The following is a 111,594-nucleotide window of genomic DNA, read 5'->3' as shown; positions in this document are numbered from 1 at the left end:
CTCGCGGCTGATGGGCTGGCTTTGGGGTGAAGCCCAGGCACCGATGCGTGAGCCCAGGGGCCGGGACTCGAAGTACAGATCCGATTCGTTGGGGCTTACTTTCTCGACCTTTCCTTCGAGCCGCACCTGGCGCTCGAGCTCGGGCCAGAAGAACAACAGGCTGGCATGGGGTTGGGCTGCCAGCTCTTGACCTTTGCGCGATTGGTAATTGGTAAAGAACACCAGCCCCTGGTCATCAATTCCCTTGAGCAGGACAATGCGCGCCGACGGTCGGCCGCCGGCGTCTGCGGTGGCCAGGGTCATGGCGTTGGGTTCAATTACATTGGCCTTGAGCGCCTCGTCAAACCAGACGGCGAACTGTTCCAGGGGCGTGGAAGCGAGCGAGTTCTCGAGCAAGACGCTTTTTTGATAGACCTGGCGGATATCGGCGATGGACATGAGATGTTGACAGGACGTGACGCTTTTAACGTCGAAAGGACTATTCTACCTGCTTGGCCGCCTGGCGGCTGACCTGCAATGCGTCAGCCTGCTGTCCTCGAAAGCGCTTTCAGCTCGCGAACCAGTGATTCCAGCTTTCGATCGTAGATACCCGCTTCTTCAAGCGCCTGTGCGGTTTCCAGCACGTATTCCGTGCAGGAACCGTAGGAGCCGTGGGCCTGACGCACGATTTCGACAAGTTGATCGTGGGTCAGGCCCCGGACATAGGCATCCTGATTGCGATCCATGACGAACGCCAGCGCCTGCACCGAACCGGAATCCGTGGCGCAGTTCAGCCACTTGGGCAAATAGGCCCCGCTGGGCATCTCACGTTTCCATAGAGCCGTGAGCGTGTGAGGGACGTCTTCGGCCGCAATGCGGAACACCATCCCGCGGCAGGAACCGCCCACATCGAGTCCGAAGACGAGCCCTGGGCGCTCGGGCGTGCCGCGATTGACACGTGACCACAGGCACAATGCGCGATGGTAGCCGCGCAGCAAGGAGGGCCTTCTTTCGCGGTAGTCAAACTCGGGCCGCCAGATAAGTGACCCATAGCCATACACCCATAAGTCATCCCGACCGTTCCAGTGTGCCAGGGCGGTGTCCAGCGAAGCCTGGCGTTGCTCTTCGGTTAAAAGGCGAAAAGTGGCACCGGATGAGGCGAACAGGGATTCAAGTGAGTCGGAAGCGGTCACGGCGGAAGATTGAACGACAAAGACCGGGCACGAGGGACAGGGCTGGGCCCGTGGTCTAATAACGGGGTTGGACAAACTCCAATTTTATACCTTGCCACCCGAAGCATTCCGGTCAAGACAGTATTTTTGCGACATATGAATATTTCTGAAACGCCCGGCCACGCCGATTTCGCTGCGGACGACGAGGCAGACATACAGCGTCGCTTCGGCGGCCTCGAACGGCTATACGGACCTCAGGTGCTGCGAAAGCTCGTGGGCGCGCATGTCGCGGTGGCAGGAATAGGTGGTGTCGGCTCGTGGTGCGTCGAGGCATTGGCCCGTTCCGGAGTTGGGTCGCTGACGCTCATCGACCTGGATCATGTTGCCGAATCCAACATCAATCGGCAGTTGCACGCGGTAACCGAGACGCTGGGGCAGGCCAAGATAAACGCAATGGCCGCCAGGGTGCGGGGTATCAACCCGCATTGCGTGCTGCACCTCATAGACGACTTCGTCACGCCGGACAATGTCAGCACTGTCCTGGCACCGGATCTGGACCTGATTATCGATTGCACGGACCAGGCCAGTGCCAAGATTGCCATGATTCTTGAGGCAAGACGTCGCAAGCTTCCTGTTGTTGTCTGTGGTGGTGCCGGTGGAAAGACAGATGTGCTGGCCCTGAAGGCGGGCGACCTTTCCGTTGCCGTCAATGACGCCTTGCTGTCAAAGCTGCGCAATACTCTCCGGCGTCACCACGGATATCCGAAAGGAGCCGATGCAAACGGCAAGGCCCTCAAGCGCGTCCCACGCATGGGCGTGCGAGTTCTGTGGTTCGATCAGCCGGCCATCTTGCCGCAGGAATGGACTGACCGTCAGCCGCGGGAACTCGGAGGCGCCGGCTTGCAAGGATTGTCATGCGCCGGATATGGATCCGCCGTGGCGGTGACAGCCTCCATGGGAATGGCTGCCGCTGCCGAAGCCATTCACTGGATCGGTCAGGGCCGCTTCGCCCGATAAGCGGCGTTCAGGTTTAAGCCTGCGACACTGCCGCATTGGCGGCTTGCATGAAATCCGCCAATACCGCTCCGGTATGAGAACGGTCTTTGAGTTCCATGATCTGTTCCGGTGTGCCCGCGGCCACCAGCCGGCCTCCGCCCGTGCCGCCTTCCGGACCCATGTCGATAATCCAGTCGGCCTCGGCTATTACATCCAGATTATGCTCAATGACCACCACGGTGTTGCCCGCCTCTACGAGTCGATGCAGCACGTGAGTCAGCTTTTCGACGTCCGCCATCGACAAGCCCACCGTTGGCTCATCCAGTACATAAAGCGTATGCGGGATTCGAGAGGCGCGCCCCGTCTTGATGACGCCGTCCGTCAGTCTGGCCTTGGTCAATTCGGTAACGAGTTTTATGCGTTGGGCTTCGCCACCCGAGAGTGTGGGTGAAGGCTGACCCAGCGTCAGATAGCCCAACCCCACATCCTGCATGAGACGAAGCGGACGCAGAATACGCGAATGCGCGGCAAAGTAGTCGATGGCGTCATCGACTTCAAGCTTCAGGACTTCACCCGCGTTCTTGTCTGCCCAGGTCACATTCAGCGTATCCTGATTGAATCGCTGACCGTTGCAGGCATCACAGAGAACCTTCACGTCTGGCAGGAAGCTCATTTCGATGGTACGCAGACCTTGCCCTTCGCACACGGGGCATCGGCCCTCGCCAGTATTGAACGAGAACCTTGCAGCGGTCCAGCCGCGTACACGTGCGTCGCGTGTCTCAGCAAACAGTTTGCGTACGTCGTCCCAGAATCCGACATAGGTGGCCGGGCAGGACCGTGGGGTCTTGCCAATGGGGGTCTGGTCCACCTCCAGGACCCGATCGATCGGCTCCCAGCCTTCGATGGATACACACCCTTGCCATGCCGGCGCAGTGCGGGTTGAGACCGCAGGGGCGAGATTATCCAGCATGACATCGCGGGCCAGGGTTGATTTCCCGGAACCTGATACGCCAGTCACCACACTGAGGCGGCCAATCGGGATCTGCACATCGACGTTGTGCAGATTGTGCAAATAGGCGCTTCGAATGGTCAGCATCGGCGTGTCCTGTTCGATGGGACGCCGGGCCTGCAAAGGGTGCACCAGAGGGTGCCGGAGATATTTGCCGGTCAGGGAATCGGGGGCATCCATGATTTCGTCCACGGTCCCTTGCGTGACGATGCGGCCACCGCGCACGCCGGCTCCCGGTCCGATATCGATGACATGGGACGCACGCCGGATCGTGTCTTCGTCGTGCTCGACCACCACCAGCGTATTGCCGTTCTTTTCGAGCTGGCTCAAGGCGTTGAGCAGTATTCGATTGTCGCGGGGGTGCAGGCCGATGGTGGGCTCATCCAGTACATAGCACACACCTTGCAGGTTGGAGCCCAACTGGGCTGCCAGGCGAATGCGCTGAGCCTCGCCGCCCGACAGTGTGGGTGCCGCACGATCCAGAGCCAGGTAGCCCAGCCCTACCTCCTGCATGAAATCCAGGCGGCTGCGGATTTCGGTGAGTATGTCGCGGGCGATTTCGTCCTCACGGCCGCGTGTCACCAGCGAACGGAAGAACGTATGGGCATCCGAGACGGATAGTGCCGCCAGTTTCGCTATTGAGCGGTCGCGCCACAGGAATGCGCGTGCCACGCGGTTCAGGCGTTCTCCGTCGCATGTGGGGCAAGTATTGGCAGGCCCTTCGTACCAGTCGTTCCAGTTTGTTTCTTCTCCGGTCTGCTCGGCATCGAAACCTTTCAGTTGCAGGCCTGTGCCGAAACAGCCGGGGCACCACCCATGTTTGGAGTTGTACGAGAAGAGCCGCGGGTCAGGTTCAGGGAAACTGGTGCCGCAACAGGGGCAGGCCCGCTTCACTGAAAAGCTGAGCGTCTGCTGCATTGATCCGGTCAGACCCGCTGCACGTCTTGCTTCGATGGACGCATCGCTTTCCGTTGTCAGGTCTGGCAGTACAGTGATGGTGCCATGCCCATGTTCCAGTGCCTGGCGTATGGCCTGACGCAACTGCATCTCATCGCGTGCATCGACGACCAGATCGGCAATCGGCAGCTCAATCGTATGTTCCTTGTAGCGGTCCAGGCGCTGCCAGGGTGTTACGGGAATGAACTCGCCGTCTACGCGCAGGTGGGTGTGACCCTTGCCGGCAGCCCATTTTGCCAGGTCGGTGTAGTACCCTTTGCGCGCTGTCACCAGCGGCGCCAACAGGCCGATGTGCCTGCCTTTGTAGTCTCGCAGAAGTTGCGCAGCGATCTGTTCGGCAGTTTGGGGCTGGACCGGGACATTGCAGTCGGGACACATCTGTGTGCCCAGTTTGACATACAGCAGGCGCAGAAAGTGGTGAATCTCGGTCATGGTGGCCACCGTAGACTTTCGGCCGCCGCGACTGGTGCGCTGCTCGATGGCCACGGTGGGAGGAATGCCGTAAATTGCGTCGACGTCGGGCTTGCCGGCGGGCTGGACTATCGCTCGTGCGTAGGCGTTGAGAGATTCCAGATATCGCCGTTGACCCTCATTGAACAGTATGTCAAACGCGAGTGTTGACTTGCCAGACCCTGATACTCCGGTTATTACCGTGAACGTTTCGCGCGGTATCGAGACGTCGATTCCCTTGAGGTTGTGTTCGCGAGCGTTGACGATATCGATGCTTGCGTGGGTCGCCTGACCGCGACGCAATACCGATTGCAGCGGTGTGCCGCGCTCGTCCAGATACGCCGCTGGGGCCTCGGTAACGGTATTTGCAGCAGATACTACGCCGGCATCCGAAGAAAGCACGTCTTCTGCGTAGCGACGCAGAGCTTTTCCGGTGTGCGAGTTTTCGTTTTGCATCAGTTGCTGGGGCGTTCCGATACCTACCACGCGCCCGCCCGCGTCCCCGCCGTCGGGACCGAGGTCGATCAGCCAGTCGGCCGCCCGAATGACATCCAGATTGTGCTCAATGATCAACAGCGAATGTCCGGCAGCAAGTAGCTTGCGAAAGGCCCGCATGAGCCGGGCAATATCGTCAAAGTGCAACCCGGTTGTGGGTTCGTCGAACAGGAACAGGCTGCCTTTCTTGGCGACCTTGGCCGTAGAAATCCCTCCGCGAGCGGCTGTGGCAAGATGGCCGGCCAGCTTCAGCCTTTGAGCTTCGCCTCCCGAAAGCGTAGGCACAGGTTGTCCCAGGCGCACATACTCCAGACCGACATCGGCAAGCGGAGCCAGGCCATACTGCACGTCTCGCAGCCCGGCAAAAAAGTCCAGCGCTTCGCTGACAGTCATGTCCAGTACGTCATCGATGGATGCGCTTCGGCCCAGATGCTCGACGCGGACCTCAAGCACTTCGGGCCGGAATCGCTTGCCGTCGCAATCCGGGCAGCGCAGGTAGACGTCGGACAGGAACTGCATCTCGACGTGTTCAAATCCGGTGCCACCGCAGGTCGGGCAGCGTCCGTCGCCGGTATTGAAGCTGAACGTGCCGGCAGTGTAGCCCCGTTCCTTTGCAAGGGGTGCCTGCGCGAAAAGCTTGCGGATGGCATCGAACGCTCCTACGAAACTGGCGGGGTTCGAGCGGGCAGTTTTGCCGATAGGGGTCTGGTCAACCATGACAACGTCGGCAATCTGGTCGGCACCCAGCAGGTGACGATGCGGACCCGGCGCCTCTACCGGCTTGCCTTGCTGTTTGAGCAGTGCAGGGTACAGGACGTCTTGCACAAGAGTGGATTTTCCCGACCCCGACACACCTGTCAGGCAAACAAGACGACCCAGCGGGATAGAGACCGAGATGTCCTTGAGATTGTTTGCGGTGACCCCTTCCAGCAATAAGCGGGGCGTGTTGTCAGCAACCGGCATAGGTCGAGGCGCTTCAACCACCAGCTTGCCTGCCAGGTAATCGCCGGTCAGGGTGTGACTCTCGCGCAAGGTTGCGGGGGTGCCGTCAAATATGATTTGTCCCCCACGTTCTCCGGGACCGGGGCCGATATCCATGATGCGATCAGCCGCCGCCATGACTTGTGGATCATGTTCGACGACGACCAGCGTATTGCCATTGTCACGAAGCCGGTGCATGACCTGCACGATGCGGTGGATGTCCCTGGGATGCAGTCCGATGGACGGCTCGTCCAGAACGAATAGCGTGTTGACCAGCGACGTGCCCAGTGCCGTGGTGAGATTGATGCGCTGAACCTCTCCACCGGACAACGTGCGGCTTTGGCGGTCAAGCGAAAGATATCCCAATCCCACATCGCACAGGAACTTCAGGCGAGACCGGACCTCATCCAGCAGCAGCCCGATCGCGGCATCCATTCTTTCGCCAAAGGTCAGCGTATCGAAGAAGTCCCGCACCCGCTCGACGGGCAGGCGCATGAGGTCATGTATGCCCAAACCGGGCAGGGCGTCCAGCTGCTCCTGAGACCACCGGGCATGTACCGGCTTGAATCGGGGATAGCCCTCGTCGGTCGCGATGGGGTTATCGCCCAGGCGCCACAAGGTGGCGTCCGGCTTGAGCCTCGAGCCGTCACAAGCCGGGCAGGGCGTATAGTTGCGATACTTGGAAAGCAAGACGCGCACGTGCATCTTGTAGGCACGTGATTCCAGCCAGTCGAAGAAACGTTGCGCGCCATACCACTGTGTCTTCCATGCGCGTGGTCCGCCTTTCCAGTCGGGATCGCCGCCGATCACCCACTCTTTTTCGGCGTCCGACAGGTCGCGCCACGGAACATCCAGACGCACGCCCGCAGAAGGTGCGTATTGCTCCATCTCGGTCTGGCATTCCCCATAGCTTTTGGTTTGCCAGGGCTTTATCGCACCTTGGCGCAGCGACTTCTTTTCATCTGGAACCACCAGTCCGTAGTCGATGCCCATGACTCGTCCGAAGCCACGGCATGCTTCGCAGGCACCCAGCGGAGAATTGAAGGAGAAGGTGCTGGGCAGCGCCTGGGAATATTCAATATTGCAGTGCGCGCAATGCAGGCGATTGCTGAAGCGCCAGGCAGTTTCCGGCGCGTCGGACGATTGAGAAGCATAGACTGTCAGATGGCCATTGCCCTGTCGCAATGCTGCATCCAGTGCTTCCATGACACGCCCGGTTTCGGCGTTCCTCATGCGAAAACGGTCCTGGATGACGTGCAGGACGCGCAGTTTCCCGGCCGGGCCGGCCGACTTCGCACCGGCCTTTCCGCGCTTGCGTGCAGCGGCCTGCGGCGCTGCGGCTACAGTCTCTTCATGATGGATACGGGTGTAGCCCTGCTGGTTCAGGTATCCGACGACTTCATCTTCGGTGAAATTGTCCGGAATGGTCACGGGGAAGGTGATGATCAGGCGGGGGTCGTCGGCGGCAGACAGTTCCTTCAGACTGGCATGGATGGATTCCGGGGTGTCTCTTTCCACTCGCCTTGCGCAGCACCGGCAATATAGTTGGCCAAGCCGCGCGTAGAGCAGTTTGAGGTGATCGTTCAGTTCAGACATGGTGCCAACCGTGCTGCGCGAGTTGCGCACCGGGTTGACCTGATCAATCGCTATCGCCGGCAAAATGCCTTCTATGCGGTCGACCTGGGGTTTGTCCATGCGATCCAGAAACTGACGCGCATAGGGCGAGAAGGTTTCCACATATCGCCGCTGGCCTTCTGCATAAAGCGTGTCAAAGGCCAAGGAGCTTTTGCCTGAGCCGGAGACTCCGGTCAATACGGTCAGTTCGCCGGTATTGATGGTGACGTCGAGATTCTTGAGATTGTTCTGGCGTGCGCCGAAGATGCGGATGTTTGAACTCATGGGAATATGGTAGACCTTTGGCACCCAGGCTGTCTTGACACCGGACGTTTTGAGCGGGTTTCTCGTTTACGGTAGAATAAGGGGTTTTTCAAGAAGTCTATTTTACGGGAGCCGTCAATGGCAGAAATCAAACGTACGCGCCGCAACACGCTTGAGCGCCGTTGCCTGGGCAAGGCCTTTAAGCGCCTTTTTGTCAATTCGCCCAAGGGCGTTTTCAAGATGCTCGAGAAGGTGAAGCGCGCTTAATCTGTGTCTTCATGTTGCAAAGGCAAAAAAACCATGAGTTTTGTACTCATGGTTTTTTTTTGGGCCTATGATGGGGCCATACATGCGGACGGGCATGCGACACCTATTGATGATGCATAACGAAAATAACTATGTCCTATCGGCGCCATCTTTTTACGGTACTGACTCCCACTTATAACCGAGCGCATACACTGGCTAGGGTTTACGATTCTCTGGCGGAGCAGACGTTCCAGGATTTCGAATGGTTGGTGGTAGACGATGGCTCTACCGACAACACACGCGATCTGGTCATGGCCTGGCAACAACAGGCGAGCTTTCCAATCCGATACGAGTGGCAGCCCAATGGCCACAAGAAGGCCGCGTTCAACCGCGGCGTACGAGAGGCACGCGGCGAGCTCATTGTTGCACTCGACAGCGACGACAGTCTGGATATGAATGCCTTGTATGTCATGGCCCAGGCTTGGAACGCGATGGATCCGGCAGAGCGCTCGACTTTCGTGGCCATTACAGGCTTATGTGCCCGACCTGACGGGCATATTGTGGGAGACATGTTCCCGGCAGACGTGTTCGACACGACCGCCATCGACATGTTTTTCAAGCATCACGTCAAAGGCGAAAAATTTGGCTGCATGCGAACCGACGTGTTGCGACGATTCCCGTTTCCGGAGGATATTCCGGGTTTTGTTCCTGAAAGCCTCGTGTGGAGGGCGATGTCCAGGGCGGGTTATCGCACCCGATTCCTGAACCAGGTGTTTCGCGTGTACTACGAAAGTACCAGTGGAACCGGAGACACCCTTACCAGCAGCAGCCGTACGACCGGGGGCGCGCCGCATGCCCAGGGGCTGTGGTTGCTTGCCCACGACACGGTGGCCAAGTGTCTGCCGTGGTTCCGGTACAGGCCGCAAGAGTTTTTTGCTGCTGCGGCACGCTACACGCGATTCGCGCTGCATGTCAGACGAAACGGCCAGGAACTTCCAAAAGGTCGACACCTCTCGGGTCTATGGAGCCGTGTGCTCGTTGCGCTGATGTGGCCTGCAGGTGTTGCCCTGTATTTGCGCGACATACGCGCTGCGCGCCCGCAGGCCGTGGGCATCAAGGCCAGGGCGGGAAGACATTAGTGTCTGCATGCCCCGGGCGGAAGTGATGTGCTTCAGCGCCCAGGTCGTTACTGCCGGCCGGTCGAAAAAACAAGGGCTTAGTGCAAGGTGGGCGGCTGGGTCGGCTCATCGCTGGCCGGGTCGTCTTCGGCTTCGTCCTGGTCGTCGTCGGGAGGGGGAGGTTCGCTGCCCAGGGCAAAAGGCAACATGGTGCTGAGGTCGTCGCTCCATGCCACCTCATCGCCTTCTTCATCGACCTTGATGAACCGCACACCTTCGATGTCGGACAACTGGATTGCCCACAGGTACTTGCACTGGTAGATATCACCGTCTTCTATCTTGAGCCCACCCTTGTGGCCGATGATGCGAGAACCCCGCCCACCCACCTGGACGGTGACCAGATCGCGTGCGTCTTCGTTGGTTTCGAGCGGAACCGCAAATACCACCCATTCGAAGCCGGTTTCTTCGGCGTCGACCACCTCGGCAAGCACCGGCTTGCCCATATATGCGCTGAGGGCGTCGGCAGTTCGGCCAAGCATGTCGAGTTCGTCGGAGGTAAAGACGAGAGGGGCGTCGTGATCGGGCGTGGGCATGATGAATAACCAGAAGGACAGGCCTCATTTTAGTTCAAGTCGGCTTTATTTCGACTCTCGGCCTACAATCATTCTTTTCCAAGTTTCTCCACTATATAGAAGTCATGGCCCAATACGTCTACACAATGAACCGGGTCGGCAAGATCGTGCCTCCCAAGCGTCAGATCTTGCGCGACATTTCCTTGTCCTTTTTCCCCGGCGCCAAAATTGGCGTACTGGGACTGAACGGTGCAGGGAAGTCGACTTTGTTGCGCATCATGGCCGGCGTCGATCGCGAGATCGAAGGTGAAGCGATTCCGATGCCCGGTATCAAGATCGGCTACCTCGAGCAGGAACCGGTGCTCGATGCCGAGCATACAGTCCGTGAGTCGGTTGAAGAAGGCTTGGGCGAGCTCTTTTCTGCTCGCAAACGGCTTGACGAAGTGTACGCGGCCTACGCTGAACCCGATGCAGATTTTGACGCTCTGGCTGCAGAACAGGCAGAACTCGAGGCAATCATCGCCGCCGCTGCCTCAAGCGGTTCAGATGACATCGAGCTGCAAATGGATATTGCCGCTGACGCCTTGCGACTGCCTCCCTGGGATGCCAGGATCGGCAATCTGTCCGGCGGTGAAAAGCGTCGCGTAGCGCTGTGTCGATTGCTGTTGTCCAAGCCCGACATGCTCTTGCTGGACGAGCCCACCAACCACCTTGATGCCGAAAGCGTCGAGTGGCTCGAACAGTTTTTGCGCAAGTTTCCGGGCACGGTTGTGGCGGTTACTCACGATCGTTATTTTCTTGATAACGCCGCCGACTGGATACTTGAGCTTGATCGTGGTCATGGCATTCCATGGAAGGGTAATTACACGTCCTGGCTCGAGCAAAAGGATCAGCGCCTAAAGCAGGAAGAGGCCGCCGAGTCGGCGCGTCAGCGGACCATCAAGAAAGAGCTTGAATGGGTCCGGCAGAATCCCAAGGGTCGTCAGGCCAAGGCCAAGGCCCGGCTCTCACGCTTCGAGGAACTGTCTTCACACGATTACCAGAAGCGCAACGAGACCCAGGAAATCTTCATTCCCGTGGCCGAGCGTCTGGGAAATGAAGTCATCGAATTCAATAATGTCTCGAAAGGCTTTGGCGACCGCCTCCTGATCGATAACCTCAGCTTCCGGGTGCCGCCGGGTGCCATCGTGGGCATCATCGGTCCTAACGGCGCCGGCAAGTCCACACTGTTCCGCATGATCGCCGGCAAGGACACTCCGGATTCCGGCGAGGTCAAGATCGGACAGACGGTTCAACTGGCGTACGTGGATCAGTCCCGCGAAGCGCTGCCCGACGAAAAGACTGTGTTCGAGGCCCTGTCCGACGGGGCGGACCTGATTACGGTCGGCAAGTTCGAGATGTCTTCTCGCGCGTATCTTGGCCGCTTCAACTTCAAGGGTAGCGACCAGAACAAGCGGGTGGGCAACTTGTCGGGCGGAGAGCGCGGGCGTTTCCATCTGGCGAAAACGCTTATTTCTGGCGGCAACGTGTTGCTTCTGGACGAACCGTCAAACGACCTTGACGTCGAGACGCTGCGTGCGCTGGAAGACGCCCTGCTCGAGTTCGCCGGCAGTGTTATGGTCATCAGCCACGACCGCTGGTTCCTGGATCGTATCGCCACGCATATTCTGGCGTTCGAGGGCGATTCCCAGGTCGTGTTCTTTGACGGCAACTATCAAGAGTACGAGGCCGACAAGCGCCAGCGACTCGGCGAAGAGGCCGCCAAGCCGCGTCGCATACGCTACAAGCCCCTGAAGTAGTGTTGTTTGGACGTCAGCTATTTGTAAGCTGGACCGTACGCTTTTCACAATTCGATGCTAATTTTTACCGCTGAATATTTGGGCAGGCCGGCGGCCTGCCCGTCCCGTGCAGAGGTAGACCTTTGAGCCGGCACGATTTTTGCTGACCCACTGTCAAGGCCCCGCCGAGTGTCAGGGATACAGTTATTTCGCATGCTAACAATTGTGCCCGAACACTCCAGAACATACGGGTTAAGGTTGATCCAACACTGTTAAAAACACGGGAGTTCACCATGAATACGCGTCAAATTGCCAAGTGGATGGCCATCGGTCTGGTAGCGGTTGCCAGTGCGGGCTGTTCGTCCTGGGATACGATGAGCAGCCGCCAAAAAGGAGCGGTCACGGGAGCCGGCGTCGGCGGTGTGGCCGGAGCCGTCATCTCCAATGGTGGTGTGCTGGGAACCGTTGGCGGGGCAGCCATCGGTGGCGTCATCGGCGACCAGATCGGCAAAAACCGCTAATCCATATCGGGTAAGCAAAACGCCGCCTTGGCTGCAAGCCGAGGCGGCGTTTTTATTGCGCATATTGCGCCGGGATCAGGAGCTGGTGGCCTCAGCGCCTGCCTGGGGCATTTCGATCTTGACCTCGAGCACTTCAAGCGAGTTCTGGCGTTCAAGGTTGACTTTGATGTCTTCAGGGTTGATTTTGACGTAACGCGAAATCACCTCGACCAGTTCTTTCTGCAGCTGGGGCAGGTAATCGGGACCTTTTCCGGTTCCGCGTTCATTGATCAGAATGAGTTGCAGGCGGTCTTTGGCCACGCTGGCCGAAGTTTTCTTTTGCCCGAGCAGGAAAGACAGAAACGACATATTACTTGCCTCCGAAAAGGCGCTTGAAAAGGCCTGGTTTCTCGTAGTCGACGAAGCGCAAGGGGAGGTCTTCACCCAAGTAGCGACCCACGACGTCCTGGTAGGCCATGGCTACGTCGCTGTCGCGGATATGTATGGCCGGAATACCTTGGTTGGAAGCCTGAAGCACCGATTCGGATTCAGGAATGACTCCGATCAGCTTGATGCGCAGGATGTCTTCAACGTCTTGCAGTGACAGCATCTCACCGTCGGCGACGCGCTTGGGATGATAGCGGGTAAGAAGCAGGTACTCTTTGATGGGCTCCTGGCTGCTGACCGCACGGTGCGATTTGGCCGACAGAATGCCCAGAATGCGGTCGGAGTCTCGCACCGACGATACTTCCGGGTTGGTGACGACAATGGCATCGTCTGCAAAGTACGAGGCCATGAGCGCGCCGGTTTCAATGCCTGCAGGCGAATCGCACACAATGTATTCAAAGCCCATGTCCTTGAGGTCGTTAAGGGTCTTTTCAACGCCTTCTTTGGTGAGGGCTTCTTTGTCACGCGTTTGCGAAGCCGGCAAGATATAGAGGTTCTCGAGCTGCTTGTCGCGGATAAGCGCCTGGTTGAGCGTGGCTTCTCCCTGAATCACGTTGACGAAATCGTACACGACCCGACGCTCGCAACCCATGATCAGGTCCAGATTGCGCAAACCGACGTCGAAGTCGATGACGACGGTTTTATGGCCGCGCATGGCCAGACCAGACGAAAAACTGGCGCTGGTGGTCGTTTTACCAACCCCGCCTTTTCCGGATGTCACCACAACGATGCGTGTCATGATGGTTGAGTTCCTCTAGTTATAAATCCCGTAATCGTAAAGCAAAACAGCTTCAGATTGCCGCGACTTGGCGTTAATTGAATAAAGGCTTGGCAACAAAACTTGTCATCCCGCTTTGGAATTCAGTGCGGTAATGCGCAGGGTTTCATCTTCGAGCTGCACGATGGCTGCCTGATTGTGCAGTCCATCTTCGAGTTTGGTTTCGATCACCCGGTATACGCCGGCTATCGCTACCAGCTCGGGGTCGAGCTGTGTCGTGAAAATGCGTGCCGAGGTGTCGCCACGTGCGCCGGCCATGGCCTTGCCGCGCAAGGGGCCATAAACGTGAATATTGCCGTCAGCAATAACCTCGGCACCCTGGCCGACCACCCCGATGACGATCAGGTCGGTATCTCGGGCATAAACCCTTTGCCCCGAGCGCAATTGGCGATTGATGATCATGGCGGCCGGTGCGACTGTCGGAGCCGGAGCGACCTGTTCAACCTTGGGACTTGTTGCGGCGGGAGCAGCAGGCGACACCACAGGGACTTCGGCTTCGGGCGCCGGTGTGCTGGCAGGCCGGGCCGGCGGACTGGAAAGGTCAACCTGGGCCAGGCCGCAGGCGCCGGCGGCCTCAAGCGCGGCTCCTTCCGCTACGACTCCAATGGGATGCAGGCGGTGGTCGCGCAGGGCCTTTACCAGGGCTGGCCAGTCGATGGCTTCGGTGATTCCGGAAGCGTCGATGACCACGGGCTCATTTTCGAAGAACGAGCCTGCGTCGTGCATGCGCTGGTCAAGCGCTGCAATGAGCGCGCTGGTATCGGCGCTATGAAGCACGACTCGCAGTGCATAGAGTGCTGCGCTCTTGAAGTCGAGTGCGGGGGCGCCTTTTGCAGCCGCGCCAGCTGGGCTGTTACCCGAGCTTTTCGCAGATTCGGCATTGCGCTCGTCGGGAGTAGGGGCGGACTTGCTCATCATTTAACCCAGGTATCGCGAAGAGTGGTGCTGCGGTTGAATACCGGCCGTTCGACTGTGGAGTCGTGGCGATCGGCGACAAAATAACCGAGGCGTTCGAACTGCCAATAGTTTTCGGGCACAGCCTGAATGCCGGGTTCAATCCAGGCCTGGATTGTCTGGAAAGAATCTGGATTGATGGCGTCAAGAAAATTCTTGTCGCCGCTGTCGGGGTGAGGGTCGGTGAACAGCCGGTCGTACAGCCGGACTTCGGCGGCAACGGCATGCTCGACACTTACCCAGGTTATGTTGCCCTTGACCCTGACGGAGTCTGCCCCCGGGGTGCCGCTTTTTGTGTCAGGCAGGTACTCGGCATGCACCTCGACCACGTTGCCGTCGGCATCCTTGACACATCCCGTGCATCGAACCACGTAGCCGTACTTGAGCCTTACCATATTGCCCGGGAAGAGGCGGAAATATTTTTTGGGTGGATCTTCGCGGAAATCGTCTTTCTCGATCCATAGCTCGCGCGAGAAAGGGAACTCGCGACGACCGGCATCGGGATCGTGCGGGTTACGCGGCGCGGAGCAGATTTCGCTTTGGCCTTCCGGGTAATTGGTGATGACCAGTTTAAGGGGATCAAGCACGGCCACGCGGCGCTCGGCCTTCGGGTCGAGATCATCGCGCAGAGCTTGTTCGAGCACGCTGTAATCAATGCGGGAGTCTGCCTTTGATACGCCCAGACGTTCACAGAACAGACGAATCGATGCCGGCGTGTAACCACGGCGACGCAAGCCCGCCAGGGTCGGCATGCGAGGGTCGTCCCATCCGGCCACGTGGCCACCCCGAACCAGCTCAAGCAGCTTGCGCTTGCTGGTGACCACATAACTGAGATTAAGTCGCGCAAACTCGATCTGTTGTGGTAGCGGCCGCTGCAGGTGACCAAGGTCGGCGAGCTTTTCGAGTGTCCATTCGTAGAAGGGACGCTGGTCTTCAAATTCGAGGGTGCAGAAGCTGTGGGTGATGCGCTCGAGAGCGTCTTCGACAGGGTGCGCCCAGGTATACATCGGGTAGATGCACCAGTCGTTTCCGGTGCGATGGTGCGCAGCATGGCGGATGCGGTAGATGACCGGGTCGCGCATGTTCATATTGGGTGACCCCATGTCGATCTTGGCTCGCAAGGCCATGGCGCCATCAGGATGCTTGCCGGCTTTCATTTCTTCGAACCGCAGCAGGGATTCTTCAACGGGTCGGTTACGCCACGGAGAATCGGTTCCCTTCTCGGTAAGGGTGCCGCGGGTTTCGCGCATCTGCTCCGGGGACTGTTCGTCGACGTAAGCGTCGCCGGATTTGATCAGTGCCCGTGCGAATTCGTACATGAAACCAAAGTAGTCGCTGGCGAAGTACAGGTTTTCTTCGTTGTCGTACTTCCAGTCGAATCCCAGCCATTGCACTGCCTCGATAATGGCACGGACGTATTCGTCTTCTTCCTTTTCGGGGTTGGTGTCGTCGAAGCGCAAATGACAGGCACCCTGGTAGTCGAGCGCCAGCCCAAAATTGATGCAGATGCTTTTTGCATGCCCTATGTGCAGATAGCCATTGGGCTCGGGGGGAAAGCGTGTGCGGATGCGGGCTGTGTCGACTTTGCCTTCTTGCTGGACGCTGGCGGGCCCCGGACGTCCTGCCCAGAGCTTGCCGGCGTAGCGGCCGTCAGCGAGGTCGCGTTCTATGATCGTGCGAAGGAAGTTGGAGGTAGAAGGTGTCGGTGCAGCGGTCATTGGTCAGGTTGAGACAGAAAAATCATGCAAAGTAAGCATTTTGCCATGTTCGCATTTATTTGCCTGTTCCGGTACACAAAATCGGCAATCAGGCTCTAAACTAGCGGACATTATGAATACGACCGTCTGGCTTTCTCAAGTCCAGTCCCTCGTAAGCCTGGGGTTCATCTCGCTTTTCCTGGTGCTCGAGCTGGGCCTGGTCTGGGCACTGCTCTTGTTCAAGATTGCGAACCACTTTACCCAAGGCAACGCGTGGATGCTTGCCTACAGGTTCTGGGTGCGTGTGTATGCCCTGGCCGCGATTGTCGGGCTCGCGGCCTGCGTGCCCCTGCTCATTCAGGTCGGAAGCCTCTGGCCAGGACTGCTTGATCGCATTGGCGATGTGTCAGGGCCGTTGCTGGCGGCGGCGATTCTAACCACTTTTGTCGTCAAGTCGTGCTTTACGGGGGCCATGTTGTTTGCGCAGCGCGGCCTGTCGGATCTGGCTCATACGGGGGTGGTTCTGATGGTGGCCCTGGGTACCACCCTGGCCGTCTTCTGGGCGCTATCGCTCTTCGGATGGATGCAGACGCCGGCAGGTGTCGGTTTCCTCAACGGCAAGTATTACGTCACCAGCTGGTACGAAGTCGTGTTCAATCCCTCGGCGGGATGGCTGCTGTTGCTGGCGCTGTCGGTGTCGGGCATGACTGTGGCGTTCCTGATGCTTGGCGTGACTGCACGAAAGGCCGCCAGCTTGCCGGCTGACGACAGCGCTCGCCATACTTTCCGCACCGGCATTGTCACGGGCTTGTTATCCGTCCTGGTTTTTGCGGTTGCCATTGCGGGTTATGGACGCTTGGTAACCGAGCATCAGCCCGCCAAGGCCGCAGCGACTTCCGCGTATTGGCAGAGCAACACGCCGACCGATTTGCCGCTCATCGGCTGGCCCGACGAGCGTGAGTCCCGGACCCGCGGCGAAGTGTCGTGGCCCGAGGCCGGTACCCGATGGCTGGGTCACGATAACGCTGGAAATCCTCTCGGGCTGGATCGGTTCTCGGGCATGCACCCGCCGGTTGCCCTGACCTTCTGGTCTTTTCGCCTGACGGTGATCGTTTCGGTCCTGATGGTTATTGCCGCGTGCGGCGGCATGTGGTGCATGCGTCGCAAATATATCGAGCACGGTGACATGCCCGCCGGCTGGCGCCATATGTTTTCGGGCCTGACCATGCTGGGCTGGCTGGCCACGGTGGCTCTGGTCTGTCATGTGCTGGCCGGCCTGGCTCCTTTTGTCGTCAACCAGACTGTCACTTTTCTGGAAGTCGCCGCGTCGGTCAAACCCATGCATCTGGTCTTTGGAATAGCCGCTCATCTTGTGGTGTATGCCGTCCTGTTGGCGGGCTTTTTTCATCTGCTGCGTCACGGAATGCAGTACGGAGTTGTCCCCGTGGCACGTCGTAGAGGTCGGGCATGATCGTCGATACCCTGGTCGAGCTGCTGGGTTTTAGTGCAGAAGATCCCGCCTTCTGGATGCCTCTGGTATTTATGGGTCTGTTGTTCAGCATTATTGTTGCGGCAGTGGTGCTGGACGGATTTGACATCGGGGTGGGGTGCCTGACCCTGTTCGCGCCGGCACAGATGCGTCCGCGCATGCTGGCCTTGCTTGGCCCCTGGCGGGATGCCAACGAATTCTGGCTGTTCCTGGGCCTTGGCGTCTTTATTGCTGCCTTTCCCAATGCCTGGGGTGCGGTCATGGGGCAGCTTTATGCGCCTTTATGCCTGCTGGCCTTGGGCGTGCTTTTGCGCACCGTTGCCTTCGAGTTTCGTTTGCGCTCGCCCATCGGTATGCAGCAGCGGTGGATTATCGCTTTCGGTTTGGGTTCCCTGATGACTGCGCTGTCTCATGGGCTGCTTCTGGCACGAGTGGTGGTTGCCTATCGCACCGGAGGTGGTTATCTGGCCTACAGCCTTTTCGTGGCAGCGTGTTGCCTGGCCGCCTATTGCTTGCTGGGTGCCACCTGGTTGATCATGCGGGAGCAGGGCGCAATACGTCTGTTGGCCGTGTTCTGGGGCCGCCGTGCCGTGCGCTGGACAGCTGCGGGCGCTGTCGCGGTGTCCGTGGTTCTGGCGTTTGCCAACACAGGTGTGTTTCTCAAGTGGAGCGACGGTCCGCAATGGACGTTGGTGGCCTTGTTGTGGCTGGTGCTGCTGTTGTGCTTTGTCACTATCGAACTGAGCCTTCAGCGCATGGTCACGCATAGCGACCGCATGACGCTGCTGCCTTTTTCGGCGACACTCGTCACCATGCTCGTGGTGTTGGGAGGGCTCTTTTACAGCTTCTTCCCGTATCTCGTGCTCGATGACATCACGATCTGGGACGGCTCTGCGTCGGTGGATTCGCTTCGTCTGATACTCGCTGCTGCCGTGGTGGCGATGCCGGTGGCGCTGATATTCAATATCTGGGTGTACTGGCGAATGTTCGGGCTGTCTCGTCCGCCAGAGCCGCCCGCATTGAAGCAGGCAGACTCACGACAGCAAGGGCAGGCTGACCACCACCTTCAGTCCTCCCGATAAAGCATCTTCCAGCGACAGGGTACCGCCGTGTGCCCGGGCTATCGAGTTGCAAAGGGCCAGACCCAAGCCGACCGAACCGGTCAGGGTTCGCGCCTCATCCAGGCGCGAGAAGGGCCTGAGCGCTTCAGTTCGACGTTCCAGGGTTATGCCCGGCCCATGGTCCACCACCGTAATGCAGGCCTGCGATCCACTGGTGCTCAAGCCGATCTCGATGGGCGGCGCGCCGTAATTCATGGCGTTGGTAATCAGGTTGTCCAGCAGCCGTCCCAGGGCCAGTCCGTCCCCTCGCACCCTGAGACCATGCGCAATGGGGTGGAGCAATCGTACTTCGCTTGCCGCGCTTTCCCATGTGCCCGCGTGTTCTTGCAGCCAGTCGCCCAGATCCATTTCGATGAACTGGTAATTGGTGGGGTCGGTGCCACGCACAAAACCAATGAACTGGTCGACCATGCGCTGCATATCCTGCAAATCGTGGCGCAGGCCTTCTTTCAGGTGAGCCTCGTCCATCATTTCGATGCGCAACCACATTCTGGATAGAGGGCCTTTGAGATCGTGCGGCAGGCCGGCCAGAAGTGTGCGTCTGACTGCTTCGGATTCGTTCAATGCGTCCAGCATGGCATTGAAGCGTTCGCCCAATGCCCGGGTTTCACTGGGCCCGGCCGGAATGACGCGCTGGGGCTGTCCGGCGGCAAGCTGATCGGCTGCCTTGGCCAAGTTTGTCAGCGGCCGCGTAATATGCCAGGAAAACGCGGCAGAAATCAACAAAATAATGCCCATGCCCGCCAGCCAGATCGCAATCAGCGGGGTCGCTACAGGCGGTGATAGCTTGTCAAGCGGGATGACCAGCCACTCGCGGGTTGCCATTGCTGCAGCATCCGTGTGTTCGTCGGGCTGCAACGAAACGTAGATGCGCGGTGTGGAACCACGCGATAACGCCACGCGCGTACCATCATCCAGACGCGCATTCAAGGCGTCCACCAGCTTGCGCAAGTCGCGCCGCAGGTCATCGTGACGGGGTGTGTCGGGATCGGATGGCCGGGTCCGACGCTCAAGCCGGGCCCCGGAGGGCAAGGTGCGGGACCACAACCGCCATTCGTTGCGCGATGCATTGCGCACGAAATCGGCACGGGCTTCGGCTGGAATTTCGGCAAGGGCGGCCCGCAAGGTGCGGATGGTGGTTGAAACGATTTCGATGGTGACAGTTTCGGTGAACTGATTCCGAAAATAGCTCACAGACGCCATGGTGCCCGCCTGCACCAGCAGTATGGTGCCCAGCGTCAGAAGGATCAGGCGCGCACGCAGCGATCGGGGAAGTAATCGATGCAGCATGCGGTTCAAGGCGAAAAGCGATAGCCCACACCCCAGACGGTCTGGATCCAGCGCGGCTGCTTGGGATCGTCTTCGATGGCGCGGCGCAGTCGCAGGATGGCAATGTCTATGGCACGATCGTTTCGTTCGCCTTCCTCGTCATCTCGAGCCAGAGCCAGGAGGCGGTCTCGGGAGAGCGGTTTGCCGGGATTCGAAACAAGCGCTTCGAGCAGGTTGACTTCGCCTCCGGTGAGCTTGATGGGTACCTGATCGCGTAAAAGCTGGCGAGTGGCCGGGTCGAAGACGAAAGGGCCAAACTCTACCGGCTTGCCCTTGATGAACGCCGACGCGCCTTTTTTACGGCGCAACACGGCCTCGATGCGCGCGAGCAGTTCGCGAGGGTCGAAGGGTTTGCCCAGATAATCATCGGCGCCTGCTTCGAGTCCGATGACCCGGTCGACGGTTTCGTCGCGACCGGTCAGCAAAATGACGGGAATGTCTTCGCCCTGTTGCCGCAGGCGGCGACAGGCCTCAGCGCCGTCGCCGTCGGGCATCATGCGATCAAGCACGATGAGGTCTGGACTATAGCGTTCGATACGGCTTTCGAGGTCGGAGCCGTCGGGCGCAAGCAAGGTATCATAGCCGTGGCGGTTGAGGTAATCGGCCAGCAGTTGTCGCAAGGCCGGATCATCGTCCACCACCAGCACTTTAGTAAGTGTTTTTTCCATGGTGTCGCCAGTTTGCCTATTCACTGAATGGCTGGCAACCCTTCGAAACTGATTGAAATAACACTGTTCGTCCGCCCCGATTCGATAGCGCAAATGAGCCCTGCCAAAACTGATTCAGCGTTCAGTCGCCTCAAGAGCCACGAGTGGTTATCGGATCTGCCCGCCATGCTTTTCTGGGCTGCGTTGGCGGGTGTGCTGGCAGCCCTGGCCACCCTGGGTTTCTACCGGGCCATGTATTACCTGCTTTCACTGGCCGGCGGACACACCGGTTCCATCGTTCAAACGGTGGAAGGCCTGCCGTGGTACGGTCGCCTGCTGCTTCCGGCCGCGGGTGGTCTGGTGGCCGGCTGTCTTCTGTATTGGGCGGACAAGCGTGGCTCGCGCACCAGCTCAGATTACATGGAGGCAGTGGCCATCGGAAACGGCCGCTTGTCCATCAGCCAGGGCCTGCTTCGCTCGGCATCCTCTTTGTTCACAGTCGTTTCGGGCGGGTCAATCGGCCGGGAGGGCGCCATGGTGCACCTTGGTGCGATGGGAGCCTCGATCGTGGGCCGGGTGGTTCGAATGGACACCTCCAGACTGCGGCTGCTGGTTGCCTGTGGCGCTGCCGGCGGTGTTTCTGCAGCCTATGGTGCGCCGGTGGCAGGAACCCTGTTCGTCGCCGAGATTGTTTTGGGTGCCATGGCGATACAAAGCGTTGGCCCGCTGTTGATTTCGGCAGCCTTTGCCAATCTGACCATGCGGGCCGTGGGTCATTACCACGTTGTCTATCCGATCGAAGGCCTGACACAGATAGCTGCGGCTCAAATGGTGCCATTTGTCGTGCTGGGTCTGTTGGCAGGTGTTCTGGCTCCCCAGTTCCTTCGGATTCTGGGCCTGGCGCGCGCCATGTTTCAGCGAACCGAACTGCCCCTGCCAGTGCGGTTGGGCATTGGGGGCCTGCTGGTCGGGCTGTTGCTTATTTCTTATCCTGAAGTTGCCGGCAACGGCTTCAGTGTCGTGACCTCGATGCTTCATCACGACTGGACCTGGCAGGCCCTGCTTGCAATTTTGCTGCTCAAGGTGGTGGCCACTGCGTTTACCGTGGGTTCGGGTGCCGTGGGGGGCGTTTTCACCCCCGCTCTTTTGGTGGGTGCCGCGTTTGGAGCCTGCTTTGGAAAGCTGGTGCTTGCCTTGTGGCCCGATGCCGATATTTCACAATATCTGTTCATTCTGGTGGGCATGGGCGCTTTTTTGGGTGCCGCAACCGGTGCGCCCCTCATGGCCATTGTCATGATGTTCGAAATGACTGTCAGCTATCAGCTGGTCTTGCCCTTGATGGTGGCGTGTGTTCTGGCATATTTTGTTTCCAGAGCGGTTGCCCAGGTGGCCATGTACGATGTTACGCTGACCCGTGAGAAAGACCTGCTGCTCAGGCAAAGCCTGCGCCATTTGCGTTTGGGCGAATTGGTCAGGCCGGCCGATACAGTGGTGTCTGTCGATACTCCCGTCAAGGAAGCCTTGCAGATGTTCATGGAGTATCCCGTCAGGTACTTGTATGTGGTTGATGAGGGCAATGTTTACCAGGGGATCGTGGCACAGCGTGACCTGACCAGCATGTTGATGACACAGACTGACCTGCAGTCCCGGGTGGCGGGTGACGTCGTTCGTTTTGACTTTATCAAGACCTTGCATCCAGATATGAGTCTGGACGAGGCACAGGACATTTTTGTTCAGTTTCAGGGTGAGCGCCTGCCTGTCGTCAGCCGGGACGAGCAGCCTCGCTTGCTGGGTGTCGTATACAAGTCAGCATTACTCGAAAAATATTCGGCGCTGAAGCGATCACTGGATTCGAGTACCGACGTGCTGGCCGAGGTGACTCACCGTCGCCGATAGAGGCGACAGCCCGGGCTGGGTCTGACCGCAAAGGGTGAGTACGCGTGTGAAGTGCAGTGGCAACAGAAAGCTAATCGCTTTGGGGACCAGCGTGTTTGCAGGTGCCTGGCTGACATCTGCCTTGGCTGCGGATTTTCGTGACCTGGCCCCGGTTCGCGTGTATCCGGTCGAGCTCGTCGATAGCGCTGCACCCGAACCATTGCCGCCCCTGCCACCCAATCCCGAACAAGGCCTCAATGCAGGCTCGGGCTTGCGCGCGTCGTTGTTTGCTCCGGGCCCCGATGAATCCCGACAAGATATCGATTGGTCCTACAGTCACGATCTCAAACCTTATCGGGGCTATGGTATTGCCGGCCAGGGCCGTGCCCAGGCGCCCTTGACGGTGTCTTCGTTAACCTCATCCGACTCGTGGGAGCTTGGTGCCGAAAACTGGCGTTACAAGGCGGGAGACGGGTCGGATCTTACTTTAGGAAGCTATGCTCCCCGTGGGTTTGTGTGGGGAGGCGGTGCGCGCCTGGGTGGTATTGCACTGACGCGGTCGCTGTCCGACAGTGCCGTGCCGGAGAATTCCTGGGAGTATGGTCTGGCCGTGGGGGCGCTTAACTACACCGATGCGGGGGCCTCTTCAGGGGCGTTGACTTACGGCGCCGGAGCCAGCGACGCCGTAGTTCGCTATGGCGTGGATTCCGACCTGACTCTCGAATCCCAGGTGCAATGGGCGCCGGATATGGTAACGGCGGGCATAGGTGGTTTGTACACGACGTCGTGGGGGGCGTGGCGCGCCGGTGTGGCAAAAGCTACTCACGATTTGCACCAGGGCTGGCGTTATCGTGTAGGGTACGATGTCAGTGTGCTCGACGACATCAAATTGTCGTGGCTGCGAGAGCAGCGCAGCGGTGGATTTTCCGATCTAAGCAGTTATACGGGCTTCAGGGCCGATTCCGGTCGCCGGCGAAATCTCGTCTCGACCAGTATCCCGCTGGGTCGCTGGGGTACCGTCAGCGGAAGCTACGAGCACATTACGTCGCGTGCTTCGCCTATCAAACAGCAGTTCGTGGTGGGGCAGCAGTTCTGGTACAGCCCGAATTTGCGGGTGTCGTTGAGCGCCAGGCGCGAACACCTCAGTGGTGACTATGGTCTTGGCCTGCAGCTTTCCGTGCCTCTTCGTTAGCCGGCAGGGCGGCCAGGTTTCAACGGGCTAAAATGCCTGCTCGACCCGCGCGCCGGTCCGTCCGGTTCACTCTTTGTTCATCAGCTTCCTGATCCTGAAACATCGTCATCCCATCGCATGTCCTCTCTTATTTCCGGTTCCCTGGATGTTCTTCAGCAAGTTTTCGGCTATGACTCGTTCCGGGGGGATCAACAGGCGATTATCGAGCATGTTCAAGAAGGTGGCGATGCGTTGGTATTGATGCCCACCGGGGGCGGCAAGTCGCTGTGTTACCAGATACCGGCGTTGCTGCGTCCCGGTGTGGGCGTCGTGATTTCCCCCCTGATCGCACTGATGCAGAACCAGGTTGACGCCTTGATCGAGCTTGGCGTAAAAGCTGCATTCTTGAACTCCACCCAGGACTGGCGCGAGGCTCGCGAGGTGGAACAAGCGTTTCTGGCGGGCGAGCTGGACCTTCTGTATGTGGCGCCCGAGCGCTTGTTGACGGATCGCTGTCTGGACATGTTGTCGCAAGGCCGGGTCGCCTTGTTCGCCATCGACGAGGCGCACTGCGTCTCGCAATGGGGACACGATTTTCGGCCCGAATACCTGCAACTGTCGATATTGGCAGACCGTTGGCCGGACGTCCCCCGCATTGCACTGACCGCCACGGCCACCAGCGAAACGCGTCGCGAGATTGCCCAACGTCTGCAACTGACCGAAGCGCGGCATTTCGTTTCGAGCTTTGACCGACCCAATATTCGCTACCGCATCGTTGAGAAAAACGAGGTCCGTCGGCAGTTGCTTGATTTCATTCAGTCAGAGCACCCGGGCGACTGTGGCATTGTCTATTGCCTGTCGCGTGCCCGTGTCGAGGAAACTGCTGCGTTCCTGTGCAAGAGCGGTATCGAGGCGCTGCCTTATCACGCCGGTCTGAGTGCAACGGTGCGTGCCGAGAACCAGTCACGTTTTTTACGTGAAGATGGAATCGTAATGGTTGCCACAATTGCCTTCGGCATGGGGATCGACAAGCCGGACGTGCGTTTCGTCGCCCACATTGATCTGCCGAAGTCTGTCGAGGGCTACTATCAGGAAACTGGCCGGGCAGGCCGCGACGGCCAGCCGGCGACCGCCTGGCTGGCTTATGGACTGCAGGACGTCGTTCAGCAACGACGCATGATCGACGACTCCCCCGGAGAAGATGTGTTCCGTCGGCGTCTGGGCGCCCAACTCGATGCCATGCTTGGTCTTTGCGAAACCGTTTCCTGCCGGCGACAACGGCTGCTGGCGTACTTTGATCAGCAGATCGAACCTTGCGGAAACTGCGATACCTGTCTTGAACCGCCGGAGGCGTGGGACGGAACGGTTGCGGCCCAGAAAATCATGTCGGCGGTATATCGGCTTTGGCGTGAACGGGGACAACGTTTTGGGGCGGGACACCTGATTGATATCCTGCGTGGCAAACAGACCGAACGGGTTCAGCAGTACGATCACCAGAGCCTGTCCGTATTTGGCGTAGGTGCCGACTTGTCGGAGCAGGCGTGGCGGGGAGTGTTGCGACAATTGCTGGCCCAGAGCCTGCTGTCCGTCGATCACGAAGGATACGGAACCCTGGCCCTGACGGATGGAAGCAGGGCGGTGCTAAAAGGTGAGAAAACGCTGATGTTCCGGCGCGAGTCGGAAAAGAAGCGTGCGGCCCGTGCCAAGACCGGTTCCAGCCGCAGCAAGCCGGAGATCGTGCTTCCACCCGAGGCGCAGCGTCGCTTTGAAGCGCTGCGCGCGTGGCGCGCAGAGGTGGCACGAAGTCATGGCGTACCTGCCTACGTCATATTTCATGACGCCACCCTGCGCGAAGTTGCCTTAAACTGCCCACAGACCCTGGAGGAGCTGGGGCGGATCAGTGGTGTGGGATCGCGCAAACGCGAGGCATATGGCGACGAGCTGCTTCGCTGTGTAAGGGCCGTCTGACGCGTTCGCACAGCGGGAATTCGCCAGGTTTTACCGGGTCTGTTGCATTGGTGATGGGATCAACAATACCGACACAGGGGGAGACATGGCTTTTGATGCGATTGTCATTGGTGCGGGGCATCACGGTCTGATACTGGCAACCTATATGGCGAAAGCCGGCCTGAAGACGCTGCTTACCGAACGACGTCTGACATACGGCGGTGGTCTCAGTACCGAAGAAGTGACACTGCCCGGCTTCTATCACAACCTTCATTCCATCAACCACTTCCATATCGAGCATACGCCTTGGTACCGCGACCTGCAGCTTGGCGAGAAAGTGCCGTACATCACACCGCGCTATGAATTCGGGCAGGCGCATCGCGACGGCTCTGCCCTGGTATTTGGGCGCGACCTGGAAGAGACGGTCGCCAATATCGCCCGCTTTTCCAGGAAAGATGCCGAGACTTTCCGGGAATGGAATATCAAGGCCGAAAAAATCACGACTGATGTGTTTCTTCCAGAGCGCTACGCCGAACCCTTGCCGGCCGAAGAGCGAGCCCAGTTGCTGGGTCGGCACCCCCTGGGAAGGGAGTTTCTGGATATCTGCAATCGACAGCCTCTCGAAGTGGTCGAAGAGCTTTTTGAAAACGAACACGTTCGCTTGCTATTTCTTTTCAAGGTGTCCCTGTTCGGCACCTGGCTGACAGATACCCTGAACAAGACGTCTCCGATGGGTTCGGTGATTCGCGCGTTTGATCTCACGACCGGGTATCAATTGTGTAAAGGTGGAAGCTTCAACCTGGCGCGGGGCCTCATGGAACGGTACATCGAGGCAGGCGGCACCTATTGGAATCAGTGCGAGATCGAGCGCATAGTCATTGAAAACGGCCGGGCGACAGGCATCGAATGTGCCGATGGTCGAACCGCAAAGGCCTCCAGTTTCGTGGCGTCTACGGTTGATGTCCACCAGACTTTCGAGAACTTTATCGGACGAGACCAGCTTCCTGAAGGCTTGCGGCGCAAGCTGGACGACTTCAAATATACGACCTGGTCCCTGTTTGGCCTGCACCTGGCGCTCAAGGAGATGCCGCGTTTTGTGGCGGAAAGCTTCGACCCCAATATACGTCTGACCCAGAAGTGGAGCATCGGTGCCGACACCATGGACGAACTCAATTCGGCGCACGAGGACGTAAAGAAGAACAAGGTACCTGAAATCATCCAGTTTGGCTCCGGACCGCTTAGCGTGCTCGATCCTTCGCTGGCGCCCAAAGGCAAGCACGTAACCTATGCATGGCACGTCATGCCGCACAGTCCCGATCTGGACGGGCAGAGCTTCGAGGAATTCAAGGCCGAGTTCGCACAAAAGATGATCGACCGATGGTCCCAGTACTGCCCCAATATGACTCGCGACAACATACTTGGTATGTATGTGTACACCTCGCAGGAATACGTGCATCACTTGCCCAACATGCGTAACGGCGACATTTTCATGGGTGCGTTGTCGGCCGATCAGGTCATGGACCGTCATTTCGGCTATCGTACGCCCATACAAGGCTTGTATATGGCGGGTTCCGCAACCCATCCAGGGGGCGCCATATCCGGAGGAGCGGGATATATCGTTGCCGGGCTGATCGCCGACGAACTTGGAATCAGGAAGTGGTGGAAAACCGAAGACCTGCGGGCGCGGCTTGCATCGCTGCGGAACTGAACATGCAATCGGATACCACTATGCTGCACGGAAAGACTGTACTGATTACTGGCGGAGGCCAGGGCATAGGCAAGACGCTGGTGGAAGCGTTTGCACAAGCGGGGGCCCGCGTCATTGCTGCCGATATACAAGGACCTGTCGTCACGTCCATGGCCAGGCAGTTGTCTGATCAGGGGCTGCAAGTGACGGGTGCCGCGCTCGACGTTACTGACGAAGCGCAGGTCGCAGAGCTTGCGCGATCGCTCTGGAATTCAAAGGGCGGGGTCGACGTGCTGATCAATAATGCGGCCTTGTTTTCCACGCTCAAGATGCAGCCGTTTCACGAAATCGAGCTGGACGTCTGGGAGCGCGTGCTCAAGGTGAATCTGACCGGTCCGTTCTTATGCGCAAAGCACTTCGCGCCGATCATGTGCAAAAAGGGGGGCGGGCGAATCATTAACGTGGCCTCGGGAGCCGTTACACTGGGACGGCCCAATTACCTGCACTACATCGCGTCCAAGGCGGGACTGGAAGGGATGACGCGTTCCATGGCGCGAGAGCTCGGGCCTCACGGAGTGACAGTCAACGCGGTCTTGCCGGGCTCGGTGGATACGGGGATTGCGCGGGAAACCGTTACACCCGAATCCAAAGCCAGAATCGTGGCGATGCAGTGCATACCGCGTGGACAGCGACCCGAGGATCTTGTCGGGATAATGTTGTTCCTGGCTTCGGATTCATCCAGTTTCATTACCGGTCAGTCCATCACGGTAGATGGCGGCGCAACCCATTCCTGACGCGCAGTGCCAAGGGTTGATCTTGTACCGGTCTGTAGCCGTTACCACAGATCAGTGACGCATCTGCAAAAAGGAACCTTTGCACCATGGACGCGTTAATGACCTATCATCATGAGCAGGACTCTTCGCTTCGCAAAATGGCTATCGATGGTCGGCCCTGGGGCCTAGCTGCAGTACAGGGCTCAGGTGCAGAGCGTGCCACAGGATTGGTTTGGCGCGCACTGTAATTGATTTGGATGCGGCTGGTGTTCGGGTCGCCTGCGACGAAGTGCTGGATAAACGTCAATTAAGTTGTTGGAGCATACACGCCTTAAGAATGTAAATATCAAGCTGGTTTGGAAGTGGGGCGTGGTTGGTAGAAGTGTGGGTAAACCCGGCATACAGCGGTGGTTTTCTGCAAGAAGTCAGTCCGTGTGCATGCCGCCTTATAAAAACAGGAGACATCTATGCAACACTTCAGTAAGTTGGGAGCCGCCTTGGCTTTGGCGACAGCGGCGGCGATGGTTCATGCTCAAGAGCCGGTTGATATCGGCTTCATCACCACCTTGTCCACGCCTGCCGGATACATTGGCGAGGATGAACGCGACGGATTCAGTCTGGCGGTCAAGCAGGAAGGGGGCAAACTTGGCGGTGTGCCGGTTCGCCTGATTATCGAAGATGACGGACTAAAGCCTGCCACGGGCAAGCAGTCGGCCGAGAAGATGCTGCAAGACGGGGTACGTCTGTTTACGGGCGTCAATTTTTCGAACGTATTGATTGCGGTCGTGCCGGCAGTCCTTAAAGAAGACGGCTTTTACGTCAGCCTGAATGCCGGGCCTTCAAACTTTGCCGGCAAGGCCTGTCATCCCAACTTTTTCTCCGTGGCCATGCAGAACGATGCTTTCGGAGACGCCGCAGCGTTGGCAGCCAATAATATGGACGTAAAAAAGGTCGTGATCCTTGCGCCGGCCTATCAGGCAGGTCGCGACGCTCTCACCGCCTTCAAGCGTTCGTACAAAGGTGAAATTCTTGCCGAAATCTACACCAAGCTGGATCAGTCTGATTTCTCGGTAGAGCTGGCCCGAATCCGGTCATTGGAACCGGACGCAATTTTTGAGTTCATGCCGGGCGGCGCAGGCATCAACTTTGCCAAACAGCTGCATAACTCGGGGCTTAAAAAGAATATCAAGATGGTCACAACGCTGTACTCGATGGATGACCGCATGCTGGCTGCCACGGGGGACGCAGGCGAAGGGTTTTATCTGAGTACCCAGTGGACTGCCCAACAGGACAATGAGGCAAGTCGCGCGTTTGTCAAGGCCTTCGAGCAGGAATACGGCAGGCGTCCCACCGTGTACGCGGCGACGTCATACGACACGGCTCGCCTGATTGCATCGGCACTCAAGGCCGTCAATGGCGACATCAAGGGGAAACCCGACGCGTTCCGGGAGGCGCTGCGCAAGGCTGATTTTGAAAGCGTGCGGGGCAAGTTCAAGTTTGCACCCAACCAATACCCCATCCAGGACTGGTATCTGGTCAAGGTTGAGCCTGACGCAGCGGGCAAGCTCGACTATGCGCCGGTCGGAAAAATCGTAGAAGACCTGACCGACCCATACCAGACGGAGTGCGAGATGAGCTGAAGCCTGTAAATGTAGTTAGCGGCAGCTGCGGCCCGATGTTGAGTCGGGCCGCTTGCCTGTGGTCTGGCCGAATGCTCAGTCAAAGAGATCGGGGGTGCCCGGGTTTTTGGTTGAAGCTGGAATCGTCAGACCCAGATGCCGCCACGTTGTCTGTGTTGCCATACGTCCGCGCGGCGTGCGCTGCAGATAACCGTGCTGAATCAGGTAAGGTTCGATGACGTCCTCGATCGTATCGCGCTCTTCCCCGATCGCCGCCGCGAGGCTGTCGACGCCGACCGGACCGCCGTCAAACTTGTGCACGATGGCCTCCAGCAGTTTTCTGTCCATGACATCCAGCCCTTGCGGATCGACCTCAAGCATGGCCAGTGCGGCGCTTGCCGTGGTGGCGTCGATTCGACCGTCGGCCTTGACCTCGGCATAATCGCGAACCCGGCGTAACAGGCGGTTGGCGATCCGTGGCGTGCCACGCGAGCGACGGGCAATTTCCTGCGCTCCGTCCGGGCTGATGCTGACGTTGAGCAAATGAGCGCTGCGGGTGACGATGCGCGCCAGTTCATCCGTTGTATAGAACTCCAAACGGGACACAATGCCGAAGCGGTCGCGCAGAGGATTCGTAAGCATCCCGGCACGGGTGGTGGCGCCGACCAGGGTAAAGGGCTGCAGGTCGAGCTTGACGCTGCGTGCGGCCGGGCCTTCGCCGATCAGGATATCGATCTGGAAATCTTCAAGCGCTGGGTAAAGGATTTCTTCCACTACGGGCGACAGGCGATGAATCTCGTCGATGAACAGAACATCATTTCGTTCCAGGTTGGTGAGCAGGGCAGCCAGATCACCCGGACGCTCCAGCACGGGTCCGGACGTTTGGCGCAACTGCACGCCCATTTCGTGAGCCACGATATGCGCCAGTGTGGTCTTGCCCAAACCCGGAGGTCCAAACAACAGCACATGATCCAGCGATTCGTTTCGTTTTTTTGACGCTGCGATAAAGATCTCGAGCTGTTCGCGGACGCGTTGCTGCCCAACGTATTCCTGCAGCAGCTTTGGCCGCAGGGCGCGCTCAATGGATTCTTCATTGGGCGAAGCGCTGCGTGGCGTGACGACGCGCTCTAAAGGGGCGTCGCTGGAAAGCGAGTCAGAATGAATGGCCATGAGCTTGAAGAATGTTTAGCAATGTCAAAGGCAATCGTACACCAGCCTGTATGGCCGGAAGCCTGAGGCGCGCCTTGTGCGCATATCAGCGCGACAATGATTTCAATGCGAGCCTGATGCCTTCCGCCACGTCTACATCGTCGGGCAGCGACTTGAGCGCGGCCTGCGACTCACTGCTTGAATAACCAAGTGATAACAGTGCGTTCAGTATGTCATCGCGTCCAGACGAAGGACGGGACACATCGGACTCGAGGTCAGCGCCCAGCTTGCCGCGCAGCTCCAGCAGCAGGCGTTCGGCGGTTTTTTTGCCGATGCCTGGCACCCGGGTGAGCAGGCCGGTTTCCTGTCGTGTGATGGCGTTGGCCAGATCCTGCACCGACATGCCCGACAGCACCGCCAACGCCGTTCGCGCACCGATGCCGGTAACCTTGATCAAAGAGCGAAAGGCGGAACGTTCCTGAGCGGTCAGAAAACCATACAGCGTGTGCGCGTCTTCGCGTACGGCCAAGTGTGTGTATAGCGTTACTCGCGCCCCGGTTTCGGGCATGTCGTAAAGTGTGCTCATGGGAACGTCGATTTCATACCCGAGGCCGCCGACATCTATACACACTGTGGGAGGGGTTTTTTCCAGCAACGTGCCGGTGATGCGTCCTATCATTGATACATCCTTGCAGAGCCGCCTGGCGGCGGCCAACTGTTGATTGCTTGTCAGGTAAGCCTGCCTGCACGCAGTCGCAGTCCTCGCCTGCCGGGAGTGACCGTAGTCTGTGCCAGCCGGTCAGCCAGCGGGCCGATGTGGGCGTGACAGATTGCGCAGGCCAGCGCGTCCGCAGAGTCAGGTGATGGTACACCGTTCAGCCGCAACAGGTGCTGCACCATGACCTGGACTTGTTCCTTGGCAGCGTGACCGTTGCCGACAACCGATTTTTTTATTTGCAGAGCCGTATATTCGTGTACCAGAAGGCCGTGGTCGGCCAGCGCACATAAGGCGGCACCGCGAGCCTGGCCCAGCAGGAGGGTGGAGGTGGGGTTCGTATTGACGAACACCTTCTCAAGCGCCGAGACGGTGGGGGCCGTGTCGCGAATGACTTCGCGGATGTTGTCCAGGATCACTTTAAGGCGTTGTGCCAGCGGCTCGTCCTTGGGGACGATGATGGTGCCGCTGGCTACGTAGTTCAGTTGCGAGCCCAGCACATCGATGACTCCGAAACCAGTACGTCGCAGACCGGGGTCGATGCCAAGGATGCGCATGGCTTGGGACGGCCTAATGGCGGAAATGCCGCAGGCCGGTAAGAACCATGGCGATGCCGCGTTCGTCGGCGGCAGCGATCACTTCGTCGTCACGGACACTGCCTCCGGGCTGAATGACACATGTCGCCCCGGCGTCAGCCACTACGTCGAGGCCGTCGCGGAAAGGAAAGAAGGCATCGGATGCCACAGCCGATCCGGCAAGGCTGAGGCCGGCATTCTGCGCCTTGATCGATGCAATGCGCGCTGAGTCGATGCGGCTCATTTGTCCGGCCCCTACACCTACTGTCATGCCCTGCGATGCGAACACGATGGCGTTGGATTTGACATATTTGGCGACGTGCCAGGCGAACAGCAGATCTTGCATCTGTTGATCGGTGGGTGCTTTTTTCGTGACGACCTTCAGGCCGTCGGCAGTGAGGTGATGGTTGTCCGGAGTTTGCACCAGCCATCCTCCGCCAACCCGCTTGACGTCGAATGTGTTGCTTGCCGTGCCGGGCGGGATCTGAAGGACCCGCACATTCTTTTTGGCGGCAAATACTTCGAGTGCCTCAGCGTCGTAAGCAGGGGCCAGCAGTACCTCTACAAACTGTTGCGAAGTGATGGCTTGTGCCGTGGCCACGTCTACGGGGCGGTTGAAGGCAATGATGCCGCCAAAGGCGGAGGTGGAATCGGTTTTGTACGCCTTTTGATACGCCTGTTCGGGTGTATCGGCAACCGCAACTCCGCACGGGTTGGCATGCTTGACAATGACGCAGCCGCAGTCCGGCAAGTTGCGCACACATTCCCAGGCGGCGTCTGCATCGGCAATATTGTTGTACGAGAGTTCTTTGCCCTGTAGCTGACGCATGCTGCCCAACAGGCCCGCGCCAACGGGTTCGTCCACATAAAAGGCCGCCGACTGATGAGGATTCTCTCCGTAGCGCAATGATTGCTCCTGGCGCACTTGCAAGGTAAGCACACGAGGCCATTCCTGGCGCGCGGGGCTGGCTTGCTGGGCGGGCTCAGCCTCGGTCAGGCTGCTCAGGTAGGCCGCGATTGCGCCGTCGTAGGCGGCAGTATGTGCGTAGACCTTCGCAGCCAATTCGAGCCGCAGCGCGTACGATGGCTGGCTGGCAGGTCCGTCGATGTCGGCCAGAACCCGTGGGTAATCGAGGGGGTCGATCACGACTGTAACGCCGCCTTCAGCGGTGCCATGGTTCTTAGCTGCAGCACGAAGCATGGCCGGACCGCCGATATCGATGTTTTCGACAGCATCGGCGAAGCTGCAATCAGGCCTGGCGATGGTTTCGCGGAAGGGATACAGGTTCACAACCAGCAAGTCGATACGGTCGATGCCGTGTTCTTCGATCGTCTTCAGGTGCTCGGCGTTGTCCCGACGCGCCAGAAGGCCGCCATGAATCTTTGGGTGCAGGGTCTTGACCCGGCCATCCAGAATCTCGGGAGACCCGGTATGCTGGGCCACTTCGGTGACCGCCAGGCCGGATTGAGCCAGCAACTTGGCCGTGCCTCCGGTAGAGAGCAGCCTGACGCCTCGTTGGGCGAGTGCTTGGGCGAATTCAACAATGCCGGTCTTATCTGAAACCGAAAGCAGGGCGGTCTGGATCTTCATGCGAAAAATGAGAAAGGAAAGAAAAAAATCAGGGTTGTATGTCGTGCAGCTGCAGCTTCTTTCGCAAAGTGCTGCGGGTGATGCCCAGCATTTCGGCGGCGCGCGACTGGTTGCCGTTGGCTTTTTCGAGAGCCACTTCAAGCACGGGGCGTTCGACACAACGCACGACCATTGCCAGCATGTCGTGGGGTTCTGAATCACCCAGGTCCGAGAAATAGCGCTCAAGGCTTTCGCGCACGCATTGCTCTAAGGGATTATTGACGCTCATAGTAGTTAAAGAATGTTCTTGACGCTGCTTAGGCCGCCAGCGCTGTAGGCCCAATGCTGATCGGCTCGTGGGACGGCTGATTATCAAACCATTGTTCGAGCGCCCGTATCTGATCAGCAGTCTGTTCTGCCTGGTTGATGCAGGTTATCAAAGATTCGGCTTCCGGCATATCGGCGAGATACCAGCCGATGTGCTTGCGGGCCGAGCGGACTCCAGTGTACTGGCCGTAAAAACGGTAGTGGTGTTCGAGGTGCTCGAGCAGACAGTCGCGCAGCTCGCCATACGTGGGCGGCGGAAGATGGTTTCCGGTTTCGAGGAAATGCGCGATCTCGCGGAATATCCAGGGACGCCCCTGTGCTGCCCGGCCGATCATCACGGCATCGGCACCCGTATACTGTAATACGTATTGCGCTTTCTCGGGCGAATCGATGTCACCGTTGGCGATGACCGGTATCTCGAGCGCCTGCTTTACTTCCCGGATGGTGTCGTATTCGGCCCGGCCCTTGTACATGTCGGCACGTGTGCGTCCGTGCAAGGTCAGCGCGGCAATGCCCAGGTCTTGTGCGAGCGTCGCGATTCGCAATGCGTTCTTCGAGGCTGCATCCCAGCCGGTTCGCGTCTTGAGCGTAACGGGCACGTCATGGGGCCGGCATGCCTCGACCACGCTTTTTACGATGTCGGCGACCAGGGGCTCGTTGCGCAGCAATGCCGAGCCCGAGGCCACATTGCAGACCTTCTTGACCGGACACCCCATGTTGATGTCGATAATGTGCGCGCCTTTTCTGATATTGAACAGCGCGGCCTCAGCCATCATGTCAGGGTCGGATCCGGCAATCTGCACTGCGACGGGATCCGATTCGCCTTCATGGTCAAGCCGTCGAGATGACTTGACGCTGTTCCACAGGCGCGGGTTGCTGGCTGCCATTTCGGACACGGCATAACCTGCCCCCAGCCGCTTGCATAATTGGCGGTAGGGGCGATCTGTGACTCCCGCCATGGGAGCCACGAAGACGGGGTTGGGAAGTTGCCAGGGGCCGATGCGCATAGGGCGATTTTACCCTACCGCTTTTCGAGGACGAGCTTTTGAATCAAGTTCGCAGGCCTTCGAGCAGATGGCGGGCCAGGGGCATGCGTAGCGGCCGACAAGCGTCCATGGCCAGCAGACCAAGGCCGCAGGCGTGTTCGACAAGCGGAACGCCGGTAGCGAAAACACGGGGGAGAAAATCGGTAATTGCAGAGGTGAGCCAACGATCTGGACGGCGGTGTCTGGCGAACTCCTGCAAAAGTGGCGCGGGGTCGCTGGCCGGGTCATTCAGCCAGCCGCGGAGCTCGTGTGCAAGTTGCGCAGCATCTCGAAGACCCAGATTCAAGCCTTGACCGGCGACCGGGTGGAGCGTCTGGGCTGCGTTGCCCACTGCTACGGTGCGAGCGTCGAGCAGTAGGGGGCCGGCATTCAGAACCAGGGGAAACACGTGCCTGTCGCTGGCCAGCTGAAGGCGGCCCAGCCTGTCGCCGAATGCCTGCTGTAGCTCGTGGGCAAAGGAAACCTCATCGATCTGTTGCAGGCTCGATGCGCGCTCGGGGCCGCAACACCAGACAAGCGCATAGTGGGGAGCGCCGGAGGGGTGCGGCAACACGGCCAAGGGGCCCTGCCTGGTAAACCGCTCATAAGCCCAGCCCGCACGAGGTCTTTCGACCCGGATCGTGGCCAATACGGCGTGCTGACCGTAAACGCGCCTGACCCCTGTGGGTGGCGACCCGTCCGAGCGCACGCGCAGGCGGCCTTGCACAGGTTGATTGCTGGCGCTGCGCCATTGCTGGTCGGAACCGCCTGGCTCTTGTGCTTTGGCTTCAAGCAGCGAGATGCCGCTTTGTTCAAGCGCCTGTTGCAAGGTCTCTTGCAAACTGGAATAGGCCACCACACTGCCCAGACGCGGAACGCCGAGCTCATTATGCGTGATCAGCGTTCTGCCCAGGCGTCTGTGTTGCGACACGTGCACCGTGGTGATGTCTGCAGATTGACGCGGCCAGGCCCCAAGCGGTTCGAGCAGGGCGCGACTGCCGTGGTTCATTGCCAGGGTTCGCGGATCGGTCCGGGTGTCGGTGTCGCCGGTTCTTTGCTTTTGCAGCAGGGCAATTCGCTCGGGCCGGCGCGCATAACGCGCCAGCATCAGGGCGAGTGCAGAGCCGACAGGGCCGGCTCCGGATATGACGACATCGTATTCTGGAGTTTCCATGGCGAGGGTGGCGTTGACTACAATGCTGGCCGTTAAGGTGATTGCGGGGCGTGCGCCCCAGAGAAACAGAGGTCAATATGGAACAAAACCACGCCGCCCATGCAGAGGGGCGGAATCGGGCCGGTCACCGAAGCAAGATCATTGTAGCCTTGCTGGCAGCGGTGCTGGGGGTATTTGGAGCGCATTGGTGGTATCTGGGTCGCCGTTTTGCCTGGCTGGTGACCTTGCTCGCTGTGCTGTTGCTGATTCTGGCCCAGCTATATCCGGTGTGGTGGGATAGTCCGCCATTTCTGCTGCTGATCATCCCGGTCACGGCGGGCTTCATTGAGTCGCTGGTCTTCGCATTAAAACCGGACGAATGGTTTGACGCACGATACAACCCCGGATCGGGACGTTCGACCCGAACAGGATGGGGGCCGGTGATTATCGCCATAGTATCGACGCTGGTGGGAAGCTCCGTACTGTTGTTTGGCATTGCGCTGATCGTCATGCACGTATATCGGGCGCTGGGCTGGCTCGACGGGTACGTGCTTTAAGCTGCGAAACAAGCGCCGTGGTCCACTGTTTCCTCGAGCCAACAGTTGTGCGAAAAGCTTGTTCGGTTGGCGTGCACACGCTAGAATATTGGACTGTCGAATTTTATGGAGCTAGAAGCGGTGAATTCCGATTCAGGCGATGGCAATAGTCGATTGTGCATGCAGCACTACGACACAGCCACAGACTGAAACCAGGCGCAGATACATGGCACGGTAAGCCCGGCAATATTGCCCGGCTTGAAAATTCGCTTTTAGCCACGTTGTCCACGCCCTGGTGAATCAGTCACTAATCTGGGCGTGGGCGGCAATACATGGCAAAGTCCTTTTGCCATCAAGTCTCCCACATGCAAATCAATCAGGGCAGTCCGCAATATCTGCGGCCTGCTTGTGCCGCGCGGCTGTACGCACGGCACCATGTTTATGGGAGGTCCAACATGCGTCTATTCAACCTCTTCCTGCGTCGCGCTGGTGTGCGTCCTGCTGCCATGCCGGCTCGCAAATCGCTTTCGCGTCTTACCATTCTGTGCCCGCGGTCCGATCTGGCCCGCCTGCGCAAACAGATCTACTCTGATTTTGGTGCTGCCGGACTTTCGGTAGCCGGTATGCAGATCGACCACGGTAAACATTCCGATCTGGCCACCGCCTGTGTAACCGTCAACTGCCCGCCCGAGCTTCGAAGTGTGCTCATGGACCGCGCCCGCCAATTGCGGTCCAACCCGTCGGTCCGTGGCCTTCAGTGGGGCGATCATCGGCATATTGCTTTAAACTAGGGCTGGTTATTCAGGTGGCAGGGTATAGACGCGTACCTTGCCGCCGTCACGTCCGCTACCCTTAGTTGCTATGGCTAAACCGTGGTGCGCGCGCCAAACCGGACGCGCCCGCAAGGTGGCTTGAATCTGGATCGTTCATGGATCTCGGCTGGCTCATACCCTGGGAATTTTCCCCAGCCCTCATCATTGCCTTTATTGTTTCGGGTGCCCTGTACATACGGGGTACGCGTGTGCATCACGTGGGTGCTGCCCGGCAGGTCCTGTTCTGGTGCGGCTTTGTCCTGCTGTATCTGTCATTGCACACGCGCATCGATTATTACGCCGAGCGCCTGTTCTTCGCACATCGCTTGCAGCATCTGGTGCTCCACCACCTGGGGCCGCTTCTGATCATGGGTGCATATTCGGGGCAGGTAATACGTGCCGGCTTGCCCATGCGTGCCCGGATCTGGCTTCGAGACTTCCGGCAGACAGCGGCTGGTCGCGTGGCAAAGGCGGCCTTCACCAATAAGTACTGGGTGCCGTTCCTGTTTGTCTTCCTGGTGGTGATCTGGCTTATTCCCACCATCCAGTTCTACTCGATGCTCGACTGGCGCCTGTACCGTTTCATGAACTGGTCTGTGGTCATCAGCGGTTTCATGTACTGGAACCTGATCCTCGATCGACGCCCCAGCCCGCCGGCTGTCATGTCGCCCGGCGCGCGTATCCTGTCACCCGTCATAACAATGGTGCCGCAGATGATTGTCGGCGCGGTGATCACCTTTACCGAATACGATCTGTACCCGGTTTTTGACCTCTGTGGCCGCGCCATACCTGGCATGTCGGCTGTCACCGATCAGGCGATAGGTGGTCTTACCATGTGGGTTCTGGCCGGATTCATCGAGGTTTTCGGGTTGTTGTTCGCATTGGCGACGCTGATGCGCTTGTCGGCCAAGAACCGCTTGCCGGACAAGCGTAAGCAGCGATTGATGAAAGGCGGGCGGGCCGCTGTCATTGGCGCATGATGGGGCGTAAGTTTTCCCTGCATCGAGCCAGGCCTGGAGCCCTGCAGAAGTTTGTCGCCCTGGCCGTCGGCTCGGTACTTGCATTTAGTGTGCATGCGCAACCATCGGGGCTGCCCAGCATGGGCTCTGCCTCATCAGCCGAACTGTCCCCCGCGCTTGAGCGCACCTTGGGTGACGCCATCATGGAGCAGGGGCGGCGCGATCCCACCTATATCAATGATCCGGATGTCAGCCAATACCTGGCCGGCCTGGGCAAACATCTGGTGGCGGCCTCTTCCAATCCTGCCCAGCACATCGAAGTATTCGCCATTCGTGATCCACAGATAAATGCGTTCGCACTGCCCGGAGGCTATGTGGGTATTCATAGCGGCCTGGTTGTGGCTTCGGATAACGAATCACAGCTGGCCTCTGTTGTGGCACACGAAATCGGACACGTGTTGCAGCGCCATGTGGCACGTGGAATGACACAGCAGGCGCAGTCCAGTCATCTGATGATGGCGTCCATCGCCGGGGCATTGCTGGCGGCGCTTGCAGGCAGCGGTGATCTGGCAATGGGCGTGGCCGCATTCGGACAGGCTGCCGCGGTAGACCGTCAACTGGGATTTTCGCGTCAGGCTGAGCAAGAAGCCGACCGGATCGGGCTTGACATGCTTCGCCGTGGCGGATTCGACCCCAACGGAATGGCCCAGATGTTTGGCCAGCTAATGAATGCTTCCCGCCTTAACGAGGGAACTGGTGGCGGTTTGTACGCCAGCACACACCCGCTGTCCATCCAGCGCATGTCCGACATTCAGAACCGGATTCGCGAAGCACCTTCGCGCCCACGCCAGGACAGCGACACGTACTGGTATGTGCGCGCCAAGCTGCGGGTATTGCAAGAACGCGGTGGGCAGCGTAGCGCTGAAGCCGCCCTGCGGCGGGAGGCCGAAAATTTTCAGGGCGTCCGGCGCTCTGCCGCCTGGTACGGCCTGGCCTATTCTGCCTGGCGGCAGGGCGACCTGGCTGCGACAAAGACGGCGCTGGACGCAGCGCGCGAAGGGGGCGTCAATTCACCCGAGATCGCTGGCCTCGGCATTGCGCTGGCCGTCAAGCAAAATCGACTGGATGATGCGCTTGCCCAAGCCGAGGCGGCCTGGAAACGCTGGCCGCAAAGCCTGGGTATAGCCCTGGCCAGGGTCGAAGCTCTCAAGGCAAAAAAGCAAGACAGTCAAATCGTGCCGTTCTTGCAGGCTCGCATCAAGCAGTGGCCTGACGAGCCCCGGCTTTACCAACAATTGGCCCAGAGCTTTGAGCGGCTCGGCCAGGGTGTGGAGGCAAGACGGAATATGGCTATCTATTACGAAAAGGTGGGCGCCCTGCCAACGGCGGTAGAGCAGCTGCAACAAGCCAGAAACATGTCCAGCGATTTTTATGTTCAGTCTCAGATCGATGTTGAAATCCGCCGGCTACAGGAAAAAGTCAGGGCAGACAGGGCACTGCTCGAACGTTTCCGGCAGTAGGAATAGCGCGGCTGCCATTTGTAGCAGCCACGACAAGGCCGGCACTTTTATTGCCGGGTTTCGAAGTAACGCGCAATGCGCTGTGGCAACCAGTTCAGATGCCCCGGAAAGCTGCCGGTGACGAATCCCATATGACCGCCTTCTGCTGGTTGATGCAGCAGCACGCTGTCTGAACAGTCCTGAGAGTCGGGCAACGAGGGTGCTGGCACGAAGGGATCGTTGCGGGCGTTCAGGACCAGGGTCGGAATCACAAGTTCCTTCAGCCACGGCTTGCTGGATGCGCGTGTCCAGTAATCCAGCGCGTTCTTGTAGCCATGCATCGGAGCCGTATAGATGTCGTCGAATTCGCGCAGTGTGCGCGCCTGCGTAAAGCGCAGGATATCGATGCTTCCGGGGAAGCGCTTCATCTTGTCCAGGACCTTGCGTTTCATGGTGCGCAAGAAATAACGTCCGTAAAGTCTGCGCCCCAAAAAGGTGTCGGACAGTGCGGTGCCGCAGGCCACCAGGTCAAGGGGAACCGATATGGCCGCTGCTGCTTCCAGTTTTTGAGATAGTTCAGGATGCTCGCCGAAACACTTGAGCATGGCATTGCCGCCCAACGACACACCTGCAGCATGCCACCTTGCATTCGGCAGGCGTGCCAGAACGGTTTCGAGCATGAACTTCAAGTCGTCGCTATCGCCCGAATAATAGGCACGGGCCATCCGGTTCGCAAAGCCTGAACAGCCACGCAGGTGTGCCACCACCACGACCCACCCACGAGCGCGAAAATACTGGGCTATTGCCTGGGCGTAATGACTTGAGCTGCTGCCTTCGAGGCCATGAAACAGGACCAAAGCCGAGGTTTCCCCCGTGGAAGGCAGCGAGCCCCAGTCGCTATCCTGCATCCAGCGACGCGCGGCAGTGGCGGCCAGGCGAGGATCTGCCTCGACGCTGACGTTGTCGGCGGTCTTGTTGGCAAAGAGGTGCGGGCCTACCCAGTCAAAATCGATGAAGTCGCCGTCGGGCGTGTCGACGCGGTCGCGAACGAAGGCAATGCGGTGATAGCGCGCCGCAAGCGCTCCGTGAATTGTCTGTAAATGCCCTCCGGGTAGCCAGAATGGCTGGGGGCAGGGAGAAGAGTCAATTTGTGCGGCCACTAGCTTAGCGTAAACAGCCCGGTATCAAGAAATGTCCTGGAGTTGATAGGTTGCGCTGCAGTAGGGGCAGGCGGCTGTACCCGATTTTTCGAGTTCGATGAAAACGCGCGGGTGCATGGACCAGAGTGGAGCCTTGGGTCCAGGGCAGTAGACAGGCAGCTCGTCACGCGTGACGAGAATGGGTTGCAGGCGGGGGGCGGTCTGCGTTTCTTCGCTCATGACGTTTCCTGAGTGTTTGGTGCGATGACGGTATGGTGACGGCGAGGTTATGGAGTTGCTCGCCGCCGTGGCTCAACGGTCAGACTTTTGTCAGCCAGTGCATGTATTTGGGATTGCGGCCGTGAACCACATCGAAAAAGGCCTTTTGCAGCTTTTCGGTGACGGGGCCGCGGTTGCCCTGTCCGATACGACGGTTATCGATTTCGCGGATAGGGGTGACTTCGGCGGCAGTGCCCGTAAAGAAAGCTTCGTCGGCAATGTACAGGTCGTCGCGGGTAAGGCGGCGGGTGTGGATCGTCAGCCCCAGGTCTGCCGCGATAGCATGCACCGAATCGCGGGTGATGCCGGTAAGTGCCGAGGCGATCTCGGGTTCGTATAGAACGCCGTTCTTGACGATAAAGATGTTTTCGCCGGAGCCTTCGGCAACGAAGCCGTCGGTGTCCAGCAGGATGGCTTCATCGTAGCCGTGTTCGATGGCTTCGGTATTGGCCAGAATGGAGTTGGCATAGGTACTGGCCACTTTTGCACGGGGCATGGTGACGTTGACGTGCTGGCGGGCATATGACGAAATCTTTACCCGAATCCCCTGAGCCAGGGCCTCTTCGCCCAGGTAGGCTCCCCAGGGCCAGGCAGCGATGGCCACATGAACGGTCGCTCCCTTGGGCGACACGCCCATTTTTTCGGAACCGTAAAAAAGCAGGGGCCGGATATAGCAGGATTCGAGCTCGTTGCGTCGCACGACTTCGAGCGTGGCTTCCATAATGGTTTCACGATCGAACGGTACGTTCATCTGGTAGATATGCGCCGAATTGAACAGCCTGTCGGTGTGTTCGCGAAGTCGGAACACGGCAGTGCCAATTTCGGTGTTGTAGGCGCGTTCGCCTTCAAAGACCGCCAGACCATAATGCAGGGAATGGGTCAGGACGTGGGTGGTGGCGTCGCGCCAGGGCACCAGTTTTCCGTCATACCAGATCAGGCCGTCACGATCGGACATCGACATAATGCTCTCCATGAAAAGAGGCATCATTGTACCAAGCGCCGAATGCTAATTTGTGCCTGCCGCACCACTGACGCGCGTCATGGAGCGTTGACAATTCACGACACTTATGACCTCAATATGCGTCTGGCGGTACGCGAAGGCCGACCGTACGCTAAAATGCAAAGGTTATCAAAGCCGGACGAGCATTTGCACGAGCCGGCATTCATCATTTCAATGACAGAATCCATCACTCCAGATACACCTGCATTTTCCGATTTCGGCTTGCACCCGAACATATTGCAAGCCATTGCAGCCACCGGATACACCACTCCTACACCCATTCAGAGCCAGGCCATTCCTGTTGTCATGGATGGGCGCGATGTCATGGGCGCCGCCCAGACCGGTACTGGCAAGACCGCGGCGTTTACCCTTCCGATACTGCATCGCCTGATGGCATTTGCCAATACCAGTGCATCTCCGGCCCGGCATCCCGTACGAGCCCTGATCCTCACGCCGACGCGCGAGCTGGCAGATCAGGTAGCGGATAACGTCGCCAAGTATTGCCAGGGCTCGCCATTGCGGTCGGCGGTTGTGTTTGGCGGGGTAGATATCGGGCCTCAGCGCGATGCCCTGCGTCGTGGTTGCGAAGTGCTTATTGCCACGCCAGGCCGTTTGCTGGATCACGTCGAGCAACGTAATGTCAATCTGGGTCAGGTTGGCATCTTGGTGCTCGACGAAGCCGATCGCATGCTGGATATGGGGTTCTTGCCTGATCTCGAACGCATTGTTCGCCTTCTGCCCATAAAGCGGCAAACCTTGCTGTTCTCGGCCACCTTCAGCAGCGATATACGCAAGCTGGCCCGGGCCAGCCTCAACAACCCTGTTGAAATCGAAGTCGCTGCGCGCAATGCAACGGCGGACACCGTCAGCCAGATTGCCTACCCGCTTTCGGGAGATGACAAGCGTGCTGCTGTCGTGCATCTGGTCAAGTCACGTGGCTTCAACCAGGTAATTGTCTTTTCGAATACCAAGATCGGCACCAGCAGGTTGGCTCGCCAGCTTGAGAAGGACGGCGTCAGGGCCGAGTCGATCCATGGCGACAAAAGCCAGCTCGATCGCATGAAGGCGCTAGAGGCATTCAAGGCCGGTGAGCTTGAGGTATTGGTTGCTACCGACGTTGCCGCTCGAGGGCTCGACGTTGCAGGCGTACCTTGTGTCATCAATTACGACCTGCCTTTCAATGCCGAAGATTACGTGCACCGCATCGGTCGCACCGGCCGTGCGGGCGCAAAAGGCGAGGCCATCGCCTTCTATTCGCCCGACGAAGAGCGTTACTTGCTCGATATCGAAAAACTCATCAAGACCAAGATTCCGCGTGGTCAGTTGAACCTGCCGGCGCGCACGCGTAGCCGGGTTGGTGATCGTGCTCGTTCGGTGTCGTCGGCAAGCAGCCCCCGAAAACCTGTTGATGAATTCTTCTACCGTCCGTATGTGCCTTCGACAAGCTCGAACAGGCCAGCGGATGACTCGCACCGCAATGCGTCGGCGGCCCCCGCCAAGAAGTCGGTGGGTGTGTTGCTTGGCGGTGGGCGCTAGCCCAGGGGCGCTGCGGGAGCCCAGCAGTTTGATATAGGCTGGTCGTCAGGCCTTTTCCAATAGGGGGCGTAACGGCGGTGGGCCCACCGTTGACCCGACCCCTGCCAGGTCGTCCAGCCGATCCAGCAGTTTTTCCAGGTGGCCGATGTACGGAAGCTGGGTCCCAAAGAAAAGATTGCTTTCTCCTTTTTGCAGGAGCAGGGTCGGGAAGTTTTCGACGTCCTCATCCCCAAGCAGCTCGGGCTGCTCTTCGATATCAACCCAAATGAACACATGTTGTGGATGGCGTTCGGCCAGTGCCGAGAAGTCATGACGATACTGACCGCAAGTATCACACCATTGCGCGCAATAACACACGACCAGCAGGTCGTTGTTGGCTTTGAGGCGATTTCTTAAAGCGGCAAGGTTTTCTTGCGGGTCGTACGTAGGCATAAGGCAAACCGATGAGTGTTTGAGTTTATGATAGCTGGGTATTCATTTGAAGAGCATTGCCCATGAGGGATTATGACATTGCGGTAGGGCCGGCGACCGGACTGGCAGCGGTAGGGGTGGCGTTCAAGCGGGCGCTTGTCACGCAGCTTCACCCCAAAATGCTGATGACGCTTCTGCTGCCGTTTTTCATCGCCTTGCTCGGAGCTGTGGTGTTGCTTTGGGCCTTCTGGACGCCTCTTACGCATTGGCTGGATACCTACGCACTCGATTGGCACTATCTCAACGAGGTCGACCAATGGTTGCTGGCCGTGGGCATGTTTTCGCTCAAGCTGTATCTGGTTCCCTTGCTGGCGGCCGCCATCCTGTTGCCGTTGTCCGGCATTTTGGGCCTGGTCATCGCCGCGATATTCGTCATGCCCATTGTTCTGCGCCATCTCGAAAGGCGTGAGTATCTGGGCGTCGTGCGAAGGGGGCAGTTTGCCACTACCTACAGCACCTGGAACGCCATATGGGTGGGCGTACTGTTTACGCTGGGCTGGCTGATAACAATGCCTTTGTGGCTGATTCCTCCGTTGCCGATTGTCTTGCCCATTTTTTGGTGGGCTTTTGCCTTTACACGCATGATGCGGGTAGATGCCATCATCGAACACGCTACCGCGCAAGAACGCAAACGCATATGGCGCCGGCACAATCGCCAGTATTGGCTGATTGGACTTGTGCTGGCATTGGTTAACCTTTTCCCGCCGGCCTGGTTGGTGCTGCCCGTCTTTTCGGCACTGGTGTTTGCGCATTTCAGTCTGGAGGCCTTGCGCCAGCTGCGCCAACAGACAGCGATGCAGGCGGCTGGTCAAACTGATTATCAGGTGTAACCATGACATCCAATCTCTCGACACCCGATCGGCTGGTCCGGCTGATCATCATTGGTGATGAAATCCTGTCGGGCAGACGTCAGGACAAACACATGCCCAAACTGATCGAACTGCTGTCGCAGCGGGGAATGCATCTGGCCGGTGCCGAATTTATCTCAGACGATCGCGATACCATCGCCGCTACCCTGGAACGCAGCTTCGCGCGTTCGGATGTGGTGTTCTGCTGCGGTGGAATTGGTGCCACGCCCGATGACCAGACCCGTCAGGCAACCGCGCAGGCCCTGGGTGTTCCTCTGGTACTTCACCCCGAGGCCGAGCGCCTGATCGCAGAACGCTGCGCCGACATGGCCCAGCGTGGTAGCGGAAGCGCCGACATGTCGACGCCCGAAAATCGGCAGCGCCTACAGATGGGGGAGTTCCCGGAAGGGGCCGAAATTGTCCCCAACCCCTACAACAAGATTCCAGGCTACTTCATTCACGACCACACATTCATGCCGGGCTTTCCGGTTATTGCGTGGCCAATGATGGAATGGACGCTTGATACTCGCTATCGTCATTTGCATCACCGTACGACGCGGGTGGAGCATTCCTTTCTGGCGTTCAATCTGCCCGAGTCGCGGATCACGCCTGCCCTGGAAGAACTTGAACGAAAGTGGCCGGGTGTGAAGGCCTTCAGTCTGCCCAGCATGGGAGACAAGGGGCACCCGCACATCGACCTGGGCGTCAAGGGAGAACCGTCTGCGGCTGCCGAAGCACTGGCCTACTTGCGGGCCGAAGTGGAACGGGCTGGAGGCAAGCTCAGTCCGCCGGATAAGCGCCTCTGACATTCAGTCAAGAAAAAACACTTGCCAGATGCCGGGGCTTTTTTCATAATATGGGATTGTTGCATTGCGACATAATTCTCTCCTTATGAATCAGTCTACTGTTGCCTCCACGGCGATCGAGCCGGCATCATCCGACGGCTCACAGATAACGATCCAGGTTCTCGAGCGTGCCATGCTGCTGCTCGACGTCCTGGCCAAGCAGACCGAGCCGGTCGCACTCAAGAACCTGGCTGCTGCCACCGGTCTTCATGCCTCAACGGCCCACCGTATCCTCAATGATCTGGTTGTCGGGCGTTACGTCGAGCGCGTCGATAGCGGAATGTACCAACTGGGTATGCGATTGCTCGAATTGGGCTCCCTGGTAAAGGGCCGGCTTAACGTACGCGAAGTAGCGCTGGAGTATATGCGCGAGCTGCATGCGATTACGGGGCAGACCATCAACCTTTCGGTGCAGCAGGGCGATGAGATCGTCTATGTGGAACGGGCATGGAGCGAGCGATCCGGCATGCAGGTGGTTCGCGCGATTGGTGGGCGCGCACCTTTGCATCTCACCTCTACAGGAAAACTGTTTTTGTCGGTCAGCGATCCACGTCAGGTCAAGGCCTATATCATGCGCACGGGGCTCGCCGGCACAACTCGCAACAGTCTGACCAAGGCCGACCAGCTCGAACGGGATCTTGCCCTGATCAGGCGTCACGGTTACGCGCGCGACAATGAAGAGCTCGAACTGGGCGTCCGTTGCATCGCCGCAGGAGTGTACGACGACACCGGAAAACTGCAAGCGGGATTGTCCATCTCGGCGCCGGCGGACCGGCTGCGCGACGAATGGATTGGTCTGCTGCAGGATACGGCCGGAAAAATTTCCGAAGCCCTGGGGTACGAACGCAAAGGCATCGTTGCCTGAACATTCAGGGCGGTTGCCGTCAGGCCACGGTTTCAGTGTTATTTGTTGCGGCGCAGCAAAAAATGCTTGACGCGCCGTGAGAAAACCGTAAAATGATATTTGTGCAATGCAACAAAAAGGTTGCTAACTGCTTGGCATTCCACCAAGCGCCCCAATTCGAGGAACTCACCATGAGCGCTATCCCACAAAACGTTTTCGCAACGCAGAAAGCGACGCTGGACAATCTGCTCGCAGTCCAAGGCGCGTTTTTCAACGGTTTTGAAAAGCTCGTTGATCTTAATCTGAAGGTCATGAAGGCTACTCTGGACGAAGCCGCTCAGAAGTCGCAAGTGGCTATCGAAGTCAAGGACGCTCAGGAAGCCGCTGCCTTTACCAGTTCGCTGGTTCAACCCAGTGCTGAAAAGACCCTGGCTTACAGCAAGCATGTCTACGATATTTTTTCGTCCTTGCACGGGGATCTGAGTCGCCTGACCGAAACCCAGATTGAGCAGACGCAGGCGCAAGTCAGCGACGCGATCGAACAGTTCGCCAAAACTGCCCCCACGGGTTCTGAAAGTGCCGTTGCCCTGATGAAATCCACTGTAGCTTCTGTGAACAACGCCTACGAGTCGCTGAGCAAAGCTGCAAAGCAAGCCACTCAAACTGCGGAATCAAACCTGACTGCCGCTGCCAACGCGACTTTCCAGGCAGCCACTTCGGCAGCCGAAGCTGCGGCCAAGCCGGCATCGCGTTCGCGCCGCGCAGCGTAAAAAGTTACACCCATCGGCCGGTCCCGGCCGGCCTGCCGTCAGCCTTGATCAGACTGATCGGCATGCAAAGCCCCGACAAGCTTACACGGCTTGCCGGGGCTTTGTTCGTTTTTGACTCGGCTCGCGGATAGGGACAAACGCGATGCCTACCGGGCAGTGCTCAATGCCCGTACACACTCTTTGACCAGCGCCGGGCCGCGATAAATCAGGCCCGTGTACAGCTGCACGGCATTGGCACCGGCCGCGATTTTTTCCTGCGCATGACGGCCTTCGTGAATGCCGCCCACCCCAATGATGGCCAAGGTGTTGCCCAGACGCTGCCTGAGCCTTTCGATAACGATCAGCGAAAGGGCGTGGACCGGCGGGCCCGAAAGCCCTCCGGCTTGCCCTGCATGAGGGTGTCCCTGCACAGCGTCGCGAGTAATGGTGGTATTGGTTGCTATGACGCCATCGATGTCGTGACGCGGCAGTATTTCCGCGACACGGTCGATCTGCTCGGGGGAAAGATCGGGCGCGATCTTGACCACCAGCGGCACACGTCGCTGATGCGTGTCTGATAAAGCCTCACGTTTTTCTCGAAGCGCGCCCAATAGTGCATCAAGCTCGTCTCCGCCTTGCAGACTGCGCAAATTCTGCGTGTTGGGCGATGATATGTTCACTGTCACATAGTCGGCGTGAGGATAAACACCCTCGAGGCCAATCAGATAATCGTCGACTGCCTTTTCGATGGGTGTATCGGCATTCTTGCCGATGTTCAGTCCCAGGATCCCGCCTTCCTTGCGCCAGGTACTGCGTTTGACGTTGGCAATGAACCGCTCAAGGCCATCGTTGTTGAAACCCAGGCGATTGATCAAGGCATTGGCCTCGGGCAAACGATACATGCGCGGCTTTGGATTGCCGGCCTGCGCGCGGGGCGTAACGGTACCCACTTCAATGAAGCCGAAACCCAACTGGCCCAGCGCGTCGATATGCGCACCGTTCTTGTCGAGTCCGGCCGCCAGCCCGACGGGGTTGCGCAGCGACATGCCCATCAGTTGCACGGGCAGGCTGGGCCGGCTGGACAAGAGCTGGCGAGTTAGTCGGCAATCGTAGGCTTTCTGAAGGGAAGAGAGGGTCAGTTCATGAGCGGTTTCGGCGTCCAGGGAAAACAGCGCCGTGCGCGCCAGCGGATAGGAATTGAAAAGCAGGGACATCGGTTTAAAGAGGGGTCCAGTGACTGCCGCGCAGTATTTCGCAAGGCTGATAATGTATTTTGTACGCCATTTTACGGCTTTCTTCGATCCAGTACCCCAGGTACAGCCATGGCAGGCCCATGGCGCGGCAGCGATCGATCTGCCAGAGCACACCATAGGTGCCCAGACTGCCTGGCGCCTGCGGGTCAAAGAAGGTATAGACGGCGGACAGCCCCGTATCGAGAATATCGATTATGGAGACCATGCACAGCGTACCGTCTTGGTCACGAAACTCGACAAGTGTGGTGTCTACCCGGCTTGTCAGCAGAAACTGCGTGTATTGCGACTGATCGTCGTCATCCATGCCGGCGCCCGCGTGGCGGGTCGAAACATAACGACGATAAAGTTCAAAATGCTCGGGTTGAAACTCAAGCGGCGCATTGCTTGCACGAAGCCCCTGATGCCTGCGCCAGATCTTTCGTTGGGTCCGATTGGGTTGAAAGTCGTTCACGGCTACGCGAATGGGCAGACATGCCCGACAGGTATCGCAGTGGGGCCGGTAGGTAAAGTAACCGCTGCGGCGAAACCCTTGCAATACCAATTGGGAATACGTGGATGCATCAATAAGGTGTGTGGGTGCTGCGACCTGCGAACGGGCTTCTCGCCCGTCGATATAGCTGCAGGGGTACGATGCGGTCGAGTAGAACTGGAGGGTCTTGAGCGTGGGCTCGTTGGGGTAACTCATGACGTCGCTCAACAGGCAGTGGCTTGCCTCATTATGGCGTCTTGCGTGGCAGGGCTGCAAGCTGCCCGTCGGATAAGAGTCTGCCCGCCGTCCAATGAGGTGTCGGGTGCTTCTGGGCGGCAACCAGCATCTCCAGAAATAGTTCGCGATCGATGGGCCGTGCACCCAGACGCGCCAGATGTGCTGTTTGTTGCTGGCAGTCGATGTGATCTATGCCATGCCTTTGAAGCAGTGTTACCAGATAAGCCAAGGCCATCTTCGAAGCATCGGGCACACGTGTAAACATCGACTCGCCGAAAAACATGTGGCCCAGACATACGCCGTAAAGACCACCCACCAGCTCGCCGTCTTTCCACGTCTCTATGCTGTGAACATAGCCGGCCTGATGCCATGCCTGGTAAGCCGCCCGGATCTGTGGCGATATCCATGTGCCGGCAACACCTCCTCGCGGTTCGGCGCAAGCCTGTATGACCTGTGCAAAGGCCGTATTGATGCGTATCTGCCAGGAGGCCCAGGGGTTCGCATCATCCCGCGCGAGCTGACGCAGTCGCTTACGCAAGGATTTCGAAACGCGAAAGTCGGAGCAGGCCAGCACCATGCGCGGGTCCGGGCTCCACCACAGCACCGGGTCGCCTTCGTTGAACCACGGAAAAATACCGTGCGTGTAGGCTTCGGTCAGGCGTTGGATGGTCAGCTCGCCGCCCACGGCCAGCAGGCCTTCTGGTAGCGCCCTGCTGGGATGCGGCAAAGGGGTGTGTTCGTCGATCCAGACCAGTGGGTTCACGTTGGGAAGGCTTAGTCGGGTACCGGCAGGGGAATATCGTAGTGATGCATTGGGAAATCGCCTTTTTCGACATCGGCCACGTAATGCTCGAGTGTCGTGATCACCGTCCGAAAGGCCAGCGATGACCACGGGATTTCATCCAGCGGAAAATAACGGGCCTCGAGACTTTCGGGGCCCGGAAACAGCTCGTCAGACAAGGCCCGGGCAAGGTAAAAGAAATGGACCTGCTCGGCATGGGGTACGTCAATGACCGTGTACAAGGGGCCAAGCTCGATCTGGGCTCCTGCTTCTTCCTGTGTTTCGCGCATGGCTCCCTGCGCTGTTGTTTCGCCAAGCTCCATGAAGCCGGCCGGCAGCGTCCATTTGCCGTAACGTGGCTCGATAGCGCGTCGGCACAACAGCACCTTGTCATCCCAGACCGCCAATACACCCACGACATTGCGTGGGTTCTGGTAATGGATGGCCCCACAATTTTCACAGACAGCCCGCAAGCGATTGTCGTCGGGTGGCACGCGCAAAGTGATCGCAGCGCTGCATTGACTGCAGAATTTTTGAGTGCGCGGCGCAGGAAAATAGAAAGAAGGGGCGGGGGTCGTCATGGCCCTATTCTATATTTATTTGGGCTGGCTGTTCACGGTGCCGGGATACGGGTAAAACCCAGGCAGGCCTCAAGGTTTTGAGCTGTGCAGTAGTACACGGCGGCGGCGCTTGAATCGTCGGTTTTGTCAGTGCCTGGGCGAACAAGCCGCACTTTCATCCCGGCAAAGTCACCACCTGCCAGCAGGGTTGAAATGTTCACGTTCGACGCATCAAACGCTGCGTCTTCAATTTTTTCGATCAATGGCGTACCGTCTTCACCATGCAAGGCCTCGAATACAACCGCAGCATCCCGTCCGGCGATCATACCCGGGCCATGCTCGGTTTGGGCGAACAGGCGACCGTGTTCATCAATCCACCATTCACGGATCTGCCCAACGGCCAGTCCGTTGTGTGTATAAAGGGTGAGGGAGGGGGTGTCCAGATGCAGAATGAAAGGGGCAGCGTCCAGCCGCACGTATACCCGTTGTGGGCCATTCTGAAAAAACCATCGGCCCTGCGGGTCGCCTGAATAGTTCCGGTTTATGAACTCAAGAATCTGTTCGTTGTGGATCGGTTCGCCGGGTTCAGGAGTTGACGGGGCGCACGCCGCTTCGATGTCCCAGCCATTGCCATCAGGGTGGAAGCGCCACTTGCCTTGTTCCGATAATGAAAGCCAGCCAAAAACGGCAGGGACGTCTGGCCAGCGAGCCAGGGCAGCTTTAACGCTGTGATCCATCTGTTGCGCTCTATGTTGAAAATGATTACGCCATGATAGCGTCAAATTGAGCGACGATCGTAGCGAATACTGGATAAACTTGACATAAGATGGTATACTTATCTGTGTTGCCGACGCATGTCGCGTCCGGCCGCTGCTTGCAAGGAGAGTTCTACACATGTCGAAAAAGCCGACACAGAAAAAACCCCCTTTTGTGATCGAACCCCTGAACTGGGTCGCGCCCGACGCTGATCGCTCCAAGAACGAAGGCAGCCGCGAGTCAAATCAGCAGTCCAAAAGCAAGCGCGACGAAAAAGATTAATCCGCCGCATTGCATCCCGGAAGCCCTATCGGGCTAATCGAAGCAGGCTGATTCAGCCTGCTTTCTTTTTGTCTTTTTCTGTGTTGATCGAGATCGGATCACTCGCCGGAAATGTCTCTTCAAGCCCCTCATCCAGGCGTTCTTCCTCAGATCTCTTCGTCGAAGGTTGCGCAGGGGCATTCACGCTTGGAGAGTCAGGATGATCTTCCTTGGTCGGGAAGGGAGTGCCGTCATCTGGTTTCTTGGTGGAATCGTTCATTATTGGCTCCATACTTACTGCCGTAGTAAAACTTGGTGCGTAGTATTAAACAAAGTGCGGGTCGAATCGCCCATGTAGTTCCGGGCAGGAAATGGGGCAGGCCGCCGGGCCCGCCCTTTTTCATGTTCAGATACCGTTAGCGCGGACCCATTGGTGAGGCACCCGAAGTGGCGGGTGCGGGAGCGGCCGAGCGGTCATCCTTCGGATATTCGTAGGCCGGCATTTCCTTCAGCTTCTCTTTGGTATAGCCACGCAGGGTCAGCTTGTCGCCGGTAGTATTGATTTCGTCAAAGGGGATGGCGACGGGGTGTTCGCCAACGCCGATAAAGCCGCCGACGCCCAGAACAACGTGAGTCACCTTACCGTCGGAAGACATCACAAGATCCTTGACGTCACCCACTTTCTCGTCGTTCTCGTTATAGACCGATTTTCCTTTGAGTTTGGCGTCAAAGCTTTCACCACTCGCCGGATCGGGCGTGGCGCCGGCGCTTGAACCCGTGGTGGCCGAATTGCCTGACGAACTGCTTGTGGATGGGGTGGTATCTGAGCCGCTTGGGGTTGTGGAACCCGAAGCGTTTCCGGCACCCGCATTACTTGCGGCATCGCCGGCAGGGGCACCGGAGGTCGTGGAATCGCCACCGGTCGATCCGGCCGACGACGCGCTGCTGCCACTTGCCGATGAACCAGATTCTGGAGCAGAACTTGAGGAGGACTGCCTGGATGTTGTGTCGTTGGTATTGGTGGTGCCCCCGTTCGACGAGGCATTGCTCGAGGCGTTGCTGCCGGAAGAAGCACTACCAGCAGTGCCGCCGGAATTCGATGCGCCGTCTGCACCCATATCCGTCTGGTTTCCGGATTGAGGCGAGGTGGTGCCTTCTACTGTACCGCCAGTTTGTGCATAGGCAATGGGCGCCAGCGCGAAAGGCACACTGCACACTACGATGGCGAGCTTTTTCTTCATAGTCATAGCATTCTCCTGTTTGACAGACCGAAGAAGGTCTACCAGGCCAAAGCAAGTAGCGTGCCGTCTGAAGGGCTATGTGCAATGAAGAAAATGCGTTAACGTAGGCACGGAACTTGCAAAGAATCAGGCGATTTTCTTAGGCAACAAGGAGGAAGCAGCAGCAAAGCAAGAAGCAACACTGCTCTGATGCCTGAATTGAAGTCTGGCAGAAGACAGTGGCTGAAAGATGGGCGGGGCCGGGTCTATTCACCCGGAAAGCAGCGCTTACAGGGTAAAAATTACCGATGGCGCAGGCAAGCCAAAGCTCCTGTCCGGGTTTTCAACAACGCAAAGAAAGGAAAATGCCATGCTTTATACGATTGCAGTGATTCTACTGATTCTCTGGCTTCTGGGACTGGTCACCTCGTACACCGTGGGCGGTTTCATTCATATCTTGATAGTGGTGGCCATTGTGATGGTCCTTATCCGCCTGATTACGGGACGCTCTCCCTGATATCAAGATTTAACGGCTTTTCATTGCGGGACGTATAGGCACTGGTTTGCCAATACGTCCCGTAGCTTTTTCAGTACTTGAGTTGAATTGAAAGCGAGACGGGCTGGGCCTGTATCTTGAACAAGGCTTCGTCGAAGTCCGGAGGACCAAAGGTAATCGATGGGTTGTTTGAAAAGCCCACACCTTGTTTTGGCTTGCCCAGGAAACCATAGCTGACTTTTGTTTCGCCCTGTTCAGCATGGAAGGCGGCGATAGCGTAATCGCCAGGCGGAACCTCGCCGAAATCGCATGTGGCCTGACCGCCGTGCAGCGACGCTTCAACGGTACGCAATGCCTGTTCCTCAATTCTCCAGGTGGCAGCTTCCTTGAACAGGCCGCAACGGACCACGCCCTGGTCGCTTTTTGCCTGACTTACCTGGGCGCTTAAAGAGGCAGCCCACGCCGGGCCGGCAAGAGACAGCAACAGGCTGGCGGCTATGACCCGAGGCAGATTCTTCTGGACAATATGCTGGCGCTTCACCATGATGATCCGTGGTTACTGGTAGAACTCATCTTCAGCCACGACAGGCGCCGGTCCGGGTTCGCTGGTACGCCCTGAGCGTTGGCGTGCAGAAAACATCGAGCCACGGGCTTCGACCTCAGGCGCGAAAGCGCGTAAGCCAAAGCGGTCAGGTACATCGACATACACCGCCTCCATGCCTCCACTCTTAAGATAGGTCTCGTGCCAGAAGCCGGTTCCCTTCGAGTCCTTGAGAAAGTCCCTCCACCACTTGCGATGCGGCTCTGACCGAGCCCACTTCTCGAGGCTTTCGAAGTCTCGCCAGTATTGGCGCATGCCAATATGCAGGGGGAAAATCGAATACACGATGTTTTCGTGCGCCAACAGCCCGTCGGGCTTTTCCTTGCCGACCGCCGCAATCTTGGGTCCAAAGCCAAGTAGAGTCTTCACGCCGCGAAACATGTTTACTCGCATGCCCAGGTAAATGACGACCAGCTCGGGGTACTGCGACAAATCCACCGTGTACCTTTTCATGGTTCCCGTCCTTGTAAAACCATAATGTTGACTGGCGAACTTTTTACTATTAAAGATGCGCGACTTCAATCCGACCCCGGTCAGCAAGTACCAATCAGCTAATTGTGATTCGTGCAGAGCGATCAGCGTGGACGGGGCTTCATAGCCGCGAAATGCACCGAAGCGACTGAAGGATTTTACGGGAACGTTTGCAAGAAAATGCAAGGATGATGGAGGCGCAACTCGGAATCGAACCGGGGTACACGGATTTGCAATCCGCTGCATAACCACTCTGCCATTGCGCCCAAGGACACCGGCTGCTGTATTGCAGGTTGCTTTACAAGCGCGCCTGTTTCAGCTGGTGTTCTTATCTGTTGTCTGGCTTCTGTTACTGCACCCAAGGTTCGCACATATTTCTTTCGTGCTGGGGGCCAAGAAGCCAAGTCCGCTATTATACACAACGGCACAGGCTTTAGTGATCAGTCTCGGCCTGTATTTGCTTACCCTTAATCTGATATGCGCAGGCGATGGATAAAACACTGAATATTTCGATCACTTCCCAGGATTGGCGGGGCGTTGCGCTTTCCAATTTCCTGCTTTCCCCCTTTACCCTTGACGGTATCCTGTTTGCTTCCATCGAAGGTTTCATCCAGGGCATAAAGTTTCCCGAAAGCGACCCGCGTCGTGATCGCGCATTTGTGCTTCACGGTTGGGATGCCAAGAATCTGGGAGCTGAGGCTGATCGCAGCGGAGCATACTGGCAGGGCGAGCGCCTGGAGTATGGTTCGGCGCGGCACCACGCCCTGATCGAACGCGCCATTCGTGCCCGGGTAGCACAGAATGCCGGTTTGGCCCAGGTGTTGCTGTCAACGGTCGGGAGCAAGCTTGTCCACGAGACTGGCGAGGCCGAATCGCCGACAACCTCCCTGCCGGCGACAGTATTCTGCCGCATTCTTGAACAAGTGCGGCACGAACTTCAGGCGACCGGCCGCGTGCGCGCCGAATAAGGCATGAATTACGCGGCACTGGGCAAGGCCGTACCGCGCTTCATCATTCTGACGATGGCGTTCAACGCAATGCCATACATGGGGACAAACAGCAGCAGGCTGACCAACAGCTTGATGACGTAGTCCACCAATGCTATTTCAATCCAGTTGGCTGCCATGAAGGGATTGCTGCTGCGCCAGAACGCGATGCTGAAGAATGCCGCCGTGTCGAATGCCTGGCCCGCCACGGATGCGGCGGCAGGGGCCACCCACCACTGCACATAGCTGCGTCGCATGCGGTCAAACACCTGCACATCCAGTAACTGACCCAACACATACGCGGCAAAACTGGCAAAGGCGATGCGGAACACGAAGGTGTTGAACTCACCCAAAGAGCCGAAACCGTTGAATTGCCCTTCGTGGAACAGGACCGACACGACGTACGATGCTATCAATGCCGGGATCATGGCGCGGGTAATGACGTGACGGGCTTGTGATTTGCCAATGAGCCGGACTGTCAGATCGGTGGCAAGGAAAATGAAAGGAAAGCTGAATGCACCCCAGGTGCTGTGAAAGCCAAACAGGTCGATGGGCAGCTGAACCAGATAATTACTGGCGATGACGACCACTATATGGAAGGCGACGAGGAGGGAAAGATAAAACGATTCCCGCGATTGCGGGTGGGATTGAATTGACATCATGTGCCTTTTTGTTGGATGGGGTTAGGGAACCCATGGAATGCGTGCTGGCATTATACCTGCATGCCGATTTTCGCCGCCAGGCAAGCCGGCACGCGTAGCGATGTCAGTCTTCGAGAAGTCGCAAAAGCAGGGTGCGTAACTGGGTGACCTCGGATGGCGACAAGGTTCGGGTCAGGGCTTCTTCGACCTTGTCAACATGGGGGCGCAGGCGTTTCATTTCGCGCAGGCCTTCAGGGGTGACACGCAGGACGTTTCGACGGCGGTCAGTTTGATCCTGCTCGCGCACAACCAGACCGTGGCGCTCTAGGCGGGCGGCCAGATCTGCTACGGTGGAACGGTCGATTTCAAGCGCGTCGCCCAACTCGCGTTGACTGGCACCCGGCGTCTCGGCCAGAAACGCCAGCGCCGCGAACTGGACGCTGGTAATCGTGGTCGGTACCAGACGCAGCCATTCAGCCGCATGACGCTGCTGCGCACGCCGGATCAGCGATCCGGTGTGCGGCAGGATTTTTGCCAGCTTGCTCACTCGCGGGGCTCGAGCATGAATCGCGCGAAGAACGCCGCCAGCGTGTCGTGTGCATCCAGCGGCAAAACATGCGCGACATATTGGTCGGGTCGCACTAGCACCATAGCCCCTTGTGTACGGTCGACACCGCGCAGGTCAAAAATATTGTCCTTGCCGGGATCGGGACTGAAGACTTTCTCGTAATCGATCAGTCCGAAGCGCCCTTTGCGTGGCAACAGCATGGCCGGGAGCTTGTCGATTGCGATTTCGTGGTGCGGCTGTTGATAGATCGCACGGACGTCGATGATGCTGTCCGGATCGGCTCCGGCGGGAGTGTAACGCCTGACAGGTGATTCGTCAGAGTCGGAGAGCCAGTTCATGAGGCTGTTCAGCTTCGTGGCATCGGCATCGGCGAATGCGTAAAGCCGCCATGCGCCGTCAGCGCGATGCACGTGTCCGAGATGAACGGGCTTGGCATCGGCTACCTGCACAACTGGTGCCGAGTGAAACCGCATGCCGATCGTGTAGCCCTTGGCCAGTGCCTGGTGTTCGTCGGTACCGAATAACGGGCCTGCAGGGTAGTGGGTCGCCAGGCCTGCTGTGTATTGACCCGACCTGACAAAGTATTCCTGCAGTTCGGCCGGATCGACTCCGCCCCGTTCCGGATGCAAGGGGTCTTTCGGTGGCGAGCCCATGATTGCCGACCATTCCTTGTCGAAATCGATCAGCTCTTTGGCAACCGGCTGCCGTTCGGCTGAATACGTGTGAAGCAACGAGGGGTGGGCGCGCCCTTGCAGTACGGCAATGAGCTTCCAGCCCAGGTTGAAGGTATCTTGCATCGAGACGTTCATGCCCTGACCGGCCTTCGCACTGTGGGTATGGCAGGCATCGCCGGCAATGAACACGCGCGGTAACTGGGTATCGACTCGATCGGCAGGTACATCGTCGAACTTGTCGGCAACGCGCTGGCCGACTTCATATACCGAGCTCCACACGACATTCTTGACTTCGAGCGTGTACGGATGAAGGACCTTCTGCGCAATGTCGATCAGCTGATCGGCAGTGGTGTTGCGGATTTCATCGCGTCGGGCAGGGTCCACCACGCCAAGGTCGACGTACAGGCGGACCAGATATCCGCCTTCGCGGGGAATCAGAAGGATGTTGCCTTCGTCTGCCGACTGAATGGCAGCCTTGATGCGGATGTCCGGGAAGTCGGTGACCGCCAGGATATCCATGACGCCCCAGGCGTGGTTGGCAATGTCGCCGTGCAGTTCGCGGCCTATGGATGTTCGTACCACGCTGCGCGCGCCGTCGGTGCCTACAACATACCTGGCACGTATGGTGCGTTCGGGACCGCCTGCGGTGGGACGCATGGTGACCGTTACCGGGTATTCGCCCGAATCGCCGACTTCAACCTTGACGACCTCCAGACCGTAATCCGGCTTGAGGCGGGTAGGCGAGTTTTCCATGTATTGCAGCAGGTACTGCTGCAGACGAGCCTGATTGACGATGACATGCGGCATTTCAGAAAGCTCGGTGGCCGCGTCGTCAACCCGGCCCGTGCGCCTGATATGCGTGCGGTTATTTTCATCCGGGCGCCAGAACACTGTTTCGGTGATCCAGCAGGCTTCGCGAACCAGGCGCGTGGCCAGGCCGAAGGCATCCAGCATTTCGACAGTGCGGCTGGCGACGCCATCAGCGTGCCCAAGCTGCAGAGGGCCTTCGCGTCGTTCGATGATGCGTGTGGTGAAACCAGGAAAACTGGACAATTGGGCAGACAGGATCAAGCCTGCCGGGCCCGAGCCAACGATCAGGACATCGACGGTTTCGGGAAGCTGGTCAGAGGGGTTCTCGAACCCCGGGGCGGGGTCGTGGATTTCGGGGTCACCGAAGCGATAGCCGTTGAGGTAAAACTGCATGGCTGATCTCCGAAAAGGAATTTGAACGAAGTATAAATCTGAAATTGGTTTGTATGCCAACTAATTTACTCCGTACACCAACGAATTCACACTAGGGTTTTCCCGTAAACCATCTGCTTTAGGTAAACTTGGCGCATGTTGCGTATCGAAAACCTTGGCAAACAGTTCGGCGATCATTCACTTTTTCAGGGGTTGAACCTCAGGTTCGGCCCCGGCTGTGTGGCGCTCAGCGAAGAAGAAAGCACCGGGAAAAGCACCTTCCTGTCGCTTGTGGCAGGACGCTTGCCCCTTGGTCAGGGCGATATCTGGATTGACGGGTATTCCATGCGAGAGCAGCCGGAAGCGGCGAAAGGGCGGCTTGCCTATATTCCCGAGGACTGCATGCTTTACCCTGATATGACGGGGCGTGAGATGTTCGAAAAGGTGGCGGCCCAGAGGAGCGCGTCGGTCGGCCAGGAGGTTCTCGATCTGGCTGCGCAACTCGAATTGGAACCGCACCTCGAGAAGCGTTTCGAGCAGATGTCCACCGGCACGCGACGAAAAGTCTTTCTGGCTGCAGCTGCGCTTGGGACGCCGTCGGTGGTCGTGGCTGACGGACCCACCAATGGGGTGGACTCACGCGCATGTACGGTACTGGCAGACCTGTTCAGAAAGTGGGCGCAAGACAGGGTGGTGCTTTTTGCGAGTTACGATGCCCAGTTTGTGGCGGCTTGCCAGGCGAAGCACCTGGCCCTTAAAAACGCGCAGCGATAAGCCCTTTAGCCGGTCGCGCCGGCTGCCTGTTCGCCCTGCAGCCACCGCTGATATGCCGCACGAGTTTCATCCGACACGGATTCAAGCACCTTTTGGTAATCCACTTTATGACGCAGCATCAGTCGCGCATCTGCCACCCCGCGTGACTTGCAAAACCAGTGGCAGCTGTGCTGCAGCAGGTACAGCTCGGCGGACAACTGATAGGCCCGGGATTTCGGGTCGAGGCCGGCCTCGTTGTCCACGACGCGGCGCAGGCCCGCTGCATGGATCTGCAACAGCTTTCGAAAGTCCCGCGTCATCGAAGGAGCGAGTCGCTCGATGTAAGGCACTGTGAATGGCAGCCTGCCCATGGCTGTCGCTTGCGCGCTCTCCTTTTGCATGGAGTCGGCAAGGGCTCTTCCCTGTGCAGCAAGGGCCTGTTCCGTCGGGGCGAAAGTTTCCAGGACCTGAAGCTGGCGAGCCTCGGTGTCTTCATGGATCGCGCGCATGTAACCTTGCGTCAGCGTTTCCATATGACGCTCTAGTTGCAGTGTCGAAAGATGGCGCCCAAGCAGGGCAATGCGGCTACGCTGGTAATGTGTCCGCAAAATCAGCCAGGCAATGAAGGCTGTCAATATAACTGCTGTTGTGTCCATAATGATTCAGGGCGGTATCCAAAGCACTCTGCCGTCTGGCGCGGCAACGCCGCCCATCATACAAGATGCCGGTTCGGCTGCTTTCGCAATGTCAAAGCAAGCAACTTGCGACTATTTGATGACCACAGCCCTTACAGGGACGTGCCGCGCAACTGCCGCTTTGCCACTTCAATGAATGCGCGAACATTCGGATGATTTTTTCGCCCACTATGAAACAGCAGCGAAATAGGCAGGGCCGGTGCCACGTCCCCGACCACTACGCGCTCTAATTTCCCGGAAGCGATTTCCCTGGCGACCTGGTATGAAAGCGTTCTGACCACACCCAGCCCTGCAACCGCCGCGGACACTGCTGCATCCATATTGTTGACTGATATCCTTACGCCGTGACCATAACGTCGCTGCGCCTCGAGCCCCCATCCGCTGTTCGGTCCGCTTTCATCTTCCAGCCAGATGAGGTCGTGGTGGTGGAGGTCGTCCATAGAGCTGGGCTTGCCTTTTCTTGCGATGTAGTCGGGGCTCGCGCTGAATACCCTGCGCACTTCGCCCAGTCGCAACATATGCAGGGAACTGTCAGGAAGGTTGGCGATGCGTACCGCCATATCCACGCCTTCATCCACAAGATTCACGACTCGATCCAACAGAAGCAGCTTGATCTGAAGACTGGGGTATAGCTGCAGAAGTTCTACAACGACCGGTAAAACATGTTGGCGGCCAAACATTACCGGTGCGGTGATGGTCAGCGTACCGCGCGGGGTCGATTGCCCGATGCGTACGGTGTCGAAAGCCAGATCAATATCGGCAATGCCCGACTTGCATCGAGCGAGAAATTCCGCGCCTTCATCGGTAAGGCGAACACTACGTGTCGTGCGTAGTAACAGCTGTACTCCCAACTCGCCCTCAAGTGCCGAAATCGCCCGGGAGACGGTGGTCGGTGACAGGTTCAGTCGCCGTCCGGCCTCGGCGAAACCGGAGTGTTCCGCCACCGTAATAAAGGTCCTCAGCATGCGTAGCCTGTCCATCTTTTGCCTTGCGCTCCGGTGATTATCGACTAAAGACGCAACAATGAAATGCCATTTGAACGGATTCTCTCAAGGGTAGACAAGGCACATAATGAACCCGTCGAACAGGAGGACACCCGTCATGAAGCTTTATTACTTTCCGTTGTCTGGCCACGCTCACCGAGCCAAACTTTTTTTATCGCTGGCAGGAATCGAACACGAGACCGTGAATGTTGATCTGGCAGCCGGCGCCCAACGCCAACCTGAGTACCTTGCGCTCAATGCCTTTGGTGAGGTCCCTGTGCTGGACGATAACGGCACCATTATTTCAGACTCGCTTGCCATTATGGTCTATTTGGCACGAAAGATCGGTCCGTCCCATTGGTTGCCGGATGACCCCGTCGTAGAAGCCGAAATACAGCGGTGGTTCTCAGTAGCCGCTGGAAAGATAGCGTTCGGCCCGTGCGCTGCACGTCTGGTGGCGTTGTTCGGCGCGCCTTTCAACACCGAAGAAGTGATCGGTCGCTCGCACGCGACCCTGCTGGTGATGGAGGAAACCCTGGCAAACAGGGCATGGATTGCGGGCACCCAGCAGCCCACGCTCGCTGATCTGGCTTTGTACAGCTATGTCGCGCGTGCACCCGAAGGCAATATCGACCTCTCCGCCTATCCCAATGTACGTGCGTGGCTGGGGTACGTCGAGCAACTGCCCCGTTTCGTTCCTTTTCAGTCAGCGGGAGCCGGTATTACGGCCTGAGTCCGTGTGATTTGGGCGCATTTCTTTCGTAAATTTGATCTGGAGTTTTTATGCGTTTTGACACTCTTTACCTTGATCATGTCGGCATTCGCGTCACCGACCTGGCCAGGTCTGAGGCTTTTTATTCCAAACTGGGTTTTGTTCGCGACCCGGATGAGTTCTCGCCAAAGGACAAGGCCTGCGGACTGATACACCCGACTGGCCTGAGGATACACCTGATCTTCAACGGCGAAGCGGCCACTGAAGGCAACGTGCTGCTGGATGCGCCAATCAAGCGCCCCGGCTACACGCACGCGGCCTTTATTATCGACAGCATGGATGAGCTTGTAGCCTGGCTTGATCGTGAAAACATTGAAATCAAGGAAGGTCCCGCACAGCTTGGTCATGGACGCAGAAACGTCTGCTTCATCCGTGATCCCGACTTGAATGTTCTCGAATTCAACGAAATCCTGAATACCCAGAAGGTGAAATCCGGGTATGCGCAAGCAGTACAAGAGGCGGCGGGATGACAATTGCGCGATCATGGCGTGCGTTATAGACGCCGGCCTGAATCATGAATTATTGATGGTGGCCATGGGGTAAACGCCGATTGGGCGCCGCCGCTGCGCTGTCTCGGATTCAGTCACTAACGGTGTCACTAACGGTTTCAGGCAATAAGATTCGGGCAATAAGATCCAGGCAATAAAAAAGGGTCCGTAAGGACCCTTTTTAGTAAATGCAGCCTGTTTGACGTGCTGCATTTTAAAATGCTGGAGCGGGAAACCGGTCTCGAACCGGCGACCTCAACCTTGGCAAGGTTGCGCTCTACCAACTGAGCTATTCCCGCGTTTGGAAAGCAAGAAATTATATCCTACTTTTTTTACTGCTGCAAATTTGTTGCTGCCATTTGGCTGCAATAAATTCGCTGCTGCAATTTGCGCTGTTGCAATTCGCGTTTTCGCAGCTTTTGCAATCAGCAGCCCTTTGCAATTGGCTTTCGCAATTTGCACTTGGTCAGTTGCCAGTCTTTACGACTAACCATACTACCCAGGCAAACTGCTTAAAGGCCTTTTGCCTACAGCTAAGGCCCTTTGCCTGCAGCTTTTAGTGGCTAGCACCAAAGAACAAAACTATAGCATAAATTTTGTCGTTTTAGCAATCCGTCCAACTTTTTTTTGGTTTAAAGCAGCACGGCGGGTCACTTGCTCATATGGCGTTTTTTCTTTACCAAATCGCGCACAGGGGCAGTTCAAGCGCTGCAATAAGCGCCACTGTGCCAAACATGCGACCGTGCCGTCGATTATCATCGTTCTTTTTACCCGTGTTGAATTCCACCGTGCTGACTTCCGTTCCCAACGAGGATCTATCCGCCTTCAATACCTTGGGCCTGCCAAGTCGTGCAGAGGCGCTCGTCCGTTTCATCGATCCGGCGCAGATTGATGAATTGTCTGCTCTGGCTCAAAGTTACAAGAATGTCTTTGTGTTGGGCGGGGGCAGTAACGTCGTTCTTGGTGCCCGTGTCTCCGGCCTGGTCATCAAGGTGGAGACGCGCGGTCTTCAGATGGTGGACGACAATGCCGACGAGATTGTTGTCGAGGTGCAGGCCGGGGAAAACTGGCACGGTTTCGTTTCGCACTGTGTTGGGCAGGCGTGGCACGGCATCGAAAACCTGGCCTTGATTCCGGGTACGGTGGGTGCAGCTCCGGTCCAGAATATCGGCGCGTATGGCGTAGAGCTGGACCAGTGCTTTCACAGCCTGGTGGCCTGGAACTTTCGTACGGGCCGCAAGGTGGAACTGGGACCGGGCGATTGCGAGTTTGCGTATCGGGACAGCCTGTTCAAACGATCAGAACCGGGAAGCTGGCTCATTCTGGCCCTCAGGCTGAGGCTGTCGCGAAAATGGCGTCCGGTACTGAACTACCCGGCACTCAGACAGGCCTTGCCTGACACCGGTGCAAAGCCGTCCGCACAACAGGTTTTCGATGCAGTGTGTGCAGTTCGGCGAAGCAAGCTGCCCGACCCGGAGGTACTGGGCAACGCCGGCAGTTTCTTCAAGAATCCTGTTGTTGACGCTGCCAGTTACAGGCGCATCGCCGATAATGAGCCCGATCTGGTTGCATACCCGCAGTCTGATGGCACATATAAGCTGGCAGCAGGATGGCTGATTGATCGGGCTGGATGGAAAGGGCGCCGACTGGGGCCTGCCGGGGTGCACGATCGTCAGGCCCTTGTCCTGGTCAACCACGGTGGCGCCACAGCCGACGATATTCATCGTTTGGCCATGGCGATCACCACTGACGTGTTTGAACAGTTCGGGGTCAAACTCGAGCAAGAGCCGGTTGACGTCAGGTAGCCGCTTTTGCCAGTCGGGGCGTGGGCCCGATAAGCGTCGCTTTTTATGCGGACAGGACGTCCTGCATGTCGAACAGGCCGAACTCCTTGCGGGCGAGGTAGCGGGCGGCGCGCAAGCTGCCTTGCGCGTAAGTGGCGCGGCTGCCTGAGCGGTGTGTGATCTCGATGCGCTCGCCTTCACCGCAGAAATATACGGTGTGGTCGCCCACGATGTCGCCACCCCGTACGACTGAAAAACCGATACGCCCGCTTTCGCGAGCACCCGTGTGGCCATGGCGTGCCCAATCGGCGATGTCGTCCAGCTTGCGGCCCCAGGCATTGGCGACGGTCTCGCCCATTGCCAGCGCGGTGCCCGATGGGGCGTCAACCTTGTGGCGGTGATGCGCCTCAAAAACTTCTACATCGTAGCCGCTGTTGAGCAATTTTGCGGCCATATCCAGCAGCTTGAGGGTGGCGTTGACGCCGACACTCATGTTGGGGGCGAAGACAATGGCAATTTTTTGGGCTGCGGCCTGAATTGCCTGTTTGCCCGCTTCGTCGAAGCCCGTGGTTCCGATAACGCATTTGACGCCCAGGCCCGCGCACACCTGAAGGTGATTGAGGGTTCCTTCGGGACGGGTGAAGTCGATAAGGCAGTCGGCATCCTTGAGCGTTTCGAGGTTGTCGGTGATCAGAACGCCAGTTTCCCGACCGAGAAACGCCCCGGCGTCCTGGCCAAGGCAGGGTGATCCGGCGCGATCGAGTGCGACGGTGAGGTTCAGGTCGTCGGAAGCCAGAACGGCTTCAATCAGCATGCGGCCCATGCGGCCATCGGCACCTGCAATTGCTATGCGCATGGTGTAAATCCTTAGCGTAACGGTTGGGAGCCCGGTTCGGTAGGCAAGTTGCTCTGAAGAACCGAAGGGGTATCCAGGCCCGCGGGGACTGCGCGCGACTCGCGAATTGCCGCTGCATTCTCGGCCTCTTCGGGCGATGTCAGGCGGTTTTCATCGTCGGGCGCAGATGCTGGACGGGTTTCTGTGGGTGCGGACGTCTCGTTATCTGCTGCCGTGGAGCCGCTGGTCTGGGCCGGAACCTGGAAGGGCTGGTAATCGGGCTGTTCATCGCCATCCCAGCGAACCAGAATGTCATTCTCGAACCAGACCGTGAAGTGACGTGCCTCGGCTTGGCCATAACCCGGTTTGTTATAGTAGGGATAGTCCCAGCGGTCGGCATGGAAGATATCTTGCAGTGTAGGCGTACCCAGTACATAGCGTACCTGCTCGCGCGACATGCCGCGCTCGAGTCTGGCCACTTGTTCGGCCGTTACCCAGTTACCCTGCTGCACGTCTGCGCGATACGGGAACCCCCATTTCGTGCTTCCGCACGCAGACAACGCTGCCGCCAACGCGCATACAGCTATGCTGTTGCGCAGAATTAAAGCCAATGGTTTTGCAGTCATCAGCACGAAGTGCCCCTGTTATTGAACTCGAGTAAAACCGTTATCATAAAGGCATAACAAGAAACGCGTCACAGCATCTGTCCGAGCCAGGCTTCCCGCCTGGTCAATATTGATTTTCTGCCAGAGCTATTTTATCTATGAACGACCAGAATGAATTGAAGAATATGGGCTTGAAAGCGACCTTCCCGCGTCTCAAGATTCTCGATATTTTTCGCAAGGCCGACGAGCGCCATCTTAGCGCTGAAGATGTGTATCGAGCCTTGATCAACGAAGACGTGGACATCGGTCTGGCGACCGTGTATCGCGTTCTCACGCAGTTTGAACAGGCCGGCATCCTGGTTCGCAGTCAGTTTGACGGCGGCAAGGCTGTGTTCGAACTTAACGACGGCGATCATCACGATCACCTGATCTGTACGAATTGCGGCAAGGTTGTTGAGTTTTCTGATACCGATATCGAAAAACGCCAGCACAAGATCGCCAAGGACCACGGCTTTGCCCTTGAAAGCCATACGATGCTGCTTTATGGCATTTGTCCTGATTGCACCACCAAAGGCAAGGTCGCGTAGGCGCTTGCCTGGCACTTGGGCAGCCTGATTCAGGCAACTGCCAAGTGCATGCTACAGATGGCTGTGACGAAATCGCGCACCAGAAGCAGTGTCGCCAGACTGCTTTTGGGGCGCGATTTTATTGAGAGAGCATTTCGCGGGCGTGCTTGCGGGTCGTGTCGGTAATCTTGAGACCGCCGAGCATTCGTGCTACTTCGTCGACCCGGGCTTCGGTGCCCAGCAGCTGAATGCTGGACAGCGTGGTGCCCTGATCAAGGGCCTTGCTGACTTCGTAATGGTGGTCGCCGCAGGCTGCAACCTGTGGCAGATGCGTGACGCACAGTACCTGATGGCGTGTACCCAATTCGCGCAGCAGGCGCCCCACCACTTCGGCTACTGCTCCACCGACCCCGGTATCCACTTCATCAAAAATAAGCGTGGGCACGCGTGCGGCCTGGCTGGCTATTACCGACAGCGCCAACGACAGGCGGGCCAGTTCTCCACCCGAGGCTACCTTGGCCAAGGGACGTGGAGTAACTCCTGCATGCCCGGCTACAAGGAACTCGACCGTTTCGTTGCCATGCCCCGAGGGTGCAGTGGATTCCAGCGAGATGTCGAAGCGGCCACCCTGCATGGCAAGGGTTTGCATTGCCTCGGTGACTTGCTTGGCAAGTTTCTTGGCTGCTTTCTTTCGCGCGGCGCTGAGCTGCCCGGCCAGTTGATGGTATTGGTCTTTTGCCTTGTCAACCTGCAGCGCCATGGCGGCCAGGTCGCCTGCGCTATCCAACTGGGCCAGCTGTGCGTTAAGGTCGTCGAGCACCAGGGGCAATGCTTCGGGCTCGACCTTGAATTGGCGCGCCGCCTCGAAAAGTGCAGACATGCGCTGCTCGGCCTGCGCCAGAGAGTCGGGGTCGAGTTCGAGCCGGTCGAGATAGCTGTTGAGGTCGGACACGGCCTCGGAGGCAGCAATGCGGGCCGACTCAAGCGCGTCGCATATGCCCTGCAAATTGGGGTCGTGTCGCAGCAAGGGCTGTAACCGATGCAGGGCGGCACCAAGATACAGCTGGGCAGAGCTTTCGTCGTTATCGAGCGCGGCCAGTGCCTGCGTGGCACCTTCGAGCAGTGCCTGGGCATGAGCGAGCCGATTCTGGCTGGCGCTAAGCGATTCCCATTCGCCCTCGCGCGGGTTGAGTCGGCCGAGTTCGCCAATTTGCCATTCGAGACGTTCGCGTTCGGTTTGCAGGGCCTCTTGGTTGTCGCGAGCTTTCTGAAACGCCTTTTGGGCTTGTTGCCAAGCTTGCCAGGCAAGTAACGTATCGTGAGCCAGGGCCTGATGCCCGCCCTGGGCGTCGAGCATGTCGCGTTGACTGGCCGGTCGAATCAGGCTTTGATGAGCATGCTGGCCATGAATGTCGATCAGGGATTCGCCCAGCGTTCGCAACTGCGCCAGAGTTGCCGGCGTGCCGTTGACATACGCACGACTGCGCCCACTGTTGTCGATGACCCGGCGTAAAACCAGCGCGTCATCGGGATCGAAATCGAGATCGAGAAGCGGCTGTCGCAGTGCCGGCGGTACGTCGAACACTGCGCTGATATCGGCCCGTTCGGCGCCTTGCCGAATGGAAGCGGCGTCGCCGCGGGCTCCCAGGGCAAGCGAAAGGGCGTCGATGAGAATGGATTTGCCAGCCCCTGTCTCGCCGGAAAAGACCGTAAAACCGGACTCGAACTGAATCTCGGCCTGGTCGACGATAACGAAGTCACGAATGTGAAGGCTGCGCAGCATGGTTTACTCGGTGTCGTCTGTCAGTAGAGGCATGCGATTCCAGTGCAGCTTGCGCCGCAGTGTGGAGAAAAAACTGTACCCCGCGGGGTGAACGAATTGAAGAGTGTCGTTGGCGCGCCGAACGTCGATGCGATCGCCCGGCTGGCAGTCGGACCAGCTTTGCATGTCGAAATGCACGCTTGCGCCGGACTCGACCCGGCCCAGCGCGGTGATGGTCATGCTGAGCAGGCCGCTGTCAGGGATGACGATAGGGCGATTGGAAAGGGTTTGAGGCGCAACCGGCACCAGAACGATGGCATTGAGCTGCGGGTGAAGGATGGGGCCGTTCGCCGACAGGGCATATGCAGTGGAGCCCGTTGGCGTGGAGACGATCAGGCCGTCGGCCCGCTGGTTATACATGAATGAGCCATCGAGCTCGATATGCAGTTCGATCATGCCGCCGCGACCCGCACGATTGATGACGACATCGTTCAGGGCAAGGCCCGAAAACATGACTTCGTCGCCGCGCACGACGCGGCCTTCAAGAAGGATGCGGTCTTCGATTTCAAAATCGCCTTCGATGACTCGGGCGAGCGCACTGGTGGCATCTTGCAACGGTATATCGGTGATGAACCCCAGCCGGCCGTGGTTGATGCCTATGAGTGGAACCTTATATGGCGCCAGAAGGCGGCCGGCTCCGAGCATGGTGCCGTCGCCGCCCATGACCACGGCCAAGTCGGCGGTTTCTCCGATTTGGCGATAATCGGCGATGGGCAGATCGGTAATGCCGGTGTTTTGAGCAGTGTCGGCTTCTATCATTACCTGGCAGCCCGCTGCAGACAGCGTGGCGCACAGTTCGCGCAATGGACCGTCCAGGCCGCTGTCCTGGTACCTGCCAATAAGCGCGACGGTTTTAAAATGCATGAGTGAAGCCTTCTGTTGTTGGTTTTGGGTAAGATAGACCTGATTATAAGTTCCCGGGAGCCTTCGCTGCCTGTGGAAAACACTTAACCATCAGGGCGCATACGAGATGCCAATGGATGATCGAGCCAAAGCGCTGTTGAAAGCGCTGATAGAACGTTACATTGCCGACGGTCAGCCGGTGGGCTCGCGCACGTTGTCGAAAATGTTCGACCTGTCGCCGGCCACCATCCGCAACGTCATGGCCGACCTCGAAGAGCTCGGGCTCATACACAGCCCCCACACATCTGCGGGGCGTGTTCCCACGCCGCGCGGGTACCGCATGTTTGTCGATAAATTGCTTGCGGTACAGCGGTTCGAAGTGTTGCAGCCCAGCGAGATTCTCGAGATGTTGCCGGCGGCCGAACCCAGTCGTGCCATAAGCGCAGCGGCCACATTGTTGTCGAATCTGAGCCAGTTCGCGGGAGTGGTACTGGCGCCCAAGCGCGCCCAGGTTTTCCGGCAGATCGAATTCATTCGCCTTTCCGAGAAGCGTGTACTGCTGATTATCGTCACCCCGGACGGTGATGTGCAAAATCGCATTCTTTTCGTACAACGCGATTATCTCGAGCAAGAGCTTCTGGAAGCCAGCAACTTTTTCAACCAGCATTTTGCTGGCATGTCGTTCGACGAGGTCCGTGTGGCAATCGCCGACGAACTTTCCAGCCTGCAGGCCGACATTTCACGGCTGATGCAGGCGGCCGTCGAAGCGGGCACGGCCACCGAGGATAACGACGACGCCGTCGTTATTTCTGGCGAGAGCAAATTGCTCGAGGTAACCGAGCTGGCTTCCGACATGGATCGCCTGCGTCGAATGTTTGCCTTGTTCGAGAAGAAAACCGATCTGCTGCAACTGCTCGACGTTTCAAGCCGTGCGCAGGGCGTGCAGATATATATTGGCGGCGACTCACAGTTGCTGCCCATGGAAGACGTTTCTGTCATTACCGCCCCTTATGGGGTTGACGGAAAAGTGGTCGGTACACTCGGTGTAATCGGTCCTACCCGCATGGCATACGAAAGGGTTATCCCGATCGTCGACATTACCTCACGCCTTTTGTCGAACGCTCTCAGTCATAACCATTCGTAGCGCAGGGTGGGGGTACTATCCCGTTTAGTTTGAAGCGGGCACTGAAGTGCCCGCTTTAGCAGTTCTTGTTTAAATTTCAGCTGCCCGGCGTATGGGCAGCTTTTTCCTGACTTTCTATGCCGGCCTTATTTTCGTCCCGCTTTCAGAGCGAGCCGGTCGACGAGCAAGCGTTTGCCGACCAGCCCGAGCCTCGTCCTCCCGGACCGCTCGGTGTCCTGCTGATCAATCTGGGTACCCCGGATGCTCCCGAAGCGTCGGCAATACGGCGTTACCTGGCCGAGTTCTTATCCGATCCCCGGGTAATAGAATTGCCGTCGATACTGTGGCAACCCATTCTCAGGGGCGTGATCCTTACCTCAAGACCCCGCAAGCTCGTGCCTCGTTATGCCCAGATATGGCACGAGCGAGGCTCACCTTTGCTGGTATGGAGCGTGTCACAGGGCCAGGCAGTGGAACGTGAACTGCGAGCTCGCGCAGTAGACGCGCGCGTCGAGGTGGGCATGCGATACGGTCGGCCGGCCCTGTCCGATACCATTGAGCGTCTGCGCAGCGCCGGATGTGATCGAATTCTTGTGGTACCGATGTATCCCCAGTATGCTGCCTCGACTACGGCGACGGCAGTGGATGCCGTGGGTGCTTATGCAGCACGCTTGCGCAATCAGCCCGAATTGCGATTTATCAAGCGGTTTCACACCGAGCCGGAATACATCGATGCGCTTGCGGCCAGTGCCGAGCGACACTGGGCACAGCACGGCGTGCCTCAAAAATTGCTGCTCAGCTTTCACGGCCTGCCGCGTGCTGTCGTCGAAAAAGGCGACCCCTATCGACGCGATTGCATGGAAACAGCCGTCTTGCTTGCCCGCAGGCTGGGCCGTGGTGCCCATTTCGTTCACGTTGCATTTCAGAGTCGTTTTGGTGCTCAGCAATGGCTGGAGCCGTATACCGAACCTACCTTGCGCCAATGGGCCAGGCAGGGAGTCAGCCACGTCGACGTCATGTGCCCGGGGTTTCTGGCTGACTGCATCGAAACTCTCGAAGAAATTGATATCGAGTGCCGGGAAGCCTTTCTGGCAGAAGGCGGCGAACGCTTTTCGCTCATTCCGTGCCTGAATGACGACGAGCAGTGGGGGCGGGGTTTTGCGGCAATCATCGAGCGCCACCTGCAGGGATGGATTCCGGGCACAGGCGCCACTTCGCAATAATCAGGCTTGGGCATCTCGCGTTGCCTGCGAGAACAGGGGCCGGTTCCTTCGTGTGTACTGATTTTTCCAGGTGTCTGGAGCCAATTCGGGTCAACGGGCGAAATTCCAGGCTTAACAGACTTGAAATGGGGGTATCAGCCCCCATTTCCTTTTGAACGCATCTATAGCAATTGGAGAATCCTTTATGTCGGCACCGAATCAACCCATTGATCCCAAAGAAGAAAATCAATCCGTTGATGCTTCCGGGCAGCCCGAGGAAACCACCGGCCAGCCGGAACTCGAAGAAGATCTTGCTGCGCAGCTTGAGCAGGCGCAGGCGCAGGTAGCGCAGTATTACGACGAACTGCTCCGAGCCAAGGCCGAGGTCGAGAACATTCGACGTCGCGCCCAGGAAGATGTGGTCAAGGCACGCAAATTCGGCACGGAGGCGTTCGCTGAAAGCCTGGTGCCGGTTCGGGACAGTCTCGAGGCGGCCCTGGCGGCAAGCGACCAGACTCCCGAGTCGTGGCGTGAGGGGGTCGAAGTCACGCTTCGGCAGTTGACCTCGGCGTTTGAGCGCAATCTGCTTAAAGAAGTGGCGCCCGAACCCGGCGAGAAATTCGACCCGAACATTCACCAGGCCATCTCTACGGTGCCGTCCGAATTCGAAGAGGGTTGTGTGGTAGAGCGGCTGCAAAAGGGCTACACAATTGCCGAGCGGGTATTGCGTCCCGCATTGGTGACAGTGTCGTCCGGCAAGGCGGCTTGAAAAACCTCAAGACGCCCCAATATTAGAAACATTCCCAGGGTGCCGTTCGGTTGATTGGGTATCCGGGATCGATCAACCAAACGGCACACCAAACAGTTTCAAGAATCCATTTTCAGGGTTAAAGATTATGAGCAAAATCATTGGCATCGACCTTGGCACAACCAATAGTTGTGTAGCTGTGCTTGACGGCGGCAAGGTTCGAATCATCGAAAACGCCGAGGGTGCGCGTACTACGCCCTCTATCGTGGCCTACCTGCAGGACGGCGAAATTCTGGTTGGCGCCGCTGCAAAGCGTCAGGCCGTCACCAATCCCGCGAATACCTTGTATGCGGTCAAGCGACTGATCGGACGCAAGTTTGACGAGCCGGCCGTCCAGAAAGACATCGACCTGATGCCTTACAAGATCATCAAGGCCGAAAACGGCGACGCCTGGGTCGAGGCCCAGGGCAAGAAGCTGGCACCTCCGCAGGTGTCGGCCGATGTTCTGCGCAAAATGAAAAAGACCGCCGAAGATTATCTTGGCGAAGAAGTTACCGAGGCCGTGATTACGGTACCGGCGTATTTCAACGACAGTCAGCGCCAGGCCACCAAGGATGCCGGTCGTATTGCCGGTCTTGATGTCAAGCGCATCATTAACGAGCCGACTGCGGCCGCGCTGGCATTTGGTATGGACAAGGCCGAGAAGGGCGACCGCAAGATTGCCGTTTACGACTTGGGCGGCGGTACTTTTGACGTCTCCATCATCGAGATCGCTGATGTCGACGGCGAGAAGCAATTCGAAGTGCTGTCCACCAATGGTGACACCTTCCTGGGTGGTGAGGACTTCGACCAGCGCCTCATCGATTACATCATCGACGAGTTCAAGAAGGAAAGCGGAGTCGACCTTTCCAAGGACGTTCTCGCCCTGCAGCGCCTGAAGGAATCCGCCGAGAAGGCCAAGATTGAGCTTTCGTCTGCACAGCAGACCGAAATCAACCTGCCCTACATTACGGCTGATGCTTCGGGCCCGAAGCACCTCAATCTCAAGTTGACGCGTGCCAAGCTTGAAGCCCTTGTCGAAGAACTCATCGAGCGCACGATCGAGCCCTGCCGCATCGCGATCAAGGATGCAGGTATCAAGGTCGGCGACATCGATGACGTCATCCTGGTCGGCGGCATGACCCGCATGCCCAAGGTGCAAGAGAAAGTCAAAGAGTTCTTTGGCCGCGAGCCTCGCAAGGACGTCAACCCCGACGAAGCTGTGGCTGCTGGTGCCGCCATTCAGGGTTCGGTCCTGTCGGGCGACCGCAAGGATGTGCTGCTGCTTGACGTGACTCCCTTGTCTCTGGGTATCGAGACCCTGGGCGGTGTCATGACCAAGATGATCCACAAGAACACCACGATTCCTACGCGTTTCTCGCAGGTGTTCTCGACGGCTGACGACAACCAGCCCGCAGTGACGATCAAGGTTTTCCAGGGCGAGCGCGAAATTGCTGCCGGCAACAAGGCATTGGGTGAGTTCAATCTCGAGGGCATTCCGCCTGCAGCTCGCGGTGTGCCGCAAATCGAGGTGACCTTCGACATCGACGCCAACGGTATCCTGCATGTGTCCGCGAAGGACAAGGGTACTGGCAAAGAGAACAAGATCACCATCAAGGCCAACTCCGGTCTGACCGAAGAAGAGATCGAGCGCATGGTCAAGGATGCCGAAGCCAACGCCGAAGAAGACCACCGCCTCGCGGAACTGGCTCAGGCGCGCAACCAGGGCGACGCCTTGCTGCACTCGACGCGCAAATCGCTCGAAGAGCATGGTGACAAGCTTGAGGCTGCCGAGAAGGAAGCTATCGAAACCGCCCTCAAGGAGCTCGAAGAGACGCTCAAGGACGGTGACAAGGCAGCGATCGACGCCAAGGTCGAAGCACTTGCCACTGCCTCGCAGAAGCTTGGCGAAAAGATGTATGCCGACATGCAGGCCCAGCAAGGGGCGCAAGACGCAGCCGAAGCCAAGCCGGCCGATGAGGATGTGGTCGATGCCGACTTCAAAGAAGTCAAGCGCGACTAATACGTTGTTCTAGCGGTTGAAGGCCCGGTCCTTCGGTGTCCGATCTGTCAACAGAAACATGGGGAAACCCTGATTCGTCGGCAGGTCCAAACCGGAGGCCGGGCATTGTTGTTATTCGATGACAGGCGTCGAAGACGCCACGGATCCTATGTCAAAACGCGATTACTACGAAGTGCTGGGTGTTGGAAAGAACGCATCCGATGACGAGCTGAAGAAAGCCTATCGAAAGCTCGCGATGAAATATCATCCCGACCGCAATCCCGGCAATGCCGACGCCGAAGAACGCTTCAAGGAGGTCAAGGAAGCCTACGAAATCCTGGGCGACCAGGAAAAGCGTGCTGCCTACGACCGCTTTGGCCACGCCGGTGTCGACCCCAACGCCGCAGGCGGTATGGGCGGAGCGGGCTTCGCAGACGCGTTTGGTGACATCTTTGGCGAAATCTTCGGTGGCGGTCGCCGCGGAGGCGGTCCGCAGGTTTATCGGGGAGCCGACCTCAAATACACCCTGGACATCAGCCTTGAGCAGGCTGCTGCCGGTTTTGATACCGAGATTCGCGTTCCCAGCTGGGAGACCTGCGAAACCTGCCATGGTTCGGGAGCCAGGCCGGGCACGCAGCCCCAGACCTGTCGCACCTGCGGTGGCGGTGGTGCCGTCCGCATGCAGCAGGGATTTTTCAGTGTTCAGCAAACCTGCCCCACATGTCACGGCTCTGGCAAGGAAATTACCGATCCGTGTAACGCTTGCGACGGCGTCGGCCGTATTCGCAAGAACAAGACCCTGCAGGTGAAGATACCGGCTGGTATTGACGATGGCATGCGCATTCGCTCAGCGGGTGATGGCGAGCCCGGGGTTAACGGCGGCCCTCCCGGCGATCTGTATGTCGAGATTCATCTGAAGCCTCACAGCATATTCCAGCGAGATGGCGACGACCTGCATTGTGAGCTGACGATTCCCTTCACCAAAGCCGCGTTGGGGGGCGACATCGAAGTTCCCACCCTGAATGGCAAGGGCGAAATCACTATCCCCGAGGGCACGCAAACCGGAAAGACCTTCAGGTTGCGCGGCAAGGGTGTGAAAGGCCTGCGATCAAGCTATCCGGGCGATCTGTATTGCCATATTTCAGTCGAGACGCCGGTTCGGCTTACCGAAGAACAAAAGAAATTGCTGCGTCAGTTTGAAGCGTCGTTATCCCAGGGCGGCGAAAAGCATTCGCCAAAAAGTGAGTCCTGGACCGACCGCGTAAAGAACTTCTTCAGTTGATGTTCTTGCAAGTCGTATAGCCAGGCCAGGCGCCCGGCTGTGATGGTTTCAGAAGGCACCCCCAGGTGGTGGATGGTGCCATCACGAAACAGCGCGACCCGATCTGCGATCTGCAGGGCGTGGTCAGGCTGATGGGTACTGATCAAGATGGCGATGCCCTGATGCCCCAGTTGTTGTATGTGGTCAAGAACCCGAATCTGGTTGCCGAAATCCAGGCTGGCGGTCGGTTCGTCCATGACAAGCAGCTCGGGCTCCTGGGCCAGGGCACGCGCGATAAGGGTCAATTGCCGTTCCCCTCCGCTGATCCGGGTATAGGGATTGTCGCGCAGATGTGCAATGTTCAACTGTTCGAGACACCGGCTTGCAATATGCCGGTCTGACTTGCCCGGCACAGAGAACCGCCCGAGATGGGCGGTTCTGCCCATCAGCACCATCTCTTCTACCGTAAACGGAAACATGCCTTCCTGCGCCTGTGGAACGTAGCCTACCCGGCGCGCGAACGTGCGCCGCGTCCATTGCTGCATTGGAGTGCCAAGGATGTTCAGTTCACCGTTGATTGCGGGTAATAGCCCAATCAAAGTCTTGAAGAGGGTGGATTTCCCGCAACCATTAGGACCGAGCACACAGAGTATTTCGCGCGTGCCCAGTGCAAAATCCAGTGGCTTGCTGATCGCATGCCCCTGATGCCCGATGACCAGCCCATTGGCCTGGATGGCGGTGCTCATGTCGATTGCCTGCCGCTTCGCGCCAGCAGCAAGAGAAAGAACGGTGCGCCGACCAGTGCGGTTAATACACCCAGGGGCAGTTCGATGCTGACCATGCTGCGAGCCAGGGTATCGGCCAGGATCAGGAAAATCGCTCCGACGAGCGCCGACGCGGGAAGAAGTCGTGCAAAATCCGGACCGACCAGCAGACGGGCGACATGCGGGATGATCAGCCCGACCCACGCAATGATGCCAGTGAAGGCGATGGCTGCTGAGCTTAGCAAGGTGGCGCAGATGATAAAAGTCACGCGTGCGTTGGTGGTGTTGACTCCCAGGGCTCGTGCCTCTTCGTCGTCAAGGGTCATTACATTGACCCTCCAGCGCAGGAGCAGCAGGGGAATCATGCCGATGACCAGGCAAGGCAAGATCAAGGCGACGTCGCGCAGTGTGATGGAGCTCAAGCCGCCAAGAAGCCAGAACGTGACCGAAGGCAGTTGCGTATAGGGGTCGGCCAGAACCTTTATCAGCGATATCCCCGCCCCCAGGAAAGTGCCCACCGCCACACCCGCCAGCACCAATACCAGTGTGGTGTCGTGACGCTGTATCGACGTGGAAATGAAATACACACAGGCGACTGCCGTCAATCCACCGATAAAAGACAGCATCTGTATGGCAATTATTGAAAGGCCCAGAAACAGCCCCGTCGTCGCGCCGAGGCCTGCGCCTGCTGACACGCCAAGGATGTCGGGTGAAACGAGGGGGTTTCGGAACAGGCCCTGGTATGTGGCCCCGGCGGCGGCCAACGAGGCGCCTACAAGGGCAGCCGCAAGTACGCGGGGCAGGCGTATGTCCCATACGACCGCGTCAAGTGCGGTGAAGTCGTGCGCCGTTGAAAGCCGCATTCCCGGTCCGCGCAGCAACGAGGCCATGACATCGGAAACGTTCATGGGGTACTGCCCCACGATCAGCCCGATGGCGACTGCTGCCAGCAGCAGCGCAAATAGGGGTAGCCACACAATGCGCAGACGAAGTGATTGCAACAACATGGTCGCTACTGCGGCCTGATGTCTGCGTCAGGCGCGTTGCCGTGGGCCAAGCCCGGAATGTGGCTCAGTCCATCGAACCACTGCCACATGGCTTCGGCATCAGGTGGAAGCTCTGCGGCCACGCCCCCTGTAAAGGTTCGCCATGCCTGCAGATAAGGGGGTGAAACTACCGTCAGCATGGGAACACCCCCCGACATCAGCTCGAGCATTTCGGCGCTGAAACCTTCGCCGTCCGCTTCCAGAATGCCGAAGCGATTGACAATCACCAGATCCGCACCGCTGTTCAGGGCGCGGCGCAAGACCTGGCCGGCCTGGATGAGGGCAGAGGTGTCGAGGCAGCAGGCTTGAGACTCTTTGCCGAGATTCTGGCTGATGGGGTAAAGCGTGCCATGTTCGATGTCGCAAAGAGTGCGAGTCGTGCAGTCGCTGCGATCGACTTGCGGTCCGGGCGCAAGTCCGCGCACAACCCTGCCCGCCGCTCGCAAGCGATGAATGAATTCTAGCAATGGCGCGTCGGCGTGGCCCTTGCCATTGTGAATGACAGCGGCGGCGACAGGATTGGGCTCGTTCTGGTCCATTAGTCTTTCTTGAAGTCTCCCGCCATGGCGGCACTGAAGTTTTCGGGCTTCAGTACTGAACGCATGGCCTCGTTGACATCGTGGGCGGTCAACGAGGAAAGCGCCTGATCGATTTGCTGCGACCACGCGAAGCTGCGATCAAGCTGCAGGTAGTTTATCCATGCCGACGCCAGGACGCTATCGCGTGTACGCGCCAGGCGCCGCAGCTTCAGCAGTGAGTCGACGCCTTCCTTCACCTCTTGTTCTGTGAAGCCTTCATCCAGGACTTTCTGGATTTCGTCTGCAATTGCTGCTTCGAGTTTTTCTTTGTTCTGCGGTGCGAAGATGGCGTAGAACTGCCAGTTTCCTGAAGGCTCATACGATGAGGCATCGAACTGGCTGCGTACGTTGTAAGAAAGGCCTTCCTGAACGCGGACACGAGTCCACAGTCGCGAGGTTTCAGAGGCACCCAGCAGGTAGTTGGCCAGATACAGCGCAGGAAAACGGGGATCCGTATCCTGGATTTTCAGTGGCTGGAACGCCAGATAAAACGCATTTGCCTTGTCGGGCGTGTCGATCGTGAAGCTTTCAGGCGGCACGGGATGGAAGGGGTCATCGACTCGCGTGTAGGCTGGGGCTTTGCGCCAGCCAGCCAGGCCCTTGGACAGCGCGCTTCGAACGGCCTCGGGTTCAAAGGCTCCGACAGCCGAAAAGCGTATGGTACCGGCTCCGTAAAATTGTTCATGAAACTGCACCAGGTCGGGTCGGCTTACCGAAGCAACGTCTTCCAGGCTTTCCTGAAACGTTGGCACGTAACGCACGTCGTCGCGTGGCCATGCATTGCTGTGACGGGAAATGGCCAGGGACGCCAGAGCGGTCGGATCGTCCATGCTTGCCTGGATCGAAGCGGAAACCTGGCGTTGATATTCTGCCAATTGGTCGGCAGGGAAGTTGGCGTGACGAACCACATCAAGCACGGCCTCGATTAGTGCAGGCAGGTTTTCTCCTACCGTCGACATCTGTATCGCCAAATTGCCGGCACTGCCGTCAAAGCTCACTTGAGCCTGCAGGGCGTCGAAGCGGTCTTCGATTTCCTGTCGAGTCATTTCGTCGGTGCCGCGGGCCAGCATGTCGGCCGTGATGCTGGCTATTGAACGTTTGCCCTTGAGCAGCTCGGCATCTCCAAACTGTATGAGCAGGGTGGCCTGGACACGATCGCCACGAGTTGCCTTGGGCAGCAATGCCAGTTGCACGGTGCCATTGGGAAGAGCAAGCGGTTCGCGAAGCGTGGCGGCGTCAATGGCGGCCGGTGAGGGATCAAAGGCTTCTACGGATTCCGGGGCGTCCTTGCCAGTGTATTCCCGCAGCAGTTTGTCCAGATCGACGGGTTCACTGCGTGGCGCTCGAACAGGCTGTTCGGTGGGCAGGTACATACCGTTGGTACGGTTGCTTGGAACCAGGTATTTTTGAGTGGCGCTTTGTACTGCATCGAGCGTGGCTTGCTCGACCTGATCCCGGCGCAGGAAGAACAGACGCCAGTCGCCCGCGCCCACGGCGTTGGAAAGCGCGTCGGTCAGTGCGACCGGATCAGCATATATCTGTTGCCAGCCGGTTATCCATTTGTTCTTGATGCGCTGCAGCTGTTCTTCTGTAAACGGTTTTTCGTGTACGGAATCCAGCGATTTGTCGAGCGCCTCCAGCGCAGCCTTGGCATCCATGGTGGGTTCGAGCTGCACGCCAAAAAGGGCGTATCCTGGCTGGGCCATGGGGCGAGCGAAGCCGAAGACGCTTGCGCCCAGCTTCTCGGTGACGATGTCGCGGTAAAGGCGCCCAGAAGGGGTATCGCCAAGCATGTCTGCTGCAAGGTCGAGCAAGGTGAATTCAGGGTCGCTTACCGCTGGGATGTGATACATGGACGCTACGAAGGGGCTGCCGCCCTGGCGGCGCAGCACTACCAGGCGTTCGCCATCCTGCACGGGTTCAACGGTGTATTCACGTGGAAGAGTGCGCTCGGGCCGGGGAATATCCTTGAACGCATCAACAATAATTTCAAGGACCTTTACAGTTTCAAACTGGCCTGAAACGATAAGCACTGCGTTGTCGGGCTGATAATACAGCTTGTAGAAGTTGCGCAGCTGCTCGATATCGACCTGTTCTACATCAGATCGGGCTCCGATGATGCTCTTTCCGTAGTTGTGCCACTGATAGGCGGCGGCCTGCATCTTCTGCATCAGCACCTGGAAAGGGTTGTTTTCGCCGCTTTCCATTTCGTTGCGAACGACGGTCATCTCGGCATCAAGGTCTTCCTTCGAGATGGTGGCATTGACCATGGCGTCGGCCTGCCAGCGTATATACCACTCGAGGGTTTCGGGGTCGGCCGCGAAACTGGCGTAATAGTTCGTGCGGTCAGTGCTTGTGGTTCCGTTGGCACGCAGCCCGCGGCGCGAGAATTCGGCCAGCGCATTGGGCAAGGAAGGTGTGCCCCGGAACAGCATGTGCTCAAGCAGGTGTGCCATGCCGGTCTGGCCGTAGTTTTCGTGACGGGAACCGACCAGGTAGGTCATGTTGACCGTGACGTTGGGCTTTGATGGGTCAGGTGTCAAGAGCACGCGTAGCCCGTTGGACAAGGTGTACTGGGTAGTGCCTTCGACGGACGGACCCTGGGTGACCCCGGAGGGCAAGGTTTCGGGGGTCTGGGCCCACGAGGTGGGAATAAAACCGCTTACCAACAATGCGCAGATCAGAAAGAAGCGGGAGATATTCATATTGTTTGTGTTCCGGTGAAGAAGGGGCAAATGCGGTCAGAGGGCATTCGGATACGAATGCCAAATGCTACCTTGGAGTCTGGGGCGTCACACAAGTTCATTTGGACAGATCCCTCATGGCTTGCTCAAGGCCACTGACTGTCACACTGTACATTCGATCATGCATGATGTTCTTGATAATGGAGATCGACTGGCGGTATGGCCAATAACCTTCGGGCTCGGGATTCAGCCATGCCGCATGCGGCCAGTTGTCCAGCAGGCGCTGCAGCCAGGTCGCACCGGTTTCGCGGTTGTTGTGTTCCACGGAGCCTCCCGGATGCAGAATTTCGTATGGGCTCATGGTGGCATCGCCGACGATGATCAGGCGCCAGTCTTCGTTATAGGTGCGCAAGATATCCCAGGTGTCGAAACGTTCGGTTCTGCGTCTGCGATTGTCCTTCCATAACGATTCGTATGGACAGTTATGAAAATAGAACACTTCCAGGTGGCGAAATTCGCTGCGCGCCGCGGAAAACAGTTCTTCCACGCGCTGGATATGATCGTCCATACTTCCGCCAACATCCAGCAGCATCAGTACCTTTACTGCGTTATGACGCTCGGGAACCATCTGAAGGTCGAGGAACCCTGCGTTACGGGCGGTACTCCGTATCGTGTCATCCAGATCCAGCTCAAGCTCGGCACCTTCGCGAGCAAAACGACGCAAGCGCCGCAATGCCATCTTGAAGTTGCGCGTGCCCAGTTCCTGCTGGTCGTCATAGTCCCGGAATTCCCGCTTTTCCCACACCTTGACCGCTGTTCGATTGCCGGCGGACGGGCCACCCATCCGAATGCCTTCGGGATGATAGCCCCCGTGGCCGAACGCAGAGGTGCCGCCGGTGCCTATCCATTTGTTACCGCCGGCATGGCGCTCTTTTTGCTCTTCAAGGCGCTGCTTGAAGAGCTCCATGAGCTTGTCCCAGCCATGCTTCTCGATGGCCGCTTTTTCTTCGGGCGTGAGGTGCTTCTGAAATTCCTTCAGGAACCAGTCCAGGGGAATTTCCTTGTCTGCCGGCAGGGCGGCCTCGAGCTGCTTGTAAAACGAGCCGAACGCTTGATCGAAGCGGTCGAACAGTGTCTCGTCCTTGACCAGCGTCATGCGGGCAACATGATAGAAGTCGTCGAGTGTTGGGGGCATGACGCCGGATCTGAGCGTTTCCAGCAGCGTCAGATATTCCTGCACGGATACCGGTAGCTTGTGGGCCCTCAGATGATAGAAAAAGTCCGTCAGCATCACGCGCTTCCTGTAGGTCGGCCAGTCATTGCGGATCGCCTCAACGGCGGCTGGCGCGGCTGATTGCAGCCAGACGCTGTAGCAAGGTCAGGTCTTGCTCGTTCTTCAGCAAGGCGCCCGCCATGACGGGGAGCTCGTCGGGGCTGGTTATCTGGCTGGCGGGCACGGCCTCATTCATCAGAAGGCGCAGCCAGTCCAGGAACTCGGACGTCGAGGGTTTCTTCTTCAGCCCAGGTGCGTCACGCAGCGCAAAGAAAGTTTCGAGCGCTGCAGACAGCACGTCTTGCTTGATGGTCGGGAAATGGACGGACACAATATCACGCATGGTTTCCGGGTCGGGGAAGCTGATATAGTGGAAGAAACAGCGACGCAAAAAGGCGTCAGGAAGGTCTTTTTCGTTGTTCGACGTGATGATGATCAAAGGGCGGTGTGTGGCCCGGATGGTCTGCCGGGTTTCATAAACATGAAACTCCATGCGATCCAGTTCGCGCAGCAAATCGTTCGGAAACTCGATGTCCGCCTTGTCGATTTCGTCAATCAGCACCACCACGGGTTCGTCCGATTCAAACGCGCGCCACAAAACACCCTTGACGATGTAGTTGCTGATATCGCGTACCTTTTCGTCTCCAAGCTGCGAATCACGCAGGCGCGACACGGCGTCGTATTCATACAGCCCCTGGTTGGCCTTGGTGGTTGATTTGATATGCCATTGCAATAGCGGACGACCCAGTGATGCTGCCACCTCTTCGGCCAGCATGGTCTTGCCGGTGCCGGGCTCGCCCTTGACCAGCAATGGTCTCTGGAGCGACAAGGCGGCATTGACTGCCAGTTTCAGATCGTCGGTGGCGACGTAACGTTCGGTTCCTTCAAAGCGCTGGGTAGAGGGGGAGTTTGATGTCATGGTGTTTCCGTGTCTATGATCATTTATGCCATGTGCCACAGAGATTGTCGTCATACATGGCAGCTTTGGCTTCAATTATCGTACAATCCTACGGGTTCGTCGGTCGTGAGGGGTTGAGGGCCGGCCTTTATCTACTGCTAAAAAGAGCGAATATGAAGTTGCGAATTAATTTCAAGCGCACAATTTCTGCGCTGGCCGTATCGGCATTCTGTGGAATCGCCACTCCGGCCCTGGCCGCCGACGCGCCCGTGGGCGATGCAAAAGCGGCAGTCGATAAAATTTCTATGTGCATCGGCTGTCATGGAATCAAGGGATACAAAGCCAGTTTTCCCGAGGTCTACCATGTACCGATGATCGCCGGACAAAACGCCGAGTACATCGTGGCTGCACTAAAGGAATATGCTAACGGCGGGCGCACCTTCCCCACGATGGAAGCCATCGCGCGTACCCTTAGCGAGCAAGACATGGCCGACCTGGCCGCCTACTATTCCAGCCTCAAGTAATTCGGGAGCCGACATGAAAAAACTGACTCTTGCCTTGACGGCTTCCCTCGTAACGGCCTTTGGTGCCTCGGTCCATGCAGCCGATCTCGCTGCCGGCCAGGAAGCCTTCCAAAAGTACACCTGTGCTTCGTGCCATGGTGCGGATGCCAAGACATCAACGTTGCCCTCTTACCCGATACTCGCCGGCCAGCACGCCGATTACCTTGCGCACTCGCTCAAGGCATACAAGCGTGGACAAGCGGGCGCTCCTGCCTCGTCGAACGTGCGCAAGAATGCCGTGATGGGTGCCATGGTGCAGCAGCTCAGCGACGAAGACATCGCAAATATTTCGGCTTGGCTGGCTTCGCTGCCTTCGCCTTTGTCGGTAAGCAAATAACTCTGTTTGCCCAAGCCTGGAAGAGCCCTCGAAGCATCGGGGGCTTTTTTTCGCCTCGTCTAAAGGCGTGTAACGCGGCGCCGGATGAGGTCCAGATAGGTGTCGTTGCTGAAAGGCGTGCCCATTCGTTGGGCCTCCCAGACGACTTCGCCCAGGCACTCCATGATTTCGTGGACGGCTTCGTGCGCGTCACGGGTGGCAAGCAGTTGGTCGTACGCGGCCTTGATGCCCGGCGGATGGTCGATGGATAGCTGCTCGCTGATGGCAAGATGCATGGACAAATGCAAAAAGGGATTGGTCTGCCCGCCTTCAACCGGAAAGTCGGCGTCAACGGCATCGGGGTGCTCGAGTACGCCGTGGTATTCGGGGTGTTGCAGGATCCAGTCCACCGCCATGCTTTCCAATGGGGTCAGGATGCCGGCTTGTCGGTGCTTTCGCCAGGCGTCTGTAAAAAAATGGCGAACCTGTTCGCGGGAAGGGTTGAACATGTACGGAACAGCTTGAAATTCAAAACGTTAGTGTAACCGGTGGGCATGGTCGGCTTGTCACGTTTTGATTCGGCAGAAAGGGTGTTAGCCGGTAAAATTGATGTCGAGCCATTTTTCCGGGTCTTAGTCTTATATAAGACTTGGTTTATAATGTTGCAGTTTCACTGAATCTTCCTTTTAAGCAGCAAACTGGAGCGTCCATGTCTTATCAGCACATCAAGGTCCCCGAGGCGGGCCAAAAAATCACGGTCAACGCCGATTTTTCGCTTAACGTTCCCGACGAACCGGTCATTCCGTATATCGAAGGCGACGGCACGGGTGCCGACATTACTCCGGTCATGCTCAAGGTCGTTGACGCCGCCGTGCAAAAAGCCTACAACGGCAAGCGCAAGATCCACTGGATGGAAGTCTACGCCGGCGAGAAATCGACCAAAGTGTATGGTCCTGACGTCTGGCTGCCCGACGAGACGCTCGACGCTGTCAAGGAATATGTGGTGTCCATCAAGGGCCCCCTGACAACTCCCGTAGGCGGCGGTATCCGTTCGCTTAACGTTGCCCTGCGTCAGCAGCTCGATCTTTACGTCTGCCTGCGTCCCATTCAGTACTTCAAGGGTGTTCCCTCACCTGTCAAAGAGCCCGAAAAAACCAACATGGTCATCTTCCGTGAAAACTCGGAAGATATCTATGCCGGTATCGAATTCGAGGCCGAAAGCGCCAGCGCCAAGAAACTGATCGACTTCCTGCAAAATGAAATGGGCGTCGACAAGATCCGTTTCCCCGAAACCTCGGGCATTGGTGTCAAGCCTGTCTCGCGTGAAGGTACCCAGCGCCTGGTCCGTAAAGCCATCCAGTACGCTATCGACAACGATCGCTCGTCCGTCACCCTGGTTCACAAGGGCAACATCATGAAGTTCACCGAAGGTGGCTTCCGCGACTGGGGTTACGAGCTGGCTCAAAAAGAGTTTGGCGCCGAACTTATCGACGGCGGCCCATGGTGCAAGTTCAAGAATCCCAAGACCGGTCGCGAGATCACGGTCAAGGATTCCATCGCCGACGCTTTCCTGCAACAGATCCTGCTGCGTCCTGCCGAATACGACGTCATCGCTACGCTGAACCTTAATGGCGACTACGTATCCGATGCGCTGGCTGCACAGGTTGGTGGTATTGGTATCGCCCCTGGTGCGAACCTGTCCGACTCCGTCGCCATGTTCGAAGCAACCCACGGTACCGCTCCCAAGTACGCCGGCAAAGATTACGTCAACCCTGGTTCCGAAATCTTGTCCGCCGAAATGATGCTGCGTCACATGGGCTGGACCGAGGCTGCCGACCTCATCATCAGCAGCATGGAAAAAGCCATCTTGTCCAAGAAGGTCACCTACGACTTCGCCCGCCTGATGGAAGGTGCGACCCAGGTGTCGTGCTCGGGCTTTGGTCAGGTGATGATCGACAATATGTAATATTGTCTACAGCTGTCTGCTGAAGTCTAAAAACCCGCATGGCCATTGGCTTTGCGGGTTTTTTCTGCTTGGGTGGTTTACTGCCTGGGTGGTTTAAATAATATGCGTACATTCCTCAATTAGTGAGGGATATATTGAGGAAAATTCCCGGACAGGTCACCCTAGTCTACGTAAAAATAATTATTGCTTGGTGTAGCCACAGGGCTACAATATGTCTATGTACAGCATCATTGAAACAGGGCAATTTATACATTGCTCGGTAGCTTAAATGATCGTACAACACGCGCGCGGCTGCAGCTCCGTCTAAGAAAGGCGTCGCTTGGCAAGCTTGGCGACCATAAATCTGTCGGGGACATCGTGTGGGAAATGCGCGAAGTCTTCGGTCCAGGCTGGCGGATGTATTACACCATGCGCGGAAGTACAGTAATTATGATGCTTGGCGGAGGCAACAAATCCGGCCAGAAGAGAGATACTGAACGAGCCAAGGCTTTAGCTCAGGAGTTACGAAATGAGCAAGATCAAGACCCGTCCGTTTGATGTATCCAACTACCTCAACGATGAGGCAGATATTGCCGCTTACCTTCAGGCCGCAATTGAAGACGGCGATCCAGCGCTGTTGGCGGCAGCATTGGGCGACATCGCTAGAGCCCGAGGTATGACACAATTAGCGCGTGATACGGGGCTGTCTCGGGAAAGCCTTTACAAAAGTCTTTCTGGTGAGCGCGCGCCAAGCTCTGAGACGCTGTTCAAGGTTATCCATGCCATGGGTTTTAAGCTGACGGTTGAACCGCTGACGACGCATGGCTGAGTCCTGCCGTGTCGGCATTCGGCCATGTGCGGATAGTCGTTTCATCCGCAGATTTTTTGTTTGTTGAAACAGCGTAGAAAGCTTTTACCCCGACGCCTTCACCACAAGCTTGGCATGCGCCTCGGTAGCGAGATCTCTGGCCAACCACAGCACATCATGTTGGATAGACGACTCCATATTGGCGAATGCATCATGGCCGTCATCAGTGATCGCAATTGGGACTATTCGCCCAGCGCTACACTCGCTCAAGGTGTGTTGAGCGGACGCTTACGCGGTTCTGAACTGATTCATTGAAGTCTGGATGGCCCCGTTCCCATAAGAGGACGGGGCTTTCTTCTATCCGGATTGATTTGGTAACTGCTATTCATTGAGTCTGTTTGGTGGGCCACCCAGAGAGGGCCTGCGCGGCGACTGCTTCCAGAGTGCTGCGGCTGAAGCCGGCCTTTGCCTGCACCGCCATTCCATGCAGCATGGCCATTACAAATGCGGCAAGTACAGCGGGCTGAGCTGTAGCTTGCAAGTCACCTTCTGCTTTCGCCCGTTCGAATCGCTCACGAAGTAGTGTTTCTCCCGCGGCACGAAAGTCTATCAATGCCTGCCGTACAGGTTCTGCGGCGTCCGATCCGGCTAATACACCGTTGATGCCGAGACATCCTGCATGTTCAGGGTATCGCGTATTGAGTTCCACCGAGCGATAAAGCACGTGCTTGGCCACTTCAAGTGCCGTGGGCTGCTCCAGGGCCTCGGGGATGAAGTTCATATATCGCTCGTAGTAACGCTCTAGCGCCTTGCGAAAGAGCTCCTCTTTGTTGCCGAATGCCGCGTAAAGGGCAGGGCGTTCCACGCCTGCCGCTTGTGTCAGATCGGCGTATGACGCACCTTCATACCCTTTACGCCAAAAAACGCAAAGTATCGCGTCAAGTGCTTCTTCTACGTCAAATTCGCGACGACGTCCCATCAGTGAGCCTTCTTCATTGAATCAATACCACCATGTGCTTAAAAGTGATTGACACATATCATACCGAACGTTATTGTAATGATCATTACGTTATTTGGTTGAGTGAGCCATCAAGAAAACATCTGAAGGTGAGGTAGCCCTTTTGCGCACTACTGAGGCGGCGCATGTTGTTTCCGCCAACGGCGCCATCCGACGCATTGCGACGCTCGAGGAAGTTGCAGCACTGGCCTGATCCCAAGCGGCACGGAACAAAGGCTGCAAAGCAGGTGGCGTGATCGGCGGAATGGAAATTTGATACTGGACGACGTTGAACTTTAACTAACGTCAATTGATAAGGACACAAAATGATTACGACATCAGGCGCACAATCAACCGCCGACATGGTGCTTGCTGATACCGACCTGAATGGTCAGCGATACCTGATTACGGGCATATCGTCGGGAATAGGTTTGGAAACTGCTCGTTCGCTAGTGTGCCATGGCGCAACGGTTGTCGGCGCTGTCAGGGATCTGGCCAAGGCCAAAGCGGCTACATCATTCATTCGTGAATCGGCGCCGGAAGCTGCGGGTCGCCTTGATCTGATCGAGCTTGACCTGGCATCGCTGCAGAGCGTCCGCACGTGCGCGAATGAACTTTTGAATAGCGGATGGACATTCAATGCAATTATTGCGAACGCGGGGGTAATGGCAACGCCGTTTGGCCGTACCGCCGATGGTTTTGAAACCCAATTCGGCATCAACCATATCGGTCATTTTGCATTCATCAATGGGATTGAATCAATGCTTGGGGATGCCGGACGTCTGGTGGTGCTTTCGTCTCAGGCTCATCGTGTTGCTGACATCGATCTGGAAGATCTGAATTTTGAGCGGCAGGCCTACGACCCGTTTGTCGCCTATGGCCGATCGAAGACGGCCAACGCGCTCTTTGCGTTGGCCTTTGACGGACGGCATCGCGACCGTGGAATTCGAGCTGCTTCAGTGATGCCCGGGAACAGTCTGACGGAACTTGCCCGCCACTTCTCACAAGAAGAGCTTCAGAGCCTATTCGAAACGGTGCGAAAGGCACGTGCCGATGTGGGTTTGCCTGCGCCGGTGCTGAAAGAAATTTCACAAGCGGCGGCGACGTCGATCTGGGCAGCAGTCGTCGCGGATAAGGATAGGATCGGAGGGCACTACCTTGAAGATTGCGCAGTCGCGGAAATCAACGAAACAGCAAATCCGTTTGCAGATGGCGTGAGGAAATATGCGCTTGACCCTGACAACGCCGAGCGGCTTTGGAGTAAAAGCGAGGAGCTGATCGGCGCAGTCGTCTGAAAATTCGATGGGCTATTGAATCTGTTGCTGACCAGAACGGTCGGTAGGGAGCTAATCCATGACAGCACGCGACGCAGTTTTTTTGCCTGGACGCCAGGCGTTGTATGAGAGAAACCGGTATTCGGCAGCGGTCCGATCAAACGGATTTCTGTTTGTGTCAGGGCAAGTGGGGAGTCTGGACGACGGTTCGCCGCAGCAAGGATTGAAGGCGCAAGTTCGTCAGGCTTTCGACAACTTGAACGCAATCTTGGCAGAGGCGGGCTGCAGCTTTGATGACGTGGTGGATGTGACCATATTCATGGTGGATCCCGCATCCAGGGCTGAGGAGACCTGGTCGGTACTGCTCAACTATTGGGGCGACGCTCCTTATCCGGCACTCACCGTCGTGGGCGTAACCTGGCTCTATGGGTATGACTTTGAGATCAAGGTCGTCGCCAAGTTGCCGACGGCTGGATAGGTAGTTCGCCCAAGATGGTTTGGTCCGGTTCACGATGTGGCTGTACTGATCGTGACGCCCAGAGTCAACTTGGATATCCGGATTGACTGTGCATGCGCGAGTGTTTACATTCGAACTGCCCTCCTGTGAAACAATCGCCGAAGCTTGGGCACGGCATGGTTCGGGCATAACGGCCTTGGGTGTGCAACCGGCATCAAGACCGTTGCACTCCTGGACTTGCTTCGACGGATACGTTGTCGTTAGTGTTTCGTTGGCGCCGCTCAATGCCATCCTGGCAGCTAAGTGACGAATATGTTCAAGCACCCCGCAGGTAAAACTGGATCTTTCAGATGGTCGGCATGGCTTGCCATTTCACTTTGCGCAGTGGCCCTTCTAGTGGTGGCGGCGCTGTACATACCCGCAGTTCGCGATTTCTTTGGCAGTGGCGTCACTGCTGCATGGGTGCAGGCCGTGGGCTCCATCGGCGCAATTCTGGCTAGTGCCGCGTTGGTTATGTGGAAGCACAAACTGGATCTGGAAAAAGAGCAAGCCAGCAAAGCCGAGGATCTTCGGGTAATGCTGGAAAGCATCAAGATAGAAATCGAGGCGATATGGGACGATCTGGATGCCTTGATTGCCGACGTTATCGAGGCTTCGGCAGCCCTGCCGCAAGACTGGGAGTTTGTCTATTCCGAGCAAGCTTTTCCGGTGTATCGAACCCTGGCGCCGCGGATAGCCATAATTTCCAATGCCCGGCTGAGGCTTCAGATCGTTCAGACGTATTCGAAGGCCAACTCATGGTTCCTGAGAATGAGCCTGCACAATCAGTTAAAGAGACGGGCAGATGATCTGCGACTGCAGCTTTCCGTGGCCGGCACCAAGTCTGACGCTTCGTTTACCGAATTGGGAGACGTTCTTGAAAGCCCGGATATCCTCGGCGTGGGCATTTCAGAGTACGACGCCCTGGCCCGGGAACTGAAGCGTACGAACGAAAAGCTGTCAGCCGGTGCCAAGCAGATAATCAAGGGTGTACAGGCCATGCGTGAAGACGTTTTGAAGCTCAAGGAATATGCCGATGAAGAGCTTCAGCGGCTTCCAGTACCAGTGCACCCAAGCTGAATAAACTCTGATTGATTAGTCAGTGCCGCGCGTTCAAAAACTCACTGCCCGGGAATCGCATTGTTTATTTTGAAGTCAAGGGTCGATATGCTTCGTCTGCGAAGCCCTTTACTTTCCTGCACGATTCATGGGTTAGTGGCTGATCGACTTCGAGAAGCCATTGACGATGATGACTCCCAGAACGATGAGTCCCAGGCCGATTATTGCCGCAAGGTCCAGCTTCTGATCAAACATCACATATCCGATGATGGAAATCAGCAGTATTCCAAGTCCGCTCCAGATAGCGTAGGCCAGTCCTACCGGCATGGATTTGAGGACGATGGACAGGAAGTAAAAGGCGCTTAAATAGCAAACAGCCATGGTCAGGGTCGGAACCAGACGTGTGAACTGCTCGGATTTCTGAAGCATGGTTGTCCCGATCACTTCCAGGACGATGGCAATGCCCAAGGCGCCGTAAGTCATGACGTAAGGTTTCATAAGAGTCCGGGTTTACGAGTTCGGGTTTACGGTAATGGACGAATTATGCCCGTCCTGTCTTCCTGGCTCCAGTAGAAGCGCCGGAAGTGGCCGGCGTCTCGCCCGGCGAAATCCATGGTGGTGCCAATCAGGGTGGCGGGCTGCCGCGTTTGAAAGTGAGAGTCATGGGCGGACCGTAGGTTCTGTTCCGGGTGGAACGTCGTTTTCGGTTGGAACGTCGTTTTCAGGGTGAGCGTCTTTCGGAGGCATAGGTGTACCTGGTTCAGACTTTGAGACGTTGGAACGAGCCATCCACGCGATCAATGACGACCTCATGGCTTCTTCGACGGACATTTCAATAGGTTGCACCCAATCGGCGGGTACGAATACGGTGTAGCCCCCGATCATATATCCCATGGGCAAATAAACTGCGACCCGGTCGCCCTTGGTAAAACCCTCGGGAAGGTCGTCAACGCCGTGCCGCGTGACAAGGCCAACGAGCTCCAATGGTTGTCCGGGCAAGCGCAACAGTACCACTTGCTGCCCGCCCTGTGAGCCGCCGCCCGGAGAAAAATAGTCCGCAAAGCTTTTGACGGAAGAGTAAATGCTCTTGACGACCGGGATATTGTTGAATGGCAGCTCGAACAGGGACACCATTCCCCGCACGCGCCGCAAAGATAGCGAGTAGCCGACTCCGATAATGAAAACGACCGCTACGGCCAGACCCATTCCGGGGATATAAATGTCGCCAATGATAGGACCCAGTACCGCAAATGCCAGCCTTTCGCTCCAGGACAGGAATACGAACAGCAAATAAAGCGTCAGCGCCACCGGCAAGATGGCGATGAGGCCGCGTATGAAGTATTTGGAGAGGTTTTTCATGGGTGGGAGGCAGGTGACGCAGACGTTTACAGCATGCGTTGCAGTATCCCATCTTTTTTGATCAACGCGTGATACAAAGCGATGCAGATATGGCCAAGTATCAACACCAGCAAGATCCAGGCAATGGGCGAGTGTAGGCTGCCAAGCCCGGCCATCCAGGGGATTTCTTCACCTTTAGCGACCAGACGCACACCGAAAGGTGCCAGGCCGTACCCTTTGCCGATCATGGTCAGGATTCCGGTTAGCGGCATGAGAATCATGCCTGCATAGAGCAAGCCATGTCCCAGACGCACCAGGACCACAGTTGCAGGGTCCTGCTCGGGGCGATTGCCCCATTGTTTTATCGCCCATAGAACTCGCAATATGATCAGCACTGCCAGCACTGAGCCTATGGAGACGTGCCAGGGAACCAGGGTCTCGCCCACCCAATGTTCACCGTCGTCGATCCGATCAAAAATCTTCAATAGTTGCCAGGCCAGCAAAATGGCCATGAGCCAGTGAAAAATCCGTGAAATCGACCCGTATCGTTGTTTGCTATCGTTGGTCATCCAAGGCTCCACGTGAAGTTACATAAGAATCAGTAGTAAGGAATGAGTAGTAAGGAATGAGTAGTAAGGAATCCGCTGGAGGAATCCGTAAGTACGGAATGCAGATGGGGCAATCCTACCGACCCTGGAATCTTGAGGCAATCCCTGGCAGGCAAAAAAAACGGGCCTTGCGGCCCGTTAAAGGTACTACCAGAGCATATGAAAGAGCTTGCCTGGCCGTCGCTTGTCGACCAGGCACTTTCACTATAGCGGCACGAATTGCCCGGTTTCTTGCGTTTGGTCAATAAAAGCGGCATTTGTACCTATAGGCAGGCCAAGCATGAATTTCGGTAAACTTCCGGTATGAAATATTTAGGGCCAAACCACAATACAGAAACCCTCGAAGTACGTGTTACCGGCCGCGTTCAGGGGGTGGGATTTCGTGCGGCCACTGTCCGGCAGGCACATTCTCTGGGTGTCACCGGGTGGGTGCGCAATGCCCCTGACGGGTCGGTCGAGGTGCTTGTGCAGGGCGAGCCCGAACAAGTCGACCATATGTTGTCGTGGCTGCACAAGGGGCCCCCGGCGGCAAAGGTAACCGGGGTCACCTACACCCAGAGCGATACTCAGCGATACTTCGACAACTTTCAGCAGATATGACCCGATCGCCCGAGTGTTTCACACTGGTCCAGGTTGCTGCGATCTGTGCTGATATGAGCCTTCACGCGCAAATTCGAGTCGATTTGAGGCGTTTTCGCCCAATATAGGTGCATTCCCTAGGTGTGCAATGTAAGAGAATGGTGCAGAATGCTGTTCATGCAGGTGAGGAGACAAAGCCCTGCATGGGCACGCCGGGTAAATCGGCACACAATAATGCACTTAAGCGGTACCCAAAAAAAATAGAAACTCAACAAGGCCGGCGAGCAATCGCCGGCCTTGTTGTTTGTGAATTCCTTGTTGTTTGTGGGTCTGTTTTGTTTGTGTCTGCTCGCGGCGGTTTAATCGATCGCCGCAGCGTCTTATTCTGGTTTTCCCAGGCCGGCGCCCGCAATCACCCGCAGCAGCACCAGCACGGCGCCGCTCCCGCCATCGCGCTCCTCGCACTCGACAAATGCCATCACGCCTTCAAGCTGACTCAGCCAGCGCCGGACAGTTTCTTTAAGCACCGGTGAATTGCCTTTTGAGCCATGCCCTTTGCCGTGTACGACACGTACGCAGCGCAGTTGATGTAGAAGGCACGATGATAAAAAGCCATCCAGTCGGCTCCTGGCCCGCTCAAGGGTAGCCCCATGCAGATCAAGTGTCGCCTCGACACGCCATTTTCCTTGTCTGAGCTTCTTGAGAAGATCGGGTCCGCATCCGGATTGCAGAAAGTGCGTACCGTCCGGAGCCAGCAGGGCGGGTGCAAAGGAGTCTGACACGCTCAAGGGCGTCATGACATCCACGCCCGAAGCAGTCTGCCGCTTTTGCTTGAGCACAGACGGGGGCGCGACAGGCACTGGGGGCAGCAGGGCCCTGTTGGTAGGAGCAAGCCGCTGCACATTAGCTACGGCCTTGCGAAACAGGTCAATGTCGGCGGCGGCAATTCCGGTGGTCTCTTCGGAAGTACCGGAGGGCGGTGCCGCATCGGGCAGCTCGCCGCCGGTTCCGGTTCGCCGGTTTCCCGCGGATGCTTGCCGTTTGCGCTTGGTCAAGGGTTTTGAAAGCTCGGGGGTGGCTTCAGCCTGCTGACGCAGCCGCCTCAGGTCGGCCAGCCCCGGCTTCTTAGTGGTCTGCATTCTCCAGCCAGCGCTGGGCGTCCAGCGCCGCCATGCATCCGGTGCCGGCGCTGGTAATCGCCTGGCGATAGACATGGTCCTGGACGTCGCCGGCGGCAAACACGCCAGGCACGGAGGTCATGGTGGCCAGGCCCTGCAGCCCGCTACGTGTGATGATGTAGCCGTCCTTCATGTCGAGCTGGCCTTCGAAAATATCGGTATTGGGCTTGTGGCCGATAGCGATAAAGACGCCGGTAACTGCCATGTCAAGCTTTTCGCCGGTCTGGTTGTTGCGCAGTCGGACTCCGGTGACACCCGAAGCGTCGCCAAGAACTTCTTCGAGCTCGTGGAACAACTTGAGCTTCATGTTGCCGTTGGCAACCTTGTCCATGAGCTTGTCGACCAGTATGGGTTCGGCGCGAAATTTATCGCGACGATGTACCAACGTGACGGTAGAGCAAATGTTGGACAGGTAAAGGGCTTCTTCGACGGCGGTGTTGCCACCCCCTACGACCACAACATCTTGTTTTTTATAGAAAAAGCCATCGCAGGTGGCGCAGGCCGAAACCCCCCGCCCCATGTACTCTTGTTCGGAAGGCAGGCCCAGATACTGGGCGGACGCCCCCGTTGCGATAATGAGTGCGTCGCAGGTGTAAACCATACCGGTATCGCCATTGAGCGTGAAGGGGCGTTTCGACAGGTCGACACTGACGATCTGGTCATTGATCAGTTCGGTACCAAAGCGCTCGGCGTGGGCCTGGAAGCGCTGCATCAGTTCGGGACCCAAAACGCCCTGGGCGTCGGCCGGCCAGTTGTCCACGTCTGTGGTGGTCATCAACTGACCGCCTTGCTCGATACCAGTAATCAGCGCGGGTTCGAGGTTGGCGCGCGCCGCGTAAACGGCAGCGGTGTAGCCGGCAGGCCCCGAGCCCAGAATGAGTACTTTGGCGTGTTTGGGTGTGGTCATCTGAGAAAATCCGTAAAAAGACATCCAGCCAATTATAATGAGTCCATGGCTAGAATACCTGCTGCTCCTTCCCGTGCCTCGCGTAACGTGCGTAACGGTCCTTCGCCGCTGCAAACTCGTCTGTCGGGGTTGGCGCGCGAAGCTCGCTGGATACTCTTCGCCGCACTCGCTGCCTGGTTGGGGCTGGTGCTGGCGACCTGGTCGCCCGCCGACCCTGCATGGTCCCATTCGGTCCAGGCCACTTCCATTGCGAATGGTGGGGGCGTGTTCGGGGCCTACGTGTCCGACCTCCTGTTATTTTTGTTTGGCTACTCCGCCTGGCTTTGGGTCGTATTGCTGGCCCACCGGGTTTTTGTAGGCTTTTATCGCCTTACCAATGCCATGTTGCCCGAACCCCGAGCCGAGGTATTGCCGCGTGTCCGGTGGGAGGTCGCCCTGGGGTTCGCGCTGCTGCTGATCGGTACGATGGGGCTCGAGGCCCTGCAGAAAGCACATCTGGGCGCCCATCTGCCGGGCGGTGCCGGCGGAGAGCTTGGCAAGCTTCTGGCCGGGGGCATGTCAACCGTTTTTGGCTCCACCGGATGCGCTTTGCTCTTGCTGGTATTCATGGCTGTGGGTGCCAGTCTGTTTTTCGGGTTCTCGTGGCTGCATGTGGCCGAGCGCATTGGTGGCGCTATCGAAAAGACGCTGCGCCGGCTACTCGAACTGAAGGCGGCTCGAGAAGACCGCAAGGTGGGTGTAGCAAAAAAGGCCGAACGAGAAGAAAGCGTGGTGGCCAAGCAAGAACAGCTCGTACACGAACAGCCCGTTCGCATCGAGCCTGCCATTGTCTCGGTTCCCAAATCGGTTCGGGTCGAAAAAGAAAAGCAAAAGACTCTTTTCAATGCGCCGCTTCCTGCCGGCGGTGGGGGCGACCTGCCGGCCATCAGTCTGCTCGACCCGGTAACCGAGCATGTCGAAACCGTTTCGCCCGAAACCATCGAGTTCACCTCTCGCCTTATCGAAAAGAAGCTGTCCGACTTTGGTGTCAAGGTAGTGGTGGTCTCCGCTCAGGCTGGGCCGGTCATTACGCGGTACGAAATCGAGCCTGCCACCGGGGTCAAGGGCAGCCAGATCGTCAACCTGGCCAAGGATCTGGCGCGCGCGCTTAGCCTGGTCAGTATTCGTGTGGTGGAAACCATCCCGGGCAAGAACCTGATGGGCCTGGAGCTTCCCAACCCGCGACGCCAGATGGTCAAGTTGTCAGAAATTGTCGGGTCGCAAACCTACTATGCGGCACCGTCCCTGCTGACCATGGCACTGGGCAAAGATATTGCGGGCAATCCGGTGGTGGCCGATCTGGCAAAGATGCCGCATCTGCTGGTAGCCGGTACAACCGGTTCCGGAAAGTCTGTTGGCATCAATGCCATGATTCTTTCCCTGCTGTACAAAGCCGACGCAACTCAGGTCCGACTCATTCTTATCGACCCCAAGATGCTCGAAATGAGCATTTACGAAGGCATACCTCACTTGCTGGCACCCGTTGTCACCGACATGCGTCATGCTGCCAACGCCCTGAACTGGTGCGTTGCCGAAATGGAAAAGCGGTATCGGCTCATGAGCAAGCTGGGGGTGCGGAACCTGGCAGGCTACAACACCAAGGTTCGCGACGCCATCAAGCGCGAAGAGCCCATCCCCAACCCGTTCTCGCTCACGCCCGATGCGCCTGAGCCCCTCGACACCTTGCCCAACATTGTGGTGGTAATCGACGAGCTCGCCGATTTGATGATGGTGGTGGGCAAGAAAATCGAGGAACTCATCGCGCGGTTGGCGCAGAAGGCCCGAGCCGCCGGCATTCACCTTATTCTGGCCACGCAGCGCCCCAGCGTTGACGTGATCACCGGGCTGATCAAGGCCAATATTCCGACCCGTATTGCCTTTCAGGTGTCCTCACGGGTCGACTCGCGCACAATTCTTGATCAGATGGGTGCTGAAACCCTGTTGGGTCAGGGTGACATGCTTTATATGCCGCCGGGCACCGGTTTGCCTACGCGCGTGCATGGTGCGTTTGTGCATGACGATGAAGTTCATAGGGTGGTCGAATACCTGAAGGAGCAGGGCGAGCCAAACTATGTCGAAGGTCTGCTCGAAGGTGCTGTCGAGGGTGAAACCGGAGACGGCGTCAGTAGTGTCACCGGATTTGCCGATGCAGAGGCCGACCCGCTATACGATCAGGCCGTCGAAATAATTCTCAAGAACCGCCGTGCGTCCATCTCGTCGGTACAGCGGCACCTGCGCATTGGCTATAACCGCGCCGCCCGTTTGCTCGAACAAATGGAGCAGGCCGGACTGGTCTCGGCCATGCAGGCCAATGGCAATCGCGATATTCTTGTGCCCGCAGGAGACACATCCAATGCTGATTAAGCGGATTTTCAATAGCGCTTGCATAGCTCCGGAAGCTGGCGTGCCACTAAAGGCGGCTTCGCGCTTCCTGGGGAGGGTGCTTATGATGGTGGCTGCACTCGCATTCGTTCCGGCTGTTGCTGCAGACGGGCCTGCACAGCTGCGCAGCTTTGTCTCAAACGTAACGTCGGCAACGGGTGATTTCACGCAACAAACTACTGGCGGACAAGCCCAGAGCCGCCCCGAGCAGACCGGCCGTTTTTCCTTCCAGCGCCCCGGCAAATTTCGGTGGCATGTACTTAAGCCCTACGAACAGTTGATTGTCTCGAACGGCGATAATGTCTTGCAGTATGACCCCGACCTGGCGCAGGTGACCGAGCGTTCGGTAGACCAATCTATTGGTGCCTCGCCCGCGGCCATATTGTTTGGCTCAGGCTCGCTTGAGGACACCTTCGACGTCAAGGCGTTGCCTCAAGACGATGGTCTGGAATGGTTGCGGGCGACTCCTCGCGGGTCTGATGCAGGTTTTGCTCATGTGGACATCGGTTTTCGCAACGAACTACCCGCGCGCCTGTTATTGCTGGATGCCTTCGGTCAGACGACGCGCATCGAACTTTCCAATATTCAGGCGAATCCTCAGCTTCAGGCTTCGGAGTTTGAGTTTACGGCTCCCGACGACGTGGACGTCGTGAGGATGCAGTAGCCGGCATGGCCGATCTCTTTTCTCACAAGCCGGCAGCACCTCTGGCTGAAACCTTGCGTCCGCAAACACTGGACGAAGTCGTCGGTCAACGGCATCTTTTGGGGCCTGGCAAACCCTTGAGGCTTGCGTTTCAGTCCGGCAAGCCTCATTCGATGATCTTATGGGGCCCGCCGGGGGTCGGAAAAACCACTTTGGCTCGACTGACTGCCAAGGCGTTCGACTGTGAATTCATCGCCTTGTCGGCCGTTTTTTCCGGGGTGAAGGATATCCGCGCGGCCATGGAGCAGGCGCAGCAGAACCTTTCGCTGGGCAAGCAAACGATATTGTTCGTTGACGAGATACACCGATTCAACAAGTCGCAACAGGACGCGTTGTTGCCATATGCTGAGTCAGGGCTGGTGACCTTTATCGGCGCCACGACCGAAAACCCATCGTTCGAGGTCAACTCGGCCTTGCTCTCTCGTGCTCAGGTGTACGTGCTGCAACCGCTTGGCGACGACGAGCTGCGCGAGCTTTTTGAGTCGGCAGCCAAGACCGCGCTCGAGGGGCTGACATTTGACGATGCGGCTGTCGATACCTTGATCGGCTACGCTGACGGAGACGCCAGACGCTTTCTGAACCTGTTGGAACAGTCGGGAACCGCCGCCCGCGCAGATGGCGTCAGTCATATCGATGCAGCCTTCCTCGAAAATGCGCTCACGTTGAACGCGCGTCGTTTCGACAAGGGCGGTGACAGCTTTTACGACCAGATTTCGGCGTTGCATAAGTCGGTTCGCGGTTCCGATCCCGATGCTTCCTTATATTGGCTCTGCCGAATGCTGGACGCAGGGGCTGACCCACGCTATTTGTCCCGTCGCATTATTCGCATGGCGTGGGAAGACATCGGGCTGGCTGACCCTCGTGCATTGCAAATTGCCAACGATGCGGCCCAGACCTACGAACGACTTGGATCGCCCGAAGGCGAGCTGGCTTTGGCACAGGCTGTGATTTATTTGGCGGTAGCGGCCAAGAGCAATGCCGGCTACATGGCGTACAACCAGGCTCGGGCCTTTATCAGAAAAGATAAAAGCCGGGATGTACCCGTGCACTTGCGAAACGCGCCGACCAAACTGATGAAAGAGTTGGGCCATGGGCGCGAATACCGTTACGCTCATGACGAGCCCCATGGTTATGCGGCCGGCGAGAATTATTTTCCCGACGGGATACGTTCGCCGGGCTGGTATCGTCCGGTCGCGCGAGGGTTGGAATCCAAGATCGCCGACAAGCTGGCCTTTCTCAGAAGCCTTGATGACGAAGCCGGCGGCAAGAACTGACCCCATTCCTAAGGGTAAAATCACACCCTGTTTACCTGTTTTCTTCTTTCCTGGACAACATGCTAGATCCGAATCAGCTTCGTAAAGACCTTCCCTCTGTGGTGAGCGCACTCAAGCGTCGTGGCCTCACTTTTGACGTAGAGCGCTTTAACGCACTCGAGGCGCGTCGCAAGGCAGTACAGGTCGAAACCGAGACGCTGCAGGCGCGTCGCAATGCGGTGTCCAAGCTGATCGGGCAACTCAAATCCAAAGGCGAGGACGCCACGGAAGCAATGGCCGAATCGCAGGCGATTCCTGCTCGCCTGAAGGAACTCGAGGCGGATCTGGCCCAGATCCAGGGCGAGCTCAGCGCCTGGCTGGCCACTGTTCCGAACCTTCCGCACGAGAGTGTTCCGGCAGGCGAATCCGAGGCCGACAACGTAGAGGTGAGGCGCTGGTTGCCGGGTGAAGCCGCCAGTGACGGCAATCCTGCGCCGCTGGGATTCGAACCCAAAGACCATGTAAGCCTGGGTGAACCGCTGGGTCTGGACTTCGATTCGGCTCGCAAGCTTTCCGGCGCACGCTTCATGATGTTGCGTGGGCCAATTGCCCGCCTGCATCGAGCCTTGGCTCAGTTCATGATCGATCTGCAGACCACCGAGCATGGCTACGAAGAATGCTATACGCCGTACATCGTCAATGGCTCGACCCTTTTCGGTACCGGTCAGCTACCCAAATTCAAGGACGACATGTTCTGGGTGACCAAGGGTGGAGACGACGAAGAGCACAAGGACGAGCAGGGCAATGTCATCGAGCGCGAAGATCTGTACCTGATCTCCACGTCGGAAATTACCCTGACAGGCTCGGTGCAGAATTCGATCATTCCAGCGACCGACCTGCCCATTCGACTGACCGCACATACGCCCTGTTTTCGTTCGGAAGCGGGCAGTGGCGGCCGCGATGTACGCGGGGTGATCCGCCAACATCAGTTCGACAAGGTCGAACTCGTGCAAATCGTGCACCCCGATGATTCCTACCGGGCTCATGAAGAGATGGTCCAGCATGCCGAAGCGGTATTGCAGCGACTGGGCTTGCCTTATCGGGTTGTCTTGCTGTGCGGGGGCGACATGGGATTTGGGGCTGCCAAAACATACGACCTTGAAGTCTGGTTGCCGGCACAAAATACCTGGCGCGAGATATCGTCCGTGTCCAATTGCGAAGCCTTTCAGGCGCGACGCATGCAGGCGCGATTCCGTCCCGAGAAGGGCAAGCCCGAGTATTTGCACACCCTGAATGGTTCTGGGCTCGCCGTGGGCCGGGCTCTGGTGGCCGTGCTTGAAAACTACCAGCAAGAAGACGGCAGTGTCATCGTCCCGGAAGTATTGCGGCCGTATATGGGTGGAATCGAGCGCCTGGCTGCTTAGGCCTTGCCTTGCGGGTGTCTGAAGTGATGCGCCAGCTTGTGTCGGCGCATTTGCTGCGACTTCCACCGCTCGCGCAGGTTAGCCGCCTCGACAAGCAGCAGCAGCCAGATCAACAGCGACAACGCTGTCGCCATGACTCCGTTGAGGCTGCCGTAGCCCGTTTCGGGAGATGCGCGTATGTGCAACAAATCGGCGATAGGGGGAATGGAACCAAGAAGCTCGAGAAGCAGGTTGCCAGGCAATAGATAAAGCCATTCGAAGATCTGCCAAGCTTCGACAAGGCTGACCGTGCCGTCGCGATTCGCGTCCAGCACAAGGTTGAATGATTCGATCCACATGACAACCTCCGTTGGTGAGGCGTTCGGCCAGTAGCCGGACCACGTGGGAACAATAGGCGTTCCCCCAAATTGAAGCCCTGTGTCGCAAATGCTTTTCATTAGTCACTATATGCCTATCCGCAGGGGCTATCAAGGCGCGGGCCGTGGTGTTTGCCGCTTGCCCGCAAGTTGGAAGCCTGACTGTCTGGCAAGCGCGGCATGTGTTAATTTCATGTCCACGACGACAACCACGCAGCAACTCATTTCCCGACCTGCGGGAAATACCCCCACCATATGACTGCACAGCCACCCTCAAGCTCACTTGATGCCGCTCCGGATGCCCCGGTTATTGCGCGCAGGGGCTGGATCTTGGCGGCACTGATGTTGACTATGGCCCTGGCCGCCATGGACATCACAATCGTCGCTACCGCAGTGCCTCAAATCGTGGGCGACCTGGGTGGATTCGAACACTTCAGCTGGCTGTTTTCGATTTATCTGCTCGGGCAGACAGTAACCATACCTATCTACGGAAAGCTGGCCGACCTTTATGGCCGAAAGCCTGTCCTGATTGGCGGTACATCCTTGTTCCTGCTGGGATCCGCTGCGTGTGCCCTGGCCTGGGAAATGGTGCCGCTGATTGTTTTTCGCGGTATTCAGGGTCTGGGCGCGGGGTCCATCATGGCGTGCGTCAATACCCTTGCAGGGGATCTCTACTCCATACGGGAAAGGGGCAGGGTACAAGGTTGGCTCTCCAGCGTGTGGGGCGTGGCAGCCATACTTGGTCCGACCCTGGGTGGTGCTTTTGCCGAGTATGCAACCTGGCGGTGGGTGTTCCTGATCAACTTGCCGATCGGACTGGCTGCGATGGTCCTGATTGTGAAGTTTCTGCATGAGAAGCCGCCCAAACAGCGTCACGACATCGATTACGCCGGCGCTGTCCTCATGATGCTGGCCGGTTCGGCCGGTGTCTTTGGTCTGTTGCAAGGAGGAAATGCGTGGCCGTGGCTGTCCGGCCCAAGTCTGCTGACATTTGGCCTGGCTGTGGTCCTCATCATCGCGACAATAGTTCGGGAGCGGCTTGCAACAGAGCCCATCATGCCCGGTTGGGTGTGGCGCCATCGCGTCATGCTCGGCTCCAATCTGGCGATGCTTGGAATGGGCATGGTCATGATGGCCCCGGGGGCGTATTTGCCGGTATACGCACAAGCGGCATTGGGGCTTGGACCCATCGCCGCAGGTCTTGTTCTGGCCAGCATGTGCGTGGGATGGGTTACGTCGTCGTCCTGTTCAGATCGGCTGTATCTTCGCATCGGCTTTCGGGACACTGCATTGATAGGTGCCGGGCTGATGGTAGCGGCGATCGCCGGTTTTACATCATTTCCCGAGCGTCCTTCTTACTGGCTGATTGTGCTGGATCAGATTGTCTTGGGCGCGGGCTTCGGGCTGATCTCTACCCCACTGCTGGTTGGACTTCAATCCATTGTTCCCTGGGCGAAGCGCGGTGTCGCGACGAGCACGAATATGTGGTCGCGCTATTTGGGACAGAGCCTTGGAGCAGCGTTGGCCGGTGCGCTGTTCAATTCGGTGATGGTGAGCCGGCTGACTGCCGCGCCGCCGGAGGTCAGTGACGCGGTGCCCGACGTCAGCACCGTGGTTGGTGCATTGCAGTCGGACATCCTCGACGCATCAGGCGCAGATTATTTGCGATCAGCCTTCGATGCGGCAACACAGAATGTGTACCTGGGGATGATTGTGGCGGCTGTCCTTGCGTTTGTTCTGGTGCTTATTGTTCCGCGCCGCCCGTCTTCTATGCTAGAATAGCTGGCTTGACCGCAATACCAGGAGAGGTGGCAGAGTGGTCGAATGTACCTGACTCGAAATCAGGCGTACGGTAACCCCGTACCGTGGGTTCGAATCCCACCCTCTCCGCCAAATTTCTTTTCAAGATTCTTTTTGAAAAGGCAAGAGCCCGCAAGTTCGCCTTACGCGTTTGCGGGTTTTTTTGCGCGTACCGATTATGATGTGGGCTGTCAGGAACCGCCGAAACAGGAATGCATATGCTTTCAGGTATTCGTATGGGCTTGCTCGCATCATCATTGAGTGCGCTGGCATCATTTTGCGGCGTGGCCGCTTACGCCAGTACAACCATATCTGCTGATCGCGTTGCGCAGGCCGTAGGCCGGCTTGACGAAGTCGCCACCGACATATTCGCCCGCTCGGGCATACCCGGAATGGCAGTCGCTGTCGTTCATCAAGGCCGCACAGTTTATGCGAAAGGGTTTGGGGTACGAAAGATCGGTGAAAACGAGCCGGTGGATCCCCACACTGTCTTCCAGATAGCTTCATTGTCAAAGCCGGTGGGAGCCACCGTGGTGGCCACTCAGATCAGCAAGGGAGTCGTAAGCTGGGATACGCCCGTAACCAGGCATCTTCCCTGGTTCGCATTGAGCGACCCTCAGGCTACGGCCCAGGTGACCATTGGCGATCTTTATTCTCACCAGTCGGGCTTGCCGGATCACGCGGGTGATGATCTGGAGGATCTCGGGTACGGGCGCCGGCAAATTCTGGAGCGGCTGCGCCATTTGCCTCTCGAGCCATTGCGATCGCAGTACGCCTATACTAATTTTGGCCTCACGGCCGCTGCGTTGGCGGTTTCCTCAGCGGCGGGTACTGAATGGGAGAAATTGTCTGAAGAAGTGTTGTATCTGCCCTTGGGTATGACAGCAACGAGCTCCCGTCATTCCGATTTTCTTGCCCGAACCAACCGTGCGACACCACACATTCGAGGTGGAGCCGGCTTCGTGCCTGGCCCACAACGGCAGCCCGATGCGCAGACCCCAGCCGGCGGGGTCAGCTCAAACGTACTGGATATCGCCAAGTGGATGAATATGGTGCTTGACCAGGGCGTGGTTAATGGACAGCGCCTTATTGACCGCGATGCCCTGACGCCGGCGTTGAGTCCACAAGTGATGACGGCGCCACCATCCGAAAACAACAGGCACGGGGGGCATTATGGATACGGCTTCAACGTTTCCACGACGCCTGCCGGAAACAGGCTGCTGGGACATTCGGGTGCGTTTTTCATGGGGGCAGCCACGAGCTTCAGCCTGCTTCCTGCGGCCGATACTGGAATCGTCGTTCTCACCAATGCCCTGCCGGTTGGTGCGGCCGAGGCGCTGTGCCTGACTTATGTCGACCTGGTGCAGCATGGGCGTGTGGATCGAGATTGGCTGGACTTTCTTGGCCCCGTGTTTGACGCCATGTTGGCGCCGGTCGGAAAATTCGCCGGACAGCCTTTTCTGGTGGGTCCCGATGCTGCACTGCCGCTCGCGGAATACACAGGAACATTCGCCAATGATTACCTCGGTGCAGTAGATGTCATTCAGCGTAGCCGGCAACTAGTGCTGTCGATGCCGCCGCACAAGCGCGAGTTTCCGCTGACGCATTGGAATGGAAACATCTTTGTGTTTGAACCCGAGGGCGAAATGGCAACGCCTGGCTCGCGGTCTTCCGTGACATTTGTCGCCGGGCAGGATGGATCCATTCAAAGTCTGGAAATCGAGTTTTACGAAAAAGACGGCGTGGGGCGGCTGGTCAGGCAGTGAACCCTTGCTTGTGGCGGCTACCAGGCGCAGCGCTTGTGCGTTTACACTACGGCATCGCCTTTTGGCTTCTGGCTGGGCGACAGCGAATTGAATGACGCAACCAAGGAATAAGGCATGCTCGACGGCAAACGCGCGGTTATAACGGGGTCGACCAGTGGAATTGGATTGGGCATCGCCCGGGAACTGGCTTCGAACGGTGCTGATGTGGTGATAAACGGGTTCGGCGATCCGTCGGCAATCGAGAAAGAGCGTGTCAATATCGAGCTTGAGTTCGCCGTCAAGGCGCACTACATTAATGCCGACCTTAGCCAGCCTGAAGCCACGCGAACGTTTATCGAAACTGCGGTCTCTGTGCTGGGGGGAATCGATATCCTGGTCAATAACGCCGGCGTGCAGCATACGGACCTGATCGAAGATTTTCCCATAGAGCGTTGGGACGCCATCATTGCCCTGAATCTGTCTGCCGTGTTTCATGGAACTGCAGCAGCACTTCCCCATATGAAGAAACAGGGTTGGGGGCGCATTATCAATATAGCCTCGGCACACGGCCTCGTGGCCTCTCCGGCGAAATCAGCCTACGTGGCCGCCAAGCACGGGGTCGTGGGGCTGACCAGGGTGGCTGCGCTGGAAACGGCTGGTACTGGCGTGACCGTCAATGCCATTTGCCCAGGCTGGGTCCGCACTCCACTGGTCGAAAAACAAATCGAGGTCATCGCGCGTGAACGGCAGATCGATCTGGACGAAGCGGCCCGTCAGCTGCTCGCCGAAAAGCAACCTTCACTGCAATTTGTGACTCCCCGCCAGATAGGCGGCATGGCAGTGTTTTTGGCCTCGGAAGCGGCAGAGCAGATTACCGGTGCTTCGATGCCGATAGATGGGGGCTGGACGGCTCGATAGGCTCTCAGCCAGAACCCCCGGGGCGGTGGCCACGGTAAATTTTTGACTTTCTATTCAAGGTAAACGAAACCATGTTGTTGTTGCTGTCTCCCGCTAAAAAGCTCGACTACGACTCCCCGGTTCGCACTACGCTGCATACCCAGCCGCTTTTTATCAAGCAGGCAGCCGGGCTGATCGACGTACTGAAGAAGAAATCCGCAACCGAGATTGCCTCCCTGATGAAGCTCAGTGACGCACTGGCCGAGCTGAATGTGGATCGCTATTCGGCCTGGAAACCGAAGTTCACCCAGACAAACTCGCGTCAGGCAGTACTTGCGTTCAACGGCGATGTGTACGAAGGTCTCGACGCGCCTTCTCTTTCAGACTCGAAACTCGAGTGGGCGCAAGAGCACATGGCCATTCTCAGCGGCTTGTATGGGGTGTTGCGACCTCTGGATCTCATGCAGCCGTACCGCCTGGAAATGGGAACACGACTGGTCACTGACCGTGGCAAGACGCTATACGATTACTGGGGAACGCAGATCGCAGATTATCTCAACACGCGACTTGAAGCGCAGAAGAAGCCCTGGATACTGAATCTGGCTTCTGAAGAGTATTTCAAGGCAGTTGACCTAAAAGTCTTGAAGGCCAAGGTTGTTCAATGCGTGTTCCAGGATTACAAGAACGGTCAGTTCAAGATCATCAGCTTTCATGCCAAGCGTGCCCGAGGCCTGATGGCACGCTTTGTCATTGATCACAAGATCACAAGCGTAAAGGGATTGGAAAAGTTCGATTCCGAAGGGTATGTTTTTACGCCAGACGAATCCGATGAATCGCGTTTGGTGTTCCGTCGCCGGCTGGCTGCGTAAACCGGGAAAGCGGGCAAACGCCCGCTTTCTATTCTGGCATTCATGAACGCAGCATCGCGGGTCTTTTCTTTCTTCGCACTCGGTTATTTGGCGTCCTACGTGTTTCGTGGGCTCAACATCGGGTTTGCACCATTTCTGATTCGGGAACTGGAGCTGTCAGCAGCCGATCTGGGCATGTTGACCAGTCTGTATTTCCTGGGTTTTGCGTTGGTGCAGATTCCGGCCGGCGCCGCCCTGGACACCTGGGGCCCAAGACGTGTCAATGCAATATTGATGCTCGCCTCGGCAGCGGGCTCCGTTGTTTACGCCTGCGCAGACGGCCTGCCCGGCTTGATGCTGGGTCGTTTTCTTATCGGTGCCGGCGTCGGGGTCAGCATGGGCGCAGGCTTGCAGGCCTTGGCCCAGCATGTTCCAGCGCATCGCGTACCCCTCCTGAATGGCGCTTTCATTGCCATTGGCGGGCTGGGAGGCGCACTGGTGGGAACGCCGCTGGCTTTGCTTCTGGATGTGTTTACATGGCGAATCATCAGCCTGGTAATGGCGCTGATCATCACCCTGGTCGCCGCGCTTATCCTGTTCGGAGCCGTTGACGCACCGGCCACGGAAGAACGGCGAAACCGACCCACCGTGGGTGATCAGTTTCGGGGTACTTGGAAACTTCTGAGCAGCGCTCCATTCTGGAAACTCACTCTGTTTCCGTCGGTCAGCGCCGGTATGTTCTACGCTGTGCAATCGCTCTGGATGAAGCCTTATCTGCTGGATGTCAGCCAGGCGAGCGAGGTACTTACGGATGGTCTGGTGTCCACGGTGGGAATGGCGGCGGTGGCCGGCAGTCTGCTTTCAGGCATGCTGGTGCGACGGGTCGAGCGACTTGGCATGAGCCTGACCGTATATTGCGGTCTGTGCATCACCATGTTTGTGGTGTTCCAGGTAATCATAGTGTTTGATTTTCCGCTTCCGAAATCATTGGTCTGGTCGTGCTTCGGAGTATTCGGCGCCTGCTGCGTGCTGGTCTTTGCGATTTTTGTATCGCGATACCCGCCGGCCGTATGGGGCAGGGTCAATACCACGTTCAACATGCAGGTTTTCATGTCGACATTTGCGGTGCAGGTGGCAATTGGATGGATTGTCGAGCGCTGGGAGCCGCTCGCCCCGGGCGTGTATCCCGCACAGGCGCACCTGACGGCATGGACATGCCTGCTGGTGCTGCAGATTGCATCGGCGGCCTGGTACTTCTGGCCTGGCCGGTCAGGTTCCCGTACGCAGGCCCAGGTTGCTTGATGACGTATCCGTATTGGTTCCCGCGGGCTGCGGCGGTTCCAGAGCGAGCATCTCTTGCCGTATCAGCTGGGCCGCATTCATCATCTGGCGCAAGGGGTAGGCCAGTGTAGCCAGCTCGCCCTCTGTCTCAAGCGAAGTGGGCAACTCGGCATTTTTGTCTTGCAACAGGGCGTCCACGGCGTCAAGCGCCTGTCGGATTCCCGGAGGAACTGTTGGCAGTGCAGCGAGCAAGGGCACGGCAGCACCTATCTGTGAGGTCAGTACATGGTTTTGATTCAACAGATTGTTTAGCTCCGGGACGTTCTTTTGCCGCTTGGCAGGTTCGGCTGCCATTCGGTAGAACGCGGCGGCGTAATTGCTGAATGCAATATAGACGGCCTTGCGCGCCAATCTGAATGCCATGTCGGCTTCCAGCAATTCTGAGTCTTGTCCTGTGCGCTCACGCGGATTGCGCCGCAGGGAACGAACCAGGTCAGCGTAGTGAATGCCCGCCTGGAAGTAGCGGTAATTGGCGGTACGCAATGCCTTGGCCAATGAACCCATGTAGCTGTGTTCCCACCAGGGCAGCAGATAGCTGCATAGCAGGGCGATGATGCAGCCGATCACGGTATCGATCAGGCGCTCTCCGATCACTACGGTCGAGCTGGGTTCCAGCAGGTGGAAGGCAAGCAGAACCATGATGGTCTTGAATATGGCGGTGCCCATGAAGCTGACCTGTACAAAGCTGTAGCCCAGCACGCAGCTGACGACCAATATCGCCAACAGCAGGTCGGAACGGTTTGTCAGCGTAAAGATGCCAAAAGCGGCGACACAGCCGATAAAGGTTCCCGCCAGACGCATGCCGTTTCGTTGTCTGGTAAGCGCGAAGCCCGGCTTCATGATGACAATGACCGTGAGTATGACCCAATAGCCATGAAGCTCGAGCGCAGGGAAGAGGTGTTGGCGGGCCAGCCCGAAATTCAGAAGATTCACCGTGACCAGGGTCACTATGATGGCGATGGCAACGCGCAGGGCATATCGAAAATGCGGAGAATCCAGGCGCAGGTTGGATGTGATCATGCCGAACCGTAGCTCTGTTCGGGAAACAAACCGTCCCAGTGCCTGATCCAGACGCTGGTCGACCAGCTCGGTACTCGCGTCATCCTGAGTGTGGGTGGCCATCCGCTCAACGATGCGAGACCCGTTTCGCAGTCGTCGAAGCACTTGTACCAGCAAGGCATACACCTCTGGATTTGCCTTGGCAAAGCCGCTTTCACGGTATTGTTCAAGTTCGTATTCGATAGCGCGCAACTCGGCCTTGGCGCTGTGCCTGCCCACCACACGTTGATTCCGCGCCGTGCATAGGGCAATCTGCTCGATGTTGTCCGACAGCTTGACGAGCGTATCTCGCGCGAAGACCAGTACGTCGCTGTCCGGGATCTCGCGATGTAACGTAGCATAATCCGTCTGGGTGGCAATCAGGGTGTCCAGGAGTGCCACCATGTCGATGAAAAGGTTCAACGCCTTCATGCGGTGGCGGTCGCCGCGTTGTCCGCCTCGTGGCAGCTCACGCAGGACAGTGTTTCGCGCTGCCTGCTGCTTGTCGATCATTTCGGACTGAGCGCGGATCAATTGCCGGTAGCTGGTGTCCAGATCAACGTGGGAATCATAAAATCGCGACCGGGCTTTGACGTAATCCGCCGTTGCAAACAGGGCGACTGACAGGGCCTGTTGTTCTTCGCGCAGCCACAGCACCCGGCGCACTACCGAGCTGTACAGAAAATAGAACAGGCCGCCCGCAAGCGAATACAACACGTGCAACAGCAATTGCTCGCCACTGACAGGCGAGCGCAGTGTCAGTGTCATGATCAGCAGGCAGGCAAAGGCCATGAGCCCGCCTTGCTGGCCATACACCGTGAGCATCGAAAACGCGAAACCAAGAACAGGAATCGTGAGCCATTTGGCGATGGGTTCCGTCGATACCAGTCCGGTCACAGCGACGGTGAACGTGCCCAGCAGTACGGCCCCCAGCATGGTGTTGACGGTGTATCGACGCGGGCTGCCGGGCTGGTCAATGACTGCGACGCAGGCCGCACCGATGGCCGCGATCATGCCAATGTCGTAGGTTTTCCATATGCCGCCTATAAGAAGGGCCGGCATCAGGACCCCTATAGCTTGCCGAAGTCCGCCGAAGAAATAATGGCTGTGGAAGAAACGCTGCAGTTGCGAGACGCGGGGGCCCATGGGCTAAGAAGGCATGAAGAAGGTCAATGCCTGCTATCTTACCCTTTCACAAAGGAATTATTTGTGTGTGTTCACGGTAAATTTTGCGCTTGAGGAGGGTCGATGCGATGGCGTCGGTTGGGCGCGACAATTTCATTGTGAAGCCACACTTCGGATTGCCATGTCTTGTGCAATGCAGTAAAGTTGTGTATTGGCCGGGCGCAATATCCTCAACCCGGCCATTGGGCACTATCGTTCGGGCCATCCGCCCGTTTTTTGCGCCTGTATCACTTAGCCAAGGGCCGCGCCACAAGCGTGAGTTGCCATGGCATCCGTTTCTACCTCTTGCGTTCACCAGAGCGCTCGTGCGGCGTTTCGTCGAGTGGGCATCGGTGCGGCACGGTATCCGGGTGGAGTGGTTCCGTGAACCATAAAGCCTCGGAGCATCATGTCGTGGCCGGCGCAGCTCAGGCTTTTTAGCCAGTCGAGGCGTCCGTACCGGTTACGAAAGGACTACAACATGGAAATCAATGGCGCGGACATCGTCGTACGATGCCTGGCCGAACAGGGCGTAGAGCATGTGTTTGGCTACCCCGGCGGCGCAGTGCTGTACATCTATGATGCCATCTACCAACAAGATTCATTCAAACATATTCTCGTTCGACACGAGCAGGCGGCCGTGCATGCTGCTGATGCATATTCACGCTCGTCGAACAAAGTCGGCGTTGCGCTGGTTACCAGCGGACCGGGCCTGACCAACGCTGTTACAGGCATTGCCACTGCCTATATGGATTCCATCCCCATGGTGATCCTCAGTGGCCAGGTGCCCACAACCGCTATCGGTTCGGATGCGTTCCAGGAATGCGATACGGTCGGTATTACACGTCCTTGCGTCAAGCATAATTTCCTGGTGCGCGATATCAAGGATCTGGCCGAAACCATGCGTCGTGCGTTCTATATCGCACAAACCGGCCGTCCCGGGCCGGTGCTGGTTGATATCCCCAAAGACATCACCGTCGCCAAGTACAAGTTCACCGCCAAGAAGGGCGAAGTGTCGATGCGCTCGTACACTCCCGTCGTCAAAGGGCATCATGGCCAGATCAAGAAGGCTGTCCAGATGCTGTTGGCGGCCGAGCGCCCCATGATCTACTCGGGCGGCGGGGTGATACTTTCCGACGCCGCCGAAGAGCTGCGTCAGCTGGTCGACCTGGTGGGTGCACCGTGCACAAACACCCTGATGGGTCTGGGCGCGTTCCCTGCCGACGATTCACGCTTTGTGGGCATGCCCGGCATGCACGGCACCTACGAGGCCAATATGGCCATGCAGAACTGCGACGTGCTTGTTGCCGTCGGTGCGCGTTTCGATGACCGAGTCATCGGCAACCCAAAGCATTTCGCGCAGAATCAGCGCAAGATCATCCACATTGATATCGATCCGTCGTCGATCTCCAAGCGCGTGCGCGTCGACGTGCCCATAGTGGGTAACGTCAAGGACGTGCTGCAAGACCTCAATGCCCTGTACATGCAGACTGCGGTCGAGACTGAGCCCAACAAGGCTGCGCTGGCCAAATGGTGGCAGCAGGTTGAGACCTGGCGCGGCAAAAAATGCCTCGACTACGCCGGTTCCGATACCCTGATCAAGCCTCAGTATGTCATCGAGACGCTGTGTGAGGTGACTGGTGGCAACGCCTTTGTAACGTCCGACGTGGGCCAGCACCAGATGTGGGCGGCCCAGTACTACCGATTCAACCAGCCTCGTCGCTGGATCAACTCGGGTGGCCTTGGCACCATGGGCGTGGGACTGCCTTACGCCATGGGCGTGCAGATGGCCAATCCCGACGCCGACGTTGCCGTCGTCACGGGCGAGGGCTCGATTCAGATGAATATCCAGGAGCTGTCAACCTGCAAGCAGTATCATCTGTCGCCCAAGATTCTGTGCCTCAACAATCGATACCTGGG

The 111,594-nt window shown here is 57.7% G+C and carries 109 protein-coding genes and 3 tRNA genes (1 of these 112 only partly in view); 56 read left to right on the top strand and 56 right to left on the bottom strand.

What is annotated here, in order from left to right; translation table 11 throughout:
* Both pdxH and Q1J88_RS02385 read right to left on the bottom strand, forming a co-directional pair.
* A protein-coding gene (pdxH, locus tag Q1J88_RS02390; protein WP_301115801.1) for a pyridoxamine 5'-phosphate oxidase crosses the window boundary here: on the bottom strand, window positions 1-438 show its 5' portion. 195 nt of this gene lie to the left of the window's left edge; 438 of the gene's 633 nt are visible here — the first part of the coding sequence; it begins with the start codon at window positions 436-438; its stop codon lies off the left edge, out of view.
* Between the two features lie 83 nt (window positions 439-521).
* Window positions 522-1,172 (bottom strand): gamma-glutamylcyclotransferase, encoded by a 651-nt coding sequence (locus tag Q1J88_RS02385; protein ID WP_301115800.1) that lies wholly within the window; start codon window positions 1,170-1,172, stop codon window positions 522-524.
* A 135-nt stretch (window positions 1,173-1,307) separates the two neighbouring features.
* Between Q1J88_RS02385 and Q1J88_RS02380 the strand changes: the two genes are divergently transcribed.
* Window positions 1,308-2,168, top strand: a complete 861-nt coding sequence (locus Q1J88_RS02380; RefSeq protein ID WP_301115799.1) for a tRNA threonylcarbamoyladenosine dehydratase — start codon at window positions 1,308-1,310, stop codon at window positions 2,166-2,168.
* Between the two features lie 13 nt (window positions 2,169-2,181).
* On the opposite strand, the gene uvrA is transcribed toward Q1J88_RS02380, so the two are convergent.
* Window positions 2,182-7,938 carry an excinuclease ABC subunit UvrA gene (uvrA, locus tag Q1J88_RS02375; RefSeq protein WP_301115798.1) on the bottom strand — a complete coding sequence of 1,919 codons (5,757 nt, stop codon included), beginning with the start codon at window positions 7,936-7,938 and terminating at the stop codon, window positions 2,182-2,184.
* A gap of 117 nt (window positions 7,939-8,055) precedes the next feature.
* Here uvrA and Q1J88_RS02370 point away from each other — a divergent pair, with 117 nt between their 5' ends.
* Together Q1J88_RS02370 and Q1J88_RS02365 are read left to right on the top strand one after the other, a co-directional pair.
* Window positions 8,056-8,184: a hypothetical protein gene (locus Q1J88_RS02370; RefSeq protein WP_301115797.1), complete on the top strand. Its 129-nt coding sequence runs from the start codon at window positions 8,056-8,058 to the stop codon at window positions 8,182-8,184.
* A gap of 131 nt (window positions 8,185-8,315) precedes the next feature.
* Window positions 8,316-9,302, top strand: a complete 987-nt coding sequence (locus tag Q1J88_RS02365) for a glycosyltransferase family A protein (RefSeq protein ID WP_301115796.1) — start codon at window positions 8,316-8,318, stop codon at window positions 9,300-9,302.
* 77 nt (window positions 9,303-9,379) lie between these two features.
* Here the strand turns inward: Q1J88_RS02365 and Q1J88_RS02360 are convergent, their stop codons facing one another.
* Window positions 9,380-9,874 carry a hypothetical protein gene (locus tag Q1J88_RS02360; protein WP_301115795.1) on the bottom strand — a complete coding sequence of 165 codons (495 nt, stop codon included), beginning with the start codon at window positions 9,872-9,874 and terminating at the stop codon, window positions 9,380-9,382.
* A 104-nt stretch (window positions 9,875-9,978) separates the two neighbouring features.
* Between Q1J88_RS02360 and ettA the strand changes: the two genes are divergently transcribed.
* The gene (ettA, locus tag Q1J88_RS02355; RefSeq protein ID WP_301115794.1) at window positions 9,979-11,652 is read left to right on the top strand and encodes an energy-dependent translational throttle protein EttA; all 1,674 of its coding nucleotides are present in this window, start codon (window positions 9,979-9,981) and stop codon (window positions 11,650-11,652) included.
* A 272-nt stretch (window positions 11,653-11,924) separates the two neighbouring features.
* Window positions 11,925-12,152, top strand: a complete 228-nt coding sequence (locus tag Q1J88_RS02350) for a glycine zipper 2TM domain-containing protein (RefSeq protein WP_301115793.1) — start codon at window positions 11,925-11,927, stop codon at window positions 12,150-12,152.
* 75 nt (window positions 12,153-12,227) lie between these two features.
* Here the strand turns inward: Q1J88_RS02350 and minE are convergent, their stop codons facing one another.
* The 4 genes from minE to Q1J88_RS02330 form a co-directional block, all read right to left on the bottom strand.
* Window positions 12,228-12,500: a cell division topological specificity factor MinE gene (gene minE / locus Q1J88_RS02345; RefSeq protein WP_301115792.1), complete on the bottom strand. Its 273-nt coding sequence runs from the start codon at window positions 12,498-12,500 to the stop codon at window positions 12,228-12,230.
* A gap of 1 nt (window position 12,501) precedes the next feature.
* Window positions 12,502-13,317 (bottom strand): septum site-determining protein MinD, encoded by an 816-nt coding sequence (minD, locus tag Q1J88_RS02340; RefSeq protein ID WP_301115791.1) that lies wholly within the window; start codon window positions 13,315-13,317, stop codon window positions 12,502-12,504.
* A gap of 105 nt (window positions 13,318-13,422) precedes the next feature.
* Window positions 13,423-14,271: a septum site-determining protein MinC gene (minC, locus tag Q1J88_RS02335; RefSeq protein ID WP_301115790.1), complete on the bottom strand. Its 849-nt coding sequence runs from the start codon at window positions 14,269-14,271 to the stop codon at window positions 13,423-13,425.
* Window positions 14,271-16,028, bottom strand: coding sequence for a glutamine--tRNA ligase/YqeY domain fusion protein (locus tag Q1J88_RS02330; RefSeq protein WP_301115789.1), 1,758 nt, complete (start codon window positions 16,026-16,028; stop codon window positions 14,271-14,273). Before Q1J88_RS02330 ends, minC begins: the two co-directional genes overlap by 1 nt.
* 112 nt (window positions 16,029-16,140) lie before the next feature.
* On the opposite strand from Q1J88_RS02330, the gene Q1J88_RS02325 reads away from it, so the two are divergent.
* Window positions 16,141-17,478: a cytochrome ubiquinol oxidase subunit I gene (locus tag Q1J88_RS02325; RefSeq protein ID WP_301115788.1), complete on the top strand. Its 1,338-nt coding sequence runs from the start codon at window positions 16,141-16,143 to the stop codon at window positions 17,476-17,478.
* Window positions 17,478-18,578: a cytochrome d ubiquinol oxidase subunit II gene (locus Q1J88_RS02320; protein ID WP_301115810.1), complete on the top strand. Its 1,101-nt coding sequence runs from the start codon at window positions 17,478-17,480 to the stop codon at window positions 18,576-18,578. Before Q1J88_RS02325 ends, Q1J88_RS02320 begins: the two co-directional genes overlap by 1 nt.
* Here Q1J88_RS02320 and Q1J88_RS02315 read toward each other — a convergent pair.
* Both Q1J88_RS02315 and Q1J88_RS02310 read right to left on the bottom strand, forming a co-directional pair.
* Window positions 18,531-19,907, bottom strand: a complete 1,377-nt coding sequence (locus Q1J88_RS02315) for an ATP-binding protein (RefSeq protein ID WP_301115787.1) — start codon at window positions 19,905-19,907, stop codon at window positions 18,531-18,533. The genes Q1J88_RS02320 and Q1J88_RS02315 overlap by 48 nt on opposite strands.
* Before the next feature lie 5 nt (window positions 19,908-19,912).
* Window positions 19,913-20,614, bottom strand: a complete 702-nt coding sequence (locus Q1J88_RS02310) for a response regulator (RefSeq protein WP_301115786.1) — start codon at window positions 20,612-20,614, stop codon at window positions 19,913-19,915.
* Between the two features lie 93 nt (window positions 20,615-20,707).
* Here Q1J88_RS02310 and Q1J88_RS02305 point away from each other — a divergent pair, with 93 nt between their 5' ends.
* From Q1J88_RS02305 to Q1J88_RS02280, 6 genes are all read left to right on the top strand, one after another.
* Window positions 20,708-22,489 carry a ClcB-like voltage-gated chloride channel protein gene (locus tag Q1J88_RS02305; RefSeq protein ID WP_301115785.1) on the top strand — a complete coding sequence of 594 codons (1,782 nt, stop codon included), beginning with the start codon at window positions 20,708-20,710 and terminating at the stop codon, window positions 22,487-22,489.
* A 91-nt stretch (window positions 22,490-22,580) separates the two neighbouring features.
* On the top strand, window positions 22,581-23,660 hold the full coding sequence (locus Q1J88_RS02300) for a hypothetical protein (protein ID WP_301115784.1): 1,080 nt from the start codon (window positions 22,581-22,583) through the stop codon (window positions 23,658-23,660).
* A gap of 117 nt (window positions 23,661-23,777) precedes the next feature.
* Window positions 23,778-25,607, top strand: a complete 1,830-nt coding sequence (gene recQ, locus Q1J88_RS02295) for a DNA helicase RecQ (RefSeq protein ID WP_301115783.1) — start codon at window positions 23,778-23,780, stop codon at window positions 25,605-25,607.
* A gap of 85 nt (window positions 25,608-25,692) precedes the next feature.
* Window positions 25,693-27,294, top strand: a complete 1,602-nt coding sequence (locus tag Q1J88_RS02290; RefSeq protein WP_301115782.1) for an NAD(P)/FAD-dependent oxidoreductase — start codon at window positions 25,693-25,695, stop codon at window positions 27,292-27,294.
* A gap of 20 nt (window positions 27,295-27,314) precedes the next feature.
* Window positions 27,315-28,067, top strand: a complete 753-nt coding sequence (locus Q1J88_RS02285) for a glucose 1-dehydrogenase (RefSeq protein WP_301115781.1) — start codon at window positions 27,315-27,317, stop codon at window positions 28,065-28,067.
* Between the two features lie 446 nt (window positions 28,068-28,513).
* Window positions 28,514-29,686, top strand: coding sequence for an ABC transporter substrate-binding protein (locus Q1J88_RS02280; protein WP_301115780.1), 1,173 nt, complete (start codon window positions 28,514-28,516; stop codon window positions 29,684-29,686).
* 75 nt (window positions 29,687-29,761) lie between these two features.
* On the opposite strand, the gene ruvB is transcribed toward Q1J88_RS02280, so the two are convergent.
* From ruvB to Q1J88_RS02245, 7 genes are all read right to left on the bottom strand, one after another.
* A complete protein-coding gene (gene ruvB / locus Q1J88_RS02275) occupies window positions 29,762-30,835 on the bottom strand; it encodes a Holliday junction branch migration DNA helicase RuvB (protein WP_301115779.1) in 1,074 nt (357 codons plus the stop codon).
* An 85-nt stretch (window positions 30,836-30,920) separates the two neighbouring features.
* Complete coding sequence (gene ruvA / locus Q1J88_RS02270) at window positions 30,921-31,493, bottom strand: Holliday junction branch migration protein RuvA (RefSeq protein ID WP_301115778.1); 573 nt, start codon at window positions 31,491-31,493, stop codon at window positions 30,921-30,923.
* A gap of 50 nt (window positions 31,494-31,543) precedes the next feature.
* Window positions 31,544-32,086, bottom strand: a complete 543-nt coding sequence (gene ruvC, locus Q1J88_RS02265; RefSeq protein WP_301115777.1) for a crossover junction endodeoxyribonuclease RuvC — start codon at window positions 32,084-32,086, stop codon at window positions 31,544-31,546.
* Between the two features lie 13 nt (window positions 32,087-32,099).
* Window positions 32,100-33,695: a bifunctional phosphoribosylaminoimidazolecarboxamide formyltransferase/IMP cyclohydrolase gene (gene purH, locus Q1J88_RS02260; RefSeq protein ID WP_301115776.1), complete on the bottom strand. Its 1,596-nt coding sequence runs from the start codon at window positions 33,693-33,695 to the stop codon at window positions 32,100-32,102.
* 28 nt (window positions 33,696-33,723) lie between these two features.
* Window positions 33,724-33,963 (bottom strand): helix-turn-helix domain-containing protein, encoded by a 240-nt coding sequence (locus Q1J88_RS02255; protein ID WP_301115775.1) that lies wholly within the window; start codon window positions 33,961-33,963, stop codon window positions 33,724-33,726.
* Window positions 33,964-33,991: 28 nt separating this feature from the next.
* The gene (gene dusB / locus Q1J88_RS02250) at window positions 33,992-35,008 is read right to left on the bottom strand and encodes a tRNA dihydrouridine synthase DusB (RefSeq protein WP_301115774.1); all 1,017 of its coding nucleotides are present in this window, start codon (window positions 35,006-35,008) and stop codon (window positions 33,992-33,994) included.
* Between the two features lie 43 nt (window positions 35,009-35,051).
* Complete coding sequence (locus tag Q1J88_RS02245; protein ID WP_301115773.1) at window positions 35,052-36,200, bottom strand: FAD-dependent monooxygenase; 1,149 nt, start codon at window positions 36,198-36,200, stop codon at window positions 35,052-35,054.
* Between the two features lie 77 nt (window positions 36,201-36,277).
* Here Q1J88_RS02245 and Q1J88_RS02240 point away from each other — a divergent pair, with 77 nt between their 5' ends.
* The 4 genes from Q1J88_RS02240 (at window position 36,278) to Q1J88_RS02225 (ending at window position 40,006) form a co-directional block, all read left to right on the top strand.
* Window positions 36,278-36,736: an NINE protein gene (locus tag Q1J88_RS02240; RefSeq protein ID WP_301115772.1), complete on the top strand. Its 459-nt coding sequence runs from the start codon at window positions 36,278-36,280 to the stop codon at window positions 36,734-36,736.
* A gap of 434 nt (window positions 36,737-37,170) precedes the next feature.
* The gene (locus tag Q1J88_RS02235; RefSeq protein ID WP_301115771.1) at window positions 37,171-37,506 is read left to right on the top strand and encodes a hypothetical protein; all 336 of its coding nucleotides are present in this window, start codon (window positions 37,171-37,173) and stop codon (window positions 37,504-37,506) included.
* A 137-nt stretch (window positions 37,507-37,643) separates the two neighbouring features.
* Entirely contained in the window at window positions 37,644-38,507 is an 864-nt protein-coding gene (locus Q1J88_RS02230) for a cytochrome c oxidase assembly protein (RefSeq protein WP_301115770.1), read from the top strand.
* Window positions 38,504-40,006, top strand: coding sequence for a M48 family metalloprotease (locus tag Q1J88_RS02225; RefSeq protein ID WP_301115769.1), 1,503 nt, complete (start codon window positions 38,504-38,506; stop codon window positions 40,004-40,006). The genes Q1J88_RS02230 and Q1J88_RS02225 overlap by 4 nt, the downstream gene beginning before the upstream one ends.
* A 47-nt stretch (window positions 40,007-40,053) precedes the next feature.
* Here Q1J88_RS02225 and Q1J88_RS02220 read toward each other — a convergent pair whose 3' ends face one another.
* The 3 genes from Q1J88_RS02220 to Q1J88_RS02210 all read right to left on the bottom strand — a co-directional run bounded on the left by Q1J88_RS02220 (window position 40,054) and on the right by Q1J88_RS02210 (window position 42,364).
* The gene (locus Q1J88_RS02220; RefSeq protein WP_301115768.1) at window positions 40,054-41,145 is read right to left on the bottom strand and encodes an alpha/beta fold hydrolase; all 1,092 of its coding nucleotides are present in this window, start codon (window positions 41,143-41,145) and stop codon (window positions 40,054-40,056) included.
* Between the two features lie 24 nt (window positions 41,146-41,169).
* A complete protein-coding gene (locus tag Q1J88_RS02215) occupies window positions 41,170-41,364 on the bottom strand; it encodes a zinc-finger domain-containing protein (RefSeq protein WP_301115767.1) in 195 nt (64 codons plus the stop codon).
* Between the two features lie 79 nt (window positions 41,365-41,443).
* Window positions 41,444-42,364: a branched-chain amino acid transaminase gene (locus Q1J88_RS02210; protein WP_301115766.1), complete on the bottom strand. Its 921-nt coding sequence runs from the start codon at window positions 42,362-42,364 to the stop codon at window positions 41,444-41,446.
* Between the two features lie 213 nt (window positions 42,365-42,577).
* On the opposite strand from Q1J88_RS02210, the gene Q1J88_RS02205 reads away from it, so the two are divergent.
* Entirely contained in the window at window positions 42,578-43,939 is a 1,362-nt protein-coding gene (locus Q1J88_RS02205) for a DEAD/DEAH box helicase (protein ID WP_301115809.1), read from the top strand.
* Between the two features lie 45 nt (window positions 43,940-43,984).
* Here Q1J88_RS02205 and Q1J88_RS02200 read toward each other — a convergent pair whose 3' ends face one another.
* On the bottom strand, window positions 43,985-44,371 hold the full coding sequence (locus Q1J88_RS02200; protein ID WP_301115765.1) for a thioredoxin family protein: 387 nt from the start codon (window positions 44,369-44,371) through the stop codon (window positions 43,985-43,987).
* Window positions 44,372-44,433: 62 nt separating this feature from the next.
* Here Q1J88_RS02200 and Q1J88_RS02195 point away from each other — a divergent pair, with 62 nt between their 5' ends.
* The 4 genes from Q1J88_RS02195 to phaP all read left to right on the top strand — a co-directional run bounded on the left by Q1J88_RS02195 (window position 44,434) and on the right by phaP (window position 47,717).
* Window positions 44,434-45,240, top strand: a complete 807-nt coding sequence (locus Q1J88_RS02195; RefSeq protein ID WP_301115764.1) for an EI24 domain-containing protein — start codon at window positions 44,434-44,436, stop codon at window positions 45,238-45,240.
* A gap of 2 nt (window positions 45,241-45,242) precedes the next feature.
* Window positions 45,243-46,064, top strand: a complete 822-nt coding sequence (locus tag Q1J88_RS02190) for a molybdopterin-binding protein (protein WP_301115763.1) — start codon at window positions 45,243-45,245, stop codon at window positions 46,062-46,064.
* Window positions 46,065-46,149: 85 nt separating this feature from the next.
* Window positions 46,150-46,968, top strand: a complete 819-nt coding sequence (locus Q1J88_RS02185) for an IclR family transcriptional regulator (protein WP_301115762.1) — start codon at window positions 46,150-46,152, stop codon at window positions 46,966-46,968.
* A gap of 170 nt (window positions 46,969-47,138) precedes the next feature.
* A complete protein-coding gene (gene phaP / locus Q1J88_RS02180) occupies window positions 47,139-47,717 on the top strand; it encodes a TIGR01841 family phasin (RefSeq protein ID WP_301115761.1) in 579 nt (192 codons plus the stop codon).
* Between the two features lie 146 nt (window positions 47,718-47,863).
* Here phaP and Q1J88_RS02175 read toward each other — a convergent pair whose 3' ends face one another.
* From Q1J88_RS02175 to Q1J88_RS02155, 5 genes are read right to left on the bottom strand one after another with little or no spacing between them, the layout of a single operon-like run.
* Window positions 47,864-48,910 (bottom strand): quinone-dependent dihydroorotate dehydrogenase, encoded by a 1,047-nt coding sequence (locus tag Q1J88_RS02175; protein ID WP_301115760.1) that lies wholly within the window; start codon window positions 48,908-48,910, stop codon window positions 47,864-47,866.
* Between the two features lie 4 nt (window positions 48,911-48,914).
* On the bottom strand, window positions 48,915-49,634 hold the full coding sequence (locus tag Q1J88_RS02170) for an arginyltransferase (protein WP_301115759.1): 720 nt from the start codon (window positions 49,632-49,634) through the stop codon (window positions 48,915-48,917).
* 31 nt (window positions 49,635-49,665) lie between these two features.
* Window positions 49,666-50,418, bottom strand: coding sequence for a leucyl/phenylalanyl-tRNA--protein transferase (gene aat / locus Q1J88_RS02165; protein ID WP_301115758.1), 753 nt, complete (start codon window positions 50,416-50,418; stop codon window positions 49,666-49,668).
* Between the two features lie 11 nt (window positions 50,419-50,429).
* Window positions 50,430-51,017 (bottom strand): NUDIX hydrolase, encoded by a 588-nt coding sequence (locus Q1J88_RS02160; protein WP_301115757.1) that lies wholly within the window; start codon window positions 51,015-51,017, stop codon window positions 50,430-50,432.
* Between the two features lie 32 nt (window positions 51,018-51,049).
* Entirely contained in the window at window positions 51,050-51,733 is a 684-nt protein-coding gene (locus Q1J88_RS02155) for a DUF2946 family protein (protein ID WP_301115756.1), read from the bottom strand.
* Window positions 51,734-51,890: 157 nt separating this feature from the next.
* Between Q1J88_RS02155 and Q1J88_RS02150 the strand changes: the two genes are divergently transcribed.
* Window positions 51,891-52,034 (top strand): hypothetical protein, encoded by a 144-nt coding sequence (locus Q1J88_RS02150; RefSeq protein ID WP_301115755.1) that lies wholly within the window; start codon window positions 51,891-51,893, stop codon window positions 52,032-52,034.
* A 52-nt stretch (window positions 52,035-52,086) separates the two neighbouring features.
* Here Q1J88_RS02150 and Q1J88_RS02145 read toward each other — a convergent pair whose 3' ends face one another.
* A complete protein-coding gene (locus Q1J88_RS02145) occupies window positions 52,087-52,293 on the bottom strand; it encodes a hypothetical protein (protein ID WP_301115754.1) in 207 nt (68 codons plus the stop codon).
* Between the two features lie 136 nt (window positions 52,294-52,429).
* A complete protein-coding gene (locus Q1J88_RS02140; RefSeq protein ID WP_301115753.1) occupies window positions 52,430-53,260 on the bottom strand; it encodes a PRC-barrel domain-containing protein in 831 nt (276 codons plus the stop codon).
* Between the two features lie 343 nt (window positions 53,261-53,603).
* Between Q1J88_RS02140 and Q1J88_RS02135 the strand changes: the two genes are divergently transcribed.
* Window positions 53,604-53,750 carry a lmo0937 family membrane protein gene (locus Q1J88_RS02135; protein WP_301115752.1) on the top strand — a complete coding sequence of 49 codons (147 nt, stop codon included), beginning with the start codon at window positions 53,604-53,606 and terminating at the stop codon, window positions 53,748-53,750.
* A gap of 70 nt (window positions 53,751-53,820) precedes the next feature.
* On the opposite strand, the gene Q1J88_RS02130 is transcribed toward Q1J88_RS02135, so the two are convergent.
* From Q1J88_RS02130 to Q1J88_RS02120, 3 genes are all read right to left on the bottom strand, one after another.
* Window positions 53,821-54,273: a DUF2141 domain-containing protein gene (locus tag Q1J88_RS02130; RefSeq protein ID WP_301115751.1), complete on the bottom strand. Its 453-nt coding sequence runs from the start codon at window positions 54,271-54,273 to the stop codon at window positions 53,821-53,823.
* A gap of 12 nt (window positions 54,274-54,285) precedes the next feature.
* Window positions 54,286-54,783, bottom strand: a complete 498-nt coding sequence (locus Q1J88_RS02125) for a DUF4188 domain-containing protein (RefSeq protein WP_301115750.1) — start codon at window positions 54,781-54,783, stop codon at window positions 54,286-54,288.
* Between the two features lie 210 nt (window positions 54,784-54,993).
* Window positions 54,994-55,067 (bottom strand) — tRNA-Cys (locus Q1J88_RS02120).
* A 222-nt stretch (window positions 55,068-55,289) separates the two neighbouring features.
* Between Q1J88_RS02120 and Q1J88_RS02115 the strand changes: the two genes are divergently transcribed.
* Window positions 55,290-55,769, top strand: coding sequence for a hypothetical protein (locus Q1J88_RS02115; protein WP_301115749.1), 480 nt, complete (start codon window positions 55,290-55,292; stop codon window positions 55,767-55,769).
* Between the two features lie 8 nt (window positions 55,770-55,777).
* Here the strand turns inward: Q1J88_RS02115 and Q1J88_RS02110 are convergent, their stop codons facing one another.
* The 3 genes from Q1J88_RS02110 to Q1J88_RS02100 form a co-directional block, all read right to left on the bottom strand.
* Window positions 55,778-56,446, bottom strand: a complete 669-nt coding sequence (locus Q1J88_RS02110) for a 7-cyano-7-deazaguanine/7-aminomethyl-7-deazaguanine transporter (RefSeq protein WP_301115808.1) — start codon at window positions 56,444-56,446, stop codon at window positions 55,778-55,780.
* Window positions 56,447-56,552: 106 nt separating this feature from the next.
* Entirely contained in the window at window positions 56,553-56,975 is a 423-nt protein-coding gene (locus Q1J88_RS02105) for a MarR family transcriptional regulator (protein ID WP_301115748.1), read from the bottom strand.
* Entirely contained in the window at window positions 56,972-58,873 is a 1,902-nt protein-coding gene (locus Q1J88_RS02100; RefSeq protein ID WP_301115747.1) for an FAD-binding monooxygenase, read from the bottom strand. Before Q1J88_RS02100 ends, Q1J88_RS02105 begins: the two co-directional genes overlap by 4 nt.
* A 135-nt stretch (window positions 58,874-59,008) precedes the next feature.
* Here Q1J88_RS02100 and Q1J88_RS02095 point away from each other — a divergent pair, with 135 nt between their 5' ends.
* On the top strand, window positions 59,009-59,626 hold the full coding sequence (locus tag Q1J88_RS02095; RefSeq protein WP_301115746.1) for an ATP-binding cassette domain-containing protein: 618 nt from the start codon (window positions 59,009-59,011) through the stop codon (window positions 59,624-59,626).
* Window positions 59,627-59,631: 5 nt separating this feature from the next.
* On the opposite strand, the gene Q1J88_RS02090 is transcribed toward Q1J88_RS02095, so the two are convergent.
* Both Q1J88_RS02090 and Q1J88_RS02085 read right to left on the bottom strand, forming a co-directional pair.
* Window positions 59,632-60,240, bottom strand: coding sequence for a hypothetical protein (locus tag Q1J88_RS02090; protein ID WP_301115745.1), 609 nt, complete (start codon window positions 60,238-60,240; stop codon window positions 59,632-59,634).
* 152 nt (window positions 60,241-60,392) lie between these two features.
* Window positions 60,393-61,265: a LysR family transcriptional regulator gene (locus Q1J88_RS02085; protein WP_301115744.1), complete on the bottom strand. Its 873-nt coding sequence runs from the start codon at window positions 61,263-61,265 to the stop codon at window positions 60,393-60,395.
* A 136-nt stretch (window positions 61,266-61,401) separates the two neighbouring features.
* On the opposite strand from Q1J88_RS02085, the gene Q1J88_RS02080 reads away from it, so the two are divergent.
* Both Q1J88_RS02080 and Q1J88_RS02075 read left to right on the top strand, forming a co-directional pair.
* Entirely contained in the window at window positions 61,402-62,016 is a 615-nt protein-coding gene (locus tag Q1J88_RS02080) for a glutathione S-transferase family protein (protein WP_301115806.1), read from the top strand.
* A gap of 50 nt (window positions 62,017-62,066) precedes the next feature.
* Window positions 62,067-62,525: a VOC family protein gene (locus Q1J88_RS02075; RefSeq protein WP_301115743.1), complete on the top strand. Its 459-nt coding sequence runs from the start codon at window positions 62,067-62,069 to the stop codon at window positions 62,523-62,525.
* A 241-nt stretch (window positions 62,526-62,766) separates the two neighbouring features.
* On the opposite strand, the gene Q1J88_RS02070 is transcribed toward Q1J88_RS02075, so the two are convergent.
* Window positions 62,767-62,842: transfer RNA gene (locus Q1J88_RS02070), tRNA-Gly, on the bottom strand.
* 489 nt (window positions 62,843-63,331) lie between these two features.
* On the opposite strand from Q1J88_RS02070, the gene murB reads away from it, so the two are divergent.
* Window positions 63,332-64,348 (top strand): UDP-N-acetylmuramate dehydrogenase, encoded by a 1,017-nt coding sequence (gene murB, locus Q1J88_RS02065; RefSeq protein ID WP_301115742.1) that lies wholly within the window; start codon window positions 63,332-63,334, stop codon window positions 64,346-64,348.
* Between the two features lie 43 nt (window positions 64,349-64,391).
* Here the strand turns inward: murB and dapB are convergent, their stop codons facing one another.
* Both dapB and Q1J88_RS02055 read right to left on the bottom strand, forming a co-directional pair.
* On the bottom strand, window positions 64,392-65,183 hold the full coding sequence (dapB, locus tag Q1J88_RS02060) for a 4-hydroxy-tetrahydrodipicolinate reductase (protein ID WP_301115741.1): 792 nt from the start codon (window positions 65,181-65,183) through the stop codon (window positions 64,392-64,394).
* A gap of 11 nt (window positions 65,184-65,194) precedes the next feature.
* Window positions 65,195-65,788 (bottom strand): outer membrane protein assembly factor BamE, encoded by a 594-nt coding sequence (locus Q1J88_RS02055; RefSeq protein WP_301115805.1) that lies wholly within the window; start codon window positions 65,786-65,788, stop codon window positions 65,195-65,197.
* 137 nt (window positions 65,789-65,925) lie between these two features.
* Here Q1J88_RS02055 and fur point away from each other — a divergent pair, with 137 nt between their 5' ends.
* Window positions 65,926-66,354, top strand: coding sequence for a ferric iron uptake transcriptional regulator (gene fur / locus Q1J88_RS02050; RefSeq protein WP_301115740.1), 429 nt, complete (start codon window positions 65,926-65,928; stop codon window positions 66,352-66,354).
* Window positions 66,355-66,472: 118 nt separating this feature from the next.
* Here the strand turns inward: fur and recN are convergent, their stop codons facing one another.
* Both recN and Q1J88_RS02040 read right to left on the bottom strand, forming a co-directional pair.
* Window positions 66,473-68,116, bottom strand: coding sequence for a DNA repair protein RecN (gene recN, locus Q1J88_RS02045; RefSeq protein WP_301115739.1), 1,644 nt, complete (start codon window positions 68,114-68,116; stop codon window positions 66,473-66,475).
* Between the two features lie 3 nt (window positions 68,117-68,119).
* Window positions 68,120-69,019 carry an NAD kinase gene (locus Q1J88_RS02040; RefSeq protein WP_301115738.1) on the bottom strand — a complete coding sequence of 300 codons (900 nt, stop codon included), beginning with the start codon at window positions 69,017-69,019 and terminating at the stop codon, window positions 68,120-68,122.
* A gap of 112 nt (window positions 69,020-69,131) precedes the next feature.
* Between Q1J88_RS02040 and hrcA the strand changes: the two genes are divergently transcribed.
* The 5 genes from hrcA (at window position 69,132) to dnaJ (ending at window position 75,394) form a co-directional block, all read left to right on the top strand.
* A complete protein-coding gene (hrcA, locus tag Q1J88_RS02035; RefSeq protein WP_301115737.1) occupies window positions 69,132-70,142 on the top strand; it encodes a heat-inducible transcriptional repressor HrcA in 1,011 nt (336 codons plus the stop codon).
* A gap of 116 nt (window positions 70,143-70,258) precedes the next feature.
* A complete protein-coding gene (hemH, locus tag Q1J88_RS02030; RefSeq protein WP_301115736.1) occupies window positions 70,259-71,344 on the top strand; it encodes a ferrochelatase in 1,086 nt (361 codons plus the stop codon).
* A gap of 184 nt (window positions 71,345-71,528) precedes the next feature.
* Window positions 71,529-72,092 carry a nucleotide exchange factor GrpE gene (grpE, locus tag Q1J88_RS02025; RefSeq protein ID WP_301115735.1) on the top strand — a complete coding sequence of 188 codons (564 nt, stop codon included), beginning with the start codon at window positions 71,529-71,531 and terminating at the stop codon, window positions 72,090-72,092.
* 127 nt (window positions 72,093-72,219) lie between these two features.
* The gene (dnaK, locus tag Q1J88_RS02020; protein ID WP_301115734.1) at window positions 72,220-74,133 is read left to right on the top strand and encodes a molecular chaperone DnaK; all 1,914 of its coding nucleotides are present in this window, start codon (window positions 72,220-72,222) and stop codon (window positions 74,131-74,133) included.
* A 148-nt stretch (window positions 74,134-74,281) separates the two neighbouring features.
* Complete coding sequence (gene dnaJ / locus Q1J88_RS02015) at window positions 74,282-75,394, top strand: molecular chaperone DnaJ (RefSeq protein ID WP_301115733.1); 1,113 nt, start codon at window positions 74,282-74,284, stop codon at window positions 75,392-75,394.
* Here dnaJ and Q1J88_RS02010 read toward each other — a convergent pair.
* The 6 genes from Q1J88_RS02010 to Q1J88_RS01985 all read right to left on the bottom strand — a co-directional run bounded on the left by Q1J88_RS02010 (window position 75,304) and on the right by Q1J88_RS01985 (window position 82,637).
* The gene (locus Q1J88_RS02010) at window positions 75,304-76,119 is read right to left on the bottom strand and encodes an ABC transporter ATP-binding protein (protein WP_301115732.1); all 816 of its coding nucleotides are present in this window, start codon (window positions 76,117-76,119) and stop codon (window positions 75,304-75,306) included. The two genes, dnaJ and Q1J88_RS02010, sit on opposite strands and share 91 nt — an antisense overlap.
* Window positions 76,116-77,144, bottom strand: coding sequence for an iron ABC transporter permease (locus Q1J88_RS02005; protein ID WP_301115731.1), 1,029 nt, complete (start codon window positions 77,142-77,144; stop codon window positions 76,116-76,118). The genes Q1J88_RS02010 and Q1J88_RS02005 overlap by 4 nt, the downstream gene beginning before the upstream one ends.
* A 5-nt stretch (window positions 77,145-77,149) precedes the next feature.
* Window positions 77,150-77,722, bottom strand: coding sequence for a DUF2478 domain-containing protein (locus Q1J88_RS02000; RefSeq protein ID WP_301115730.1), 573 nt, complete (start codon window positions 77,720-77,722; stop codon window positions 77,150-77,152).
* Window positions 77,722-80,466 (bottom strand): pitrilysin family protein, encoded by a 2,745-nt coding sequence (locus Q1J88_RS01995; protein WP_301115729.1) that lies wholly within the window; start codon window positions 80,464-80,466, stop codon window positions 77,722-77,724. Before Q1J88_RS01995 ends, Q1J88_RS02000 begins: the two co-directional genes overlap by 1 nt.
* Window positions 80,467-80,563: 97 nt before the next feature.
* Window positions 80,564-81,736, bottom strand: coding sequence for a VWA domain-containing protein (locus Q1J88_RS01990; protein WP_301115728.1), 1,173 nt, complete (start codon window positions 81,734-81,736; stop codon window positions 80,564-80,566).
* A 40-nt stretch (window positions 81,737-81,776) separates the two neighbouring features.
* The gene (locus Q1J88_RS01985; protein ID WP_301115727.1) at window positions 81,777-82,637 is read right to left on the bottom strand and encodes a MoxR family ATPase; all 861 of its coding nucleotides are present in this window, start codon (window positions 82,635-82,637) and stop codon (window positions 81,777-81,779) included.
* 152 nt (window positions 82,638-82,789) lie between these two features.
* Between Q1J88_RS01985 and Q1J88_RS01980 the strand changes: the two genes are divergently transcribed.
* A complete protein-coding gene (locus Q1J88_RS01980) occupies window positions 82,790-83,140 on the top strand; it encodes a cytochrome c (protein ID WP_301115726.1) in 351 nt (116 codons plus the stop codon).
* A gap of 13 nt (window positions 83,141-83,153) precedes the next feature.
* Complete coding sequence (locus Q1J88_RS01975) at window positions 83,154-83,516, top strand: cytochrome c (RefSeq protein WP_301115725.1); 363 nt, start codon at window positions 83,154-83,156, stop codon at window positions 83,514-83,516.
* Window positions 83,517-83,575: 59 nt separating this feature from the next.
* Here Q1J88_RS01975 and Q1J88_RS01970 read toward each other — a convergent pair whose 3' ends face one another.
* On the bottom strand, window positions 83,576-84,004 hold the full coding sequence (locus Q1J88_RS01970) for a DUF1841 family protein (protein WP_301115724.1): 429 nt from the start codon (window positions 84,002-84,004) through the stop codon (window positions 83,576-83,578).
* Between the two features lie 200 nt (window positions 84,005-84,204).
* Between Q1J88_RS01970 and icd the strand changes: the two genes are divergently transcribed.
* The 4 genes from icd to Q1J88_RS01950 all read left to right on the top strand — a co-directional run bounded on the left by icd (window position 84,205) and on the right by Q1J88_RS01950 (window position 86,563).
* Entirely contained in the window at window positions 84,205-85,461 is a 1,257-nt protein-coding gene (icd, locus tag Q1J88_RS01965) for an NADP-dependent isocitrate dehydrogenase (RefSeq protein ID WP_301115723.1), read from the top strand.
* Between the two features lie 252 nt (window positions 85,462-85,713).
* On the top strand, window positions 85,714-85,998 hold the full coding sequence (locus Q1J88_RS01960) for a type II toxin-antitoxin system RelE/ParE family toxin (RefSeq protein ID WP_301115722.1): 285 nt from the start codon (window positions 85,714-85,716) through the stop codon (window positions 85,996-85,998).
* Complete coding sequence (locus Q1J88_RS01955) at window positions 85,970-86,269, top strand: addiction module antidote protein (protein ID WP_301115721.1); 300 nt, start codon at window positions 85,970-85,972, stop codon at window positions 86,267-86,269. Before Q1J88_RS01960 ends, Q1J88_RS01955 begins: the two co-directional genes overlap by 29 nt.
* Window positions 86,270-86,425: 156 nt before the next feature.
* The gene (locus tag Q1J88_RS01950) at window positions 86,426-86,563 is read left to right on the top strand and encodes a hypothetical protein (protein ID WP_301115720.1); all 138 of its coding nucleotides are present in this window, start codon (window positions 86,426-86,428) and stop codon (window positions 86,561-86,563) included.
* Window positions 86,564-86,633: 70 nt separating this feature from the next.
* Here Q1J88_RS01950 and Q1J88_RS01945 read toward each other — a convergent pair whose 3' ends face one another.
* The gene (locus Q1J88_RS01945; protein ID WP_301115719.1) at window positions 86,634-87,227 is read right to left on the bottom strand and encodes a TetR/AcrR family transcriptional regulator; all 594 of its coding nucleotides are present in this window, start codon (window positions 87,225-87,227) and stop codon (window positions 86,634-86,636) included.
* Window positions 87,228-87,571: 344 nt separating this feature from the next.
* Here Q1J88_RS01945 and Q1J88_RS01940 point away from each other — a divergent pair, with 344 nt between their 5' ends.
* The 3 genes from Q1J88_RS01940 (at window position 87,572) to Q1J88_RS01930 (ending at window position 90,095) form a co-directional block, all read left to right on the top strand.
* Entirely contained in the window at window positions 87,572-88,540 is a 969-nt protein-coding gene (locus tag Q1J88_RS01940; RefSeq protein WP_301115718.1) for an SDR family NAD(P)-dependent oxidoreductase, read from the top strand.
* Window positions 88,541-88,598: 58 nt separating this feature from the next.
* A complete protein-coding gene (locus Q1J88_RS01935) occupies window positions 88,599-88,997 on the top strand; it encodes a RidA family protein (RefSeq protein WP_301115717.1) in 399 nt (132 codons plus the stop codon).
* Between the two features lie 291 nt (window positions 88,998-89,288).
* Window positions 89,289-90,095, top strand: a complete 807-nt coding sequence (locus Q1J88_RS01930; protein WP_301115716.1) for a hypothetical protein — start codon at window positions 89,289-89,291, stop codon at window positions 90,093-90,095.
* A gap of 132 nt (window positions 90,096-90,227) precedes the next feature.
* Here Q1J88_RS01930 and Q1J88_RS01925 read toward each other — a convergent pair whose 3' ends face one another.
* The 3 genes from Q1J88_RS01925 to Q1J88_RS01915 all read right to left on the bottom strand — a co-directional run bounded on the left by Q1J88_RS01925 (window position 90,228) and on the right by Q1J88_RS01915 (window position 91,981).
* The gene (locus Q1J88_RS01925; RefSeq protein ID WP_301115715.1) at window positions 90,228-90,572 is read right to left on the bottom strand and encodes an SMR family transporter; all 345 of its coding nucleotides are present in this window, start codon (window positions 90,570-90,572) and stop codon (window positions 90,228-90,230) included.
* Between the two features lie 162 nt (window positions 90,573-90,734).
* Window positions 90,735-91,433: a DUF502 domain-containing protein gene (locus Q1J88_RS01920; RefSeq protein WP_301115714.1), complete on the bottom strand. Its 699-nt coding sequence runs from the start codon at window positions 91,431-91,433 to the stop codon at window positions 90,735-90,737.
* A 26-nt stretch (window positions 91,434-91,459) separates the two neighbouring features.
* On the bottom strand, window positions 91,460-91,981 hold the full coding sequence (locus tag Q1J88_RS01915; protein ID WP_301115713.1) for a cytochrome b: 522 nt from the start codon (window positions 91,979-91,981) through the stop codon (window positions 91,460-91,462).
* Window positions 91,982-92,323: 342 nt separating this feature from the next.
* Between Q1J88_RS01915 and Q1J88_RS01910 the strand changes: the two genes are divergently transcribed.
* The gene (locus tag Q1J88_RS01910; protein ID WP_301115712.1) at window positions 92,324-92,620 is read left to right on the top strand and encodes an acylphosphatase; all 297 of its coding nucleotides are present in this window, start codon (window positions 92,324-92,326) and stop codon (window positions 92,618-92,620) included.
* Between the two features lie 359 nt (window positions 92,621-92,979).
* On the opposite strand, the gene Q1J88_RS01905 is transcribed toward Q1J88_RS01910, so the two are convergent.
* Window positions 92,980-93,738, bottom strand: coding sequence for a Smr/MutS family protein (locus tag Q1J88_RS01905; protein ID WP_301115711.1), 759 nt, complete (start codon window positions 93,736-93,738; stop codon window positions 92,980-92,982).
* On the bottom strand, window positions 93,725-94,684 hold the full coding sequence (trxB, locus tag Q1J88_RS01900) for a thioredoxin-disulfide reductase (RefSeq protein WP_301115710.1): 960 nt from the start codon (window positions 94,682-94,684) through the stop codon (window positions 93,725-93,727). Before trxB ends, Q1J88_RS01905 begins: the two co-directional genes overlap by 14 nt.
* Window positions 94,685-94,729: 45 nt before the next feature.
* On the opposite strand from trxB, the gene Q1J88_RS01895 reads away from it, so the two are divergent.
* The 4 genes from Q1J88_RS01895 to serS are packed head-to-tail and all read left to right on the top strand — an operon-like array spanning window position 94,730 to window position 100,485.
* Window positions 94,730-97,087, top strand: coding sequence for a DNA translocase FtsK (locus Q1J88_RS01895; protein ID WP_301115709.1), 2,358 nt, complete (start codon window positions 94,730-94,732; stop codon window positions 97,085-97,087).
* On the top strand, window positions 97,077-97,769 hold the full coding sequence (gene lolA / locus Q1J88_RS01890) for an outer membrane lipoprotein chaperone LolA (RefSeq protein ID WP_301115708.1): 693 nt from the start codon (window positions 97,077-97,079) through the stop codon (window positions 97,767-97,769). Before Q1J88_RS01895 ends, lolA begins: the two co-directional genes overlap by 11 nt.
* A 5-nt stretch (window positions 97,770-97,774) precedes the next feature.
* Window positions 97,775-99,082 (top strand): replication-associated recombination protein A, encoded by a 1,308-nt coding sequence (locus Q1J88_RS01885; RefSeq protein WP_301115707.1) that lies wholly within the window; start codon window positions 97,775-97,777, stop codon window positions 99,080-99,082.
* Between the two features lie 59 nt (window positions 99,083-99,141).
* The gene (gene serS, locus Q1J88_RS01880) at window positions 99,142-100,485 is read left to right on the top strand and encodes a serine--tRNA ligase (RefSeq protein WP_301115706.1); all 1,344 of its coding nucleotides are present in this window, start codon (window positions 99,142-99,144) and stop codon (window positions 100,483-100,485) included.
* Here the strand turns inward: serS and Q1J88_RS01875 are convergent.
* The gene (locus Q1J88_RS01875) at window positions 100,482-100,823 is read right to left on the bottom strand and encodes a hypothetical protein (RefSeq protein ID WP_301115705.1); all 342 of its coding nucleotides are present in this window, start codon (window positions 100,821-100,823) and stop codon (window positions 100,482-100,484) included. The two genes, serS and Q1J88_RS01875, sit on opposite strands and share 4 nt — an antisense overlap.
* 273 nt (window positions 100,824-101,096) lie before the next feature.
* Here Q1J88_RS01875 and Q1J88_RS01870 point away from each other — a divergent pair, with 273 nt between their 5' ends.
* The 6 genes from Q1J88_RS01870 (at window position 101,097) to Q1J88_RS01845 (ending at window position 107,433) form a co-directional block, all read left to right on the top strand.
* Complete coding sequence (locus Q1J88_RS01870) at window positions 101,097-102,623, top strand: MDR family MFS transporter (RefSeq protein WP_301115704.1); 1,527 nt, start codon at window positions 101,097-101,099, stop codon at window positions 102,621-102,623.
* A 20-nt stretch (window positions 102,624-102,643) separates the two neighbouring features.
* A tRNA-Ser gene (locus Q1J88_RS01865) sits at window positions 102,644-102,734 on the top strand.
* 125 nt (window positions 102,735-102,859) lie between these two features.
* A complete protein-coding gene (locus tag Q1J88_RS01860) occupies window positions 102,860-104,407 on the top strand; it encodes a serine hydrolase (RefSeq protein WP_301115703.1) in 1,548 nt (515 codons plus the stop codon).
* A 114-nt stretch (window positions 104,408-104,521) separates the two neighbouring features.
* Window positions 104,522-105,304 (top strand): 3-hydroxybutyrate dehydrogenase, encoded by a 783-nt coding sequence (locus Q1J88_RS01855; RefSeq protein ID WP_301115702.1) that lies wholly within the window; start codon window positions 104,522-104,524, stop codon window positions 105,302-105,304.
* Between the two features lie 71 nt (window positions 105,305-105,375).
* The gene (yaaA, locus tag Q1J88_RS01850; protein ID WP_301115701.1) at window positions 105,376-106,152 is read left to right on the top strand and encodes a peroxide stress protein YaaA; all 777 of its coding nucleotides are present in this window, start codon (window positions 105,376-105,378) and stop codon (window positions 106,150-106,152) included.
* A gap of 42 nt (window positions 106,153-106,194) precedes the next feature.
* Complete coding sequence (locus tag Q1J88_RS01845) at window positions 106,195-107,433, top strand: MFS transporter (RefSeq protein ID WP_301115700.1); 1,239 nt, start codon at window positions 106,195-106,197, stop codon at window positions 107,431-107,433.
* Here Q1J88_RS01845 and Q1J88_RS01840 read toward each other — a convergent pair.
* Window positions 107,401-109,656, bottom strand: a complete 2,256-nt coding sequence (locus tag Q1J88_RS01840) for an FUSC family membrane protein (RefSeq protein WP_301115699.1) — start codon at window positions 109,654-109,656, stop codon at window positions 107,401-107,403. The genes Q1J88_RS01845 and Q1J88_RS01840 overlap by 33 nt on opposite strands.
* A gap of 499 nt (window positions 109,657-110,155) precedes the next feature.
* Here Q1J88_RS01840 and ilvB point away from each other — a divergent pair.
* Window positions 110,156-111,594, top strand: a 1,439-nt coding sequence (ilvB, locus tag Q1J88_RS01835) for a biosynthetic-type acetolactate synthase large subunit (protein WP_301115698.1), incomplete at its 3' end; no start/stop codon positions are given.

This window comes from Pusillimonas sp. (assembly GCF_029263785.1).
In the GTDB taxonomy this organism is placed as follows: domain Bacteria; phylum Pseudomonadota; class Gammaproteobacteria; order Burkholderiales; family Burkholderiaceae_B; genus Pusillimonas.
Note: the sequence above shows the minus strand (reverse complement) of the source record. Positions and strands in the feature narration are given on the sequence as shown.

What these genes read in the sequence shown, in the direction of transcription:
- Q1J88_RS02380 (WP_301115799.1), top strand. Translation starts at nt 1,308, where the DNA reads ATGAATATTTCTGAAACGCCCGGCCACGCCGATTTCGCTGCGGACGAC.
- uvrA (WP_301115798.1), bottom strand. Translation starts at nt 7,938, where the DNA reads ATGAGTTCAAACATCCGCATCTTCGGCGCACGCCAGAACAATCTCAAG.
- Q1J88_RS02370 (WP_301115797.1), top strand. Translation starts at nt 8,056, where the DNA reads ATGGCAGAAATCAAACGTACGCGCCGCAACACGCTTGAGCGCCGTTGC.
- Q1J88_RS02365 (WP_301115796.1), top strand. Translation starts at nt 8,316, where the DNA reads ATGTCCTATCGGCGCCATCTTTTTACGGTACTGACTCCCACTTATAAC.
- Q1J88_RS02360 (WP_301115795.1), bottom strand. Translation starts at nt 9,874, where the DNA reads ATGCCCACGCCCGATCACGACGCCCCTCTCGTCTTTACCTCCGACGAA.
- ettA (WP_301115794.1), top strand. Translation starts at nt 9,979, where the DNA reads ATGGCCCAATACGTCTACACAATGAACCGGGTCGGCAAGATCGTGCCT.
- Q1J88_RS02350 (WP_301115793.1), top strand. Translation starts at nt 11,925, where the DNA reads ATGAATACGCGTCAAATTGCCAAGTGGATGGCCATCGGTCTGGTAGCG.
- minE (WP_301115792.1), bottom strand. Translation starts at nt 12,500, where the DNA reads ATGTCGTTTCTGTCTTTCCTGCTCGGGCAAAAGAAAACTTCGGCCAGC.
- minD (WP_301115791.1), bottom strand. Translation starts at nt 13,317, where the DNA reads ATGACACGCATCGTTGTGGTGACATCCGGAAAAGGCGGGGTTGGTAAA.
- minC (WP_301115790.1), bottom strand. Translation starts at nt 14,271, where the DNA reads ATGAGCAAGTCCGCCCCTACTCCCGACGAGCGCAATGCCGAATCTGCG.
- Q1J88_RS02330 (WP_301115789.1), bottom strand. Translation starts at nt 16,028, where the DNA reads ATGACCGCTGCACCGACACCTTCTACCTCCAACTTCCTTCGCACGATC.
- Q1J88_RS02325 (WP_301115788.1), top strand. Translation starts at nt 16,141, where the DNA reads ATGAATACGACCGTCTGGCTTTCTCAAGTCCAGTCCCTCGTAAGCCTG.
- Q1J88_RS02315 (WP_301115787.1), bottom strand. Translation starts at nt 19,907, where the DNA reads ATGCTGCATCGATTACTTCCCCGATCGCTGCGTGCGCGCCTGATCCTT.
- Q1J88_RS02310 (WP_301115786.1), bottom strand. Translation starts at nt 20,614, where the DNA reads ATGGAAAAAACACTTACTAAAGTGCTGGTGGTGGACGATGATCCGGCC.
- Q1J88_RS02305 (WP_301115785.1), top strand. Translation starts at nt 20,708, where the DNA reads ATGAGCCCTGCCAAAACTGATTCAGCGTTCAGTCGCCTCAAGAGCCAC.
- recQ (WP_301115783.1), top strand. Translation starts at nt 23,778, where the DNA reads ATGTCCTCTCTTATTTCCGGTTCCCTGGATGTTCTTCAGCAAGTTTTC.
- Q1J88_RS02290 (WP_301115782.1), top strand. Translation starts at nt 25,693, where the DNA reads ATGGCTTTTGATGCGATTGTCATTGGTGCGGGGCATCACGGTCTGATA.
- Q1J88_RS02285 (WP_301115781.1), top strand. Translation starts at nt 27,315, where the DNA reads ATGCTGCACGGAAAGACTGTACTGATTACTGGCGGAGGCCAGGGCATA.
- Q1J88_RS02280 (WP_301115780.1), top strand. Translation starts at nt 28,514, where the DNA reads ATGCAACACTTCAGTAAGTTGGGAGCCGCCTTGGCTTTGGCGACAGCG.
- ruvB (WP_301115779.1), bottom strand. Translation starts at nt 30,835, where the DNA reads ATGGCCATTCATTCTGACTCGCTTTCCAGCGACGCCCCTTTAGAGCGC.
- ruvA (WP_301115778.1), bottom strand. Translation starts at nt 31,493, where the DNA reads ATGATAGGACGCATCACCGGCACGTTGCTGGAAAAAACCCCTCCCACA.
- ruvC (WP_301115777.1), bottom strand. Translation starts at nt 32,086, where the DNA reads ATGCGCATCCTTGGCATCGACCCCGGTCTGCGACGTACTGGTTTCGGA.
- purH (WP_301115776.1), bottom strand. Translation starts at nt 33,695, where the DNA reads ATGAAGATCCAGACCGCCCTGCTTTCGGTTTCAGATAAGACCGGCATT.
- Q1J88_RS02255 (WP_301115775.1), bottom strand. Translation starts at nt 33,963, where the DNA reads ATGAGCGTCAATAATCCCTTAGAGCAATGCGTGCGCGAAAGCCTTGAG.
- dusB (WP_301115774.1), bottom strand. Translation starts at nt 35,008, where the DNA reads ATGCGCATCGGCCCCTGGCAACTTCCCAACCCCGTCTTCGTGGCTCCC.
- Q1J88_RS02245 (WP_301115773.1), bottom strand. Translation starts at nt 36,200, where the DNA reads ATGGAAACTCCAGAATACGATGTCGTCATATCCGGAGCCGGCCCTGTC.
- Q1J88_RS02240 (WP_301115772.1), top strand. Translation starts at nt 36,278, where the DNA reads ATGGAACAAAACCACGCCGCCCATGCAGAGGGGCGGAATCGGGCCGGT.
- Q1J88_RS02235 (WP_301115771.1), top strand. Translation starts at nt 37,171, where the DNA reads ATGCGTCTATTCAACCTCTTCCTGCGTCGCGCTGGTGTGCGTCCTGCT.
- Q1J88_RS02230 (WP_301115770.1), top strand. Translation starts at nt 37,644, where the DNA reads ATGGATCTCGGCTGGCTCATACCCTGGGAATTTTCCCCAGCCCTCATC.
- Q1J88_RS02225 (WP_301115769.1), top strand. Translation starts at nt 38,504, where the DNA reads ATGATGGGGCGTAAGTTTTCCCTGCATCGAGCCAGGCCTGGAGCCCTG.
- Q1J88_RS02215 (WP_301115767.1), bottom strand. Translation starts at nt 41,364, where the DNA reads ATGAGCGAAGAAACGCAGACCGCCCCCCGCCTGCAACCCATTCTCGTC.
- Q1J88_RS02210 (WP_301115766.1), bottom strand. Translation starts at nt 42,364, where the DNA reads ATGTCGATGTCCGATCGTGACGGCCTGATCTGGTATGACGGAAAACTG.
- Q1J88_RS02205 (WP_301115809.1), top strand. Translation starts at nt 42,578, where the DNA reads ATGACAGAATCCATCACTCCAGATACACCTGCATTTTCCGATTTCGGC.
- Q1J88_RS02200 (WP_301115765.1), bottom strand. Translation starts at nt 44,371, where the DNA reads ATGCCTACGTACGACCCGCAAGAAAACCTTGCCGCTTTAAGAAATCGC.
- Q1J88_RS02195 (WP_301115764.1), top strand. Translation starts at nt 44,434, where the DNA reads ATGAGGGATTATGACATTGCGGTAGGGCCGGCGACCGGACTGGCAGCG.
- Q1J88_RS02190 (WP_301115763.1), top strand. Translation starts at nt 45,243, where the DNA reads ATGACATCCAATCTCTCGACACCCGATCGGCTGGTCCGGCTGATCATC.
- Q1J88_RS02185 (WP_301115762.1), top strand. Translation starts at nt 46,150, where the DNA reads ATGAATCAGTCTACTGTTGCCTCCACGGCGATCGAGCCGGCATCATCC.
- phaP (WP_301115761.1), top strand. Translation starts at nt 47,139, where the DNA reads ATGAGCGCTATCCCACAAAACGTTTTCGCAACGCAGAAAGCGACGCTG.
- Q1J88_RS02175 (WP_301115760.1), bottom strand. Translation starts at nt 48,910, where the DNA reads ATGTCCCTGCTTTTCAATTCCTATCCGCTGGCGCGCACGGCGCTGTTT.
- Q1J88_RS02170 (WP_301115759.1), bottom strand. Translation starts at nt 49,634, where the DNA reads ATGAGTTACCCCAACGAGCCCACGCTCAAGACCCTCCAGTTCTACTCG.
- Q1J88_RS02160 (WP_301115757.1), bottom strand. Translation starts at nt 51,017, where the DNA reads ATGACGACCCCCGCCCCTTCTTTCTATTTTCCTGCGCCGCGCACTCAA.
- Q1J88_RS02155 (WP_301115756.1), bottom strand. Translation starts at nt 51,733, where the DNA reads ATGGATCACAGCGTTAAAGCTGCCCTGGCTCGCTGGCCAGACGTCCCT.
- Q1J88_RS02150 (WP_301115755.1), top strand. Translation starts at nt 51,891, where the DNA reads ATGTCGAAAAAGCCGACACAGAAAAAACCCCCTTTTGTGATCGAACCC.
- Q1J88_RS02145 (WP_301115754.1), bottom strand. Translation starts at nt 52,293, where the DNA reads ATGAACGATTCCACCAAGAAACCAGATGACGGCACTCCCTTCCCGACC.
- Q1J88_RS02140 (WP_301115753.1), bottom strand. Translation starts at nt 53,260, where the DNA reads ATGACTATGAAGAAAAAGCTCGCCATCGTAGTGTGCAGTGTGCCTTTC.
- Q1J88_RS02135 (WP_301115752.1), top strand. Translation starts at nt 53,604, where the DNA reads ATGCTTTATACGATTGCAGTGATTCTACTGATTCTCTGGCTTCTGGGA.
- Q1J88_RS02130 (WP_301115751.1), bottom strand. Translation starts at nt 54,273, where the DNA reads ATGGTGAAGCGCCAGCATATTGTCCAGAAGAATCTGCCTCGGGTCATA.
- Q1J88_RS02125 (WP_301115750.1), bottom strand. Translation starts at nt 54,783, where the DNA reads ATGAAAAGGTACACGGTGGATTTGTCGCAGTACCCCGAGCTGGTCGTC.
- Q1J88_RS02115 (WP_301115749.1), top strand. Translation starts at nt 55,290, where the DNA reads ATGGATAAAACACTGAATATTTCGATCACTTCCCAGGATTGGCGGGGC.
- Q1J88_RS02110 (WP_301115808.1), bottom strand. Translation starts at nt 56,446, where the DNA reads ATGTCAATTCAATCCCACCCGCAATCGCGGGAATCGTTTTATCTTTCC.
- Q1J88_RS02100 (WP_301115747.1), bottom strand. Translation starts at nt 58,873, where the DNA reads ATGCAGTTTTACCTCAACGGCTATCGCTTCGGTGACCCCGAAATCCAC.
- Q1J88_RS02095 (WP_301115746.1), top strand. Translation starts at nt 59,009, where the DNA reads ATGTTGCGTATCGAAAACCTTGGCAAACAGTTCGGCGATCATTCACTT.
- Q1J88_RS02085 (WP_301115744.1), bottom strand. Translation starts at nt 61,265, where the DNA reads ATGCTGAGGACCTTTATTACGGTGGCGGAACACTCCGGTTTCGCCGAG.
- Q1J88_RS02080 (WP_301115806.1), top strand. Translation starts at nt 61,402, where the DNA reads ATGAAGCTTTATTACTTTCCGTTGTCTGGCCACGCTCACCGAGCCAAA.
- Q1J88_RS02075 (WP_301115743.1), top strand. Translation starts at nt 62,067, where the DNA reads ATGCGTTTTGACACTCTTTACCTTGATCATGTCGGCATTCGCGTCACC.
- dapB (WP_301115741.1), bottom strand. Translation starts at nt 65,183, where the DNA reads ATGCGCATAGCAATTGCAGGTGCCGATGGCCGCATGGGCCGCATGCTG.
- Q1J88_RS02055 (WP_301115805.1), bottom strand. Translation starts at nt 65,788, where the DNA reads ATGACTGCAAAACCATTGGCTTTAATTCTGCGCAACAGCATAGCTGTA.
- fur (WP_301115740.1), top strand. Translation starts at nt 65,926, where the DNA reads ATGAACGACCAGAATGAATTGAAGAATATGGGCTTGAAAGCGACCTTC.
- recN (WP_301115739.1), bottom strand. Translation starts at nt 68,116, where the DNA reads ATGCTGCGCAGCCTTCACATTCGTGACTTCGTTATCGTCGACCAGGCC.
- Q1J88_RS02040 (WP_301115738.1), bottom strand. Translation starts at nt 69,019, where the DNA reads ATGCATTTTAAAACCGTCGCGCTTATTGGCAGGTACCAGGACAGCGGC.
- hrcA (WP_301115737.1), top strand. Translation starts at nt 69,132, where the DNA reads ATGGATGATCGAGCCAAAGCGCTGTTGAAAGCGCTGATAGAACGTTAC.
- hemH (WP_301115736.1), top strand. Translation starts at nt 70,259, where the DNA reads ATGCCGGCCTTATTTTCGTCCCGCTTTCAGAGCGAGCCGGTCGACGAG.
- grpE (WP_301115735.1), top strand. Translation starts at nt 71,529, where the DNA reads ATGTCGGCACCGAATCAACCCATTGATCCCAAAGAAGAAAATCAATCC.
- dnaK (WP_301115734.1), top strand. Translation starts at nt 72,220, where the DNA reads ATGAGCAAAATCATTGGCATCGACCTTGGCACAACCAATAGTTGTGTA.
- dnaJ (WP_301115733.1), top strand. Translation starts at nt 74,282, where the DNA reads ATGTCAAAACGCGATTACTACGAAGTGCTGGGTGTTGGAAAGAACGCA.
- Q1J88_RS02010 (WP_301115732.1), bottom strand. Translation starts at nt 76,119, where the DNA reads ATGAGCACCGCCATCCAGGCCAATGGGCTGGTCATCGGGCATCAGGGG.
- Q1J88_RS02005 (WP_301115731.1), bottom strand. Translation starts at nt 77,144, where the DNA reads ATGTTGTTGCAATCACTTCGTCTGCGCATTGTGTGGCTACCCCTATTT.
- Q1J88_RS02000 (WP_301115730.1), bottom strand. Translation starts at nt 77,722, where the DNA reads ATGGACCAGAACGAGCCCAATCCTGTCGCCGCCGCTGTCATTCACAAT.
- Q1J88_RS01995 (WP_301115729.1), bottom strand. Translation starts at nt 80,466, where the DNA reads ATGAATATCTCCCGCTTCTTTCTGATCTGCGCATTGTTGGTAAGCGGT.
- Q1J88_RS01990 (WP_301115728.1), bottom strand. Translation starts at nt 81,736, where the DNA reads ATGCTGACGGACTTTTTCTATCATCTGAGGGCCCACAAGCTACCGGTA.
- Q1J88_RS01985 (WP_301115727.1), bottom strand. Translation starts at nt 82,637, where the DNA reads ATGACATCAAACTCCCCCTCTACCCAGCGCTTTGAAGGAACCGAACGT.
- Q1J88_RS01980 (WP_301115726.1), top strand. Translation starts at nt 82,790, where the DNA reads ATGAAGTTGCGAATTAATTTCAAGCGCACAATTTCTGCGCTGGCCGTA.
- Q1J88_RS01975 (WP_301115725.1), top strand. Translation starts at nt 83,154, where the DNA reads ATGAAAAAACTGACTCTTGCCTTGACGGCTTCCCTCGTAACGGCCTTT.
- Q1J88_RS01970 (WP_301115724.1), bottom strand. Translation starts at nt 84,004, where the DNA reads ATGTTCAACCCTTCCCGCGAACAGGTTCGCCATTTTTTTACAGACGCC.
- icd (WP_301115723.1), top strand. Translation starts at nt 84,205, where the DNA reads ATGTCTTATCAGCACATCAAGGTCCCCGAGGCGGGCCAAAAAATCACG.
- Q1J88_RS01955 (WP_301115721.1), top strand. Translation starts at nt 85,970, where the DNA reads ATGAGCAAGATCAAGACCCGTCCGTTTGATGTATCCAACTACCTCAAC.
- Q1J88_RS01950 (WP_301115720.1), top strand. Translation starts at nt 86,426, where the DNA reads ATGTTGGATAGACGACTCCATATTGGCGAATGCATCATGGCCGTCATC.
- Q1J88_RS01945 (WP_301115719.1), bottom strand. Translation starts at nt 87,227, where the DNA reads ATGGGACGTCGTCGCGAATTTGACGTAGAAGAAGCACTTGACGCGATA.
- Q1J88_RS01940 (WP_301115718.1), top strand. Translation starts at nt 87,572, where the DNA reads ATGATTACGACATCAGGCGCACAATCAACCGCCGACATGGTGCTTGCT.
- Q1J88_RS01935 (WP_301115717.1), top strand. Translation starts at nt 88,599, where the DNA reads ATGACAGCACGCGACGCAGTTTTTTTGCCTGGACGCCAGGCGTTGTAT.
- Q1J88_RS01930 (WP_301115716.1), top strand. Translation starts at nt 89,289, where the DNA reads ATGTTCAAGCACCCCGCAGGTAAAACTGGATCTTTCAGATGGTCGGCA.
- Q1J88_RS01925 (WP_301115715.1), bottom strand. Translation starts at nt 90,572, where the DNA reads ATGAAACCTTACGTCATGACTTACGGCGCCTTGGGCATTGCCATCGTC.
- Q1J88_RS01920 (WP_301115714.1), bottom strand. Translation starts at nt 91,433, where the DNA reads ATGAAAAACCTCTCCAAATACTTCATACGCGGCCTCATCGCCATCTTG.
- Q1J88_RS01915 (WP_301115713.1), bottom strand. Translation starts at nt 91,981, where the DNA reads ATGACCAACGATAGCAAACAACGATACGGGTCGATTTCACGGATTTTT.
- Q1J88_RS01910 (WP_301115712.1), top strand. Translation starts at nt 92,324, where the DNA reads ATGAAATATTTAGGGCCAAACCACAATACAGAAACCCTCGAAGTACGT.
- Q1J88_RS01905 (WP_301115711.1), bottom strand. Translation starts at nt 93,738, where the DNA reads ATGCAGACCACTAAGAAGCCGGGGCTGGCCGACCTGAGGCGGCTGCGT.
- trxB (WP_301115710.1), bottom strand. Translation starts at nt 94,684, where the DNA reads ATGACCACACCCAAACACGCCAAAGTACTCATTCTGGGCTCGGGGCCT.
- Q1J88_RS01895 (WP_301115709.1), top strand. Translation starts at nt 94,730, where the DNA reads ATGGCTAGAATACCTGCTGCTCCTTCCCGTGCCTCGCGTAACGTGCGT.
- lolA (WP_301115708.1), top strand. Translation starts at nt 97,077, where the DNA reads ATGCTGATTAAGCGGATTTTCAATAGCGCTTGCATAGCTCCGGAAGCT.
- Q1J88_RS01885 (WP_301115707.1), top strand. Translation starts at nt 97,775, where the DNA reads ATGGCCGATCTCTTTTCTCACAAGCCGGCAGCACCTCTGGCTGAAACC.
- serS (WP_301115706.1), top strand. Translation starts at nt 99,142, where the DNA reads ATGCTAGATCCGAATCAGCTTCGTAAAGACCTTCCCTCTGTGGTGAGC.
- Q1J88_RS01875 (WP_301115705.1), bottom strand. Translation starts at nt 100,823, where the DNA reads ATGTGGATCGAATCATTCAACCTTGTGCTGGACGCGAATCGCGACGGC.
- Q1J88_RS01870 (WP_301115704.1), top strand. Translation starts at nt 101,097, where the DNA reads ATGACTGCACAGCCACCCTCAAGCTCACTTGATGCCGCTCCGGATGCC.
- Q1J88_RS01860 (WP_301115703.1), top strand. Translation starts at nt 102,860, where the DNA reads ATGCTTTCAGGTATTCGTATGGGCTTGCTCGCATCATCATTGAGTGCG.
- Q1J88_RS01855 (WP_301115702.1), top strand. Translation starts at nt 104,522, where the DNA reads ATGCTCGACGGCAAACGCGCGGTTATAACGGGGTCGACCAGTGGAATT.
- yaaA (WP_301115701.1), top strand. Translation starts at nt 105,376, where the DNA reads ATGTTGTTGTTGCTGTCTCCCGCTAAAAAGCTCGACTACGACTCCCCG.
- Q1J88_RS01845 (WP_301115700.1), top strand. Translation starts at nt 106,195, where the DNA reads ATGAACGCAGCATCGCGGGTCTTTTCTTTCTTCGCACTCGGTTATTTG.
- Q1J88_RS01840 (WP_301115699.1), bottom strand. Translation starts at nt 109,656, where the DNA reads ATGGGCCCCCGCGTCTCGCAACTGCAGCGTTTCTTCCACAGCCATTAT.